The sequence below is a fragment of the Geobacter sp. AOG1 genome, from assembly GCF_019972315.1.
Lineage (GTDB): Bacteria > Desulfobacterota > Desulfuromonadia > Geobacterales > Geobacteraceae > Geomobilimonas.
In genome coordinates this window covers 459489-574831 of sequence record NZ_BLIZ01000001.1, presented here as the reverse complement: position 1 = coordinate 574831, position 115343 = coordinate 459489, and the positions used below count along the sequence as shown (strand labels likewise).

The following is a 115343-nucleotide window of genomic DNA, read 5'->3' as shown; positions in this document are numbered from 1 at the left end:
GGCAAAACGGCGAACAGCCCTGACAACTCTGTTGAAGGACCCCGAGGAAGAGGTTCGTCTGGCGGCTGCACATGCTCTGGAGCGGTTGGAAGGAATCGGCAGCCTGGAGGAAGTGCTCGATCTTCTGAAAAAAGGAGATCATGCCACCAGGATAAAGGCCATCTATGCACTGGGGCAGATCGGCGGGGAGGGGGCGCTGCCAGCACTCCTCTACTGTATTGCCCGGCCCGAAGAGGATATCCGGGCGGCTGCCATAGAAGTGCTCGGCCGACTCGGCCATCCCGGGGCCAAAGGGCCATTGTCGGAAAAACTAAAGGACCCGAGCCCCGCCCTTCAGTCCCAAGCCATTGCCGCTCTCGGCAACTTCCGGGATTCTTCGCTCATCCCGCTGCTGGTTCCCTTTCTCGATGCCGGCGACGGTCTGCTGGATGCCGAGGCGGCGCGCGCTCTCGGCAAAATCGGCGCCGCTGGCTGCGAAGAAAAAATCATCTCACTGCTCCAGTCTCCCCATGCTGCCACCCGGCAGGCGGCTGCCCTCGCTCTGGGAGAACTCCCGGTCAGCTAAAGATACCGTCCCACGTCGATGTTCTTCAGGAGCGGGTCAACCACCGTCACGATGCTGGCGTACCGGTTGCCCGCGTCGTTGACCAGTCGCAGCATGGGTGGTTCGGCCACCATTTCCCCCCCTGCATTGATCACAACCTTTATGATAGGGGCTTCATGATTGGCCGGATTCGGCCTCACGACAAGGGCAATTTCGTTGTTGTCGAGCCGGACCAGGGTGCCCACCGGATATTTCCCCATCATTTCCACGAACCGTTGCACCATGTTGCTGTCAAGATAGCTGCCGGCGAGGGTTCGCATCTGGTCCAGGGCGGCCTTCGGGTTGAGAGGGTTCTGGTAGACCCTGAGGGTGGTGATGGCGTCATAGCAGTCGGCCACCGCAATGATCTCGCTCAACGTGTCGAAGGGAAGCTTTCGAGCCCATTCCGGATAGCCGAGCCTGTTGTACCGTATATGATGACCCAGAACGGCCTGGGCGATCTGGGGGCTTACCCCTTCCATTTCGCTGATGATTTTCGCCCCGGTTTCAGGGTGTTTTTTCATTTCATCGAATTCGGCGGCGGAGAGCTTTCCCGGTTTGTTGAGTATCTGCTTGTCCACCTGTGTCTTGCCGACGTCATGGAGAAAGCCGGCGACACCTGCTTCCTCGATGCCCGCCTGGTCGAACCCGAGTGAGGCGGTAAGGGACATGGCGAGAACCCCCACGTTGACACTGTGGTTGAAGGTATAGTTGTCGTAGTCCTTGATCATGGAAAGGCCGAGAAGTGTGGTCGGGTCCTGCATGGTAAGGGTGACGAGCTTCTTCACCACGCCGATTACCTTGCCGCCGCTGGGGATCCTCCCCATTTCTATGTCCTTTATGACGTCGCGGATTACGTCGAGGGCCTGCCCGTAGGTTTCGAGAGCCCCGTTGGCCTCTTCTTCAGCGACTTTCAGCCGGATGCTCGCAATCTGTCGCTCTTCGAGCTTTCTCGCAATTTCGGCGCCACACGTGCCTTTCTGGGCCAGAAGTGATATGAAGATACTCAGGTCTTCCCGCGAAACCCCTCTGCAGATGGTGAGGCCGCTGATCTCCTTTTCCAGGAAGCGGTCCGCCAGTTCCGTCATTGCCGGTGAGGGGGTGACGAAAAGGTGCTCCTCCACGAACAGGATGCCATCGATGATCCCCATGTGAATTTCGGGGCTGGTCGAAAGAATCCCCTGACAGCCGGCGTAAATCTCCTGCAATGGCTGCATAATTGCAGGATGCCCCGCCGGATAGAGATGCATCCCCTTGGTTGCACCGGAAATGAGCGTGGTTAGCCGCTGCGCGTTCTGGAGGGTAATGGTTCCCATTTGCTCTAACCTGCCAGCCGTTCAATGTTGTCGACGGCTTCGCCGCAGGCCCTGCCCAGGCCCCCGCCGGCGGACATCCGTGCTTTCAGAGTGGGGATAGCGGCTTCGTCGCCAAGTTGGCCCAGTGCTGCGGCTGCAGCAGTTTTGAGCTCTTGCCATCTGCTCCAGGCGAACCAGTGCCAACTCTGCAGAAGTCCTGTGAGGTGGGGGGTGGCCCGTCGGTCACCGATTCGGCCGAGGGCCTGGAGGGCCTCCTTTTTCAGGGGCAACGACTTCATGAACAGGTCACGTTGGGTGACAATTCCGATGAGGGGCTGGATCGCAAGCTGGCTTTTCATGATGCCGAGGGACAGGATTGCCTGTTTGACAATGGTGGTATCACGGTCATCCAGCATACCGATGATGGTAGATTCCGCCTCTTTACCGCCGATGTTCAGGAGTGAACGGATAGTTTCCTTCCGTACCCGGGGATCGGCGTGATTGACGGCATGCTGCAGTTCTCCGACGCATTCTTGACTGCATATTTCACCCAAGATGGCTACCATGTTTCTCACCACATACCAGCGCTCATCCTGCAGTGCTGCCACCAGCGGTGGGATCGCTGCAGGTCCGATCTTGACGATGGCGGTTGCCAGAGCCTTTCTGGCAAGGAGGCTGTCGGCGATACAGAGGCGCTGGACGAGGACGTACACAACCTTTGTCCCCAATTGTCGCAAGACCCGGTAAATCATCTCGCTACCGGATGGATCACGCTGTTCCAGTTGTTGCAAAAGAAAGTCGGTAGCCGTTCCTGCCGCAACCTGCTCCAGGGAGAAACTGGCATATTCGCGCTGGATGGTGTTTCGGGACTGATCGTCGATCTGTTCCAGGAGCCCCTGCATTGCTGGCAGAAGAGGAGCGAAATCTCCATTCCCCTTATAGTTTTCTGCCTTGCCGACAAGAGCCCGGGCCAGTTGAAGATAACGGTTGTCATCCGATTCAGTTTTCATCATAGACAACAATTCGTTGAGGGAGTATTCCCTGGCTTCTTCCTGGGCCTCGGGAGGAGTGAGGTCTTCTCCCAGAGAGCTGGCGTCGCCTTCTTCTTCCGCCTCTTCCTGCGCTGCTTCCAGTTCCTGCCGCTTCTGCCAGATCAAGGAGAGGTCGATCTCGTTGGGCCAAATGGTTGTGATGCCACGCTGTGACATGAGCTTTTCCATACCGCCGGCGGCATGGACCTGCTGATGGTCAAGGGAAAGCAGGAGGAGAAAGGCTTGCAGGTCGGTATCGGTCAGGTCGGCCATGAACGTGATATGCTGGATGCGCCGGATGAAGAATTCCCGTGCCAGTGATTGGGCCATGGGACTGATGTCGGGGAGGACGTCGCCGGCATTGTTCACGAAACCTTTCCGGGAGACATGCAGCGTCAATTCCTGGCCCGCCAGCAGGCGCACCAGCGAACCATAGGCATTGCCCAGGTTTTCCCCGCGGAGAGGGTGCCCTGTCGGATAGAAGCTAAGGGCCTTGAGGGCCTTGTGAAGGTCAGTGAGCGCTGATCCCAGCAGGTGTGTGGCATCGTCCTTCGGCTTTACCAGTCTGAGAGATGCATCTTTGTTCGTGGGCATAGCTGATTCCTTGGCTTTTTCGGCCGGCAGGTGTTTCAGGGTAATAGAACGAATTTTATCGTAGTGGCGAAAACTTTGTCAAACTTTATGCTTCATTTCCGGGATTTTATTGTCGTCTGCCGGTTGTTGACAGGGGGTGGCAAAGGGGATACTATCCGGTAAATCACGGTAACGAGGCGCCATTGAAGACGAAAACCCTGTATACCTGCCAAAAATGCGGCTATCAGTCGGCCAAATGGCTTGGCAAGTGCCCGGACTGCGGTTCATGGAACAGCCTGGCGGAAGAGATCGTCGGCCGGGGCGGAACTGAAACGGCCGCGGGCGGTTCGGCCACCCCCGTTTCCATCAGCCGGGTGGGTGGCGAACCCGAGCGCCGCCATACCTGTGGTATTGCTGAATTCGACCGAGTCCTTGGCGGCGGGCTGGTGGAAGGTTCACTGGTCCTTGTGGGGGGGGATCCGGGAATCGGGAAGTCAACCCTTCTTCTCCAGGCAACCGACCACCTTGCAAGGTCACTCGGCAGTGTCCTCTATGTCTCCGGCGAGGAATCCCCCCAGCAGATACGCATGCGCGGTGCCCGCATGAAGGTGCAGGCGCCTGAACTGCTTATTCTTGCGGAAACCATGCTGGAAAAAATCCTGACCCAGGTGCACCGTGTGAAACCGGCGGTACTGGTGGTCGATTCGATCCAGACGGTATTCACGTCTGCCCTGGAATCGGCGCCGGGGAGCGTGAGCCAGGTTCGCGAAGTGGCCGGCCGCTTGATGATGCTGGCCAAGGGGAGCGGTATTCCGGTTTTCATCGTCGGCCATGTAACCAAGGATGGTTCCATTGCGGGTCCCCGGGTGCTGGAGCATATGGTGGACACCGTTCTCTATTTCGAGGGAGATGCTGGCCATCCCTTCCGGATTCTGCGGGCGGTAAAGAACCGCTTTGGGTCAACCAACGAGATCGGAGTGTTCGAGATGAAGGAGGGGGGGCTGTGCGAGGTGAAGAACCCGTCCGAACTGTTTCTCGCCGAGCGCCCCCTGGCGGTTTCCGGATCGGTCGTGGTCGCGACGCTGGAGGGAAGCCGTCCCCTGCTCGTCGAACTGCAGGCCTTGGTAACCACATCATCCTTCGGTGTCCCCCGTCGAACCACCATCGGCGTTGACCACAACCGGCTGGCACTTCTCGTTGCGGTGCTGGAGAAGAAGGTGGGGCTGAGCTTGGCCGGACAGGATATCTTTCTCAACGTTGCCGGCGGAGCACGGTTGAACGAACCGGCTGCCGACCTGGGAATGGTGGCGGCGGTTGCCTCAAGTCATCTGGACAAGACTGTGGACCCCCATACTATCCTGCTTGGCGAGGTGGGGCTTGCGGGGGAGGTCCGGGGGATTATCCAACCGGAGGTGCGGGCCAGGGAAGCCGCCAAGCTCGGGTTCAGTCGCTGCCTCATGCCTGCGGGAAACGTAAAGCAGGTGAAGGGGGTAAAGGGTTTGGAACTGGTTGGGGTGAAATCGGTCGAGGAGACGTTGGAAAAGCTCTTCTGATTTGATGTCTCTCCTCCCGGCAGGAAAATTTTCCTTTACTTAGCAAGGAAATTTTCTTAGTATTAAAAGGATTTATATACCGACGGAGAGATCTATGGACGCAGAAAAACTGGAATATTTCCGGGGCATATTGTTGGAAGAGATGCGCACCCTTCTTGGTGAAGCCGGTAAGACAGTATCGGAAATGACGGCGGATAACACCAACTTCCCCGATCCGAATGACCGGGCCACCCAGGAATCGGACCGCAATTTCGAGCTGCGTATCAGGGACCGGGAACGCAAACTGATCAACAAGATCAGGGAGGCCCTGGAGCGTATCGATGAAGGTACTTTTGGCACCTGCGATATGTGTGGCGAGGATATCAGCGAGGGAAGGCTCAAGGCCCGACCGGTGACGACGCTCTGCATCGATTGCAAGATCGAAGAAGAAAAGCGCGAAAAAGTGCCCTGAAACGTCTCCTCCCTGTTCGCCTTACCCTCACAGCGGGGCGCTCCCGGAGCACTCATGGTCAATCTGGACCGATATAACCTGCTGAGCCGTGCGGTACGGATAGCCAACTCCGCCAGTCTTTCCTATCCGGCAAGACTGAAATCCCTTGCCCAAACGGTAGAACAAACTCTCCCCATTTCCTCGTGTGCCATTTACAGTCTTGACGACGATCAGCATGCCCTGTTCCTGTTGGCCGCAAGCGGCGGTGCCGGCCGGCCTACCACTGAATCCGTTCCTCTTGGCGAAGGGGTTGTCGGGCGTTGTGCTTCCCTGAAATCCGTCGTGCACGACCTCGACACTTCATTCCATCCCGCCGGAACCTTGCAGAACAACGATCATCATATAGCTCTGCCGATACTCTCCTCGGGCCGGCTGTACGGTGTGATGACTCTCGGAATGCGTGACTGCGCCATCTCCCCCTCTGAAATCATGACAATGATGGAGGATGTTCCGGTGGTGGTGGCCGGTGTCATGCAGGGGTTCAGGATGGCAGCCGGCTCTGCCCGACGTGTCAGGAATCTGTCCATCCTGAGCGAATTGGGGCAGATGCTCAATAAGTCAGCCCCCCCCCGTTCCCTTATTCCTCTGATCCTCAGTGCAAGCCATGCCTATGCAGGTGCCTGCTGCACTCTGCTCCGCCTGAACGGGAAAGGGGGGATACCCGGGGGAGTCTACCGAAAGTACCGTTCCCGCTTCCGCCCCGTACTGCGGACCCTCCTCGATATCGAACTGGACTGCTCGGCAAGGGCTCAGGCCAGCGGGGTACCCATTCTGACACGGGATCTGGTCAGCGAGGAGGACATCCCCCTCTCATATATCTGTGTGCCACTGGCCTTTGAATCCAGAATCATGGGGAGCCTAACATTTTTCGGCAAACAGGAGCCGAGCGGCCCCCGCCAGAATCTGGACGAGGAGGATCGTGAACTGTTCGAGAGCATGGCCATGCTCATTTCCAATGCGCTTACCGGCGCGGCCAATTACCAGCAGATGCTCACCCTGAGCGTTGAAAACGACAAGAAGCTGAAGGAGCTTTCATCACTCTACCGGATCAGCAACACCATGCTGTCCACGATCCGGCTCAACAAACTGATTCATCTTATCCTTACGGCCCTCACTGTCGGCGATAACCCATTTTTCGATCGGGCCATGCTGTTTCTCATCAACAAGCGCTCCGGAGTCATGCAAGGGATGCTCGGTGTTACCCGCGAGACTTCGACCGGCCTCCACAAATCGGCGACGGATCTGGGCGATCTGTTGACCAGTCGTTGGGATATAACGGAAGAAGATATCGCCCGTCAACTGGATGCCGACTTCAGTCGTCAGGTTCGGTCGATCCGCCTTGAATTGAACAAGACAAAAAATATATCAACACGGGCGGTACTCGATAAACGTCTTGTCTTCGTGCCGGATGTGGACATGGAGAAGCGCGTGGACCGCGATTTCGTCCGGCGCTTCGGTATAACATCCTTTGCGTCTGCCCCCCTTATTGCCAGGGAAGAAGTTGTCGGTGTGATGGTGATCGACAACGGGATAAGCAATCGTCCCATCAGCCAGGAAGACCTGGGCTTTCTACAGCTTTTCACCAATCAGGCGGGAATGGCGATTGAAAATTCGATCCTCTACAACCGGATCGAGGATGCCAATCGCAGCCTGCGAGAAGCACAGGAGAGGCTGATCCAGGGAGAGCGCCTGGCGACCATTGGCGAAATGGCGGCGGGTATTGCCCATGAGTTGAAAGGGCCATTGGTGTCGATCGGCGGGTTTGCCCGGCGTCTGGAGAGGAAGCTGCCAGAAAAGAGCGCCGAGTGGGAGCATGCTGACACCATCGTCCGGGAAGTCTTGCGACTGGAAAAGATGTTGACGGAAATCCTTTCGTTCACCAAGAAAACCACTATCTGCTACAGCTGTTGCGGTATTACCGACATCATCGAGGATGCTCTGGCGGTAGTGGTTTTGGCGTTCGAAGAGAATCATATACGTGTCGTCAAACATTACCCCCGCAAGCAGATTTCGCTGATGGCCGATTGCAAGCAGATTGAGCAGGTCTTTTTGAATCTCTTCTTCAATGCCCACGAAGCCATGAAAGAAGGGGGCGAACTGACTATCACGGTTTCTCCTGCCAGGTTGGCGGGGAAACGTGCCGTTGCGGTGAAGGTTGCCGATACTGGCGGGGGAATTCCCCTTGAAGTGCTCAACAACATCTTCAACCCTTTTTATACGACCAAGGAGACCGGAACCGGCTTGGGACTTCCCATTTCCAACCGGCTTATCATAAATCATGGGGGTAAAATCCAGATTGAGAACCGGCCGGGAGAGGGTGCCATCTTCTCGGTGCTCCTGCCGCTGAATGTCTGATAAATTTTGCTTTGCTTGCGGAACGGTTTGAGGTATAAAAGACGAATCCTTGCGGGGAATGGTCCTGCGGGTGGCATATGATGTTCAAGGGGCTGTAGCTCAGCTGGGAGAGCGATGCGTTCGCAACGCATAGGTCGACGGTTCGACCCCGTTCAGCTCCACCAATTTTATAGAAGGGGCAACTCAATTATGAGTTGCCCCTTTTGTATTTCAGTGTGCGGGGAAGGGAAATTAAGAACAAGAAAAAAGGGGGTGCCATGACGGCACCCCCTTTTTGTTCTTCAAACAGGAACGGATGTTAGTGGGAACCACCCGCGATGAAGGCGTAGATCATGAGGAACAGCAGGGTGAGGCCGGTGAAGAGTGCCAGGAAGCCGAACCCCTTGACGAAGAAGTCGTACATGATCCCGCTGGTGTGCTTGGCACGGAACTTCTCGGTGATGCCGGCCTCTTCATAACGCTTCCACTGATCGCCGCGCTCTTCGATCATCTCTTCCTTGGATATCTGGCCATTGAAGATGACGAAGTCCATGGGGAACTTCTCGGGGCGGCCATGGGTATTGAAGAAGTGGACCGAGAAGATGAAGCCAGTAGCAAGGAGCGCTTCGTCGGAGTGGATGATGGTTGCCACGTTGAACATCCATCCCGGCAGGAATGCGCCGAATATTTCGGGGAACCAGAGCATGAGGCCGGAGCCACCGATGGCGAACATACCCCAGAAGACGGCGATGAAGTCGAATTTCTCCCAGTAGGTCCAGCGCTCGAAGGTCGGCTTCGGCCCTCGGAAGAGGAACCAGCGGACCATGCCGGTGACGTCCCGGATGTCACGGAAGTTGGGGCAGAGGGAATCTGGCCCGAACAGCCGCTGGAGGAAGTTCCCCTTGATATCCTTGCGGATGAAGAGGAAGTGAACGCTCATGTAGAGGGCCGAGCCGAAGTAGACAAAGGTGATGCCGGCGCAGATGCGGTGGATAAGGCCTGCGTTGGCCGAACCGCCGTAGATGTTCATAAGGATCTTTGCCCACTGCTGGTCGCTGAACTTCAGCGGCAGACCGGTCAGGGAGAGACCGAGGAAACTGGTGATCACCAGCAGGTGCAGGAAGATGTGGATGCGGTTGAAGCGGCGATACTGGGCATGGGCCTCGGGAACATGGTGGGGCACATGTCCTTCCATGAGAGCGCGGGCCTTTTCGCGATTTTCCACGAAGCCGCGGAACATCCAGAGAAGGGTGTGGACCCAGAAAACGGCAAAGGTGGAGACCAGCAGGCCGGTCATGGCAATAAAGGTGTAGAAGAGGATCGGATATTTCTCACGGTCATTGTGCTCACCGTGGGCATAGAACTTGGTAAACAGTCCGGTCGCCCTCGTATGGCACTGGGCACAGGTTTTAACCAGGTTTTTCGAGTTGACGCTGGAGTTGGGGTCCTTGGCGGGGAGCACGCTGTGAGCGGTATGGCAGTCTGCGCAGCCGGCGACCTTTTCCGGGAAGCCGAGGCGATAGTTCTTGCCGTGGTAGCTTGCCATGTAGGACTCGACCGCCACCGTGGTGACGTTGTTTCGCTGCATCATCTTATGGTCGGCATGGCACTTCATGCAGACTTTGGTGTGGAACTCCCGGGTTTCATGGGAGTTCCTGTCTTTCAGCGATTTGATTTCGTGGAGGTTGTGGCAGTCGTTGCAAGCGGCGGAATCCTGGTTGCCTGCTGCTACCGCCTTGCCGTGAATGGACTGCTGGTAGACAGATTCCTTGTCATGGCACTGGATACATTTTGCGACGACCTTGCGCTTGTCCTTTTTCCAGTAGGTATGGGTATGGATATCGGTATGGCACTGGGCACAGCGGATATCGTTCTGGGCATGGACGCTGTTGTAGTGCTCGGCGGTCTCTTTCTTGTGACAGCGTTCGCAGGCGACCTTGGCGACCTTGACCTCGCCCTTCATATGTCTGGTGAGATCGGTAATCTCCACATGGCAACTGGTACAGGCGTTTTTGCCGTGCACCGACGCGGCGAATGCGGCGGCGGATATTTTGTTGCTGTGGCAGCCAAGACAGGTGGCCGGATCGATGGCCATTCCCTGTTCTGCCGCTGCGGGTCCGACCAGGCCGATGACGATCAGCAGGGCAGGAAGAAAACGAAAAATGTTCTGCAGCATGCAAACTCCTCCTAACTATTGTGTATTAGTCTGTTGTGGAAATTATAAAACGATATATTGATAATATTGCGTTAAAAAATTATTGCCATTGTTGCAATTGTATTGATGGATAATTAACTATTAATTGCAGCTGGTTATGCCATTGCGATTGCAGGATAATTTTCAAACATGGGTATAAAAGTAAACAATAACACATGAACGAAAGTCAATCCGTGAAATAGTAATACATGGCGGGGCGAAAAAGCAACAAAAATGTATAGTTTTTTTATACGGTTTAGGCAGTTGGAGGGGGGTGGGTTACCAAGAACAGTTGCTCGTTGCTATCCCTTCAGCGGCGGCGAATTCGATGAATTCTCTTGCCTCGGCGGCTGGTATGCCGAGCCTTACGGCTATCTGTCCAACCGGCGTTCGCCCGTCGAGGCTCGCCAGTATACGGAAATATGGCTCAATGAGGGATTCGGTGAAGACCTCGTTCCCCCGGGGGTAGATGACTGCCCATGACCCTGACGGCGCGAAGCAGGCGGTGAACTCGCGGAGGTCGATTTCACCAGCTTCCAGAAAGTCGTAGATTTCATAGCTGAAGGTGGCAAGACGGGCGGAAGGAGCGAGACAAAAGGGCTCGTCCAGGAGTTCCCGTCGTTCCAGGCTCCTGTCCGTGGGGATATCGGGGGGTGATGCCATGAGGGCGGCTGCGAAGTGATAGTGGTAGTCGACCAGGTCGAGGGCGGCCGGAAGAAGTCGCCCCTGCCTTTTTTCATTATACAGATGGTGAAGGAAGGCACGTTGCATCTGCCAGATGGTGTCATCAGCAAAATGCTCCTCGCTCTCCCCCCCCCCGATATTGGTCTTCATCCAGCAGGCGAATGACCTGAACAGCTTGGCGGGAGTCAGCTTGGCTCCTTTGCAGATGGCGGTGAACCAGGCCACCGCTTTACCCCGGCTGTAGAAAATGTCGCAGGCTGTTGCCAGGGTCGCTGCCTCTCCCATGGCCTTCGCCGGAAAACTCGGCGAAGCGAGCACCGTGTAGGGTGGTGTTGGCAGGTAGTCGAGGCCCAGTGACGAGGCACGGCCGGCCAAGGGGGTGCCGGGGAGGACCGCCAGGGGGAAAATATCCAGATGGTTCGGATAAAGTCCGAGGGCAAAATCGAGACTCTGTTCGAAGCCCGCAAGGGTGTCGCCCGGAAGGCCGTACATGAGATCGAATCCGAATATGGCTCCCGATTGGTTCAGGAGGTCTGCCCGGGCGCTGAAATCGGCCGGATCCAGTGACCGCCTGAGCCCCTTGAGTACTGAAGGGTGTGCGCTCTGCAGTCCTATCTGTAGCGAGCAGGTAATGGTGCTGAAGAGTCGCGCCAGTTCGGCGTCGATAAATTCGCTTCGGACCTCGAAATGGAAATGGATGTGGGGCGCTACCTTTCGTATGAGGCGAAGGATCGCCTTGGCGAGGGGGAGGTCGCGGTTGAAGGTGGAATCGAGGACAAAGACCTGGGCAACCCTGTGTTGTACGAACCAGTCGAGCTCCTGGCTGACCCGTTCCATGCCGAAGCGCCGCACCCCCTCCGCTCCCTGGTAGTCAAAGCAGAAGTCGCAGCCGAAGCTGCATCCCCGTGACAGCTGCCAGAGGGCACCCCCTCCCGGCTTTATATCGAACTGACCATTAAGATAGGGGGAGGGGAGGGTGTCGAGAAAGGGAATGGGGGGCCGTGGTTGCCGCAGTACCCGCCCATCATCGAGAACGGCAATGCCCTTGATATCCCGGACCAGGCCGCCGGCGGAAAGTTTTCCCATCGCTTCGACAAAGGTGTGCTCTCCTTCACCCAGGATCAGGAAGTCAAAAGGGAAATCTGCCAGCATCCCTTCCGGTGCAGCAGTCGGTTCGGGGCCACCGGCAAATAGTGTCAATTCGGGTCGTGCTTCCCTCAACAGGCGGGCCACCTCCAGGCACGCCCGGCGGTTCCAGAGGTAGATCGAGAATCCTACGGCGTCCGGTTTGGCAGCCAGAATCCTGGCCGCACAGGTGGATGCCTGATCACCGACGAAAAAGTCGTGCAGCGTGATTCTGACACGGTTTGCCAATTCTTCGTCAGCCGCCAGGCTTGCCTTGAGATAGCCGTTGGCGAGGGGGATCGCCTGGGGCGAAGAGTAGGGATGGATGGCGGTGAGAATTACATTCACGGTGTGCCTTGTGCCAATGGCTTCAGTCTGACGTGGCGTTCTTGCCGGATGGAAGAATTAGTGGGTCGGTCGGTTATTTTTTCGGCCGGGCTTTGATCTTCGGCTTGCCGTCTTCGATGACGACCCTGAATTCAACCTGCTCGCAGTGGTATTTCTCGGTAAGCAGCGGCTTTTGTTTCGCGATGGTGGAAGAGATGAGGTCGAGTGTAATGGTGCCGGTCGGGAGGTGGCAGGCCTTGCGGGCCTCGATGTACTGCTGGTAGAGACGCTCAGCTTCCGGGCTACCCTCGGCTTCGTGAGGGTGGTGCCGGCCGTTGTCTCCTCCCTGCTGGTGCAGTTTCATCTTGAACTGGTCCCGGGAGTATTTCCCCTCTTCCATGAGGCGGACGATCCGGTTCCAGTGCTGACGGTAGCTGTTGAACCGGGCAATCAGGGTGTTGTACTTGAACTTGTGCATCGTATTGACGATATTGGCGGGGGTATGCTTCCGGGAGGCCTTTTCCACCGCCTGCAAGAGTTTGAGCGGTTCACGCTTTTCCAGGCCGAGAAAATACTGCTCGTATTTTATGATCAGCTCCCCAAGGTCCTGTTCGAACCGGGCGATATCTTCCGGAATGCCCATGCAGTTTCTCCTGGCGGAACTATAGCAGAACGTTCCTGCGTGGTAAAGGGTAAAAAGGTTCGCTGTCTTGGCCAGTTAGCGTGCAAGAAGCCCGGATTCCCTTGACTTGGCAGAGCTCCTTCGTTTAAAGTAGACCAATTTTCCGCAAAGAAAAGGAGTGTTATCCATGGCGGATATCGCGGCACTGGTCCTGGCGGCAGGCAAGGGAACACGGATGAAATCTGACCTGGTCAAGGTCATGCACCCCCTGGCCGGCTGCCCCATGGTCGATTACCCGGTGGCGGCGGCATGTGCCGCCGGTGCGGACCGGCTCGTGCTGGTGGTTGGTCACCAGTCGGACAAGGTCCTGGACCATTTTGCCGGCGCAGCGGATGTGGCCTTCGTGGTGCAGGAGGAGCAGCTCGGCACCGGTCATGCCGTCGCTTGTGCAGCAGGGGCTCTGGCGGGGTTCAGCGGCAGGGTTCTCATCCTTTGCGGCGATGTGCCGCTCATCCGGGAGAAAACCCTGGTCGAGCTTCTTGACCGGCACGAAGAGCGGCAGGCAGTGGTGACGGTCCTGACCGCCCACCTCGACGAACCGACCGGCTACGGCCGGGTGGTCAAGCGGGAGGGGGGGCGAATCCTCCGTATCGTGGAGGAGAAAGACGCCTCTTTGGAGGAGCGGAGCATCCGGGAGATAAATTCGGGCATCTACTGCGTGAACGGCGACTTTCTCTTCGATGCGGTTGCCGCCCTTTCCAACGACAATGCCCAGGGGGAATACTACCTGACCGATATCATCAGGATGGCCGCCGACCGCGGCCTCCATTGCTATTCCCTGCAAGTGGACGATCCGGCGGAGGTGATGGGAGTGAACGACCGGGTGCAACTGGCTGCGGCCGGGAAGACTCTCCAGATGCGGATTAACGAGGCACTGATGCTGGAAGGGGTGACCATCGTCGATCCCGCTGCTACCTACATCGAGCCGGGGGTGCGGGTCGGCCGGGATACGGTCATCCATCCCGGCGTGCAGATCGGCGGTGCGACGGAGGTCGGTAGCGGCTGCACCATCGAGTCGAACGCGGTGATCAGGGGGTGCCGGCTCGGCAACGGTGTCCACGTCAAGGCGGGTTCCGTCATGACAGACTCTGTCCTCCACGACGAGGTGGCGGTCGGCCCCATGGCTCATCTCCGCCCCGGTACCGAACTCATGGCGCACGTCAAGATCGGTAATTTCGTGGAGACCAAGAAAATCGTCATGGGGGAGGGGTCCAAGGCCTCCCACCTCACGTACCTGGGGGACGCCACCATCGGGAGTAACGTCAACGTCGGCTGCGGGACCATCACCTGCAACTACGACGGGGTGAACAAGCACCGGACGGTGATCGGGGACGACGTCTTCGTCGGGAGCGACGTCCAGTTCGTGGCGCCGGTCACCATCGGCCGCAATTCCCTCATCGCCGCCGGCACTACCGTGACCCGGGACGTTCCTCCTGACTCCCTGGCCATCGCCCGGACCCCCCAGGTCAACAAAGAAGGATGGAAGTTGAAGAAAAAATGAATCTGTTCAATGTTCAACGTTCAACGGCATAACCTTGAACCTCGAACCTTGAACCTTGAACTTCGAACGGAGTTTATTATGTGCGGAATCGTCGGCTACATAGGGGAGCAGGAAGCGACCCCGATCATACTGGAAGGTCTTAAAAAACTGGAGTACCGGGGGTATGACTCGGCGGGAATATGCCTTCTCACGGCCGGTCAGGCCGATATCCGGCGCAGCGAGGGAAAGCTCGTCAACCTGGAGCGGCTGATCATGGCGAAACCCCTGGCCGGTTCCATCGGCATCGGCCACACCCGCTGGGCCACCCACGGCCGTCCCTCCGAGATCAACGCCCACCCCCACCAGGCCGGCGCCATCATCGTCGTCCACAACGGCATCATCGAGAACTACCTGCAGCTGAAAGAGATGCTCAAGGGGCTCGGACACGAGTTCCGGAGCGAGACCGATACGGAGGTGATCTCCCACCTCATCGACGAGCGGCTGAAGGAGAGCGGCAACTTCGAAACGGCCGCCCGCCGGGCTCTCCAGGAGCTCAGGGGTGCCTACGCGGTCTGCATCCTCTGCGAAAAGGAGCCGGGGACCCTCATCGCCGCCAAACAGGGTTCCCCCATGGTGGTCGGGCTCGGAGAGGGGGAGTACTTCGTCGCCTCGGACATCCCAGCCATCCTTGCCCATACCCGGGAGATGGTCTTCATGGAAGACGGTGAAATGGCCATCTTCCGCGACGGCACACCCGCCTTTTCCACCGTGGCCGGGGAACCGCTCGCCAAGAAGCCGCGCCACATCGACTGGTCCCCCCTCATGGCGGAAAAGGGTGGCTACAAGCACTTCATGCTCAAGGAGATCTTCGAGCAGCCCCGGGCGGTGCAGGACACCATAACCGGCCGACTCCTCGAGGAAGAGGGGGACGTGCTGCTGGAAGAGATGAAGCTCTCCGCCGCCGAGCTGAAGGATGTTGCCAGAGTCTGCATCGTCGCCTGCGGTACCTCGTGGCATTCGGCCCTGGTCGGCAAGTTCCTGATCGAGGAGCACTGCCGCATCCCCGTGGAAGTTGATATCGCCTCGGAATTCCGCTACCGCAAGCCGGTCATCGACGGGAAGACCTTGCTCCTTGTCATCTCCCAGTCGGGGGAGACCGCCGACACTCTGGCAGCACTCCGCGAGGCCAAGAACCTGGGGGCGAAGACCGCCGCCATCTGCAACGTGGTCGATTCCTCCATTGCCCGCGAGGCCCACGGCGTCCTCTATACCCACGCAGGGCCGGAGATCGGTGTGGCATCGACCAAGGCGTTCGTGACCCAACTCGTCGCCCTCTACCTGTTCACCATAAAATTCGGGCGCTCAATCGGCCGGATCGACAAGGGAAAGGGGCAGTCGATGATCGCGTCGCTGGTCAAGGTTCCCGGGCTGCTGGAAAAGTCGCTGGAACTGAATCCGGAGGTGGAGAAGGTTGCCAAGCGCTACATGAACGCCCGCGATTTCCTCTATCTCGGCCGCGGCAACAACTATCCCATTGCCCTCGAGGGTGCGCTCAAGCTCAAGGAGATTTCCTACATCCACGCCGAGGGGTATCCCGCCGGCGAGATGAAGCACGGACCCATCGCACTCATCGACGAGGAGATGCCGGTAGTGATGCTGGTCCCGAAGAACAGTACCTACGAAAAGGTGGTCTCCAACATGGAAGAGGTCATTGCCCGGGGGGGGCGCGTGATTGCCATCTGCTCGAAGGGTGATGTGGAGATCAGGGCAAAGGCCGAAGAAGTCCTCGAAGTTCCCTCCGCCGGTGAGGACCTGACCCCTATCCTCCTGTCGATTCCGCTCCAGCTCCTCGCCTATCACGTGGCCGTCCTCAAGGGGACCGACGTGGATCAGCCGCGCAACCTGGCTAAGAGTGTGACGGTGGAGTAGTCGCACCTACTCAGGAAAAATAATAATAAAGTCGTAGACTGAAAAATGAAGTCGGATACTGGATATAAAGTTAAATACTGAAAAGGCTGCCAGATCGCTGGCAGCCTTTTCATATTTGCGAGATTCACCTTCACCTCGATTTTTCCTCTTTGCGGAGAGGCAGGTAGCCGGTAATGTCTCCGTGACTGCTACCTTCTGCTGCCACCACCGCCTCGCATAGTAGGCGCGCTCATTGGCATAGGCCCTCTTGTGGCAGGACCCGAACGGATTATCATTCCGCGCGGAGGATTGAAAATAGTCCGTTCGCTACGCGGTACCCCTGTTGAAATGAAGTTACGAGAATTTTTTACCCCAATCCCTGCGAAAGTTCTGCCACGGAATCTATCCACAGCGTCAATCCGAAACACGTGGTGCCGCCTGATGTCGTTGAAGTGGTTGGAAAAAAGCACGAAGTGGTTATGGATGAATACGTGTCTATGGAAATCCCGCAGAATGAAGAAGCCAGGGAACCAGAAATCACTCCACCAGAACGGGTAGGGCACCCAGGCATACAGAGCGTAATAATCCGCTGGCGGGCAATAATACGTGACGATCGGCGGCCCTTCGGCGTTATAGGTAGTGATGATCGTTGCCGGATTCGGATAGGTTTCGCAGTTGACCGGATTATCCATGGCGGATTCGCCACTGTATGGTCTCACCATCAACCCAATGCCGGTGATGGTTTCGTCGAACCGTTTCAGGGCGTCTTCCCGCGAGTATGACAGCGTCTTGCTCTCAGCCGCAGTCGCAATCGATTGCCGCACTTCTGTTACGATATCGGGCGTCACGGGGTAGTCAGCAATCCAGCCATTACGTGGTGTAATACCGATGTCTCCCAGCGCGGTCTCCGCTTCGATAACGTCGTTAGTGGAGCTTACCCCCAGCGCTGCCACCAGATTCACTGCCAAAATGCCTTCACTTGTTAAGGGTTGGGTGACTGGGGGCGGGGTGGCTTTTGTCTGTCCAGCGTCTGCCCATGCCATTATCGGTATGGAGGCAAGCATCAGGCTGAAAATGAAGATACATAGACTTCTTAACGACCGTGCTTTCATATCTGCTCCCCCTTTCGGGCGGATACGTGAATCTACCCCTCTTTCCCGCGTATCCCGGTTGTGCAAACCGCAGACCTAAATCGTATATTTGTTTCTTTAGTTATAGTATAACTCCGGGAAGGGAAAGAGGGGTAGAAGCTTCTTCATTATCCCTGGAGCAGCCTCCTCGGCTATCTTTGATAAGCACAAGCGGGAAAGCATGATCGACTATGCTTATTGTTCTGGCCGACTACAGCGCCGTGAGTCAGGAGCGAAAAAGATTGCGGGAGGGGGTTGCCCAAGATTGCAAGCTTGAGGAAAAGATACAGAGGCTTTTGTTCGGATTGATCAGTCGAGCAAAGAGCAACCACCAGTTGTTTATTTTAAAGGAACACCCATATATAGCTGGAAAACAACGTTGTACAAAGGCAAACTGAGATGCTTTCTACCTCAAATCTTACTATTGAGTGGGTTAAACCGGACATTGCCTCCGAACGGTGGGAGTTTTCAAATCACCCCGAAAAACAGGGCTTCTACCTGCGCCACAACATTGGCTGGGACCAAATTCTGTCCGGTTTTGATGCCGGGCGACTGGTGGCCTATCCCCGCGCGGGCCTGATCAATGGGGTGCCGGTAGAGCTTTCCTATAGTAGCTACGACGACTATGCCCGCTATCTGGCCAAGGCCAAACGGGGCTACCGCAGAAACTATTCTCTGATGGAGGAGTCGCTGCAACGCCTCGGCACACTGACACTCCCGGCGCCGATCATCCTGCAGTGCGGCGATGAAGCACTGCTCTTCTCCGGCTACCGCCGACTCTGCCTGTCCTGGAACTACGGGATGGTGCCCTGCGTCTGGCTGTTGCCGGTATCGCCATTTTCCCCTGTTTCCTTTCTGTCTTGAGCCGCGATACCGGGATCAGACCGTCTTTGCCGGAACACAGAAAAGGCCTTGCCTTGCCACCGCAAAAATCTTACAGTTAGTTTCCCATTTCCGCCTACGTACCGATACCCCTGAAGGACGTCTGATGAAACTCCTCCATAATCTCAATCCCCCCCAGAAGGAGGCGGTCCTCCACGGTGAGGGGCCGCTCCTGATCCTGGCGGGGGCCGGCTCCGGCAAGACCCGGGTGATTGTCCACCGGATCGTTCACCTGGTCACCGAACGCGGCATCCCTCCCTGGCAGATCCTGGCGGTCACCTTCACCAACAAGGCGGCGGGGGAGATGAGGGAGCGGGTGGAGCGGCTTCTGGGGGGCGGCGAACTTCCCCTCATCTCCACCTTCCACTCCGCCTGTGCCCGCATCCTGCGCCGGGAAATCCACCATCTCGGCTACGACAGCAGCTTTGCCATTTACGACGACAAGGACAGCGAGAAGCTTCTCAAAGAGATCGTTGCCCAGATGGGGCTCGATGACAAGCGGTTCCCGGTCAAAACCCTCTCCGCCGCCATCGACGACTGCAAGAATGCCGGCCAACTCCCCGAGGATGTTCCTTCCGGCGATCTCTACGCGGAGAAGCTGGCCAAGGTCTATGGTGCCTACCAGGAACGGCTTCGGAAGTGCAACGCCCTCGACTTCGGCGACTTGGTGCTCCTGACGGTACGCCTCTTCGACGAGCATCCGGACGTGCTGGCGCGGTACCGGGACCGGTACCGCTGGATCCTGGTGGACGAATACCAGGATACCAACCCGGTCCAGTACCGGCTCGTGCGTCTGCTGGCGGGGGAACGGCGCAACCTCTGCGTGGTGGGTGACGACGACCAGTCCATCTACCGCTGGCGGGGGGCCGACATCCGGAACATCCTCGACTTCGAAAAGGACTTTCCCGGTGTGAAGGTGGTGAAGCTGGAGCAGAACTACCGCTCCACCCGGACCATCCTCGCCGCCGCCGGCAAGGTGGTTGCCCGGAACCGGGGGCGCAAGCCCAAGACCCTCTGGACCGATAATCCGGAGGGTGAACGGATCGTCTGCCGTCGGCTGGAGGACGAGCGGGGGGAGGCGCGTTTCGTCTGCCGGGAGATTGAACAGTACGTGCGCCAGGGGGGCGACCTGCGGGGAGTGGCGGTTTTCTACCGGACCAATGCCCAGTCCCGCGTGGTGGAGGATGCCATGGTGGCCGACGGCATTCCCTATCACATGGTGGGGGGGATGAGGTTCTACGAGCGGCTGGAGATCAAGGACATCCTCGCCTACCTGAAGGTGCTCGTCAATCCTGCCGATGAGATCGCCCTGAAGCGGATCATCAACACCCCGGCGCGGGGGATCGGCGCCGCCACCGTGGACAAGATCGCGGAGATGGCGGCCCGCAGGGGGCTCATCTTTTACGATGCCCTCCAGGAGGCGGCCGCGGGCGGGCTTCTGGCCAGCGGCCCCCGGGGGAAGATCGCCAGCTTCGTCGATTTACTGGAGCGGTTCCAGGGCCTGGTCGCCACCCTCTCCCTGGCCGATCTGGCAACGAGAATCATCCAGGATACGGGGTACGCCACCAAACTCCAGGAGGAGCGAAGCGACGAAGCGGAGGACCGGCTCGCCAACCTTCAGGAGCTTGTATCGGCCCTGACTGAATTCGAGCGGACGAGCGAGGAGAAGTCTCTTGCCGCCTTCCTGGAGCAAGTTGCCCTCATTTCTGACCTGGAACGTGGGGAGAAGGGACAGGAGTCGGCGACCCTCATGACCCTCCACTCGGCCAAGGGGCTGGAGTTTCCGCTGGTCTTCATCATCGGCATGGAGGAGCGGCTCTTCCCCCACGTCCGGGCGCTGGACGACCCCGAGCAGATGGAGGAGGAGCGCCGCCTCTGCTACGTGGGGATGACGAGGGCGCGGGAACGGCTCTTCCTTTCCAACGCCCGGCGGCGGCGGATATTCGGCCAGGAGCAGTACAATCCTCCCTCCCGGTTTCTGGACGATATTCCGCGGGAGCTGCTGGATTTGGAGGAGGAGTTTCAACCTGCTTTTTCGGGACTCGGGACTCGGGACTCGGGACTCGGGATCCATGCAAAACCGAGTGCCGCAAGTAGGGAGCCGGTCGGGCACAATCTGGCGGCGGTGTTCGAGGCGGAGCTGGCACCGGAACTGGACAACGAGGTGCGGATGGTACCCGACGACGAGCCTGAGGAAGGGGTCTGGCTCGGAATGAAGGTGCGCCACGGCAAGTTCGGGGTCGGCGTCATCCGGAAGGTCGAAGGGCGCGGCGACGAGCAGAAGGTGATCGTCTGGTTCAACTCCGTCGGCCCCAAAAAGCTCCTCGTCCGCTTCGCCGGACTGGAAAGGGTATGACGACCGTTCAAGGTTCAACGTTCAATGTTCGAAGTTAAAAGCAAACCTTGAACCCGGAACTTTGAACTTTGAACGCGTTGCCTTTTCCCCCCTTTCATGCTAAAAATACACCCCTCTGTTACGATTTTCCCCCCCATTGGAGACCCCCATGAAAATAACCCGCGCCGACGTGGAACACGTGGCGAAACTGGCCCGTCTGGAACTGACCGACGAGGAAGCGGCTACCTTCACCGGCCAGATGGACGCCATCCTTGCCTATGTGGACAAACTGAACGAGCTGGACACCGCTGGCATTGTCCCGACAGCCCATGCCGTCCCCATGGAGAACTCCTTCCGGGAGGATGTGGCGACCCCGTCCATCGGCATCGACAACGCCCTGGCCAACGCGCCGTCACGGGTTGAAGGGTTCTTCCGGGTGCCGAAGGTGATTGAATAATACAAACAATGGAACGCGGAAAAGACGAAACCATCTGAAAACGGCGGATTTTTTCGGAACCAATCCGGTTTTTTTCGCTTTGATCCGCGTCCCATCTGCTTCTGGAGATTTTGATATGGAATTGCACGAATTGACATTGCACGAGCTGCACGAGAAGCTGAAGAGGAAGGAGGTCTCCTCCGTCGAGGCGACGAACGCGCTCCTCGCCCGGATCGAGGCGACTGACCAGAAGGTCGGCGCCTTCATCACCGTGACGGCCGACGAGGCTCTGGCTGCCGCCCGCGAGGCGGACAAACGGATCGCCGCCGGGACCATGGATGTCCTGACCGGTATTCCCGTGGCGCTCAAGGACATCTTCCTTACCAAAGGGGTGAAGACCACCTGCGGCTCGAAGATCCTCGCCAACTTCGTTCCTCCCTACGACGCCACAAGCTGGGAAAGGCTCCGGGAGCGGGGAGCGGTGCTCGTCGGAAAGCTGAACCAGGACGAATTCGCCATGGGTTCCTCCTGCGAGTCGAGCGCCTTCGGCTCCACGAAAAACCCGTGGGACCTGGCCTGCATCCCCGGCGGCTCCTCCGGCGGTTCCGCCGCAGCCATCGCCGCCCGGCAGGCGACGGCGACGCTGGGCACGGACACCGGTGGCTCCATCCGTCAGCCTGCCTCCCACTGCGGCTGCGTAGGGCTCAAGCCGACCTACGGCCGGGTCTCCCGCTACGGCGTCATCGCCTACGCCTCATCTCTGGACCAGGTGGGCCCGGTGACCCGGGACGTGCGGGATGCCGCCATCATGCTCGGTGCGGTGGCCGGCCACGACCCGAAGGACTCCACCAGCGTCGACCGGCCGGTTCCCGACTACACGAAAGCCCTCGTCCCCGAGGTGAAAGGGCTGAAGGTGGGACTCCCCCGGGAGTACCACATACCGGGGCTGGACGCCGACGTTAAGAAGGCCATGGACGCCGCCATCGCGACCTATCGGCAGCTTGGCGCCGAGTTCGTGGACATCTCCCTCTCCCACACCGATTACGCCGTGGCGACCTACTACCTCATCGCCACTGCCGAGGCAAGCTCCAACCTGGCCCGCTACGACGGGGTCCGCTTCGGCCACCGGAGTCCGGAAGAGGGGGGCCTCCTCGACATGTACAGCAAGAGCCGCGCCGAGGGGTTTGGCGCCGAAGTGAAGCGGCGGATCATGCTTGGCACCTACGCCCTGTCGTCGGGCTACTATGACGCCTATTACCTGAAGGCCCAGAAGGTCCGCACCCTCATCATGCATGACTTCCTCAAGGCCTTCGAGACGGTGGACGTCATCCTCACCCCCGTGGCACCGACCCCCGCCTTCCGCATCGGCGAAAAGGTGAACGACCCGCTCCAGATGTACCTCTCGGACATCTTCACCATCCCGGTCAACCTGGCGGGGACCTGCGCCGTCTCTGTCCCGGCAGGGCTGAGCCAGTCGGGTCTCCCCATCGGCCTCCAGCTTATCGGCCGTCCCTTTGGCGAGGAGAGCATTATCAAGGCAGCCTACGCCTTCGAGCAGGCGACTGACTGGCATAAACAGAAGGCAAAAATTTAATTACCGGTAGGGGCGAATCTTGTATTCGCCCTGAGGTCGGGCGATCACAAGGATCGCCCCTACATTCAATTTACCGGAGAATCAGAATGAAATTCCAAGCCGTCATCGGTCTCGAAGTCCACGTCCAGCTTCTCACCAACAGCAAGATCTTCTGCGGCTGCTCGACAAAATTCGGCGCTGCTCCCAACTCCCAGACCTGCCCGGTCTGCCTGGGGCTTCCCGGGGCTCTGCCGGTGCTGAACAAGAAGGTGGTGGAGTACGCCATCCGGGCGGGGCTTGCCACGAACCACTCCATCGCGCCCCGGAGCGTCTTTGCCCGGAAGAACTATTTCTATCCCGACCTCCCCAAGGGGTACCAGATCAGCCAGTACGAACTTCCCATCTGCATCAACGGCCACCTGGACATCGAGGTGGAGGGTGAGGCGAAGAGAATAGGTATCACCCGCATCCACATGGAGGAGGACGCGGGGAAGCTGGTCCATGCGGACATCCCCGGCGTGGGGGACGACTCCTGCGTGGACCTGAACCGCGCATGCACGCCGCTCCTGGAGGTGGTCTCCGAGCCGGACCTGCGGAGCGCCGACGAGGCGGTGGCCTACCTGAAAAAGCTCCACCAGATCGTGGTCTATCTCGGGATCTGCGACGGCAACATGGAGGAGGGGAGCTTCCGCTGTGACGCCAACGTCTCCGTGATGCCGGTGGGGTCCGCTACATTCGGGACCCGGGCGGAAATCAAGAATGTCAACTCCTTCAAATTCGTCAAGCAGGCGATTGAATACGAGATCGAGCGGCAGATCGAGCTGATCGAGGAGGGGGGTAAGGTGGTGCAGGAGACGCGGCTGTTCGACCCGAACAGCGGCACCACCCGCTCCATGCGCGGCAAGGAGGAGGCCCACGACTACCGCTACTTCCCCGACCCGGACCTGGTGCCGCTGGTCATCTCCGACGACTGGGTGGAGGACGTCCGCCTCTCCCTCCCCGAGCTTCCCGCTGCCCGGCTGCAGCGCTACCAAGCGGAACTGGGGCTTCCCTTCTACGACGCGGAGGTGCTGACCGCCACCCGGGAACTGGCCGATTACTTCGAGGCGTGCCTCAGCCGCTATCCCCAGGCGAAGCCGGTGGCCAACTGGGTGATGGGGGAGGTGACCCGCGGCTTGAACGACAGCGGACTCGCCATCACCGCCTGTCCCGTGACACCTGACCTGCTGGCTGAGCTTCTGAAGCTCATCGACACGGGAACGATTTCCAACAAGATCGCCAAGACCGTCTTCGAGGAGATGTGGCAGACGGGAAAGGCGCCGGCGGCCATCGTGGAGGAGAAAGGGCTCGTCCAGGTCTCGGACACGGGGGAAATCGAACGGCTCATCGACGAAATCCTCGCCGCCAACCAGGGACAGGTGGAGGAGTTCCGCGGCGGCAAGGAGAAGGTCTTTGGCTTCTTCGTCGGCCAGGTGATGCGGGCCTCCAAGGGGAAGGCGAACCCGGCGGTGGTGAACGACCTGCTGCTGACGAAACTCAAAGGGTGAAAACCCGTTCAGCGTTCCACGTTCGAAGTTCATAAGTTGTATACCTTGAACCTTGAACCTTGAACCTTGAACTTCAACGGAGAAACGCGATGTCCTTTAGAACGATCGAATGGCGCGACGACAAGGTGGTGATGATTGATCAGACCCGACTCCCCGGCGAAGAGGTGTACAACGAGTACGGCGATTTCAAGGGGGTGGCGGAGGCAATCCGGGGGATGATCATCCGCGGCGCTCCCGCCATCGGCGTGGCGGCAGCCATGGGGGTCGCCCTGGGGAGCAGGGAGATCATCGCCGATACCCACGAGTCGTTCTATCAGCAGCTTTCCAATGTCTGCGATATCCTGGCCCGCACCCGCCCGACGGCAGTCAACCTGTTCTGGGCCATCGAGCGGATGAAGCGGGTCGCCGAAGCGAACCGGGACAAGGACCTGAACAGTATCCGCGCCATCCTCAAGGCCGAGGCGATCAGCATCGAGCAGGAGGACCTGCAGATCTGCCGGGCCATCGGCAAGAACGGTGCTGCGCTCATAAAAGAGGGAGCGACCATCCTCACCCACTGCAACGCCGGCGGTCTGGCCACGGCCGGCTACGGCACCGCCCTCGGGGTAATCCGCGCCGCCCACGAGGCGGGGAAGAACATCAAGGTGTTTGCCGACGAGACCCGCCCCTGGCTCCAGGGGGCGCGCCTTACCGCATGGGAGCTGATGAAGGACCGCATCCCGGTGACCCTCATTGCCGATAACATGGCTGGCTACTTCATGAAGAAGGGGGAGATCAGCTGCTGTGTGGTGGGGGCCGACCGGATTGCCGCCAATGGCGACACCGCCAACAAAATCGGCACCTACAGCGTAGCCGTTCTGGCCAGGGAGAACGGCATCCCCTTCTACGTGGCCGCCCCTATCTCCACCCTTGACCTGTCCCTTGCCAGTGGTGACGCCATCCCCATCGAGGAACGCCATTCCCGGGAGGTCACCCATCTCCAGGGCCTTCCCATAGCGCCGGAGGGGATTCAGGTCCGCAACCCCGCCTTTGACGTGACTCCTGCCAAATACATCACCGGCATTATCACCGAAAAGGGGGTGGTGCGGGGGGATTACGAACGGGAACTGAAGCGGCTGGTGGGGCAATGACCCGGAGCGCCGAATTCGCCGCCGCTCTGGAACAGGCCTTCACTGGCGAGCCGGCAGCGGAGAAGGACCAGCAATTCAGCGTCTTCCTGGAGAACCACGGATTCGCCTATGGTGCTCGTTCGACCACCAACCTGCGCCTGCTGGCCGATGTTCTCCCCCTTGATACCCTGAAATCGGTCGCTATCGCCGCACTTGCCACAGCACTCCCCGACATGGCGCTGAACGGCCTGGAGCGGATCAGTACCGTTGTCCATCGCGATGAGCTCCTGGCCGTCTGCGGCAAGAAGCAGCGGCTGGCCCAATTGATAACCCTCTGCGGAGCTTCCCCCTTCCTTACCAACATCATCGTTCGTGATCCCGTCTATTTTCACCAGCTTTTCAATGAGCGGCAGATCGACGTCCGTCGCAGCGAAGACGAAACCCTTTCGGTCCTGCGTGCCCTGGCGGGGGATACGGACGATTACCACGCCATTTTCAAGGTCCTGCGCCGCTTCAAATTTGCCGAGATACTCCGCATTGCCGCCCGGGACCTGAACGGACTAGCGCCATTGGAAGAGGTGACCGACGAACTCTCCTCTCTGGCCGCCGCCTCCCTCCAGGTGGCCTATGAGGTTGCCCGGCGCCGGCTCGTCGCCGAACACGGCGTACCGCTCATGCAGACCCCCCAGGGTGACCGGGAGGCGGATCTGACCGTTATCGGCATGGGGAAGTTCGGCGGCCGGGAACTCAATTTTTCTTCGGACATCGATATCATCTACTTCTACTCCTCCGACAAGGGTGAAACGGCCGGCGTCCCCGACGGACAGGGGGGGGTGAAGGGAAAAATCTCCCTCCACGCCTTCTTCGTCAAGCTGGGGGAGATGGTTTCCAAGGCGGTTTCCCAGGTGACTGAGGACGGTTTCGTGTTCCGCGTGGACATGGGGCTGCGGCCGGAGGGGAAGAGCGGCGACATGGCCTGTTCGCTTCGCTCCGCAGAGGTTTACTACGAATCGTGGGGGCAGTCGTGGGAGCGGGCCGCCATGCTCAAGGCGCGGCCGGTGGCCGGCGCCATTCCCCTCGGCGAACAGCTGCTGGCTGCTATCGAACCCTTTGTCTACCGCAAGTACCTGGACTACAACCTGGTGGAAGACATGATGGGGATGAAGAAGAAGATCGATGCGTCCCTCGCCCGATCCCAGGAGGGGGAGTACAACATAAAGCTTGGCCGAGGAGGCATCCGGGAGATCGAGTTCTTCATCCAGGCCCTCCAACTGGTCTATGCCGGCAAGAACCCTGCGCTGCGCCAGAAGAATTCGCTGAAGGCACTGGAGGCACTGCTGGAAGCGCGTATCATTAAAGAGGATGACTACAACGCTCTCCGCGAAGCATACCGCTTCCTCCGTACGGTGGAGCACCGGATCCAGGTGGTGCAGGAGCGCCAGACCCACTCCCTTCCCCGGAAGGATGAGGAGATGAGGGCGCTTGCCCGTCGTTGTGGATACCTGCGCGCCAATGGCCAGGAAAAATTCCGGCAGGTCCTGGAAGAGCACCGCACCGCCGTCTCCGTCATCTACGGCGGGCTCTTCCTTTCCCGCGACGAAAAGCTGCAAGAAGAGGTGAATCCGGAGATACACTTTTTTTTCGACCGGACGGCCGATCCGGATCTCATCAAGGACATGCTGGCGGAGCGACGCTTCGAAAGGGTCGATGCCGCCTACGATCACCTGCTCCTCCTGCGGGACGGCCCTCCCCGGGCCCATCTCACCGAGCGGGCGCGGCGGCTCCTGGAAAAGATTGCCCCGTTGCTGCTCCAGGAGATATTTGCCTCCCCCGACCCGGACATGTCACTGACCAACCTGGAGCGGTTTCTCTGCGCCGTCGGCTCCCGCTCTTCCTTCTATGCCCTCCTGGCGGAGAACCGGGAGATCCTCAAGCTGCTCGTCTCTCTGTTCGGGATGTCCGAGTTTCTCTCCAAGATATTTTTCAGCCATCCGGAACTGCTGGACAGCATGGTGTCCCGCTCCTATGCCACCTTCGTAAAGGAGCGAGAGGAGATGGAGACCGAACTCGCGGCGCTTCTGGAACTGGCGGAGGATTTCGAGGAACGGCTCGACGTGCTGCGCCGTTACCGCCACGAGGAGTTCCTCCGGATCGGCATGAACGACACCTACGGCAAGCTCGGCCAGACCGAGATCGCCACCCAGCTCACCAACCTGGCCGATGTCTGCCTGGCCGCCGCCCACCGGATGGCGCAAGGGGAGCTGACCCGGTTCGGCCGGCCGACCTGGACCGGTGCCGACGGGGTGGTGCGGGAAGCGGACTTCGCCGTGGTTGGCATGGGGAAGATGGGGGGATACGAGCTCAACTACCATTCGGACCTGGACATCATCTACATCTACGACCACCAAGGGGTGACCGACGGCGAGAAGCAGCTGACCAACCACGAATACTTCGCCAAGCTCGCCCAGAAGATCATCTCCATCCTCACCACCCAGACCCGGGAGGGGTACGCCTACAAGATCGATACCCGGCTCCGTCCGTCGGGAAACGCCGGTCCGCTGGTCACGTCACTGGAATCGTTCCATGACTATCACCGGGAGGAGTCCCAGCTCTGGGAGCGCCAGGCCCTCACCAAGGCACGAGTGGTGTTGGGGGGGGGACTGCTGGAGGAGAGCATCGGAGAGATCATCCGGCAGACGGTGTACGGAAGCTGCGTGACCGACGATGCCCGCCGGGAGATCCATCGTCTCCGGATGCGGATGGAGAACGAGATCGCCCGGGAGAGCGAAGGGAGCTACAACATCAAGACCGGCCGGGGAGGGATGGTGGACGTGGAGTTCATCGTCCAGTTCCTGCAGCTGCGGCATGGCTGTGAACATCCCGATATCCGCAGTTCGAGCACTCTTACGGCCCTGAAAGGGATGAAGAGGGACGGTCTGCTCAGCGAGGATGATTTTGCCGTCCTCTCCCATGGCTACAAGTTCCTACGCCGGCTGGAGAACCGGCTGCGGATCCTTCATGACCACTCCATGAACGACCTGGGGGGGCCGCGGGAGTACCTGGACAAGCTGGCACGCCGCCTCGGTTACGATCCGAAGCTGAAGCACCCGGGGGATGCCCTCATGCAGGACTACGAAGAGGTGACGGAACAGGTGCGGCGTGTGTACGACAGGATTCTCGGTGGAAGTGAGGGGTGAGGCGCAACGAGGTGTCGGCACGTCTCGTTGAAATCTACGATCTCCTCCTGGCCCGCTATGGCCACCGCCACTGGTGGCCGGCGGAGAACCCCTTCGAGGTCTGCGTCGGGGCGATCCTTACCCAGAATACCAACTGGCGGAACGTGGAGAAGGCCATCGCCAACCTGAAGCGGGATGGCCTCCTCTCCCCCGAGGCGCTCCATGCCGTACCCATCGAGGTGCTCGCGGACGCGATCCGTCCTTCCGGCTTTTTCAATGTGAAGAGCGTGCAGTTGAAGGCGTTCGTGGCGTACCTGTTCGATCATCATGGGGGGAGCCTGGAGCGGATGTTCACCGGGGAGTGGCGGAAGCTGCGGGAGGACCTGCTGGATGTGTCGGGAATCGGCCGGGAGACCTGCGATTCGATCCTGCTCTATGCCGGGGAAAAGCCGACGTTTGTAGTGGATGGCTACACCATCCGTCTCCTGGCGGCCCTGGAGCTCATCGAACCGCAGTCCGACTACGAAACGGTGCGCTCCCTCTTCATGGCCAACCTTCCCGCCGACCCCCGTCTCTACAACGAATACCATGCCCTTATCGTCCAGCACGGCAAGGAACACTGCCGCAAACGCCCCCGCTGTGCCGGCTGTCCCCTCCATGTCTGTCCTTCAACCATTCATCTCCAGTGACTCCACCCGGTTGCGGCCGTTCTTCTTTGCCCGGTAGAGTGCCTCGTCGGCATTCCGCAGCAGGGTATCGACGGAGTTGACTCGCGGGGAAGGAAAAGTCGCAACGCCGAGGCTGATGGTGACGTTAAGCGGCTGGAGCCTTCCTGAAAAGATAATCTCTTCAATCCCCTTTCTCAGCCGCTCTGCGAACTGCAGGGCCTGGGCGGCGTCGGTATCCGGCAGGATCACAACGAACTCCTCGCCTCCGTAACGGGCAGCGGTGTCGTAGCGACGGATCAGGTTCCTGATGAAGGCGGCCACCATCGTCAGGACCATATCTCCCTCCTGGTGACCGTAGGTGTCGTTGACTTTTTTAAAATGGTCGATATCGGCCATTACCAGGGAGAATGACTCGTTTTTCCTGACGGAACGCGGGAATTCCCGTTCGAGGGCCTCCGTAAAGTAGCGCCGGTTGTTGAGGCCGGTCAGCGGATCGGTATTGGAGAGTTCCGTAAGGAGTTCGTTGGACTTTTTCAGTGCGTCCTGTAGTGCCTTGATCTTGAGCTGCACCTTGACCCGCGCCACCAGTTCGCCGGCGTCGAAGGGCTTGGTGACGTAATCGCACGCCCCCTGCTCCAGTCCCCGGATTTTGAGATCCAGATCTTCCCGGCCGGTCAGCATGATGACCGGGATGTCCTTAAGCGCCCCCTGCGTCTGCATCAGGGTCATGAACTTGAAGCCGTCCATGCGTGGCATCTCCAGGTCGCAGAGCACCAGGTCCGCGGGCTTGTCGAGGAGTGCCTTGAACCCATCGATACCATCTCCGGCCTGCCGGTACAGGTCGAAGAGAGCACATTTTCGCAGTGTCTGAATTATCTGGTCGCGGACGGTTTCCGAATCATCAATGACGAGTACGCTGGTTGGCACGGTATCCTTCCCCTTCGAGGGCTATTTCACCACATCCCTTGTGCTATCGGAAAAGACCAGGTCGAGGAACTGCTTCAGGATGGCGGCGGTGAGTCCCCAGATTTCGTCGTTGCCGAAGGTGTAGAAATGGACCGGATGCTGGCGCCCCTTCCAGTTCCAGTCCTCGGTCCGGAAAACCTCCGGCCGGAGCAGGTGGGAGAGGGGGACTTCCAGTATCCTTTCGATCTCCCAGCCGTTGATCCTGAGTGGGTAGTCGGCGGGGAAGAGACCGACGTAGGGGGTGACCAGGTAGTTGTGGATGGAGTAGAAATCGTCCAGCACCCCCAGAATCTCCACATCCTCCGGGGTGATCCCCACCTCTTCCCAGGTCTCACGCAGGGCAGTCTGGAGCAGGTCCGTGTCATCCGGGTCGGCGCTTCCGCCGGGGAACGATATCTCTCCCCGATGATGGTTGAGGTGCTCGGTCCGTTTGGTGAGGAGAATGTGGTATTCCCCCTGTTTGAGGAAGAGGGGGAGGAGCACCGCCGCCGGCACCGGTCCGGGGGCCATGGGTACCCGGACGTGGGCGGCCAGGGCGGTCTTTATGTGATCTTTCAGGTCCATGGGAATGTCAATTTTGAATTTTGGATTGTAATTCAAAATTCATAACTCAAAATTCAAAATTGCCTCTAAAGCACCGGTTCCTTCGCCCGCCGCTTCAGTTCCGCGATCGTGGAGGTGTAGTCCGGGCTGCCGAATACGGCGCTTCCCGCCACGAACACGTCGGCGCCGGCGTGGGAGATGCGGTCGATGTTGTCGGTCTTGACCCCTCCATCCACCTCCAGTTCTGTCTCCAGCCCGCGCTTGTCGAGCATTCCCCGCAGGGCATGGATCTTGGGGAGGCATGCCTCGATGAACGACTGGCCGCCGAACCCCGGGTTGACGGTCATGAGCAAAACCAGGTCGAGCTCTTCCAGTAGGTACTCAAGGATGTTGAGGGGGGTGGCAGGGTTCAGGGAGACGCCGGCCTTCTTGCCGAACGACTTGATGAGCTGCACGGTCCGGTGCAGGTGGTTGGTCGCCTCGGCGTGCACCACGATGATGTCGGCTCCCGCCTTGGCGAAGTCGGGGATGTAAAGGTCGGGGTTGGCGATCATCAGGTGCACGTCCAGGGGGAGGTCGGTCACCCGTCGCACCGCTTCCACCACCAGTGGGCCGATGGTGATGTTGGGGACGAAATGACCGTCCATGACATCAACATGGATATAGTCGGCGCCGGCTGCCGCCACGGCCCGCACCTCGTCGCCGAGGCGGGCGAAATCGGCGGAGAGGATGGATGGGGCGATCTTTTTCATGTGAACCTCCAAACATAGGTCCTATGAGACCTATGATAATCTTTTTAGCCGGGCCGCGAAGAAGCCGTCCATGCCGTGGCGGTGGGGCCAGCTCCGGAAGAAGCCCCGGTCGGTGAACAGTTCCCGGTGAGCGGGGAAAAGCTCACGTAAATCTTCTACCACGAACTCCTCCTGTTCGGAAAGGAAATCCTCCAGAACGGCGTCGGTTTCCTCCCGGTCGGTGGAGCAGACCCCGTAGAGAAGGGTTCCTCCCGACGGGAGGATCTCTGCGGCATTGTGGAGGATAGCCCGTTGGGTCCGGGCCAGGGCGGTGATGTCAGCCGGGTTCTTCCACCATTTCCCCTCCGGGTTGCGGCGGATGACGCCGAGTCCGGAGCAGGGGGCATCTACCAGGATGCGGTTGAATTGCTCTCCCGAGAGTGCGGTGAGGGGTTTTGTGGCGTCGACGGGGGTAGTGGTTATGGTGCTGATGCCGAGGCGTGTTGCGGCCTCCTCGATCAGGCGGAGCTTGCGGACACCGATGTCGCAGGCGAGGATGGTGCCGCTGTTTCCCATGCGCTGGCCCAGGTGGGTGCTCTTTCCGCCGGGTGCCGCGCAGAGGTCGAGGATCCGCTCTTCCGGTTCCGGAGCCAGGAAAATGGCTGCCAGCTGGGACGATTCGTCCTGGACGGTGCAAAGCCCCTCCTGGAAGCTTGCCACCTTGCCGATGGCGACAGGGCTATCGATCCTGAGCCCGTCCGGCGAGTATCTGCAAGGGGTACTGGTGACTCCTTCGCTGGCGAGCCGGGCCTGCAGCTCTTCACGGCTTGTCCGAAGCGTATTTACCCGAATGGTGAGGGGTGCCGGTTCGACCATGGCCCTGGCCAGTGCTTCCGCCTCCTCCCGCCCCAGCTGTTCCAGCCAGCGGGCGGTGAGCCACGGCGGTTCGGACCAGGCGGCTGCCAGGTAGGCGGCCGGTTTGTTCACGGGGTCGGGAAAGCGGATGTTCTGTCGTTCCCGGTCGGTCTGGCGCAGCACGGCGTTGATGAAGCCGCTGGCGCGGGGTGCGAGGGTCTTGGCCAGTTCCACGGTGGCGTGGACCGCCGCTGCGGTCGGAATCCGGTCGAGGTAGAGGAGTTGGTAAATGCCGAGGCGGAGCAGGAGGTGGACGGAGCGCTCCAGTCGGCCGGTCTTCTGGCTGGCGAATTGGTCGATGACGTGGTCGAGGGTTCCCTGACGCCGGAGCACGCCGTAGACCAGTTCGGTCAGGAGTCCCCGGTCCGGCCCCTGCAACGTTCCATGGGTCAGTTCGTGGTCGAGGAGGATGTCGGCGTAGGAACGCTCCTTTTCGATGCGAAGGAGGATGTCGAAGGCGGCACGGCGCGGGGTTGTGGTCAAGTTAACTCCTCAGTGCGGAATATTGGCAGTACAGAAGTGGGAAGAGAATAGCGCGGAGGGGGGAGGTAACAGGCTGACTTCCGCGCTTCGAACTTCTGGGCTGAGGCGTTAGCCTCTCGGCCCGTACGCCATCTCTTCCAGCCGCCGTACCCGCTCTTCCATGGGGGGGTGGGTGGAGAAGAGGGACATGATTCCACCCCCCGTGAGGGGGTTGACGATGAACATGTGGGCCGTAGCCGGGCTCGCTTCTCCCATCGGGATCTGCCGGTTGGCCATCTCCAGTTTGCGGAGGGCGTTGGCCAGGAAGAGGGGGTTGCCGCTGATTTCGGCACCACCCCGATCGGCGCCAAACTCCCGGGAACGGGAGATGGCCATCTGGATGAGCATGGCGGCTATGGGGGCGACGATGGCCATGATGATCAGGCCGAATCCTCCCCCTTCCTCGTCCCGGTCGCGTCCGCCGCCGAAGATCGCGGCCCATTGTGCCATATGGGCCAGATAGGTTATGGCGCCGGCGATGGTGGCGGCGACAGAGGAGATGAGGATGTCGCGGTTCCTGACATGGGTCAGTTCGTGGGCCATGACTCCCATCAGTTCTTCGCGGGTCAGTATCCGCATGATGCCGGCGGTCGCCGCCACGGCGGCATGTTCCGGGTTTCGTCCCGTGGCGAAGGCATTGGGGGTCTCCGAAGGGATAACGTAGACCCGGGGCATGGGGATGGCGGCCTGTGTTGCAAGTTGGCGCACCAGCCCGTAGAACTCGGGTTGCTCGGCTTCGGTGACCTCTTGGGCGCCGTACATGGCGAGGACGATCTTGTCGGAGAACCAGTAGGAGACGAAGTTCATCACTCCCGCCATGATGAGGGCGAACGTCATTCCCCCCCTGCCGCCGATGGCGCCACCGGCCAGTACTAGCAGCACGGTGAGCAGGGCCATGAGAAAGGTCGTCTTCAGTGTATTCATAATGGTGTCCATCCTTTGAGCAGGTAATTTCCCGTGACAACAGTCGGTTACCAGCCCAGTATAATCATTGCCGGACGAAACTGCAAGGGGGAGCACCCACCGTACGCGTCTCCTTGACTCCGCCCGGGAGTGAGCTACGATTTACCCACAATCCGGCGTACGGCAGATCCCGGTTCCGACAATCAAACAACCAGAGGAGGTAGTGTCATGGCAAGCATCATCGACTGGGAGACCGATTTTAACAGTGCCCTCGTCCGAGGGCGGACCGAACATAAGACGATACTGCTCGACTTCTTCAACCCTGGCTGAATTGGTTGTAAACAGATGGATGCGGTCACGTATCCCAATGTGAAGGTCTTCGATTTCATCACGTCAAGCCTCGTGCCGATCCGGGTGCCGGCGGACAGCAAGCCGCTGGCCGACGAGTTCAAACTCACCTGGACCCCCACCCTCATCACTCTCGATTTTTACGGGAAGGAGCACCACCGGACCGTCGGCTTCCTTCCCCCCGACGACCTGATCGCCTCGCTGCTCCTCGGAATGGGGAAAACCGATTTCGATACGGGGGATTTCAATGATGCCATCATCCATTTTGACCGGGTGCTGTCCGACTTCCCCCAGAGCGGTTTTGCCCCCGAGGCGGTCTACCTCCGCGGGGTGAGCCGGTTCAAGGCGAGTCACGATGCTGCGGCGCTCAAGCAGGCCTACGAAAAGCTGGCAGCTGACTATCCGGCCAGCGAGTGGGCGAAGCGGGCCGAGCCATACAGCCTGCTATAAATGGAGTCTACCCAGAGTCTTGCAGACGGGGGCGCAGTGTGGCCCCCGTTTTTATGTCTGTATTTTGCCACGAGTTATGCTATTTATTTAATTAACGAGCTTGTTGGCACCGGAGGGGTGTTTGGACCATTTTCTGCTGGGGATACTGATCTCGTTTGTCGTGGCGCTGTCGCTCACGTCGGCGCTCCACGCCCTGATCATGAAACGCGACCCCCGCTCTGCCCTGGGGTGGATCGTCACCAGCATCACCCTGCCGGTAATCGGCCCGTTCTTCTACTGGACCATGGGGGTCAACTGGATATATCGGACGGCCCGGCAATGGCAAGAGAGCGGGCGCCTCTTTGCCGGCTGGGACGACTTTCCCGCCCGCCTGGAGTTGCAGGTGGCCGGAGACATCCCCCTCGAAGCATCCAACCTGCAGGAACTGCGGGCGCTTTCCGACCGGCTGGTAAGTTCCGCACTTTTGTCCGGCAACTGCATCCTTCCCCTGAAAAACGGTGAAGCCGCCTACCCTGCCATGCTGGCAGCCATCGACACGGCCACCCGTTCCATCCACCTGAGCACCTATATTTTCGACTCCGACGCCACCGGCCGCCGGTTCGCGGACGCCCTGAAGTCGGCAGCCGATCGGGGAGTCGAGGTGCGGGTGATCATCGACAGCCTCGGCGAAAAATACTCCCGACCTACCATGCGCAGTCTCCTGCGCGGGTCGCGCGTCAAAATCGGCAGGTTTCTTCCCCTGCGCCAGGGGGGGTACGTGAACCTGCGCAACCACCGGAAAATCCTTGTGGTGGATGGCCAGATCGGCTTCACCGGCGGGATGAACATCGGTGACCGCCACCTGGTGGAGAGGAGCGGCAAACCGCCGGCGGTTGCGGATATGCATTTCAGGGTGGACGGACAAGTGGTGGCCGATCTGCAGCGGGTGTTTCTGGAGGACTGGTACTTTGCCACCGGTGACCTGCTGGCGGATCGAAGCCATTTTCCGCCATTGATGGAAGCGGGGAACGCCATGGCCCGGGTCGTCGGCGATGGCCCGGACAAGGAGTTCCGCAAACTCCACTGGATCATCATGGGGGCGCTTGCCTGCGCCCGCAACCGGGTTCTGATCATGACCCCCTATTTCATTCCCGACCGGCCCCTGGTTTCCGCCCTCATCACCACGGCCTTGCGCGGCGTCGATGTGGTACTCGTGCTTCCCGCCCGCAACAACCTTCCCTTTGTTCATTGGGCCAGTCGGGCCTATCTCTGGGAATTGCTGCAATTGGGGATAAAGATTTATTATCAGCCGCCACCGTTCGTTCATACCAAGCTCTTCCTGGTGGATGGCGTCTGGAGCCTCATCGGTTCGGCGAACATGGACCCCCGCAGCCTCCGGCTCAATTTCGAGCTTGACCTGGAGGTCTACGATGCCGACTTTACCCGCCAGTTGGAGGCGTATTTCATGGCCGCCGTGGCCTGTTCCCACCAGGTCACTCTGGCGGAGATGGATGCCCGCAGCCTTCCCGTCAAGGTGCGGGATGCCGCAGCCAAGCTGTTCTCTCCGTATTTATGAAATGTGTGGATTGAAAAAAAAAGAAGATAGGATTGTTGGAAGGAAAGACAGCCGGCGGGGAGGACCCGCCGGTTTATTTTTGTGATTTGAATTTATGCCGTTTACAGAAACGTTCGAATGTTCGTAAGTGACCGGTCCAGGTCCTCCTTGCTGTGGGCCTCGATGGTCCAGGCGGCTTGGGGGGCGTACTGTGCCATGAGCCGGAAGAAAAGGGCGAAGTCGATGTTTCCCTCGCCGACCGGGGCATGGTCGTCACGCCGGCCATGGTTGTCGTGGATGTGGGCTTCAGCGATGAAGCTTCCCAGCGTGGCAAACCATTCCTCCATTCCCACCTTGGTGAACAGGTTCCAGTGTCCCACGTCAAAGCAGTGCCGAAGCTGGGGAAGTGCCTCGAACAGCGCCTGAAGGGTGGACGGCTCCTCCTCGAAGATGTTTTCCACGGCCACGGTAAAGCCGATTTCCGCGGCACGGGGGAGGACCTCCTGCCAGGTGGCGATGCTGTGCTGAAGCCATTTGTCCTGACTTTCCCCGTACCGCCAGCGGTCGTACCCGGGGTGAAAGACGACAACCCTCGGCTTGAGATGGGCGGCTGCACCAAGCAGCTGGGCAAAGCGGTGGCGGGTGACGTCGCGGATGAGCCGCTCCACGGAGCCCGGGTTCAGGTCTATGAAAGGTGCGTGGATGGTGGTTGCAAGGCCGTTGCCGGCCAGGGTTGCAGCGATGGCTGCCAGTTCCTCGGGGATGAGGGTGTCGAGCATGTCGCCGGAGAAGAATACTTCCGGATTGACCCCTTTGGCGAGTACCAGCTCCAGGTTCTGTTGCAGGAATGAATAGGGAACGTGGACGAACAGTCGATCATTCATGGGGGGTCGGCTCTTTCCTGTGTTTTTTTATGACGTCGGTTGCGCAGTTGCTGCAACTGATCAACTGCTCCAGTTTCTGGATGGCCGCCGGCTCGCCGAGAACAATCAGGGTATCGTTAGCCTCCATCTTGGCGTGGGGATTGGGGTTGAACACCATCTTGCCGACGGCTTTCTTGATGCCGATGATGATGACGCCGGTTTCCTTGCGGAAGCCGGAGCTGACCAGGTTTTCCCCGGCAAAGCTCGACTCCGGCGGGATCAGGATTTCTTCCATCTGCAGTTCCAAGTGTTCTCGGCCGGTGGCGATCTCGATGAAGTCCACCACATTGGGGCGAAGGATTGCCTGGGCCATGCGGCCCCCGCCGATCACGTAGGGGGAGACCACCTTGTTTGCGCCAGCCCGCTTCAGCTTGATTTCCGACCCTTCCTCTCCTGAACGGGCCAGAATGAACAGGTCGGGATTGAGCCCCCGTGCGGTCAGGGTGATATACACGTTTTCCGTGTCGGACGTGACTACCGAGATGAGTCCCTTGGCCCGCTTGATTCCTGCCCTGAGCAGGGTTTCGTCCTCGGTGGCGTCCCCCCTGATGTGAAGGTACTCTTCCTGGTGCAGCTTCTCGTGGACCTCGGGGTGTTTTTCGATTACCAGGAACGGGAGGGGCTTGGCGGCGAATTCCTTGCAAATCAGGGCGCCGATGCGGCCGAAACCGCAGATGATATAGTGATCCTGAAGGGCATCGATCTTCTTTTCCACCTTTTTCCTCCCGATAATCCGCTGGAACTGTCCTTCGAACATGATCTGGGCAAGGCTCCCGACGATGTAGCCGAGGACGCTGACGCCGACCACAATCAGTCCCATGGTGAACAGCTTGCCGGCATCGCTCAGGTCGTGGACTTCCCTGAACCCCACCGTACCCAGGGTAATGACGGTCATGTAGAGGGCGTCGAGAAAATTCCACTTCTCGATCCCCATGTATCCGGTCACGCCGATGGTTATGAGCAGGACGAGTACGAAGAACGAAATTTTCAGATGCCGGACGGGATCCATGGAGCTCCTTTATGGTGGAACAGATTACTATCGGACGATGCAAAATTCAAGATAATTGCATGGTTTCGGTAGCGCTTAAACTCGACTGGAAGCCGGGTTTGCTAGAATATCTTGACAAATAATGTATACTGTATACAATTCATCTATCCTCATAAGGGGGAATTTATGAAGAAAAGCATTGAAAAGCACCTGACCCTCAGGGAGAAAATACTGGAAACAATCCGCGACGCCATCATGAGCGGAGGGCTGAAGCCGGGGGAGAAAGTAGCAGAACCCGAACTAGCGGAGAAGTTCGGCATCAGCCGGACACCGATACGCGAGGCCTTCCGGCAACTGGAGTCGGAAGGGTATTTGACGGTGATCCCCCGCAAGGGCGCGGTCGTGACGTCCTTTTCCCCGCGTGATGTGGAGGAGTTTTACGCCATAAAGAGCATACTGGAAGGGTATGCGGCACGTTGTGCGTGCGAAAAGCTTTTGGACAAGGATCTTGAAAAGCTTGACGCGATTAACAGCAAGCTGCGGCAGATGGCGGACGAAGGCGACATACGGCACTTCTTCAAGATACACAACGATTTTCACGATCTGTTCATCCGTGCGTCCGACAATGAAAAACTCCAGGAAATGATCTCCAATCTGCTCAACAAGTTTCAGCGTCTCCGCGTCGCTTCCCTGAGCCTCCCCGGCCGGATGCATATCTCGGTGCAGGAGCACGAGAAGATCATCGAGGCGTTCCGCAAGCGGAATGCCGATCTGGCAGAGAAGCTCGTGCGCAAGAATGCGGAGTACGGCGGCAAGGTGCTCATGCAGGGGAGTTCGCCCCTCAAGGCAGCGGAACGAAAGGCCGCCCTCCATATGGATATCTGATCGGAGGATGTCCTCAACGGCAATGCCTGGCGGGTTGTCGCCCTTTCCCGTGGAACGTTACCACACTATCCCCCGTTGCCATCCGGCGGCTAACCATTCAATCCCGCCCCGGACCGGGTGCGACAAGCCGAACTCCTGCCATTTACTATAGGTTTTATTCACTGAAGCACTATCCCTTGATCAACCACCCGCCGTGAGGAGCTTTTCGTGTCGGTTCTCAAGAACATTCCCAAAGTCGACAAGGTGTTGGTATGGCCCGGAGTCCAGGCGATTCTGATTGCTTACCCCCGCCCGGTGGTACTCAAAGGGGTGCGAACTGTCCTGGATTCTTTACGCCGGGAAGCCATGGAAGGAACGTCATTCGTTTTGCCGCCGGTGGAAACTATTGCATCCAGAATAGCTGCGGCGGTTGAGCGTGACACGTCTCTGAGCCTGAAGCGGGTTGTGAACGGCACCGGGGTGGTTATCCACACTAACCTCGGCCGATCCCCCCTGCCGGAAAAGGTTCGGGAGCAGCTTGACCGTATCGCTTACGGCTATTCAAACCTGGAGTTCGACCTGGAAGCAGGAGAGCGTGGGAGCCGCTATTCCCATGTGGAAGAGCTGCTCTGTGAGTTGACCGGTGCCGAAGCGGCACTGGTGGTGAACAATAATGCGGCCGCGGTCATGTTGGCGCTGGCAGCCATGGCCGTCGGCAAGGAAGTGGTGGTCTCCCGCGGCGAACTGGTGGAGATCGGCGGGTCATTCCGGATTCCCGACATCATGGGGCAGAGCGGAGCCTTGCTGCGGGAAGTGGGTACGACCAACCGGACCCACCCGGACGACTATCGTGCAGCTGTAACCACCGAAACCGCGCTGTTTCTCAAGGTGCATGCCAGCAACTTCGCCACGATCGGCTTTACCGCCGAGGTTACCGCACCCCGACTGGTGGAGCTCGGCAGGGACTATGGCCTGCCGGTCATGGCGGATGTGGGGAGCGGCAACCTCATCGATTTGGCCCGGTTTGGCATGGGTAGCGAGCCGACGATCCAGGAATTCGTCCGGGCAGGCATCGACGTGGTCACCTTCAGTGGGGACAAACTCCTCGGCGGTCCTCAGGCGGGGCTCATCGTCGGACGAAAGGCGTGTCTCGACCCGATGAAGAAACATCCACTGCTCAGGGCGTTCCGAATCGACAAACTGACCCTTGCGGCCCTGGAAGGGACCCTGGCCCTGTACCGGGACGAACGGCAGGCCCTTGCCTCCATTCCGACCCTGCGCATGCTCACGGTCACTTCTGCCGAACTGGCAGGCAAGGGGAGGCGAGTCATCCGGCTTCTGCGCCGAAACCTTCCGGCCGCGGTCGAGGTCACCCTGGTGAAAGGTGTTTCACAGGTGGGAGGGGGAGCCCTTCCCGGTCAGGAGCTGCCGACGTTCCTCCTGGCCATCCGAATGGCCGGTCTTTCCCCCCAGGAGCTGGAGGCCCGTCTGCGCACCGGTGCCGTGCCGGTTGTCGGCAGAATTGCCAAAGGGGAGTTCCTTCTCGACCTCCGCACCATCCTCGATGCTGATGTTCCACTCCTTCTTGCCGCACTCAAAGCGCTTGTTTGACATCGGCAGCTTGATGGCGAAATATCCCGGGTCGGTGTCCTCCTGCCCGTCTCCCTTTCGTCTTCGCGTTTTCTCGTACTCCCTTCAACACCGTCCGAACTTTGCCAAAGACTGATCAATTCAGTTAAATCACTGCCTGTTTGTTTGCCATACGTCCACGCAACGGAGTGAAATTCATGGGGGGGATGATAATAAAAGCTGGTTTTTTTTGTTTTATTTTGTATAATAAAACAGCTTTTTATATGAAGCGGGATTTTTTAATTGACCGGGAAAGTAACCGGTCGTTATAGTTGGGTGAGTTTTGTTTGATTTTTATGTATTGCGTCATTTCTGGTCGGCGCAACGACAGGGATCCGATTCATGAAAGTGATAGCGCTCATCCCCGCCGCGGGGATGGGAAAACGGATGGGTGCCGCCATCAACAAGCAGTACCTCCTCCTGGACGAAAAACCGATTGTTGCCCATACGATCGGAGTATTCGAAGCTCTTCCCGAAGTCGATGATATTTACGTCATTTCGCCGGAGGCGGAGATCCCCTTTTGCCGGGAGCAGGTGGTGGAACGGTACGGGTTCCGCAAGGTGCGGGGCATCGTAGCCGGCGGAGCGGAGCGGCAGCATTCTGTGCTCAACGGGTTGCGGGCCATTGACGGGACGCCGGACGACGGGGTCATCCTCATCCATGATGGCGTGCGGCCGTTCGTTCCTGTGTCGGTGCTGAAAAAGGCGATCCGGGTGGCACAGGAACATGACGGTGCCCTTGTGGCGGTGCCGGCCAAGGACACGGTCAAGGTGGTCGTTGACGGGGTCATCCGGGAAACTCCGCCGCGGGAGCAGCTCTGGCTCGCCCAGACCCCCCAGGCATTCCGCTACGGTGTGATCCGTGCCGCTCACGAAATCGCCGCCGCCGAAGGATACCTGGGGACCGACGACGCCTCGCTGGTGGAGCGCCTCGGGAAGGATGTCCATGTGGTCATGGGGGATTACCGCAATATCAAGATTACGACGCCGGAGGACCTTGTTCTGGCGGAAGCATTTCTTCGGTAAACGTGCCTTTTCCGCAATCTCTGCGTTGATCTTCAGGACCGCTTGTGCGGCGTAGCGCTGCTACGCCTCCGCGCAATCCTTCGATCGCCTTGACCTTGCGAAAAAATCGCGTTTACCACACATGAATACTGGATATAAATGCATTGGAGACGCATATGCGCATTGGTCATGGCTATGATGTGCACCGGCTGGTGGAGGGGCGGAAGCTGATTCTTGGGGGGGTGGACATCCCCTGGGAGAAGGGGCTTCTGGGGCATTCGGATGCGGATGTGCTGCTGCACGCGATCTCCGACGCCATCCTCGGCGCCATCGGCGAGGGTGACATCGGCCGGCACTTCCCCGATACCGACCCCCAGTTCAAGGGGGCCGACAGCCTCAAGCTGTTGGCCCACGTGATGGGGCTCGCCGACCGGAAGGGGTACCGGCTGGGGAATGTTGATGCCACCGTCGTTGCCCAGCGACCAAAGCTCGCCCCTTACATCCCGGCCATGCGGGAGAACATCGCTCGGGTGCTGGCCGCGGATGCGGACCGGATCAACGTCAAGGCGACCACCACCGAGGAACTCGGCTTCTGCGGCCGGGGCGAAGGGATTGCCGCCCATGCGGTGGCGCTTATGGAAGAAAAATAAATTCGCTGGAAGGTAGAAGAATCGATGAGTACACCCGAAACCGACGCTTCGAAACAGACAACCACGACCAACTTCATCCGCACCATCATCGAGGATGACCTGCAAAATGGCAGGCATAAGACGATAGCAACCCGCTTTCCGCCGGAACCCAACGGTTACCTCCATATCGGCCATGCCAAGTCCATCTGTCTCAACTTCGGACTGGCGCGGGATTTCGGTGGCCGCTGCCACCTTCGTTTCGACGACACCAACCCTGCCAGGGAAGAGATCGAATATGCTGAATCCATCAAGGAGAACGTCCGCTGGCTCGGCTTCGACTGGGGGGAGCACCTTTACTACGCATCCGACTACTTCGAGCAACTCTACCAGTGGGCAGAACAGCTCATCCGGCAGGGTGACGCCTATGTGGACGATCTGACCGCCGAAGAGATCCGTGCCCATCGAGGGACCCTGACCGAGCCGGGAACGGAGAGCCCCTACCGGAACCGCACCGTGGAAGAGAACCTCGACCTGTTCCGGCGGATGCGGGCCGGCGAGTTTGCCGACGGCGCCCGGGTGCTGCGGGCGAAGATCGACATGGCTTCACCGAACCTGAACCTGCGCGACCCGGTCATGTACCGGATCCTCCATGCTCCCCACCCCCATGCCGGCGATGCCTGGTGCATCTACCCGATGTACGATTACGCCCACGGCCAGAGCGATTCCATCGAGGGAATCACCCACTCCGTTTGCACCCTGGAGTTCGAGTCCCATCGACCTCTCTACGAGTGGTTTCTGGACCGGCTCGGCATCTATCACCCCCGTCAGTACGAATTCGCCCGCCTCAATCTGACCTACACGGTGATGAGCAAGCGGAAGCTCCTCCAGCTGGTTCAGGACGGTGATGTGGACGGCTGGGACGATCCGCGCATGCCGACCCTTGCCGGTCTCCGCCGGCGCGGCTACACCCCCGACTCCATCCGTACCTTCTGCGAGCGCATTGGCGTGGGTAAAAGCGACAGCTGGATCGATATGGGGGTGCTCGAGGAGTGCGTCCGCGACGACCTGAATGCCAACGCACCGCGCGCCATGGCGGTGCTTCGCCCCCTGAAGCTCGTCATCGTGAACTTTCCCGAGGGGGAAGTGGAGGAATTCACGGCGGCCAACCACCCCCAGCGTCCGGAGCTGGGGAGCCGTCAGATTCCCTTTTGCCGGGAGGTATATATCGAGCGGGACGATTTCATGGAAACACCGGTCAAGGGATTTCACCGCATGGCCCCCGGTCAGGAGGTGCGGCTGCGGTATGCCTACATCGTGAAATGCACGGAAGTGGTGAAGGACGGGGACGGGGATGTGGTGGAAGTGCGCTGTACCTATGACCCCGACACCCGTACCGGCGGACCGGCGGCCGGCCGGAAGGTGAAGGGGACTATCCACTGGGTATCGGTGCACCATGCCGTGACGGCGGAGGTGCGCCTCTACGACCGTCTCTTCTCCGTTCCCAACCCGGACAAGGGGGGGCAGGAATACAAGGCGTTCATTAACCCCCTCGCCCTGGAAGTGTTGCCCGCCGTCCGTCTGGAGCCGAGCCTGGCGGATGCGGCAGGGGAGAGCCACTACCAGTTCGAGCGGCAGGGGTATTTTACGGTCGATTCCCGGGATTCCGTCCCCGGCGTACCGGTATTCAACCGGACGGCCACCCTGCGCGATTCCTGGAGCAGGGAGCAGCAGTCCGCCTGACGCGCCTGTAGGGACAGCGTTCATGCATGGCGTTACGGCGAGAGGAAGAGGCCATGCCCCGTACCATCCTTCTGGTCCATACCAATGAGGCCCTCGGGCGCTTCCTGACCGTTCTGCTCAAGCGGGACGGTCACGAGATCATACCTGCAGGATCCATGAAAGAAGCGCTGCGGGCGGTACAGACGACGGCACCGAACGTGGTGGTCATCGAAGACGGTTGTCCGGAGATTTCCACCGTCGATCTGGTGCAGCGGCTGCAGCGTGGGAAGGAGGGGGAGCGCCTTCCCATCATCGTCATTTCCGCAGACCCGGCGATGGAATACGAATACCCCAATGTATTCGATTTCCTTCTCAAGCCGATTGACGTGAACCGGCTTCGCCAGAATCTGGCTCTCCTCTCACGGGGGGGGCGCAAACGGGTACCGCCGGCGCGGCTGGGGCATCTGACGGAGGAGGAGAGCAGTCTTTACTGCGACTACCTCCTGACCCACAGTGGTCTTCATTTCGAACGCCGCAACCTGAAACTCCTGGAGCGGGGGATAACCAGCCGGATGACCGCCATCCACTGCGCCTCGTACCGGGACTACTTCGATTACCTGACCGAATACGGGGAGAGCCGTCAGGAGCTGCAGAAACTCCTCCAGCATCTGACTGTCGGCGAAACCTACTTTTTCCGCTATCGGGCCCATTTCGAAGCCCTCCGTCAACTGGTCGGCGGCGAACTGGCCGGGAAGCCGCTCCGTATCTGGTCGGCCGGTTGTTCCACCGGCGAGGAGCCCTACTCCCTGGCCATGACCATCATGGAGGCCCTTCCCGACTGGCGCAAGCGTGACATCAGAATCCTGGCCACGGACATCAACAACCGTTCGCTGCAGCGAGCCCGGGAAGGGGTATACCGCCCCTGGTCCCTGCGGGCCATGGAACCACGGTATCTGGAACGATATTTCAACCGGGTCGGCGACAGCTACCTCATCCGCGACGAGGTGAAGCAGCTGGTGGAGTTTTCCCATCTCAATCTCCAGACGACTGCGTTCCCCCAGCCGAACGGCCCGTTTCGGGAACTGGATGTGATTTTCTGCCGCAACGTGACCATCTACTTCACCCTTGCCACGACCCGGCAGATTATCGACAAGTTTGCAGCCACCCTTGCCCCGGGAGGGCACCTGTTCCTCGGCCATGCAGAGGCCCTTTCCCAGATTTCTACCAAGTTCGAGCGGGTGAGCCGGGAGAGCGGATTTTATTACCGTAAAAAGTCTCCGTCGGCTGTGGTTGCATTGCCGACGGCGAAGCCTCAGAAGCCCCGGCCGGTGAAAAAAACGGTTTTGCCCCCCCGGCCAGCAGCACCGCGCTCCTTGAAGGTGCCGGTGCCGGTTCCTCAGCCAGCGGTGGTGCCGACGCCGGAAGAGCTTTACCGGCAGGCCCGGGAACTCTTCGATGCGGAGAATTTCAGCGGAGCGGAGACGCTGCTTGCGGATGTCCTGCGGCAAGAGCCCGACCATCTGGATGCCCTGGTCATGAAGGGATTCGTCTTTGCCAACAGAGCCCAATTCCAGGAGGCGCTGGCCCTGTGCGACGAGGTGTTGGCGAGGAACGACCTCCATCCCGAGGCCTATTTCCTTCGAGGGCTGGTTCTGGAAATAGAGGAGCAGTTGCCGGATGCGCTGGTCGAATACCGCAAGGCACTTCTCCTCAGCATGGACTTCATCATGCCCCACTACTGCATGGGACGGCTCTACTTCCGTCTGGGGCGGGAGCGTGATGGGATGCGGGAATTCCGCAACTGCCTCAGGCTCCTGGAACATTCGCCCGACGGGAACGTGGTTCCTTACGGAGGCGGGCTGTCGCGGGAGGTGTTCATGGAGCGGGTGAGGATGGAACTGGCGCGTATCGCTTAAACGAAAAGCGTTTTTCGGGAGAGTTCGACCATGGGTGAGGAAAACAGGGCCGGTTACAACATCGATGGCATCCTCAAGGAGATGCGTGATGAGTACTGGCAAGGACTGGAAGCGGTGGAGGAGGCGTTAGAGGAGCAGCTGGAGTGCGTCACGTTCGCCCTCGGGGGGGAAACCTACGCCTTTGAAACCATCCATGCGGCGGAGGTGCTGCGTATTCCGCGGCTGGTGAAGATCCCCAAGGTGCAGGAATTGATCGTCGGGGTATTCAACCTCCGGGGGGAGATTGTCGCCGCCATGGATATCCGGCCTCTCCTGGGGCTCCCCCAGCTCCCCTTCGGCCCGTCGGGACGGATTATCGTGGTGAAGGGGGAGAAGTTCCACACCGGCCTCCTGGTCGAGTCGATCAAGGGGGTTGCGGCACTTCCCCTCGACACCTTCGAGGTGGCGGTCAAATCCCTGAGCGGTGCCCAGCGCGATTATCTGCGCGGTCAGCTTCAGCTTTCCGACGGTCTGGTGATACTGCTCGACATCGGGCGCCTGCTTGCGGCACCTGAAATCGTGATCGACCATGGCTGACGGGATCCTCTTATGTCCCATTATTCGCAGACTCACCATTCGCAATCCCTTTGGTAAGGAGTGATTATGTTCAATAAACTGTCAGTCAAGATTGCCGGAATTCTCATCATGGTCATGATCGTCATCATGGCGATCTTTACCGTCTACTTCGTCCGGTCGCGCAGCGTGTCCATGGAGGAGGAACTCCTCTCCAAGGGGCGTATGGAGGCCCTGACCGGTGCCAAGCTGATGGAGCGAATTCTGGATGATGCCATCGCAAGCGGCCGCTTCACGGCGGAGGATATCTTCGATACGAACTACGTGCCGATTCCCGGCACCGACCCGCAGAAATTCCATACCAAATACGATACCTACCTGGACAAGACCATCCAGGAACTGGAGGACGAGTACCTGAAGGACGACCAGGTGGTTTTTGCCGTCCTGGTGGACCGGAACGGTTATCTCCCGACCCATAACACCAAGTATTCCAAACCTCTCACGGGGGACAAGGAGAAGGACAAGGTAGGCAACCGGACCAAGCGTCTGTTCAACGACGAGGTGGGGCTGAAGGCCGCCAAGAATGAACAGGAGCTCTTCAAGCAGGTCTACTCCCGGGATACGGGAGAACGGATGTGGGACATCTCTGCGCCGGTATTCGTCAACGGCAAGCACTGGGGGGGATTCCGCATCGGATTTTCCATGGAAAAGACCGACAAGAAAATTGCCGCGCTCCGCACCCAGATCATCGTTGCCATGCTCATCATGCTTCTGGTTGCGAGCCTGACGATCTACCTCGTGGTGAGCTTCACCGTCCGTCCGCTCCTCCGTCTGACCCAGGTGGCCCGGCGAATTGCCGACGGCAACCTGGACGAAACGATACCGATCGAAAGCAACGACGAGATCGGGACCCTGGCCGAGGCGTTCAACAAGATGACCAACGTCATCGTCAAGAACCTGAAGGGGGAGATCGAAAAGACGAACCGTCTCGTTGCGTCCATCAAGGAGGCTATCATCCAGCTTTCCAGCTCGGCCAATGAGATGATGGCCATCAGCGCCCAGCAGTCGGCGGGGGCGACCCAGCAGGCGACGGCGGTGCAGGAGGTGTCTACCACGTCCGAGGAGATCGCCATCACTGCCAAGCAGATCACCGACAATGCCAAGTCGGTGGAGTCGATGGCGGAGGAGACCACCCGGAGCTGCATGGCGGGTACGGGGGATGTGAGTAACGCCATTGAGGGGATGGCGAATCTCAAGAGCCAGGTTCAGAGCATCGCCCACAGCATGCTGCAGCTAGGGGACAACAGTCAGAAGATCGGTGGTATCGTCGAGATCATCGACGAGATCAGCGACCAGACGAACCTGCTGGCGCTGAACGCTGCCATCGAGGCTGCCGGTGCCGGGGAGGCGGGTAAGCGCTTTGCCATCGTGGCCCAGGAGGTGCGACGCCTGGCGGAACGTACTGTTGAGGCGACGCGGCAGATCAAGGGCCTCATCGAGGAGATTCAAAAAGCGACCAACAGCACCATCATGGTGACGGAAGAGGGGACCAAAGGAGTGGATTCGGCAGCGACCCTGGTGGACAAGGTCCAGCTGTCGTTTGGCAACATTATCGGCATGGTAGAAGAAACGGCCCGTTCCGCCAAGGAGATTACCCTCTCTACCCAGCAGCAGACCTCGGCCTGCGAGCAGATGGCGGAAACCATGGCGGAGGTGCGGGATGTAGCCCAGCAGGTAGCGGGGAGCGCCCGGGAGACCGAACAGTCCATCAGGGAGATCATGGGGCTTACGGAGAGACTGAAGGACCTGGCGGAGGAAGAGGGATAACGTGTCCAGCAAGTACCTCGACATCTTTCTCCGCGAGGCCGACGAGCACCTGACGTCCCTCCAGGGTGGGGTCTTGCGGCTGGAGAAGGAACCGGCCAACAAGGTTCTCATTCATGAGCTGCTGCGGAACGCCCATACCCTCAAGGGATCGGCCCGTATGCTCGGGTTCGAGGGGGTCAGCAACGTCGCCCACCGCCTGGAGGACCTGCTCAAGGAGATGGAGGAGGGGGAGCGGGAGGTGGACGAGAGGGCAATCGACATCCTGCTGCGGGGGAGTGACGCCATGGCCCGGCTGGTCGATGCCCTGGCCAAGGGGGAGCCCCCTTCCTTCGTCGTGGAGGATTTCCTGGCCGCCCTTGACCGGGGGGATGTGCCGGAGATCGCCATGCAGGGACCGTCCTGCAAGGAAGAAGACGGATTCGGCGATACGGTGCGGGCCCGGGTCAAGACGCTGGACAGCCTGGTGAACCTCCTTGGCGAACTGATCATCAACAAGAAGCGGCTTGAATCGAGGGTAAGCTCACTGAAGTTCCTCGTCCGCGGCGACGGCGGTCCGCCGTCGCTCCGGGAACTGGGGCAGTTCCAGCGGGAGTTGGAGGATGACGTCCTCTACCTCGACTATCTCATCCAGGAACTGCATGGTGAGGCAATGGAGCTGCGCATGCTCCCCCTGCGCACCATAACCGACGGATTCCAGCGGCTGGTGCGGGACCTGGCACGGGATCAGGGGAAAGAGGTAGACCTGGCCATCGACGGTGACGGTATCGAACTTGACCGGGTCCTTCTGGAGAGCCTGAAGCCCATGTTTCTCCACATGCTCACCAATGCCGTCGATCACGGCATCGAGCTCCCCGACGAGCGGAAGGGGCACGGCAAGCCGGGGAAGGCGACCATCAGGATCAGCGCCCGCCACGAGGGGGACAGCGTACAGATCCTTGTCCGGGATGACGGGCGGGGCATGGACCCGGCCCGGATCAAGCAGGCGGCGCTGCGCCGTGGGGTGATTGACAAAGAAGAGGCGGAACTCCTGGGGGACGAGGAGTCCCTGTACCTGACCCTGCGCCCCGGTTTTTCCACGAGCGAGATAGTAACCGACGTTTCCGGGCGGGGGGTAGGCCTGGACGTGGTTCAGAAAAACCTGGAACGGGTCAAGGGGACCCTATCCCTCCGGAGCGTTGTCGGCGCCTGTACCGAGATTACCCTCCAACTCCCCCTGAGCCTTTCAGTTGTCGAAGCCCTCCTCGTGGCCTGCGGCGGGGAATGCTATGCCGTTCCGGTGAGCTACGTGCTGGAAACCATCAAGGTCCGCAGCGAGGACATAGTCACCGTGGGTGGCAAGGAGGTCGTTGCCCTGCGCGGTACCACGGTGCCACTGGTTTCTCTGTCGTCCTTGTTGGGGCTGCCGGCGCGGAAGGAACTTCTGGAGACGGGCAAGGTAACGGCGGTCGTTCTCAAGCTGCGGGAACAACTGCTTGCCTGCACTGTCGATCGCCATCTGGGGAGTGGCGAGATTGTGGTGAAGCAATTGGGAGCCCAGATGAAGCGGGTCACCTTCGTGTTCGGCGCCACGATCCTGGGGGACGGTGATCCTGCCCTGATCCTCAGCGTTCCCGATCTTTTCGCTCATGCCGAGGGGGCGACGACTACCGGCTTCCGTGGGGCCTTCGCGGAACAGGAGGCGGCACGGGTGCGGGGCCGCATCCTGGTGGTGGACGATTCCATCACCACCCGAACCATGGAACGAAGCATCCTGGTGAGCCATGGCTATCAGGTGGAGGTAGCGGTTTCGGGAGAGGATGCGCTGGAGAAGGTGGCCGGGGTCCAGTTCGACCTGGTGGTCTCCGATGTAGAGATGCCAGGCATAAACGGGTTCGAACTGACTCGGCAACTACGGGTACTGGACACCTACCGGGAGGTGCCGATAATCATCGTCTCTTCACTCTCCCGTGACGAGCACAAACGCCAGGCGCTGGAGGCGGGGGCGCAGGCCTACATCGTCAAGGGGAGTTTCGACCAGGGGACACTCCTTGACACGGTTGAGTCGCTCATAGGATGAAGTGCGATAGTCTGTTTTCAATGTTGTTTTCGTCGTGGTTGGACAGCCTGGCTTCGCGTGTCGGCCATGGAGCGGTAGGAGAAATGGGGACGTGACGGACTTATGATCAAGGTACTTCTGGCAGACGATTCGCCTTTGGTGCGGGCGGTCCTGAAGGATATTTTCGCCGCAACCGGCGACATCCGGGTGGTCGGGGAGGCCGCCGACGGACGGGAGGCGGTGGAACTTGCCGCGCAACTGCATCCGGACCTGATCGTGATGGATCTCATGATGCCGGTTCTCGACGGCCTGGCTGCCATTGAGGAGATCATGTCCGGCTCACCGGCGCCTATCCTGGTTCTGTCGGGGACCCTGGACGACCGTGAGGTGAACCGGGCCTTTGCCGCCATCAAGAAAGGCGCCCTGGACGTCATGAGCAAGCCGGACGGAGGTGGCCTTGCCAATCCATCGGAGTTTAGTGCCGGCATTATAGAGAAAGTCCGGCTTCTGGCACGTATCAGGGTCATACGTCGCCCGTCACGGACCCGGGAGCAACCGGTTCCCGTCCCCCTGGCAGGGGGGAGGAAGATTCTCGCTATCGGGGCCTCCACCGGCGGGCCAAAGGCGGTTATGAGCATCGTCAGAAATCTCCCCGCCGACTTCCGGGGGGCCGTCCTGATCGTGCAGCACATTGCCAGCGGTTTTGACCGGGGGTTTGCCCAGTGGCTCGACGGGGAATGTCCGCTCAAGGTGAGGCTTGCCGCCGAGGGGGACGTGCTGAAGGAAGGATTGGTCCTCGTTGCCCCCACCGACTGTCACCTGATGGTGGCCGATGGGCGGGTCCGGCTGACTTACGGACCGCCGGTCAACTGCTGTCGCCCGTCCATCGATGTGATGTTTTCGTCGCTGGTCCCCCGGGGAGGGCAGGTGGTCGGCGTTCTCCTCACCGGCATGGGGAAGGATGGTGCCCAAGGGCTGCGCAGTATCAAGGAGCAAGGTGGGGCGACGATCGTGCAGGACGAACAGAGCTGCGCGGTCTTCGGTATGCCCAAGGCGGCGATTTCACTGGCGGCTGCAGATCGGGTATTGCCGCTGGATACAATCCCCGCCGCCATAATTAAACTGTTTGCGAATTCGACGGAGGAATAGATATGGCACAGAAAAGGATTCTCATTGTAGATGACAGCGAACTGGTGCTGGTCATGGCAAAGGACCCCCTGGAAGCGGCCGGTTACGAAGTATTCACCGCCTCCAGCGGCATCGAGGCCAACAGTTACATCTTCTCTCCCCGCAAACCGGACCTGATCATCCTCGATGTCATGCTCCCCATGCTCGATGGGAACAAGAAGGCCAAGCTGCTTCGGGAAAAGGAGTTCAGCCGGGAAATCCCGATTCTTCTCCTCTCGTCGAAAAGTGAGGAAGAGCTGCGCCACATGGTTACCGAGTCCGGGGCCGACGGTTTCATCCGGAAACCGTTCACCAGTGACGGGATTGTTGCCAGGGTCAGGGATATTCTCGGGTGATTTGCGAACCCTTTTCGCCGCAAGCCCTCTCTATGTCGCTGCCGGTCTGGTCGGGGCTGGAAATCGCTTCACATGGGGGGAGCGTTGTGGTAAAAAACGGAGTTGGCAGTCAATTCCCCTGTGAGGATTTTCATGGCATTGCGAGTTTATAACACCCTCTCCGCCCGGAAGGAGGAGTTCGTCCCGCTCACGCCGGGTGAGGTGAAGATGTACGTCTGCGGGGTCACGGTCTACGACCACAGCCACATCGGCCATGCCCGGGCCAACGTGGTGTTCGACGTGATCTACCGTTATCTGCGCACCCGCTATGCGGTTACCTACGTACGGAACTACACCGACATCGACGACAAGATCATCAACCGGGCCAACAAGGAAGGGGTGACCTACGACGTCATTTCCGAACGCTACATCAGGGCGTTCGACGAGGACATGGAACGGCTGGGGCTGGTCAAGCCGACGATCGAGCCAAAGGCTACGGAGCATATCGGCGAGATCATCGCCATCGTCCAACGGCTCATCGACAAGGGTTTTGCCTACCCCGCGGGGGGAGACGTCTATTTCTGCGTGGAAAAGTTCGATTCCTATCTGAAGCTCTCCAAGCGTAACCTGGACGAGATGCAGGCGGGTGCCCGGATCGAGGTGGACGAACGGAAGCGACACCCCATGGATTTTGCACTCTGGAAGGAAGCCAAGCCGGGGGAGCCGTTCTGGGACTCCCCTTGGGGGAAGGGGCGCCCGGGGTGGCACATCGAGTGCTCGGCCATGAGCATGAAATACCTGGGGGAGAGCTTCGACATCCATGGCGGCGGCAAGGATCTGATCTTCCCCCACCACGAAAACGAGATTGCCCAGTCGGAGGCCGCCAACGGCAAGCCTTTCGTCAAATACTGGCTGCACAACGGGTTCGTCAACATCAATGCGGAGAAGATGAGCAAATCTCTGGGGAACTTCTTCACCATCAAGGAGGTCCTGGAAAAATACGACCCGGAGGTGCTCCGCTTCTTCCTCCTTTCGGCCCATTACCGTTCCCCACTCGATTTTTCCGACCAGAATCTGGCCGAAGCAGGGGCGGGGCTGGAACGGATTTATTCGGCACTGGCGGCGATAGCGCGGTTTGACGGAGAGATGGCAGGGGATGATGTCCCCGCCGGGACAGAGGCGGAGCGGGAACTGCACGAGAAGCTGGGCGGGTTCATGGGCCGGTTCGAGCAGGCGATGGACGATGATTTCAATACTGCCCAGTCCCTCGGTATCGTGTTCGAACTGATCCGGGCGGTGAATCGGGTGCTGACGGAAGACGGCGGGGAATCTGTTGCCGCCCGTGCCATGTTTGCGGCGGTGCGGAAGGCGGTCGCAGGGGTTGGCGAAGTGCTGGGGGTGTTTACCTCGGAGCCAGGCGCATATCTGGAGCGGATCAAGGGGCGAAAGGTGGCGGGGATGGAGATGTCAGCCGCCGAGATAGAGCAGCTCATCGAGGAGCGGGCAGCCGCTCGCGCGGCGAAGAACTTTGCGCGAAGCGACGAAATCCGGGATTATCTCCTCTCCCGGAGCATCCTCCTCCTGGACGGTCCCCAGGGGACGACCTGGAAGGTGAAGTAGAGCGATTCTCGTTGTATCTCGCCTGAAAACAAGAAAGGGCCGCACTCATGCCGTGCGGCCCTTTCTTTGTTCTCATTTCAAGCGGCGCGCTGGCTGATGGCATCTCCGTCGATACGGGTCTTGAAAAGGTCCATCGCCTCCCGCATGATGTCGGAGACGCTCTTGTGGGTGGATTGCATGATCATCTGGAGGGTTTCTCTCTCTTCGTCGCTGATTCGCATGGAAATTACGTTGTACCGGGGGTTCTCTCTCATTCTGCCCATTGTTTCCTCCTTCGTATGTCCCTATTGGTAGTGTTTGTTTTTGTCGAATACACCATATAATGCCATATGCGTGCCAATTTTATTTATTGGCTGTTTGGCTCGTAACATACCGTAAATAGGGAGTATTTAAGGATTAAATGTGGTTAATTGTGGGGAGGGGAGGTTAAGTGTGTGCCGTGGGTGGCACAGGTGTGCCCAAGATTGCACACTAAAGGGTGGTTGATATCTCGGAAAGCAGTGCTTTGCCTCCCTGTCCCTTGAGTCCGTACTTGTCCAGGAGACGATAGAACGTCCTGCGGGGGATGTTTGCCAGTTTTGCCGCCTTTGACACATTGCCGCCGGATTCGGCCAAATAGCGCTGGATGAGGTGTTTTTCGGTTCGGGTGACCTGTCGCTCCCGTTCCGCCTTGAAGGATGCCTTGGTGTTGATGATGAGCGCAGGGCCGTCGGCGTAGTTTTCGGTAAAGATGGTGGGGAGGTTCTCCAGTCGGATGATGTCGTCGTGGGTCAGGACCGCTGCCCGTTCGATGATGTTCTGCATCTCCCGAATGTTTCCCGGCCAGGGATACTGGAGCATGGCCTTGATGGCCCGCTCCTCGATGGCGACAATCTTCTTGTTCAGTTTGGTGCTTGCCTTTTCCAGGAAATGGTGGGCGAGGAGCGGAATCGACTCGACCCGGCTGCGGAGGGGGGGCATGGTGACGGCGAAGACATTGAGGCGATAGTAGAGGTCCTCCCTGAACCACCCTTCCCGGACCCCTTCCTCCAGCTTTTTGTTGGTGGCGGCGATGAGGCGTATGTCGACTTTTTTGGACGCTGTTCCCCCTACTGGCCGCACTTCTCCCATATCGAGGACGCGCAGAAGCTCTGCCTGCAACTTGGGTGTGATGTCGCCGATTTCGTCGAGGAAAATGGTGCCTCCGTCGGCTGCCTCGAAGAGCCCTTTCTTGTCCCCAATGGCGCCGGTGAAAGACCCTTTTTTGTGTCCGAACAGCTCGCTTTCCAGGAGGGAGTCGGTGATGGTTGTGCAGTTGACCGTGACGAGCGGTTTGTCATTCCGCTTGCTGTAGCGGTGGATGGCCCGTGCCGTGAGCTCCTTGCCGGTACCCGATTCCCCGCGGATGAGGACGGTGGTGGGGGTGGGGCCGACCTGCTTGATAAGGTCGAGGACTTCCAGGGTTTTGCGGTCGGTGCCGACGATGAATTCGTCGCCGTACTCCTGGTCCAGTTCCCGTCGTGCCAGCTCGTATTTCTGGATCAGGCGGCCGCGGTCTTCTTCCAGTTGTTGCAGGGTGTAAGGGAGGCACATTTCCAGATTGGCCAGCCCCTGATGCACGGCAACCGCATAATCACGACAGGTGCGGTAACCGCAGGCACGGCAGTCGAGCTCGTCCTTCGGAGTGAATTTGTTGGTGCTCTGGAGGATTTTCCTGACGTCATCTCCCCGTGGCACGTCCAACTTGGACGATTTGTTGACGAAGGCTCTGGCGAGGTTCGGTCGTTTCTGCTGGTGCAGATAGTGAAGAGCCGTAGCGTAGGGGACGGCACGTTTGAAGTGGGAGATGACCAGGTTGCGCTTGTAGAGGCCGGTCAGTTCCTTGTTGCGACCCGGGCTGCCGATGCAGCCATCGTAGCAGAACCTGACATCGGCAATGCGGGGATTGATCCGGCCGCTTGCCAGGTCGCGGATGATTTCCATGACGTTTGCTTCCCCCTCGGCGGTGATGATCTCACAGTCCAGGGGATCGGTGGCGATGGAAAAGGCCTTGAAGGTCCCTTCGGAGATGGGGAAGATGCGACCAAGGCGGGGCTCCATGCCGTCAAAGGGCTCTTCCTTGAGCGAAGGAACCCCGATTTCCCGGTTGCGGAACATTCCTTCCAGCTCCCGGTAAGTGAGGACGATATCGATGGCGCCGCCGGTTTCGTCGGCCTGGGCTTCGAATTTGCCGGCGATGCAGGAGCTGATGTACACGACCTTGGTTTCCGGACCGCAGGTTTCCTTGAGGAATCTCCCCATCGCCACCATGGGGGAAACGGTGCCGACCAGGTTCTTGATAAGTTTCGGGTAGTGCCGCTCGATCAGATCGACGACGGCCGGACAATGGGACGAAATGAGGGGATGGGGCGCCTGTTCAATGGCCCTTGCATAGTTTTCCGCGATCAGTTCAACACCGTACGCTCCTTCATGGACTTCGGCGAAACCGAGCCGCTTCAGGCCGGCTGCCAGTTGCCCCGGTGAAACATAGTGGAAAAAAGCGGGAAACGAGCTGCCGAGCACGGCGATGACCCGTTGTCCCGAGGCGAGAAGCTGATTGGTGACCTCTACTTTGTCGCAGACGATCTTGGCTTTCTGGGGGCAGTTGCTCAGGCAGTTGCCGCAGCCGATGCAGCGATCGAAAATGATGTCCGTATAGCTCTGGTCCACCTTGATGGCCTTGACCGGGCAGCTGCGGACGCAGGAGTAACATTTGCGGCACTTGTCCTTGACGGTTACGATCGGTTCCATGTTCCCCCGGAAATAAAACGAGCAAATTTTTTTCCCACCATACCCTAAAAATAGGCAATGTGCAAGTAATGGCACACTGATCTGTATCTGTGCCAGATGTGGCACGCTCGCGGGTAAAAAAACACCCTAGCGACTAGGAGGGCAAGTCAGCTAGGGCATAATGAGAGTCTCGCGACTCTCGCAACTCTGTGTAATTTTATTATACTCCCCTTCTGGGGTTTGACAAGTGAAAAAATTGGCTAACTAACTAAAATTATGGATATTTAACGATTGCCCGCCAATCGTGGTCGTGTGGTTGGGATGAGGAATCAATGACACAACAGACGGCTATTGTCGGATTGTATCGGTGGCAGGATTATGGTATAAAAGCCTTAATACTGCTGGAGGAGGATGCTAAGCCTATGGACCTGAATCTGGAAGAACAGAAACTCCTCGCTGACTTCAGGCGGCTTGATGACACTGGCAGGCAGGAGCTCCTGAGGCTTGCCAGCCTGCTCGTGAACAAAAGTCATGTCCTGGGCGTTGAAGAGTCGGCGCCCGCGAGTAACCAGTGCAACCTCCCTTCCCGGGAAAAACGGCCGGAAACCAGCAAAGAACCCATTTTTACCGAATGATCACGAATTGTTCGCAATAGTTTTGGCTACCTGCATCCGACGCCGACCTCACCCGTAAGGAATTCCCTCTATGAAGGCTTTTTGGCGTTCCATCCCCCGGCTGTTCCTCGCCTTGTTCATTTTTCAGCAGGCCTCCTTCGTTGCTTTTGCAGCATCAACGTCACCTCTGCCCCAGGTTCCCCTCGGAGAGCGCTGGTTCAGTGTCAGCATGAACGGAGAGCGGACAGGATTTTCCCGTCTTGCGATCAATGCCATGTCAGAAGGATACAGCATTTCCTGCGAAGGGAGTGTCAAGATGCTGGTGCTCGGGTTTTCCCGGGAGGCATCATCTCGGGAAAGCTACCGGGTGGCGCGGGATCTGACGCTTAAGTCATTCGCCGTCTCCCAGACGATCGACGGAAGTCCCCTGCAGGTTTTCGGCGAGAGGACCGCAAGGGGGGTCAAAGTGGTCGTCGAAACGGCGGGGAGCCGGAAGGAGAAGTTCATCAAGACGAAAGTGCCGGTCTATCCCATGGCCGCCCTGAATCTCCTCCCCCTTCTGCAGGGGACACCGCCGGGAAAAACCATTCACGTGACGGTGCTGGATGTTGAGTCGGTGAAAATCAAGTCAGTGGATATAATGGTCATTGGCCGGGAACCCCTTCCCACGGGGGGAACGGCCATCCATCTGCGCAATGACCTCTACCCTTTCGTGGACAATGATGTCTGGGTTGACGACGCGGGAAATACGGTGCGGGAATCGGTGCGCAACGATCTGATCGTGACCGAGCCCGAAGATGCAGCCAGTGCCGCCCGTTTTCTTGCCGAGTCCGCCGTGGCGAAACGCGACCTGATCCTCGATTTTAGCCTCATCAGGGTTGCCACTCCGGTCGATCGGCCGGCTGACGTGCGGCGGCTGGTGGTCGAGCTGGCGGCCTTGCCGGCCGGTTTTACGCTGCCGGTGGGGGGCGGGCAGACGGTTGTGCGAGGGGATGACGGTCGGGCAGTTGTGACAGTTGAGCGTGGAGCTGGAACAGCCGGGGAAACGACAGGTGTTCAGGATCATTCCGTCTATCTGCAGGAAACCGAGCGAATACTCTCCAACAGCCGGGAGATCCGGGGGCTGCTTCCCGAAATCATCGGCGCTGAGCAGTCACCGCGCGGCAAGGTGGACCGGCTGGTGCGGTGGGTCGCCGCAAATGTGGGGGAAGCGGTGACCGACAGCTACTCTCCCCTGGAGACACTGGCGATCCGCAAGGGGAATTGCCAATCCCATGCCCGGCTTTACGCCTCCCTTGCACGGGCTGCCGGTATCCCGACCCGTTTCGTCTCGGGGCTGGTCTATGTTTCCGGAAAAGGATTCCTTTACCACAGCTGGGCGGAGAGCTTTGCTGGTGATTGGCTGGCGGTGGACCCTACTTTTGCACAGGTCCCGGCCGATGCCACCCACATCAAGTTGGTGGAGGGGGATTCGCCGGAAGAGATGGCCGCAATTGCGGGGATAGTGGGGAAAATTTCGGCGCGGATCGTGGAGCAGCGCTACTGATTGGGCGCGAGACTTCGACCTGACAGATGCGTTATGTCGTGCGTGGGAACTCCCGAGCGTAGGCCTTTACCAGTTTTTCCACCTGTCGTTTTACGTCGGCACGCCATGGTCCGACCGCAACCAAATTGAGGTTTTCCGGCGCGAACAGGGCTCCTGCAATGGACCGGATTGTCGCTGCATCGACGGCGGCTGCTTCGGCCCGGTCCTCTTCAGTATTCCGCACCATTCCCATCAGTTCTCCCCATCCGTAGCGCACCTGCATCTCGTAGGTGGAATCCCTGCTGTACTCAAGGTCGAAAAAATATCCCTGACGAACCCGTTCCAGTTCCGGGGGGGGGACATCCTCCCGTGCGAGGCGTTCCGTTTCTTCCAGCACCCGAGCGACCGCTTGGGGGAGGTTTTCGGGCGCGGTGGAAAGTTCTATGGCGAAGCCGCCCGTTTCCTCGTAGGCGGAGATGGACGCATCCACCGCGTAGACGATCCCCAACTCCTCCCGCAGTGCGAGATGGAGACGGGAGCTGCCACCTCCGCACAGGATGCGCCTCAACAGACGGGTCGGCATGATGCGCCGGTCCTGGCGGGCAAAACCGCGGAAGGCGAGTTGCAAGTGGACCTGGCTGTCCGAATCCTTGACGAAGAAAGATGCCGCACTCTTCTGATTCCCCGTTGCGGGCTCGGCTCCGGGCGCTGTCGCACCCTGCCAGTCGCAGAAAGCTGAAGCACAGGCGTCAAATACCTGCTCGGCCTCAATGGCGCCTGCAGCAACCACTACGGCGTTGGACGGCACATAGTAGCGGGCCAAATGGCTCCGCAGTTCATCGATCGTGAAGCCTGCGATGGTATCCAGATAGCCGATGGTCGGCATCCCCAGTGGCTGGTCGGGCCAGAGCATGCGGCTGGCCAGATTGTGGGGATTGATCTCTTCTCCCCGCTCATTGATGTCTTCCAGCGCTTCCTCGGTGATGATCCGCTTTTCAACTTCAAGGCCGGCCAGGGTCGGCCGGAGCAACATGGTGGAAAAGAGCCGGAATCCCTCGGCCACATGCCGGGGATGAATGCGGGTATAGTAACAGGTGGATTCCTCGTCGGTGGCTGCATTGACGTTTCCCCCGAGGGCCTCGAAGGCGGTTTCCAGTTCAAGGGAGGTGGGGTGCTCGGAGGTGCCGCGGAACAGCATATGTTCGAGGAAGTGGGCGAGGCCGGCCGTGGTACGGCTGTCGTTGCGGCCGCCGACCTTGAGGTAGACGGCGATCTCGGCACTGTGGAGATGGGGCATTTCTACCGCCACCACCCGCAGACCGTTGGGGAGGGTTGTGGAACGGCTGGTTATCATGGATATCCTTTCGAAGGACTAAAAAGTGCATCTATACGTAAGGGTTCCTGTGTGGCCGCACGGCCTCTACTCGACATCCTTTGTTCAACTTTGGGCCAGCATGCTTGCCCCTGCGAGTGTCAGCCAGGCGACCGTCGCGTAGCGGGCCAGCTTGCCGGTCAGAACCAGAACGGAAAAGCGCCGGAACCCGATCTGCAATATTCCCCCCACCAGGCAGAGGGGGTCGCCGACGATCGGCAGCCAGGACATGAGGAGAGACCAGGAGCCGTAGCGGCTGTAAAAGCGTTCAGCCTTTATCTTAGCGGCGGTGTCGATGTGCAGCACTTTTTCAGTCAGCCAAGGTCCGCCGTACCTGCCGATAAGGTAGGTGGTGCAGGCTCCCAGGGAGTTGCCGATAGTGGCGACCGCAACGGTCAGGAACGGATTATGCCGGTCGAGAAGCATTGCCACCACCAGCCACTCCGAACCCAGGGGGATGAGGGTTGCGGCAAGGAAGCTGAGCAGAAAAAGCCCCGGATAGCCGTAACTGGTAAGCAGGTCGTGCATGGTGTCAAGGTAGCGGAAAGGGGGAATGTTGTCAAAGGGTTTGGACAGTGGTTGGTGTTCCGTTTTCTCCTAGCCGGCTTGACTTTTTGCAGCGGCTGGTGTTAAATCCGCAGGCGAAGTTACTTTGCCGGACAAGGAAAAGAGGACGATATATGAGAACCATCTTCAGGCTCCGCTCGTGGATACTAGCGGGCTCTCTCATGACGGCACTGCTGTCGGGTTGCGGAAAAAGCTCGTCTGCCGTTGCCGTCTCCACTACGAATCCAACGATATTCTATGGCCACAGCGTGGTATTCTCCAACCACTCCACCGCACTCACCTGGGGTAACAACTCTTACGGGGAACTGGGGAACGATACTACCACCGGCGGGTTCACTCCCGTCACCATCTCTCTTGCTACCGGGGTGAAGGGGGCGGTGGCCGGGGGAACCCATACCCTTGCGGTAACCAATGACGGTACTGCCTGGGCCTGGGGGAACAATGGATTTGGCCAGCTGGGTGACACGACGACAGCAGCCCGTACGACCCCCGTCCGTGTCGTGAATATCACGGGAATCACGGCTGTTGCAGGTGGCGGTCAGCACAGTCTTGCTTTGAAGTCGGATGGCACGGTCTGGTCCTGGGGATACAACGCGTCGGGCCAGTTGGGAAACGCTACGGCTACAAACCAGTCTGCGCCTGTGCAGGTCAACTCGCTGACTGGCGTGACGGCCATAGCCGCCGGCGGGAGCCACAGCCTCGCCCTGAAGCCGGATGGCACGGTCTGGTCCTGGGGATACAACGGGCTTGGCCAGTTGGGGAACAACAGTACGGTCAATAGTGTTGTACCGGTGCAGGTGGTGACGGATGCCGCTAGCACGCCGCTTACCGGAGTGACGGCGATAGCCGCCGGCGGGAGCCACACTGTTGCCCTGAAGTCGGATGGAACCGTCGTGACCTGGGGATATAACTCCCTCGGCCAGCTGGGTAACAATACTATTACCTCCAGCCTGTTGCCGGTCCCGGTCGTCATGGCGGACGGGGTGACCCCATTTTCTAACGTGACGGCAGTCGCTGCAGGCCTCGACCATACCGTTGCCCTGAAATCGGATGGCACCGTCTGGGGTTGGGGGTTCAACGGCGTTGGCCAGCTGGGGAACAACGACGCCATATCTACCACGGGGTTCAGGAGCACGCCGGTTCAGGTCGTCTATCTTGACGCAAACAATGCGCCACAACCCCTGACCGGCATCCGGAGAATCATCGCCATTGGGCACCACACCATCGCCATTGACGGTTCCGGTGGCGTCTGGACATGGGGCGACAACAAGTACGAACAACTCGGCGTTCCGACATCTAGCACGCCATTATACGACAGCAGGACCGCAATTAAAGTTCCGGGACTGCTCACTAAACCCTTACTGTAAGGGCGAAGGCAGTTTTTTCTTGACAGATACGGGACGAATAGGCAAGTATGCCAATATGGTAACTACGAGCTTCCGCTATTTCAGCTTTTACTTTTGGTACGGCTTTTATTTTCGGCCGTCTGCCCAGGGTAGGGGTTTGATGTAGGGAAGCAGTACCACATCAATCAAACCGAAAGCCGAGGGTGGACGAATCCATCCCCGGCTTTTTCTTATTCTAGATACTGGAACAGTATCGACAGGGCCGGGGAGAAATCTCCGGCCTTGTGCGTTTCGGGATTCTGAAAGGAGACAGCAGATGATCATTGTCATGAAGGCGGGTGCAGTGAAAAAGGACCGGGACGAGGTGCTGAAGCGGATCAAGGAGTTGGGGTACAAGCCCCACGTTATCCATGGCACAACCCGGGACGTGATCGGGGCGGTAGGGGACGAACGGGGGAAGCTGGTGCTCCAAACCATCGAGTCGATGCATGGGGTGGAGAGCGTCGTCCCGATCCTGCAGCCCTACAAGCTCGCCTCGAAAGAGGTGAAAAAGGAGTCGAGCGTGATTGCCATCAGTGACACAGTTGCCATCGGTGGCCCGGAGATCATTGTCATGGCTGGCCCCTGCTCGGTGGAGAGCGAGGCGCAGATCATCGAGTCGGCCATCGCGGTGAAGGCTGCCGGAGCCCATATCCTGCGCGGCGGGGCGTTCAAGCCGCGGACTTCACCCTATTCATTCCAGGGACTGGAGGAAGATGGCCTGAAGCTCCTTGCCAAGGCACGGAGGGAAACCGGACTCCCCATAGTCACTGAGGTGGTGAATCCGGAGACGGCGGAGTTGGTGGCGGAGTATGCCGACATCCTCCAGATCGGTGCCCGCAATGCCCAGAACTTTGCCCTTCTCAAGAAGGTCGGCCAGCTGAGGAAACCGATCCTCCTCAAGCGGGGGATGTCAATGACCATCCAGGAATTCCTCATGAGTGCCGAGTACATCATGAGCGAGGGGAACCAGGCGGTGATCCTCTGCGAGAGGGGTATCCGCACCTTCGAGACGGCTACTCGCAACACCCTCGACCTCTCCGCCATACCAGTTCTCAAGGAGCGGACCCACCTGCCGGTCATCGCCGATCCCTCCCATGGCACCGGCAATTACCACTATGTAGCTCCCATGTCCTGCGCCGCCGTGGCTGCCGGTGCCGACGGACTGATCATCGAGGTCCATCCCGATCCGGAAAGGGCTTCCAGTGACGGACCCCAGTCATTGAAACCGAAGAAATTCACCGCCCTGATGGAGCAGTTGCGGCGCATTGCCCCTGCGGTGGGGCGTGCGTTGTGACGCAGTTCTGACTGCATTTTGCTTGCCCTGCTGGCGTCTTTTTATTACCATGAGAAAAAATTCATCGTGGAGGGTGGGGATGGTAAAACTCGTGATGGTGGTGCTGGCATGTATTGTCGGTGTTACGGGGATGGTGCGGGAACTGCCGGCAGCATCCGCCGACAGTGGGGTGGAGGCCGAGGTGAAGCGGGACCTGGAGTCTATCCTCGACCTGTGGCGGGACGGCCGGTATGCCGATCTTTACGAACAGGTGATTCCTGGAGGCAAGCAGAGTAAAGAGACGTTCGTCAGAAAGATGCAAATAGCGACCCGGCGGCCTACCTGTTGTTGGGACAAGGTACAGGAAGTGCGGGTGACGGTGAAAAACCAGACCACCGCGACGGTCCGGGCAAAGCTCGGTTTCGAAGAGGGGGTCGGAACCGAGTACCTCACCCGTACCTTCAAGGTGGTGAAGCAGGGGGATGTTTGGCGTCTCAGCCAAGCGGACATCACCTCCCTGGCCGCGAGCAGCAAGAGAAAGAGGTACTGGCACAAGAATCGGAGCGACCATGGGGAGAACACCAGATAAGCGGTTCAGCCAGGTACGGTGGTTATGGCTGCTGGTCCTGACAGGCTGTTGTTTCTTCTTGGCGGCTCCGAAGCTTCTAGCCGGCCAGATGGACGATGAGATCGCCGCGCGTCAGGGGCTTGAGGAGATCCTTGACCTCTGGCGCGGCGAGGAGTTCGAGGTTCTTTCCCTGCGGATGATCTATCCTGCCGGAGTCAGTCGTGGTTCCTTCCTCGAACGGATCGTCTATGCCAGTCGCGTGCCGGCCTGTTGCTGGGAGAAGTTGCAGGATGTCGAGGTAGTCTGGCTGGGGGACGGAAGGGTTTACCTTAATGCGCGGGTCGGGTTGGAAGCGGAAGGATTCGGGGTCCGCTTCGTGAAACATGCCTTTCCCCTCGTGAAGGAGGATGGCGTCTGGAAAGTCCCGGTTACGGACATCCTCTCCCTCGCCGCTCCTAACCTGCAACGCATTCCGCGCAAGATACCCCTTCGACAGGAATGATCGGCAGTACCGATTTCAGGCAGTTGGTGAAAGCGCTGTTTCCGTCGCATCCGTCTCTTCCACCGGCAGCGCGATGTAAAAGGAACTTCCCTCCCCCGGCTTGCTTTCGACCCAGACCCTTCCCTGGTGGGCGTGGACGATTTCCCTTACCAGGGACAACCCCAGTCCTGTCCCGCCGATGGACCGGCGGTCCGTATTGTCCACACGATAGAACCTCTCGAAAACCCGCTCCAGTTCCTCCGTCGGAATGCCTATCCCTTCGTCCCGCACCCGGACAACAACCATACCCTCTTCGAGACGTGCGCCGATGGTGACAGTCCCACCATAGGGAGAATATTTGATGGCATTGGAAATGAGGTTGGTGAGCACGTGATATAACTGTGCTCGGTCACCTCGTACCTTCGGTAGGTCGGGGGGGCAGTCGATAAGGAGGTGGTGCTTTTCCGACGCCGTTTGAAACAGGGTGACCGCTTCTCTTACCACATCCTCAATGATGAGGGGGGTGAAGACGAAGGAGTGCCGCCGGGCATTGAGGCGTTGCAGATCGAGGAAATTACCGATCAGTTCGTTGAGCCGCAGCATTTCACGCTGCATGGTGCCGAGATAGGTCTGCTGCTCTTCCCGCGGGACCTCATTCTCGAGCATGAATTCCGTAAAACCGAGTATGGCCGTCAGTGGGGTGCGCATTTCGTGGCTTACGGCGGAGACCATTTCGTCCTTGAGCCGTTCCAGGTCCTTGTGCTCGGTGATGTCGACGGCGATCTCCATCCTCACGAGCCGTCCGTCTATCCAACGGATCGCCTTGTCGGTGCATTGGTACCATCTGCCGGTCCTGGTATTCTGAAATTCCCAGACACAGGGGGGGAGCGGTTCGCCGTCCTTTTTCAGTCGGTCATTGGTGCAGAAGTCGCAGGGTTTGGTCTGCCCTCCCTGGAGAATCTCATAACAGGGCTTATCCAGCCAGTCGCTGCTGAAGAGGGAGATGGCGTAGTTGTTCATGTAGAGAAGCCGGTAATCCTCCATATCGGCGACATAGACGATGGCGTTGAGAGCGTCAAAAACCGTGCTGATCTGGTTGAACTGGGTCAGGAGGGCGGTTTCTGACCGCCGTCGCTCGGTCACGTCATTGGCCAGCACCAGTTTGGCTGCCTTGCCGTCGAAGGTTAACGTATGAGTGGTGATTTCCACGTCGATCACCATGCCATCTTTTTTCCGGTGTCGCCAGTACCCGGACTGGCCAAGTCCAGGGGGAACCTGTTCAATGCTGTCGAGGAGTCGGGGGATGTCTTCGGCAGGGCGAATATCCTTGATGGTCATGGCGAGGAATTCTTCCCGGGAATAGCCGTAGTGGGTGACTGCTGCTTCGTTCACCGCCAGGTACGCAAGGGTTTTCAGGTCGTAGACCCACATGGGGTGGGGGTTGCTCTCGAACAGGATACGGTAGCGCGCTTCGGCGGCCCGCAACTCGTCCACCCGCTTCTTCCGTTCCAGTTCCGCAGCGGCCCGCACCGCAAAAATCCGGAACATCGCCTCCGCCTCGTCCTTTCCATCAAGGGGCCGGCAGTTCAAAATCGCCATGACCCCGAGGACATTCCCCTCTCCATCCAGCAGAGGGGTGCCGAGGTAGCTTTCGATCCCCATGGTGGCCAGCAGGTGGTCCTGTGGAAACTGCTGTGCAGCACCCTTCGCGTGGTAACATACCCTTCCGTCTCCCGTGGTCACGTCTGCGCAAGGGGTACCGGCCAGGTCGTACTCGAAATTCTCCATGGGGTTCCCCTTGCCGAATACGGCAATGGTCCGCACCCCCGTCAGCCCTTCGCCGGTCAGCTCGCCGACCAGGACATAATCGACATGCAGGAGCTCCGCCAGTTTCCGGACCAGGGACTGGAAGAACGCCTTGCCGGTAACCGCCGATACCCCCTGGACGATCTCAAACAGATTGTCGTCCTTGCGTTGCAGCGCACGCACATAGCGGTACACGAGGAAATAGAGCAGGTTGGCGGTTACGACAGTGAACAGCCACCCCTTGACGATCGAAATCCGGGTGATGGTGTTCGGATCCTTGAACAGCAACTGGAGGGCCTCGTCCGAAAGCAGGATCCAGAGGCCAGCTACGACGGCATAGATTACGGCTATCTTGAGGGGGATCAGGGAGCCATAGTGTTTGTCAAAGGCGGGGGAGCGTTTTTTCATGCCACTCTCTCTTTATTCTACGAAAACTGACGTCTGACGGCAGAAGTGCCCGAAACATTCTATCAAACAAGGGTCTTGTTGTCAGCCACAGTCTGATAAAATCATACCGGGGGCGCTTCGGGAGCGAATGCCCTGTCGTGGCGGTGGCAATGAAACTTGACGCAAATTTTTGCATCGGGTAGTGTGAAAGGATGTCACGTATCGTAACCGAACGAAAAAAACCGGAGCTCCTCTCTCCGGCCGGCTCACTCGAAGCATTTTTCGCCGCCATGGAAAAAGGGGCGGATGCCGTTTACGCCGGCCTCAAAGAATTTTCAGCCCGGGCCAAGGCGAAAAACTTCACCCTGTACGAGATGGAGCGGCTCACCGCCTACGCCCATTCACTCTCCCGCCGGGTCTATGTTACCCTTAATACGCTCGTCAAGGAGCAGGAGCTTCCCCAGCTGGTGGAGACCCTGACGGCCCTTGAAACCATGGGAACGGACGGAGTGATCCTCCAGGACCTGGCGGTGGCCCGCCTCATCCGCAGGCATTTCCCGGGAATCCCCCTCCACGCTTCCACCCAGATGACCATCCACAATTCCCTCGGGGTCCACCAACTGGAGGAACTCGGCTTCGAACGGGTGGTGCTGGCACGGGAACTCCATATCGACGAGATTGCGGCCATCGCGAAGCAAAGCACGGCCGAGATCGAGTGCTTCATCCACGGCGCCCTCTGTTTCTCCATCTCGGGGCAATGCTACTTTTCCTCCTTCCTCGGCGGCCACAGCGGCAACCGGGGGCGCTGTGCCCAGCCCTGCCGCCGCCAGTACACCTACCGGGGAAAGGAGGGGTACTATTTCTCCACCAACGATTTTTCCTCCATCGACATGCTCCCCCAGCTCGTTGAGGCGGGGGTCGCTTCCCTGAAGATAGAGGGTCGCATGAAATCGGCCGAGTACGTGGCGAGCGTCATCGGCGCCTACCGGCTCGTTCTCGATGCACCTTCTCACCGGCGGGACGAGGCGATAGCCGGGGCCAAGGAGCTCTTGAAGCTCTCCTTTGGCCGGGTTCCCACCAAGGGGTTTCTCGCCTCCCACCAGCCGACCGACATCGCCACGCCTTCCCTCAAAGGGGCAACCGGCCGTTTCCTCGGCGAAATCCGCGCCATCCAGGGGGACCGGATCAGCTTCGAAACCCGGGACCGCCTCCATGTGGGTGACCGGATTCGGGTCCAGCCCAAAAGTGACATGGCGGGGCGCGCCTTTACCATCAAGGAGCTGTTCGCCGGCAGGCAGCAGGTGAAGAATGTCCGGGAAAAAACCGTCGTCAGCACCGTCTCCCCTTTCCCCTTCAAGGTGGGAGACACGGTGTTCAAGGTATCCTCGGAAACCGCCTTTACCATGAGCGAGAGCGCCTGCAAAAAGCGCCTGGAAGGGGTGAAGAGGGGGAAGATTCCCTGCGATCTCCACCTCTCTCTCGATGGTGACGTCATGCGGGTGACGGGAAAGGTTGCGGGGTGCGAGATCGTCGAAGCGTATCCCCTTGGCGACCTGGAGCCGGCCCGCACCAGTGACATGGCCAGTGTGCTCCAGGCCCAGTTCTCCCGGAGCGGCGACACCCCCTTCGAACTGCGAAACCTCACGGCCACCAGCTTCCCGACGGTGCTCATCCCGCCGGCCCGGCTCAAGGATATCCGCCGCCAATTCTACCAGTCTCTGGCGGACCAGGTGCTTCCCGACCTGCAGAAACGGCGCGCCGCGGCGAAGAGGGGAGCCCTGGCGGAGCTGGTGAAGGCGCGGCCGGTCCGGAATCCCCGGCGCAACGAGCTCATCCTTCGCCTGGAACATCTGCGGGATTACCATCTCCTCCACCGGGAGGGGGTGGATGTCATCAGTATCCCCGTCTCCCGCGCCAACCTCCACCAGCTGCCCCTCTTTACCCGGAAGCTGCGGGGGCGTGAAGAGCAGGTGCTCTGGCGACTTCCCTTCATCATCTTCGAAGCGGACCTTCCTTTTTACCGGCAGGGGGTGGAACAGATCGTCGCGGCCGGCTTTCGCCGCTTCGAGGCGGCCAACCTTTCCCATTTCCTCCTGCTCAAGGGGCTGGATGTGGAGGTCTCAACCGACTATCGGCTCTTTTCCCTCAACAGCCAGGCGCTCCTCAGTTGGCAGGAGTTGGGGGCGGTTGCTGCCACCCTTTATATCGAAGACGATGCGGAGAACATGGCTGCACTCCTGGCTGCTGACCTCCCCATCGGTCGGCGGGTTCTGGTATACGGCGGCGTCCCCGCCATCACCTCCAAGATTGCTATCCGGAGCGTCAAGAGCGATGCCCCCGTTCTCTCTGATCGGGGGGATGGCTACGAGGTGGCGGTAAAGGACGGTCTGACGGTGATAACCCCGACCCGCCGCTTCTCCCTCACCGGGTTCCGTGCGCGGTTGCAGGAGATGGGGTGCGCCAGCTTCATCATCGACCTGTCCGGCGTTCCCCAGGATCAGTGGCCCCGCATCCTGGAGGCATTCGGCCGGGGGCAGGAGATTGCGGGAACGTCGGAGTTCAACTTCACCATGGGACTTGTATAGGGAAACGAACACTTTTGCGCAATCTCTGCGTTGGCCTTCGGGCTTCCTTGTGACTCGGCTTATCAGCCGACTCCTGCGGAGCGCCTTCGCGGTCCAATTTCGCAAGCGAAATTGTGCGGCGCAGTGCCTCCGCGTCATCCCTTGACCGCCTTGACCTTGCACAAAATTGCTCGTTTCAATGAAAATAAAGGAAAGATCATGTCTATTTTCGACCGCTTGAACAACACGTTGAAGAATCCTGCGTTCAAGGAACTGCTCAAGGACCAGCGCCTGAAGGAAGTGATGACGCGCCGGGAGTTCCGGGTGACGGAGGAGTATTTCCAGCGAGAGTTCCTGAGCCTGGCCGTGGACGAGGAGTTGCGGGGGCTTTCCCTCCGGTTTTTCGACGGCTACGGCGAGATCGCCGGTGAGGTGAAGAAGCGGCTTCTCCCCTTTGCCATACCGTTCACTGCCCGGTTCACGGTGCAAAAAGTTGCCTTTACCACATGGGAGAAGCAGGTTTACCTGCAGGTGGAACAGATCAAGCCACTGGATCTTGAGTGGGTGACCACCCGCCTGGTGGGAAAGATCCCCTTTCTCTCCTGTCGCGAGGGCGTCATTACCTGCGACCTGGCCAGGGTGCCGCGCCTTGCCGAATTTTTCAGCTACCGCCTGAAAGGGATGCTGCTTGCCGACATGCTCACCGTGAAGGAACTCTCTCTCCGTGAAGGTGAACTGGTGGGACGGCTGGGGGTCTGCCTGTGAGCGATTACCTGGTGCGGATCATCAGCCGGTCCGGCAGCTTCCGTGCTCTGGCCTGCGTCAGCACGGAACTGGTCCGGGAGGGATGCAGCCGCCATGAAACTCTCCCCACGGCGTCGGCCGCCCTGGGACGGGCACTGACCGGCGGCGTGCTCATGGGGGCGCTCCTCAAGACCGGTCAGAGGGTGGGGCTCAAGTTCGAGGGGAGCGGGCCGATCCGGAAGATTCTCGTGGAGGCGGAGAGCAACGGTTCGGTGCGTGGCTGCGTGGGGGTGCCCGCCGTAGACCTTCCCCTCAGGAATGGCAAGCTGGACGTGGCGGGGGCACTGGGGCGGGCCGGCTTTCTCACCGTCACCAAGGACCTGCGGATGAAGGAACCGTACCGTGGTACGGTGCAGCTCTATTCGAGCGAGATTGCCGAGGACCTGGCCTATTACCTGACCGAATCGGAGCAGGTGCCGTCAGCGGTCGGGCTGGGGGTCTACCTTGAGCCGGATGGAAGCGTGGCGGCAGCCGGCGGCTTCCTGATTCAGACCCTCCCTCCCCAGGACGAAGCGGCCATCGATCGGCTCATGGGGCGGATTGCCGAACTCTCCACGCTGTCAGAGCTCCTGCGCCAGGGTGAAACCCCGGAACAGCTCCTGGAGAGGCTGTTCGAGGGGATACCCTACGACACCCTGGAAAAACGGGCGGTGGCCTTTACGTGCTCCTGCAGCCGGGAGAAGATCGAGCGGGTGCTCATCTCCCTCGGCCGGGAGGAACTGGCCTCTCTCCTTGAAACGCAAGGGGAAGCGGAGGTGACCTGCGAATTCTGCCGGGAACGGTATCACTTTGGACGCGCGGAACTGGAGCGGCTTCTTGCCGAACTGTCATGACCCCGGGAAGTATTGACGCGACGACCGGCCATTTTATCGGGCTCATTCTGGCCATTGTCCTGGCCGCCGTCCATGGCCGCATCGGTACCGCCGGCCCTTTCTGGCAGATACTCTATGCCCTTCCCGCCACCCTGCTCCACGAGCTTTCCCACCTGGTCATCGCCTTTATTACCGGCGGCCGTCCCGCCGGTTTCAGCATCATACCGACTCCGCGGCTCGCCACGCTGGCTGACGGTACGGTGCGCCGCGGCTGGGTCCTTGGCTCGGTGACCATCCGCAATGCCGGCCTTCTTGCCTCCTTCCCCACCGGCCTGGCGCCGCTCCTTCTCATCCCCCTTGCCTGGTTTCTCTACCGTCATTGGTTCGCCTGGTTTCCCGCCGACCTGCCCCACACCCTGTTCCTCTACCTGGCGGTCTACCTTTGCACGGCCGGCGCGGTCCCCTCGACCCAGGATTTACGGGTCGCCTTTTCCAGCCTTGCCGGGGTAGCGCTCTACGGTACGCTGCTGGTCTTTGTCTGGGTGTGGCGCAGCGAACTGGCTATGCTGTTCGCCTGATACATAAAAGAATCGGCGAACGATTTGAAGCGGCGGCAATTCCGGGGTAGACTGGAACGAGAAAATTGCAAAGGGGGACAAACATGACTATTCGACAACTCATGGTGATTATGGCGTTTTCGGTGCTCGCGGGAGGCATGATGCCCGGCTTCGCGGGAAGCGCCCGGGGCGGAGAGCCGGCGTGGGTGGAAGTGGATTCCATCCCGGACCATTCCACCTTTACCTACGACAAATCGGCCGTGGTCAGGCCGGCGCCGGGGATGGTCGGGGTGGTGACCCGTCTGGTCTACCTGCCGGCGGGAAAGGCGGAGACCCTGGAACTTCTGGGGAATGTGAAAAAGTACGAAGGGCTTGCCTCTTCCTTCTTCAGCTACGACATCGACTGCAAGGGGGTGAAGAGCCGCCTCACCCGGGTCGTGCACCAGGACGGGGAGGGGAAGGCCATCGCCGAGTTTGACCTGGCGGGGAAGACCGATTGGGAGGATATCCCCCCCGACTCGCGGCTCGACATGATTCGAGAGGTGGAGTGCAAATGAGAACTGGAGTATGGCTGTGACCACACGCCGGTCCGATGACTACCGCCTTGTCTACTCCTCTGAACAGGGGCGTATCTGCCCCGGTTGCGGCCAGCCGGCGGGAAAGTGCAGCTGTCGCGCATCGAAGGCGTCACCGCCGGGTGACGGCATCGTGCGGGTGGGGCGAGAGACCAAAGGGCGCGGGGGAAAATCGGTGATCACCATCAGCGGACTCCCCCTGGACGGAGAGAAGCTGAAAACCCTGGCGGGTGAGCTGAAGCGGCGCTGCGGTACCGGCGGGACCGTCAAGGACGGCGTCATCGAGATCCAGGGTGAGCATCGCGACCTGCTGGTGGGCGAGTTGGAGAAGCGCGGCTACCGGGTGAAAAAGGCAGGGGGCTGACAATCGGGGCCAGTAGCGGAATAACGCCTGCCATCATTCAGGCGTTTTTTTTATGTCCGTGATTGTACAACGCTTTGAGTGTGTTAATCTCATTAAGCGAAACTACAAAAATATGACCTGTCGGGAATCTCGATTCGTAGCACGGATGGCTCGGAGGGAACGTGGGGAAAGCAGGTCCGACTGTTCCCGAACCTGAACATCATGCAAGGAAAAACATGAAGATATTGATTGCAGAAGATGATAGCAGTCTTCGAACCCTTCTGAAACTCTACCTGTGCCGTTGGGGTTACGAGGTGGTCGAAACCCGGGACGGCAACGAGGCGTGGCAGGTGCTCGCTTCCGAGGATGCACCGCGGCTTGCCCTCCTGGACTGGCTGATGCCGGGGATGAACGGTGTGGATATCTGCCGGAAGGTCAGGGCGGAACTGAAAGAACCCTATACCTACATCATCCTTCTGACCGGCCAGCACAAGGAGCAGGATATTATCGACGGCATGGAATCGGGTGCCGACGATTACATAACCAAACCGTTCAAAAACAACGAGCTGAGGGTACGGTTGCGTGCCGGCAGACGCATCCTGGAACTGCAGGATGAATTGCTGACGGCACGGGAAATACTCCGGGCGAAGGCTTCACGGGACTCTCTTACCGGGCTGTGGAACCATGCGGAAATCTATCGCATCCTCGTGGACGAACTGGCACGGGCAACCCGGGAAAATACGTGTGTTAGCCTGATAATGGCCGATCTGGACAATTTCAAGATGATCAACGACACCTACGGCCATCTGGTGGGGGACGCGGTGCTCCGCCTGGCGTCGGAACGGATGCTTTCCCTCATGCGCTCCTATGATTACGTGGGGCGTTACGGTGGAGAGGAGTTTCTGATCGTGATGCAGGGGTGTGAGCGGAAGGATGCCGAAGGGCTGGCAGAGCGGCTTCGCTATTGTATATGCAGTGAACCCATGGATACCCCGGAGGGAATGATTCCGGTCACCGTCAGCCTCGGCCTTTCGATGAGCAGGCCGGACAGCAGACTCGACGCGAACTCGCTGGTAAAGGCCGCTGACATGGCCCTCTATCGAGCAAAGGAAAAAGGGCGCAATCGCGTTGAAGTGGACGGCTGAATCCCGAGGCACTACCAGGGAAGGTGACAAGCTCTCAACGGCCTGCCCAGCGCAGGCTTTTTCATTGCCCGAGTAATCCGCAGCAGAAAATGCCCTTGCCAGCCGTCCGCCGCTCTGCTATTTTCTTCCCCTGAAACCCTCAAGAAAAGGACATTCACCATGGTCACCAAGATGAGAAACGTGGTGGTCTTCGTCCGCGATCTGGACAAGGCCCGCCATTTCTACAAGGAACAGCTGAAGCTGCCGCTGGCGCAGGAATCGGTCGCTACAATGGAGTTCTTTCCCGGCAGCACCTCCACTCTTGGAGTGGCGCTCGCCATGCACGAGGCGGCGATGCCGCTGGTTGGCCGGCACACCGGTATCACCCTGGTGGTAAGCAACCTGGACGAACTGTATCAGGAGCTGATCGCCGCGGGGGTGAAGTTTCCCGAGCCGCTGGAAAAGTCGCCGTGGGGGAAGATGGCGGTGGTGCAGGACCCGGACGGCAACCAGTTCGCCCTTGTTGAAGGGTAACGCTGAAAAACGCCCGTCTGCGGCGTTGCCGACTCGCTGCGCTGCTCACATACTCCGTGTATGCTCCGCTGCTCGCTCGCCGGCGCCTTGCATCCGGGCATTTTTGAGCATTACGGCAAGTTCGCTTTTGTAGAACCCCTTACAGATGACCGGAGCACCCATGAACTATCTCGACCAGACACTCCTGGACCGCCTTTCCGCCGTGGCTAAGGATTCGCCGCGGCAGCGGAAGAACCATAACCTCCACCCGACCGATGACTCCTGCTGCCATCGGCTTCTGAACGCCGTGGAGCCGGACACCTACATCCGCCCCCATCGCCACGCCGACCCCAATAAGGATGAATCCATGGTGATGGTGCGGGGCAGAATGGGAGTTGTGGCTTTCGACGATGACGGCCGGGTGAAGGAAACCAGGGTCGTCGCGGCCGGCGGCGAGACCTTCGCCGTCGACATTCCCCACGGCCGTTACCACACCGCCCTCAGCCTGGAGCCGGGCTCCGTTTTCTTCGAAGCCAAGGCTGGCCCCTACCGCCCCCTCATCGCCGAGGAACTGGCACCGTGGGCCCCGGAAGAGGGTTCGCCGGAGAGCGTGGAGTACCTTGCACGTCTGAAAACTCTCTTCATCCTGTAAGCCGATGCCGATACGTCTGATCATTACCGTTCTCCTCTCCCTCTCCCTGCTCATCCCCTCCGCCGGCTATGCCGCCAAGCCGCGCCCGTTCACGGGAAGCGGCATCCTGCTGATCCGCTCGTCTTCGCCGACAGAGACATCGGAGCCCGTCATCGTTGTTATCTACCGGGAACCGGGGATCGGCCGGCTGGCGGAGCTGCCGCCGGCAAAGCTCCCCAGTCTGGGGCAGGTGCTGAAAACTGCTCCGGGAGAAACGGCCGTGGCAGTCCAGGGAAAAAGGGGGACATGGTTACGCATCGCCTATGATGAGGCGGGGCGGGAGGGGTGGATCCAGCTCCAGCGGCACTGGCAGTATGCCGACTGGGAGACCTTCCTGAAAGGACGGGTGGTGCGGCTGTTTGCCGGCATGAAAAAGGGTGTGTACAGCCTCCGGAGGGAACCGGCGTCTACCTCACCCGAGGTGCAGAGTCTTTCCTCCTCCCGCAACATGCGCGTCATCCAGTTGCAGGAGGAGTGGGCGCTGGCAATGATCGACCTGGCCACCGCCGGATGGGTTCGCTGGCGGGACGTCGACGGCCGTTTCCTCATCGTCATCGACGACACGTTTGATCCACAAAAACGTTGACTTAGCTCGACGTCTGTGTTATTCGAAACAGCATGAAAGGGATCGCACTCAACATGGCAGCAGCATCTGCACGAGCTATCAGCGCCGCGGCGTTTTCCGCCGCAGGTCTGCCCGCCGCCATGTAAGCACTCCCCGCTTATCTTCAACCTAATGGCCGTGGGCACCCCCCACGGCCTTTTTGTTTTTGAAACACAGACACCGTACACCATTACACAGCATCAGGGAGGCATCATGCGAAGCGACATTGTAAGCCACGGCGCGGGCGAACTGACCTACGAGATCCGGAACATCGTCAACGTTGCGGAGAAGCTCCAGAAGCACGGCGTGAAGATCAACTGGGAGAATATCGGCGACCCCATCGTCAAGGGGGAGGTTATCCCGGACTGGATGAAGGAAATCGTAGCCCGTGAGGCGATGCACAACGAGAGTTGGGGGTACTGCCACACCCGTGGCGTGCTGGAGACGCGGGAATTCATTTGCGATCTCACCAACCGTCGCGGCGGGGCACAGATTACCCCTGATGATATCATCTTCTTCAACGGGCTGGGGGACGCCATCGCCAAGGTATATGGCTGTCTGCGACCCGAAACCCGCGTTCTGCTCCCCTCTCCCACCTACACCACCCATTCCCTCGGCGAAGCGGCCCATGCCCACGCCGCGCCGGTCTGCTACCGGCTCGACCCCGCCAACAACTGGCACCCGGACCTGGAGGACCTGCGCAACCACGTCAAGTATAATCCCCAGATCGCCGGCATCATGATCATCAACCCGGACAACCCAACCGGCATGGTCTATCCCGTGGATACCCTGCGGGGAATCGTCGCCATCGCCCGTGAGTTCGACCTTTTCATCATCGCCGACGAGGTCTATAACAACATCGTCTATAACGGTGAGCATACCGTCCCCATCTCCGACGTGATCGGCGACGTGCCGGCCATCGCCATGAAGGGGATTTCCAAGGAGTTTCCCTGGCCCGGCTCCCGCTGTGGCTGGACCGAGGTCTACAACTACGGCAGGGACGAGCGCTTCAAGAAGTACATCAATGCCATCCTCACCTCCAAGATGAACGAGGTCTGCTCCACCACCCTCCCCCAGCGGGCCATCCCGGCGATCATGCAGCACCCCCAGTACGCCTCCTACCTGGCGGAGCGGGTGGCGTGCTACGAGAAGGCGAGCAACATCACCTACAACTTCCTGAATAAGGTGCCGGGACTCATGGTCAATCGGACCAACGGCGCTTTCTACATGGCGGTCGCCTTCGAGGACGGGCTTCTCAATCACCGCCAGAGTCTCCCGATCTCCAACCCGGAGGTGAAGGAACTGGTGGAAGGTCTCGTCAACGCCCCCGGCGTATCGCCCGACAAGCGCTTCGTCTACTATATTCTCGCCCACACCGGTATCTGCATCGTCCCCCTCTCGTCTTTCAACTCCCCCCTCCAGGGATTCCGGGTCACCCTCCTGGAGAAGGACACGGCGGAATGCGAGCGGATCTACCGGACACTGGCGGAAAAAATCGGCGACTACCTCAACTCCTGATAGCCCGGATTCAGGTTCTTCTTCCGGAGCGTTACCTGCTCGGTTCCCATGGAAATAATTATATTAAAAAATTGTTTACATTGGCATGAATAATGATAGATTGAGTTAACCTTTTAATTAACGGGGGGCGAGGAGAAATGGCGGAGAAACGGGACATCATACGACTGCGCAAACGGCTTGCGCTCCGCTTCGGGGTGGCTGAACCGGTCCGTATGGCCTTCACGGAGGACATTTCTCCCGAAGGGCTGTTCATCAAGACCACCAATATCTGTCCGCCGGGAACCAAGATCAATATCATCCTGACGGTCTCCAACGACCAGGTCCTCCACCTTGAGGGGCGGGTCATGTGGGCCAAGAAGGTCCCTCCCCAGATGATTCACATCGTCAAGAAATGCGGCATGGGAGTGAGGATCACCCGGTTCGTCAACGGTGAAGAATCCTACCAGCAGATGTGCAACGAGCTCATGGCCCGCTGACGTCGCGGGTTCTGTCAAAACGCTTTACGACTCGCCATTTGAAGACACTACGAAAGGAAACGGCACCGGAATCGGTGCCGTTTTTGTTTGAAAGGATGTCGTTTCAGTCGTCGGCAGCGATCCGCACGGCGACCTTCCGCTCCCGCGGCCCATCGAACTCGCAGAAATAGACCGCCTGCCAGGTGCCGAGCACCAGTTTCCCCCCATCCACCAGCAGGGTCTGGGAGGTGCCGACCAGTGACGACTTGATGTGGGCGTCGGAATTCCCTTCGCTGTGGGTGAAATAGGGATCGTTGGGGACCAGCTTGCTGAGGAAACCGTTGATGTCCCGCTGCACCGCAGGGTCGGCCCCCTCGTTCACGGTGATTGCCGCGGTGGTGTGGAGGATGAACAGGTGGATGACCCCGTTCTTGATGCCGGCCTGCTTCACCAGTTCCCTCACGTCACCGGTGATGTCGATGAACTCGGTCCTGGCATGGCTCTTCAAGGTAATATGGCGAATCATTCTCCCCCCTGAACGGAACCTGTCGGTAACATCCCCCCACTCCAGACGTACTCCTGGTTACCTCGTGCCGATTATTTTAAGCGCTTTGCCGAGCACCCTGTTAACCGGATTTTCCCGCCGCAGGAAGGGAACCGGCGGATCTCTCCTTACCCCCAGCCGATCGAGTTCTTTCTGGATATCGGCACTTCGTTGATGCCGCAGACCCATCCTGAATATCCTGATGGCATCCTTTTTCTGCCCGGCCAGCAGGTGGATCCGCCCGAGCCACAGGAAGTGCTGGGCGTTTTTCGGCTCCTCCTTGATGGCGTTCTTGCAGAGAGACACGGCCCGCTTGAACTCCCCCTGCTCCCGGGCCACGCAGAATGCCAGACAGGAAATGTACAGAGGGCGGCGCTCCACGGCCAATAACTTCTCGAAACAGGCGAGGGCATTCGCCGTATCACCCTCATCCATGGCCTCCATCGCACTAGCCGAGAGCTCTTCCAGTTCGGCAAACGTCATGATGTTATCTCCCTCTCCCGGTACCAAGCGAGACTTCGTGCAGTCAGCGAAAATCGCCAGAGTAATTATAGAGGAAAATCCGCAAAAATAAACGTAAGAATGCAACTTAGTACGACATGCTTCCTCACTCCTTAGCTTCGCTGCCGGTGAAAGCCTCTGCCACTTCCCGCCGTACCTCTTCCTCGGCATACTGGTAGCGGGGAGAGAAATGAAACGGCTGCACCCTGATCACCCCGGCAGCCCGGGCCAGTTCCCCCGCCTGGCGCGCCGTCAGGTGACAGCGGTCAAAAGCCCGGTCCGCCTCGGCATGGAGGAACACCGCCTCGATGAAAAGGTAGTCGGAACCGCGGGACAGTTCCACGATCCGGCCGGCGTTCTCCTCCGTGCAGACTGCGTCGGTCACGTAGGCGATCTTCTGGCCGGGGACAATGGTCACGATCTCTTCCTTCAGCCTGCCGAGGGGGTGAAACTCCTCATGCTCCCTTCCCCCCTCACGCCACCAGACCCGGAACGAAATGTCGTCCGCCTCCTCCGCCAGGATAGCCCGCTTCAGTTCGGCAAGCCACGGGCCGACCCGCCATCCCCGTTCCGCCAGCCGGTTCTTCCTGACGCTGACGTGCTGCTTTTCCTCCAGCGCGAAGGCGAGAGACGGAATCCGGTGCTGGAGAAAGGCGACGCGGACCCGAAAGGCTGCCTCGTCCAGTATTATGCCGTCGCGGAAGGTTTCGCGGCGTTCGGCCTCCCGGGCAAATTGGCGCAGACAGTGGAATTCTGCTGTCAGGGCGGTGCCGTCCTGATGGAGTTCGGTGGCCACCACCGTGAAGTCGGTCGGGTAGTCCTGCACCAGGTTCCAGGTATAGCCGGCGAGCCGGTGGCCGACCCGGTCGGTGAAACCGGCGGGGCCGTACAGGTGGAGCCGCTTGTCCCGCCCCAGGCAGAGTCGCACCAGGTGGTCGAACCCGATGAAGTGGTCCACGTGGGTATGGGAGACGAAGACATGGCTGACCCGCAACAGCTTGCGGGGGGTGAGGGTGCCCGGATCACCCAGGTCGAAGAGGAGCGCCCGCCGCTCAAAGAGGAAATCGACATAGACCCCCGGGTCATCGAAGGGGCCGTTGATGAGGGATGGGTGGAAGTTGGGGCGCATGGGATGTCGTTCTCCTTGGCGGACCGGGCAAAGACAACGCTTTGCCCTTTGCACTGCTTCAAGTATACTGGATGGCAGACCATTTTTCGCGGAGGAACCATGAAATTCATCCTCGCCCTCGACCAGGGGACCACCAGCTCACGTGCCATGGTATTCGACCGGGTCGGCACGATACGAGGAATGGCACAGAGGGAGTTCCGCCAGTTCTTCTCCCAGCCCGGCTGGGTGGAACAGGACGGCAACGAGATATGGGCATCGCAGGTGGGGGTCGCCATGGAGGCGGTAACCCGGGCGGGGTTGACCATGGCCGATATTGCCGCCATCGGCATCACCAACCAGCGGGAAACCACCCTCCTCTGGGATCGCCAGACCGGCAAACCACTCCATAATGCCATCGTCTGGCAGGACCGGCGCACCGCGGCCGCCTGTGACCGGTTGAAGGAAGCAGGGGTGGAGCCGCTCTTTCGGGAAAGGACCGGCCTGGTGCTGGACGCCTATTTCTCGGGAACCAAGCTTGCCTGGCTCCTGGACAACATTCCCGATGCCCGGCGGCGAGCAGAAGCGGGCGAACTCGCCTTCGGCACCGTCGACTCCTGGCTGGCCTGGAACCTGACCGGGGGAAAGTGCCACCTGACCGACATCAGCAACGCCTCCCGGACCCTGATGTTCGACATCCACCGGGGATGCTGGGACGCGGAACTGCTGGAGTTACTGCGGATACCGGCTAACCTCCTCCCCGAAGTGGTTGGCTCCAGTGAGGTCTACGGCGAGACCGCCCCCGGCCTCTTCGCCGTACCCGTGCCGATCGCCGGTATCGCCGGCGACCAGCAGGCAGCCCTGTTCGGCCAAGCCTGCACTCGGCCCGGCATGGTAAAGAACACCTACGGTACCGGCTGTTTCATGCTCATGCAGACCGGCGCCACGGCAGTCCCTTCTCGGAACAACCTCCTCACCACTGTGGCGTGGCGCATCGGCGACCGGACCGATTACGCCTTGGAAGGAAGCGTCTTCATCGCCGGCGCCGCCGTGCAGTGGCTACGAGATGGACTCGGCATCATCCGCTCCGCCGCCGAGGTGGAACCGTTGGCCGCATCGGTCCCCGACAGCGGTGGGGTCTACCTGGTTCCCGCCTTCGCGGGGCTCGGCGCTCCCCACTGGGACCAATACGCCCGGGGGACCATGGTTGGCATAACCCGCGGTACCACCGCCGCCCATATCGCCCGGGCAACCCTGGAAGGAATCGCCTTCCAGGTGGCCGATCTCCTCCAGGCCATGGAGGACGATGCCGGTCTTCCCCTAAAGGAACTGCGGGTGGACGGCGGCGCGGCAGGCAACGATCTGCTCATGCAGTTCCAGGCCGATCTCCTCCGGGTGCCGGTGACACGACCGATCGTTCATGAAACCACTGCCCTCGGTGCCGCCTGCCTGGCAGGGCTGGCGGTCGGCTACTGGCGGGACCAGGCCGAAATCGCCGCCCACTGGCAGCTGGATCGGACCTTCGTCCCGGATCTTCCGGTGGAGCGTGTGGCTGAACTGCGCGCCGGTTGGAGCCGGGCGCTGGAACGGGCCAAGGGGTGGGTCGTGCCGGGAGAACCATCGCCATGAGTACCGACCGCGACCGGTTCCTCAAGCGCCTTGCGGGCCGCACTCCGTGGGACATCATCGTCATCGGCGGCGGTGCCACCGGCCTCGGCACCGCGGTGGATGCTGCCGGGCGGGGGTACCGCACCCTCCTCCTGGAGCAGCACGACTTCGCCAAGGGGACGTCGAGCCGGAGCACCAAGCTGATCCACGGCGGCGTCCGCTACCTCCAGCAGGGAAATGTGTCCCTCGTGCTGGAGGCACTGCGGGAACGGGGACTTCTCATCCGGACCGCCCCCCATCTGGTGCACAACCTCTCTTTCGTGGTCCCCCTCTACGACTGGTGGGAAGGGCCATTCTACGGGATCGGCCTTAAATTGTATGACATGCTGGCGGGAAAGCTCGGCCTGGGGCCGTCCCAGCTTCTCTCGCGGGAAGAGACCCTGGCCCGCATCCCGACCATTGAGCCGCAGGGACTCAGGGGTGGGGTGATCTACCACGACGGCCAGTTCGACGATGCCCGCCTTGCCGTCGCCCTGGCCCGGACCCTGGAGGACTTGGGGGGGACGCCGCTCAACTACGTGCGGGTCACGGGGCTTGTCAAGGAGCAAGGGCTGGTGACAGGGGTGATCGCCAGGGATGAGGAACATGGTGAGCAGTTCGAACTTTCGGCCCGGGTGGTGGTCAACGCCACCGGCGTCTTCACCGACGGCATGCGGCGGCTGGACGATCCGAACTGCGCCCCGCTCATCGTCCCGAGCCAGGGGGTGCACCTGGTGCTCGACCGGTCCTTCCTCCCCGGCGACAGTGCCATCATGGTCCCCCACACCGACGACGGCCGGGTCCTGTTCGCCGTTCCCTGGCATGATCGGGTTATCGTCGGCACCACCGACACCCCGGTCGATGCTACCCCACTCGAACCGCGCCCCCTGCCGGAGGAGATCGGTTTTCTCCTTGCCCACGCCGCCCGCTATCTCACCCGCCACCCCACGCCCCGTGACGTGCTGAGCGTCTTTGCCGGCCTGCGTCCCCTTGTCCAGAGCGGCAAGGGAGGTAGCACCGCCTCCCTTGCCCGCGACCATACCCTTCTCGTCAGCAGCTCCGGCCTTGTCACCATTACGGGGGGGAAGTGGACCACTTATCGCCACATGGGGGAAGAAACGGTCACTGCTGCCGCAGCGGTTGCCGGCCTCGTGGAACGGCCGTCGGTGACGCAGGAATTGCGGATCCATGGGTGGCAGGAAACGGCTCGGGAAGAGGTAACTATGGGGGAATACGGCAGCGACGCCGCGGAAGTGGAGGGGCTTGCGGCGGAGAACCCCGCCTGGGGGGCACGGCTCCATCCACGGTATCCCTGGCGGGGCGTCGATGTGATCTGGGGAGTGCGGCGGGAATACGCCCGGACCGTGGAAGATATCCTGGCGCGCCGGACCCGGGCGCTCTTTCTCGATGCCCGGGCCAGCATGGAGATGGCGCCAACGGTGGCCCGCCTCGTGGCATACGAACTGGGACGGGATACTGCCTGGGAAGAGGCACAGGTCGCTGCATACCGGCAGCTGGCGGCAGGCTATCTCCCCCCTAGCCCCTAACCCCTTACTCCTGCACCTTGAATCCCCCCATCTCTTTTTTCAGGAGTTCTATCTGGCCGGTGAGCCGGGCTACGGCGCCGTCCATGACCTTGGTGGCATCCGCATTGGTCCGGGTGGACCGCTCCATGTCCGCCATGGCCCCGACGATCCGCTGGCTCCCTTCCGTCTGGACAGCGGTGGCGTTCCGGATCTGCTCGATCATGGAGGAAATATCTTCGGTGGCGCGGACGATGTGTTTGCCGGTGCCGCTCTGCTCTCGGGTCGAGGTGCGTACCTGGCCGGTCAGCGCCTTCATCCGTTCGGCGGCCGCCATGATCAATTCGTTGCCATGCCCCTGCTCCCGGGTCGACTTGTCGATCTGGCTTACCATTTCCGCCACCCGCTCCATAACCCGGCTCATCTCCTGGCTTGCCATCGACTGCTCCTCGGTAGTCCGGGCGATCACCTCGACCCGTTCGGTTGCCATCTGTACGCCGCCAACGATCTTATCCAGGGCCGCACCGGAACGCTGGGACAACTCTCCCCCTTCCACGACACGCCGCTCCACAACCTTGATGGCCGCCACGGCATGCCCCGTCTCTTCCTGGACCCCCTTGACGATCTCCCCGATCTCCCGCGTCGAATCACTGGTTCGTCGGGCCAGCTCCTTGATCTCGTCCGCCACCACCGCGAAACCCTTCCCCTGCTCCCCCGCTTGGGCGGCGATGATTGAGGCATTGAGGGAAAGGAGCTTGGTCTGCTCCGCCACTTCATCGATCACCAACAGGATCTTGCCGATGTCCACGGCCCGGGCCGACAGGTGCTCGATTGCAGCAAAAGCGGTCCCCGATGCCCGCCGGATCTCGCCGATGCCGCTGATGGTCGCTTCCACCGACGTTCGGCCGCTCTCGGCGTCCTGCCGGACCGTTTCCGAAATGGCTGCCGTATCGACGGCATGCTCCTCCACCTGCTTGATGGAAAGGTCGAGCTCAGTCACCAGCGACGCCGCAGTCCTGGATTCGTCCAGGAGGCTGGTGACGCTGCTGCCAATCTCCTTCTCCGCCGCCGCCATCTCGAAAATGGACGAGCTCACTTCCGTGACCGCCAAGGCCAGCGCCTCCACGTTCTGGATCACCTGGTCGATACTGGCCGACATCTCCTGGATGGAAGCGGCATTCTCCGTCGCCGAGCCGGCGAGGCTTTCCACCGACCGGGCCACCTCGCGCAGCGACTGGTCGATCTCCTGAACCGCACCGGTGGTACCGGCCACCGCCTCCGACTGGACCCTGGCCGCGGCGACACCTCGTCCCGCCACCTCGTTGATGTCGGCCGCTATCTGGCGCAACTCGGCAAGGGTAAGGTTGACCCGGCTGGTCATCCCTCCCAGTTTGTCGAGCATGGCGTTGAAATTGGCGTTCAACATGCCGAATTCATCGTCGGACGTGGCATCGACCTTGGCGGTAAGGTCTCCTTCTGATCCCCGGTCCATGGCCGCCGCCAGCACCCTGACCTTGTGCACCAGCTTGCGCCGAGCCAGCATCAGCATGACTGCCAGCACTGCTACGCCGTTCAGAGCAAAGGCCGCGCCGCTTGCATAGGCGTAGGAGCGCACCCCCGCCGTGGCCACCATCATGAATGCATCGTAGATCCCGACTACAGCGCATACCAGGGCGGTTATCAGCAGGAACCGTATCATCCGCGAACCGCGATTCAGATCCTTCGCCATGTCTTTGTCCTCGGCCAATTAATAGCTGGGTAATATATCGCCGAAAGGTACTACAGGAGCGCCGTTGCCGCAAGGGAAAAAGCCGGAAAGGAATGGATATCTCTGATGGCTCGACTTGTTTTTCCGAGGGGGGTATAGTTTATAAATCAATAGCCGGCAAATGAATTGTATCTCCGTGCCCGGGGCTTTCCATGAAGAAATCCCACATCTGGCTCATATGCCCCCTGCTCGGCGGGCTTGTATTCTGGGGGGCTGACGCACTCATAAATCCTTTCGCGCGGGATATCTCCACCGCGGTCTGGATCATCGTCAAAATCCTCCTGTTGCCGCTTGCCTGTGGGTTCACGTTCTGGTTCTTCGTGAAAAAGACCTCGTCCCAGGCGCTCCTTATGACGGCCGCCATGGCCATGCTGGTTGGTATCTGGTTTGGCGGGCCGCTCTACTACCTGCTGTTTTACGCGAATACCATGAAAACCCCCATGGGAGTGGGCGAGATGGTCATCTACATTGTGTTCTTCCCCCTCTCCACCCTCCTGGTGTCATTGTTCAGCGGCTCGTTTGGCGGGCTGATGGTGGCGACGGCATCCCTGATGGTCCTCGGCACGGGCTGGCTCGGTGTACCGGGCTCACCACGCAAATCTGCCAGCTAGACAAAAAAGAGCCGTCTGCATCATTCTGTTTCATACCCTCGAGATTACTATTTGACGAATCCGTCACTTGTTCATTACACTCATCGAAGTTCTCCGTTCTGATACAACTTTTTCCTCACGGTACCCGGCAAGATCGTTGACTACGTCTACCATGTACCGGTGACAGAATTGCCCCCTATGAACAGAATCCTGGAAAACGCTGTCGTCCGGCTCCTTAGGGAGCGCCCCTTCTATGGCCAGTTTCTCCTCGGTTTCCGCCGGGAGGAGGTGAGGGGTAAGCACCCCCTCGGCGTGACCATCCGCGCCGGTTTGCCGGTCCTGGCGGTGAACGGGGAGACGTTTGCCCGGCTGGAACCGGCTGTGCAGGAAGGGCTTCTGGAGCATGCCATCAAGCACGTCCTCCACCTGCACATGGCGCGCGGCAAGGGTCGGAACCGGCATGACTGGGACATCGCCTGCGACCTCGCCATCAATACCTCCATCGCCCGTCTCCCCGACGATGCGCCAATCCCCTCCGCCTACCGCCAACCGGAGGGTCTGGCCGCCGAGGAGTACTACGCCCGGCTCACTCCCCCCTTCGACACCGGCAACCTGGAAGGGAGCGGGATCGGCAACGCCAGCCGGGATGTCGGCGGCCATGCCGGGCCAGGGGAAGAGGACCTCCCTCGACTGGCCGGAACCACGGTGGACGACCATACCCTCTGGGATGAGGCGGATAGCACGCCGCTCCGCCTTGCGGAGGAGGTGGTGCGGGGGATGGTCCGGGAGGCGTGGCGTGCCTGCGACGGAGAGGTGCCGGCGGACGTACGTGAACTCGTCGGCGGGCTTCTTGCGCCGTCTCCCATTCCCTGGCGGCAGGTGTTGCGCCAGTTTGTGGCCACTGCCGGCCGGGTCGGGCGACAGACCTCCTGGAGCCGTGAGCACCGCCGCTTCGAACACCTCACTCCCGGCATCCGGAAGCGCCACCGCCTCAATCTCCTCGTGGGGGTAGACGTGAGCGATTCCACCAACGCGCCGGAGCTGCGGGAGGAGTTCGCCCGGGAGCTTGTCCGAATCGCCCGGGGGCGGGAAGCACAGATCACCGTCCTTTACGCCAACAGCCGCATCCAGCGTATCGCCAGCCTCCGGGGGAGCGGGATGGCGGTGGAGAGTTACCACGGCGGCGGCTTCACCGACCTCCGGCCCGTCTTCGACCACGCCCGCACCCTCCACCCCCGGCCGGCGGCGGTCATCTACCTTACCGATGGTTTCGGCGAGGTGCCGGAAACCATGGAGTTTCCGACCCTCTGGGTGCTGACCCGGGAGGGGGAGAAGCCGGTGCCGTGGGGGGTGGAATTGCGGCTGGATGTGTAGGAACGCGGCTTTTGCCCAATCTCTGCGTTGATCTTCGGGATTCCTTGTGACTCGGCCTGTCGGCCGCCCCCTGCGGGGCGCCTTCGCGGTCCAATTTCGCAAGCGAAATTGTGCGACGTAGCGCTGTTTATGCCCGATTGCTGGGTACTACGTCTCCGCGTCGTCCCTCGATCGCCTTGACTTGAACAAAATCCACGTCCCTGCCGTATTTAGGATTGCCAAAAACTTTTTTTGAAAAGGAACTTACGATGGGTGAATTCGCACCGATGACCGCCGAATCCGTGCGGCAGTTGCTGGAAACAGCGGGGGCGCAGGTGATGGCACGGGATGGGCGGTCCGAGCACTACGGCTCGCCGCGGGATTTTTCCTTCGAGGTGAAGGGTGTCTTCCCCAACGGCATGGGGCTCCATATCGTCGCTCGCCAGTTCAACTACCGCGACCCGTGGGAGGGGGCGGGGCGGGTCAACGACATGGTGGATGTGTCGCTCTTGAGGGACGGCAGCTATTCCCCCCTTCCCAAGGGGTATCCCTATTTCCAGGGGATCGACATGGAGGAAGGGATCGAAGAGGAGCGACTTAAGGAAATCATCGCCTGCGTGCAGGGGCTGAACCCGAAACTCTACCTGCTGCAAGAACTGACGGGGGACAGATAGCGACAAACGGGAGGAATAGCACCAGCCTGTTCGCCCTGGAGATAATCCGTAAGGGGTGAGTGCCCCGTTGTGCTCAGAGTCCCCTCGTGCACCGCTGTATGGCTCATTTCGCGCCGGCCGTTCGGCCGGCTTAGCTCAATTTCGCCTACACCGGTTGGCACTCGGGCACATTCGCTCCACGGGACACCCACCCCTTGCTGATTTGTGTGTTGATTTGCACCGGTGCATGGGATATCTTCCGTGTAGTATTCTTACTCCGCGCCCCTCCGTGACCTCTGCGGTGAAATTGTAGTGGAGAGTTTTCGTGAATTTTCTGGAACGGCTGCACAGTGAAATACTCGTCGGCGACGGCGCCATCGGCACCATGCTCTACAGCAAGGGGGTCGGACTGGACGTCAACTTCGAGCACCTCAACCTGGTCCGTCCGTCCCTCGTGGCCGAACTCCATGCCGAGTACCTGGCGGCCGGCGCCCGGGTCATCGAGACCAACACCTTTGGCGCAAACCACACGAAGCTGACAGCCATCGGCCTGGAGCGGAAGGTCCGGGAGATCAACCGGCGGGGGGCGGAACTGGCCCGGGAAGCTGCGGCCGGACGGGAGGTCTTCGTCGCCGGCTCCATTGGCCCGCTGGCCCGGCTGAAGGGGGAGGAAAAGGAACTTTCGCCGGCAGAGATGACCGTTATCTTCCGGGAGCAGGCGGAGGCACTTGCCGAGGGGGGAATCGACCTGTTCCAGCTGGAAACATTTTCGGACCTCCCCCAGCTCCTCTGCGCCCTGGCGGCCGCAAAAGCCACCGGACTTCCCGTGGTGGCGAGCATGGCCTTCCTGGAAGGGGGACGGACCGGTGGCGGTACCGACGCGGAAACGGCTGCACGGCAGCTAACCGCAGTTGGCGCTGACCTGATCGGCGCCAACTGCGGCGCAGGGCCTTTGGAAATACTTGCTACGCTGCGCCGCATGGCGGCAGCTACCGATCTCCCCCTGGCAGCCTTCGCCAACAGCGGCTTCCCCGAATACGTGGACGGCCGCTACATCTACCGCACTACTCCCGACTATTTTGCCGACCGGGCACGGGAGATGGTAGCGGCCGGGGCATGCCTCATCGGCGGCTGCTGCGGCACCACTCCGGACCATATCCGGCTCCTTGCCGAGCGGCTTAAAGGAATGCGGCCAGTTGCCCGACAGGTTGCCGTCGTTGCGGGTGTTACCGAGAGCAAGCCCGGTCCTCCCTCCCGGACAGACGGTTTCCTTGCTCGTTGGGGGAAGGAGCCGGTCGTCACCGTTGAGCTCGATCCCCCCCGAGGGCTCGACTGCGGCAAGGTGCTGGCCGGCAGCCGCGCCCTGAAAGCAGCCGGGGCGGACGCCATCAACTTGGCGGAGAACCCCCTGGCCCGGGTGCGCATGGGAAACATTGCCTTGGCGAGCCTTATCCAGCGAGAAGTGGGGATCGAGGTCATCGTCCACATCACCTGCCGCGACCGGAACCTCCTCGGGCTCCAGTCGGACCTGATGGGGGCATCGCTTCTTGGCATCCGCTCAATCCTGGCGGTGACCGGCGACCCGGCCCGGCTCGGGGAACATGCCGGCGCCACGTCGGTCTTCGACCTCAATTCCTTCACCCTCATCAAGCTCCTGGCAGACCTGAACGCCGGGGTAAACGGCCTGGGTAATCCCATTGGCGACGGCACCGGCTTCACCATCGGCTGCGCCTTCAATCCCAATTCACCGAAGATGGAGGTGCAGGCGGCACGCCTGGTGAAAAAAGTGAAGAATGGCGCTGTATTCGCCCAGACCCAGCCGCTCTACGACGTCGACCGGCTGGATGAGATGCTGGAACGGACGGCCCGGCTCGGCATTCCGATCCTCCCCGGCATCTTGCCGTTGGTGAGCGAGCGGAACTGTGACTATCTCCACAATGAGGTGCCGGGGATCGTGATCCCCGAGGCAATCCGCCAACGGATGCGGGGGAAAGAGAAAGAGGCCGGGGTACGGGAAGGGCTCGCCATCGCCCGGGAATTCATCGAAACGGTGCGGGGACGGGTGGGGGGATTCTATCTCATGCCCCCCTTCGGCAAGTACGAGATCGCCGTCGAGCTGGTCAAATTCATCAAGGGGTGACACCCTGAAAGGTCGGAAACCATGTGGAGAACCATCATCGCACTCCTCTGTCTCACGGCGATTCTCGCCGGTTGCGAGACACTTTATCCGTACCGGGAACAGTTCGACAAGAGCTCCCGCGACTACAACAGGATGGTTCGCTGGTCGGAGTTGAACCAGGCCGCAGTGAGTTATGCGGACAAGACCACCCGCCCGGAGTACGAAAAACATCTCGTCGCCGCCAAGGGTGTGAAAATCGCCGACTACCGGGTGAAAAGCGTGGACTATTATGAGGATAAGAAAACTGCCGAAGTGCTGGTGGAATTCGATTACTACGGCCCGTCAGGCCTGACCCTCAGGACGGTGGAGGACCGGCAGCAGTGGCACTACGTGGAGAAGTCGGGGTGGAGACTCACGAGCATGCCCCCCGCGTTTCAATGAAGATGTCCCCTTGAAATCTTTGATGACCTCCGGAGCGCGGAAGGGAAGTGTTGAGTTGGCCGGTTCGAATGGTACACTTACACAACACACAGCACTGTATAAAAGGAGGTTACCTATGTACGGAGCGAACAGGGTTTACAAGAAGGTGGAAGTGATCGGCGTCGCCAAGGAGAGCATCGAGGCGGCGATTCAGTCGGCGGTTGCCAAGGCCCATAAAACCCTGGACAAGATTTCCTGGTTCGAGGTCCAGGACGTGCGGGGGCATGTGGGTGAGGACGGTGCGATTGCCGAGTACCAGGTGGTGCTCAAGGTGTCGTTCGAGCTGAAGTAGCAGGGCCGGCTTTGATGAAGCGGATGGCGGCCGCGCCCGGCCGCGGCACCCATTTGTCATGGCATAATCCCCCTCACTCTGCTATAGTCGCGCCGGGTGTAAAATCGATCGGGAAAGGCGGAAGCCATGGCACAGGCAAAGAAGGGGGACCGGGTCAAGGTCCACTACACGGGAAAACTTTCGGACGGCGAAATATTCGATTCATCGGAGTGCAGGGAGGGGGATTGTGACTGTTCCTCGGACCCCCTGGAATTTACCATCGGGGCGGGTGAGGTTATCCCCGGTTTTGAGGATGCGATTGTCGGCATGAATCCGGGAGACAGTAAGACGGTCGTCATCCCGGTCGACCAGGCCTACGGCGAGCGGATCGAGGAGATGGTGGCCGAGGTGGAGCGGTCGGCCCTCCCCCCCACCATTACGCCGGAGCTCGGCCAGCAGCTGGAGGTGGAGCAGGAGGGTGGCCAGGTCTTCTCGGTGGTGATCACCAACGTGACCGATACCATGGTGACCCTGGATGCCAACCACCCCCTGGCGGGGCGGGATCTGACCTTCGACCTGAAACTGATGGAGATCTGCTGACAGATCTCTTTAAGGATGATACGAACGAAAAGGGGCCACGTGGTGAACGTGGCCCCTTCTTTGTTTGTGCGACGGCCGGCCGCGTCGGCCGGTTTCCTAGTTCTCCGTCATGTAGTGCTCTTCGTACATGTCCTCCAGGGACTGGAGGTGGCGGCTTTCGTCGGCCAGAAGCTGTTCGAACAGTTTCGCCATGGGTGCTCCGGCGCATCCCGTTGCCATCCGCCGGTAAAAGTCGATGGCTCCCTTTTCCAGGTGGATGGCGTAGGCCAGCGCCTGCCGGGCGTCGGAGTCGTGGCGCAACTCCTCCTTTGCCAGTACGTACCCCAAGTTCATGGTGGGTACCGGCTTGCTGAGCCCGTCTCCCCCTTCCATGTGCCCGTCGACGAGCGCTTTTTCCAGCTCGTGCTTGTGGTTCAGCTCGTCCAGGGCCGCATCCCGCAGGATTTCCCGGGCTCCCTTGTTCTTCACCACCCGCATGGCGTCCAGATAATGCCTGAACCCCTCGTCTTCCATCTTTACCGCCATCTCCACGGCGGCCTCAAAGGTATAACATACGTCGCTCATCGTGTCAGCCTCCCCTCGTTGAAGGATATGATTCTTTTAACATACCGGGAAGATGAGCACAAGCACTTTGTATACAGTATACTCATTCTGCTCCCTCCCCATCCCGCAGTCCGACCGCCACGTAGCGGCAGACACTGGGGAAATCGCACTGCTCGCATTCCCGGGGGGTTACGGAGAACTCTCCCTGTTTCATGGCCCGGACCTTGGCGCAGAGCCGGTTGAGAAAATTTCCGTCACCCAGCGTGCTTCTTGTCGCCGGGTCGGTGGCAAAGAAAGCGGCGGATTCTTCCCCTCCGAAAGGCCTTTCCAGTGGCTCCACCTTGCGGAGCAGCCAGTAGCGGGCGCTCATTCTCCGGATCGGACCGTGCCCCTGTCGTTCCAGTTCTGTCGCTGCGGCAAGGAGGTAAACCGGGACCTGGAAGGATATTTCACCCAGGTTCTCCTCTTTCATGAGCTGACGGTAGCGCTGGCTGTTGCCGGCCAGCTTGTAGTCCACCACCCGCACATCCCCGGCGGGGGAGATGTCTACCCGATCGATCTTGCCGTTGAGGAAGAGCCGGCTCCCGTCCAGGTCGGTCACCTCCAGGTCGGCAAAAGGAAGTTCGCAGGCCGTCGGGACGAGGCCCGTGTCGTCCGTCGCTTCCAGTTCCACCAGGCGTTCCAGGAGCGGGAGGAGCTTCTCCTTCCCCAGCTCCCACAGCAGCGGTTCCCCCACCGCCCGTTCCGCCTCCCAATGGTCGAACACCTCTGTGGCAGCGGTGGTCATGGCGTCCTTGTCGGCCTTGTCGCCCCGCAGGGGGAGCCGTCCCGCCTTCTGCCGTTCCTCGAAGAACCTCTGCAGGATTTCGTGAACCAGGCTTCCTTCGTCCTTTACCGCCAGTTCCATCTCCGGTTTTTCCACCGGCGCGAGGCGTACGAGCCGTTTCAGGAAATAGCGGAACGGGCAGCAGCCATACTCCTCCAGGGTGGTGGGGGCGAACCGGTTGCCGGGGGACGAGGTATAGAAGGCGTGAAGATCGGTCTGAATGGCCGGATCACGCAGCGTGCCGGTGTAGGGGGTGGAAAGTGCCGCCCGAGCGGTCAACTCCTCGGTGTTGAAAAAGGCTTCCCGTTCCGCTTCGATGGCAGCCGTGGCGGCGATACGGTCGATGGCCGGGGCGAGTTCGGGCACTGAAAGGGCCGCCTCGAACCGGCGGTCGCGGGCGAGGGAGTTGAGGAGTTCCTCCCGCTCACGGCAGTCGACCGGTTCGGGGATGAGGCGGTTCATCGGGATCCTCACCTCGGCAAGGGGGACGGCGTCCAGCAGCCCATCGAGGAGCGGGGAGCGGAGCATCTCATTTCCCCGGCCGTCCACATAGCTGTAGGAAAGGGTCAGGGTTTCGCCGGCGCAACCTATGGCGAGGTAGAAGAGGAGCGGCTCCTCCTCCCCCTTTTCCACAGCGGTGCGGAACAGGCGCGTTCCGGCTGTTTTCTGGAACTGGAGCTTGTCGCTGTCCTTGAAGAGGGGGTGGCCGTCGTGGCGCGGGGGGCAAATCCCCTCGTTGAGGCCGGCGATGAAGACGTGGGAGAACGCGAGACCCCGGGCGTCGTGGAAATTCATGATGCTTACGCCGCTTTGCCGCTCCCCTGCCAGAAAAACCCCGGTCATCCCCTGCTGGAGGAGCTCCAGGAACTCTGCGGGAGTGAAGGTCCGTTTCTCCATGCCGAGAGTGCGGATGTCCCGTTCCAGGTCGGCCAGCACCTGCTGAAAAAGTGTGATGGCCGAGGCGTCCCGCTTCAGCGCCCGGGGGTCGGCGGCGGCGATGCCGCGCCGGTAGAGCCGGTGGTGTTCGATGAATTCCGTCAGCAGGGCGCTGAATTCTTCGAGCGTCTTGGCTCCTCCGAAACGGCGCAGCTCTATGAGAAGCGGCCCCAACTCCCGCGCGACTGCCCGGGTGGAGGCGAGGCGGCGCTCCGTTTCCCGGTCATTCCGGTTTGCGGCGTGCCGTTGGGCCAGCCAGGCGATTCGCTTTTCCAGGAGTGCTTCCAGGCGGCCGAAGGTCTCGTCCATGTAGCGGACGTCCAGAAGGACCGCCTCCACCTGGTCCGGGTCGAGGCCATGGGAGGCCAGGTCAAAATAGCTCGATTTGAGGAGCGCCAGCAGTTCTTCCCGGCCCAGCCGGGCCTGCACGAGGGTTATGGGGGCGAGGCAGACGTTTGTCAACGATGCCGTGACCAGCGGGGCTCCGCGGCGGTAGGAGACCGGGATGGCGAAGCGGCGGCAGACATCCTCCAGCATCGGACCGTAGCTCCGCAGGTCGCGGCAGGCGACCACGATGGATGTGGGATCGGTACCCTTCTCCATGAGGTCGCGGATACGCCGGCCGATCTCCTCGCATTCACGGTAGGCACCGGGAGCGGCCAGGAGGGAGAGATTGGCCGGCGGGACGATCGGCGTCTCACCTCCGGCGTTGAAGACCGCAGACCGGAGCGGAGTGATAAACCTGCCCTGTGGCTCTTCGAATACCGGTTCCAGGAGCAGGTCGCTGTCGTCGAGTGCCTCGATCCGATCGGCGGCCCGGGCCACGTAGGCGTAGAGTGTCTCCCGGTCGGGGTCATAGGGGAGATGGAGCGTTACGGGGAGGCGTCGCGCCAGTTCGGCAATGATGGCAAGCTGGAGGGGCGTGAAATCGTAAATGGCATGGATGGCCACGCCGGTCATGCCGTCGAACAGGGGGGGGAGGGCCTTGCCGCTTCGCAGTTCCTCAAGCGCCAGGAGCTCCTGGTCGTGACTGTCCAACAGTCCTTGTCCCGCCGTTGCCTTGGAGTAAAGGGCATAGAGCGCGGCAAGCTCGGTGAGCCGGCCGTTGGGGGGCATGGCCCGGACGGTGGACGTAAAGGCGTCGGCGGTGACGAGCGCCTGCTTCAGTTCGCCGAACAGGCCGTCCAGGCTGGTGACAAAGCCGGGAAAGCTGGTGAGCCCGGCCAGCACGCCGGCACCGTCGGCGTAGTGCCTTTTCACCAGGTCTTCCAGGAGAAGCTTCTGCCCCACCGGCGAGATGGGGCGACGTTCGGCTGCTGCTGCATACAGCTCCTCACTGAGTCGCTTCAGGGTAAGCGCCCGGGTACCGAACAGGATGCCCGTCGTCGCCAGGGCGGCACGGTTGAACGCCTCCACCGCCGCGGTAGAGGGTAATATGTGGAGTTTTTCGGTCATCGTCGGTCCTGGCCGCTAACGCCTATCTTCAAGGGGTGTGTTCATCGTTGTCACCGATTGAGGTTTCCCGCAATCAGTGGGACATGCCACCCATCCCGCCGTGTCCCTGCCCGCTACCACTACCGCCACCATACACCCCTTTCAGGCAGAGTATCTCATGATCGTCCACCATCAAAGCGAGGTCATCGGGAGGCATCTCGGCCATGATCTTGTCGACTTCCGGTCCGGACTGGAGCGCCATGCCGGTGTAGAACCTGGCGATGAACTCCGCGTCGCCGAATGAGCTTTTGTATCCCCGCGAAGAGAGGAGCTTCCCAGCGGATTCCACCATTTTTTCAGGAGGGGTCTTCGCCTTCATCTTCAGCAGCTCGACGGCAAGTTCCGCGGTCACCCGGCAGTCGTGGGCGATCGCCTCCTCGGTAGCTCCGGGCACGGCGACCCCTTCACCTCCCGATGCGGCAGAGGAAACGACAATCGACAGCAGGCAGGAAATCAGGAATACGCGCATGGCAAACACCTCCCGGAAATATACTGCCGCGTGATTATAGCCGAGCCGCAGCGGGGTGGCAAATAGTGAATTGTGCGATACACTCTTCCCATATTTCATGAGAGGGGAAGTGCGCCATGAAAATATTTCTCACCGGAGGCAGTGGCTTTATCGGCGGGCATCTGCGCCGGGAACTCCTCTCCAGGGGGCACCAGCTCCGTCTTCTCGTACACAGGCACGAGGCAAAGACTGAACAGGGGGTCGAGTTCGTCGAGGGGGACGTGACCCGGCCGGAGAGTTTTGCCGGTCAGGTGGCCGGCTGCGATGCGGTCATCAACCTCATCGGGATCATCCGGGAATTCCCCGGGCGTGGCATGACCTTTGCCGGCCTCCACGTGGAGGCGACCCGCACCATGCTGAATGCCACCCGGCAGGCGGGGGTGCGGCGCTACCTGCAGATGTCGGCCCTCGGCACCCGCCCCGATGCCACCTCAAACTACCACCGGAGCAAGTTCCAGGCTGAGGAACTGGTCCGCGCCTCCGGCCTCGACCATACCATCTTCCGCCCATCCATCGTCTTCGGTCCCCGGGACGCCTTCATAAACCTGCTGGCCGGCTATATCCGGAACTATCCGATTGTACCGGTAATCGGCGACGGCATGTACCGACTGCAGCCGGTTGCCGCCGATGACGTGGCCCGCTGCTATGCCCTGGCCCTGGAGATGCCGGAGACCATCGGAAAGACCTATGAACTGTGCGGTCCGGATCGTCTCACCTATAACGAGATGCTCGACACCATCGGCCGGGTACTCGGCAAGTCCCATGTCCCCAAGCTTCCCAATCCCCTCGGGATCATGAAGCTGGTGGTCCCCCTGCTCCAGGGGTTCTCGTTCTTCCCCATCACCATGGACCAGATTGCCATGCTGACGGAGGAGAACATCTGCGACGGTCGCTGGCGTGAAACGTTCCGGTTCGAGCCGGAGCACTTTCTCCCCGGCATCAGCAAGTATCTGCGCCCATAAAATTGCTTCGTTTCCGGAGGGCACCTTTGACCATTCTACCGTGACCATGACATTTTTCGGAGGGCGTGTTTATGCCGGAGAAACTCGGAGAACTGCTGATACGGAACGGGCTCGTTACGGAAGCCCAGTTCACGGCGGCACTGGAGAAGCAGCAGGAATTCCCCTGCGTCCCCATCGGTCAGATCCTCTGCCAGCTGGGGTTCATTTCCACGATGGACCTCAATATGGTGCTCGACTACAACCGGAAACGCCTCAAGCTCGGGGAGATCCTCGTCAAGCAGAAACACCTCGACGAAGCAAAGCTGCACAATGCCCTGCAAATAGCGGAAAAGGAGCATATCCCCCTTGGACAGGCCCTGGTCCGGCTCCACTACCTCGACGAAGAGAAAGTGGCCCGCGCCATTGCCGCCCAGTACGATCTCCCCTTTGTATCCTTCGGCACGTTTTCCTTTGATTCGCAACTGGCCCGGCTCATCAACGTCAACTATGCACAGCGCCACCGGATAGTCCCGATCGGCAAGACAGGGAAGATCGTAACCCTGGCCATGGCTTACCCGCTCAGGGGTGTGGAGCTGCACGAGCTGGCGGCGGTCATTGACATGGAGATCAAGCCGGTCATTGCCCGGGAGAGCGACATCACCGCCGCCCAGCACCGTATTTTCCGTACAACTCCCCGTACGGCGCGGGAGGAGAAGGAAAGTCTCACGTTCGAAGTTTCGGAAGACATCACCCGGGAGAGCGGCAAGTCCCGGTACGTGGATGATTTCATCAGCGCCGATGTGGATTATCTCGTCAAGAAGGTCATTTCCATCGCCATCAAGATGGCGGCCAGCGATATCCACCTGGAAAGCAGGGAGCACGGAATGGAGATCCGCTTCCGGATCGACGGGGTGCTCCAGTCATTGGACCTGGGGCACGATGCCGATGCCATCAACAGCCACGCGAAGCAGATCGTTTCCAAGATCAAGATCCTCTGCGACATGGATATAGCAGAGAAACGACGACCCCAGGACAGCAGCTTCAAACTTAAGGTGACCAAGGACGGGACGGTGCGAAGCGTCGACTTCCGGGTCTCATCAGTGCCGACCCAGTTTGGCGAGAACGTGGTGGTCAGGATACTCGACAAGCGGGGAGGGGCGATTTCCCTCGAAACACTGGGGCTCCTGCCGGCGCATGTGGATACGCTCTGCCGGACCCTGGAGAAGCCGACCGGCATCTTCCTCGTGACCGGTCCGACCGGTTCGGGAAAGTCGTCCACCCTGTATGCCATCCTCAACCGGATCAACACCAGTGAGGTGAAGACCCTGACGGTGGAGGATCCGATCGAATACACCATTGACGGTGTCAGCCAGTCGGAGGTTAACGAGGCGATCGGCAACTCCTTTGCCCATTTCCTCCGGTCGTTTCTCCGCCAGGATCCGGACAATATCATGGTGGGGGAGATTCGCGACCTGGAAACGGCGTCCATCTCGATCCGCGCGGCGCTCACCGGCCACACGGTGCTGAGCACCCTCCATACCAACGATGCCACGAGCGCGTTTACCCGGCTTATGGACATGGGGGTGGAGCCGAGCCTGATTTCCTCGACACTCCGCTGTGTGCTGGCCCAACGTCTGGTACGGCGCATCTGTGACCACTGCAAGGTGAGGTATATGCCGGCGAAGGAGATTCTTGGCGAGTTTCGCTTTCCCCAGACCACGACCCATCCGTTTGCCCGTGGCAGTGGCTGCGTGCGGTGCAATTTCACCGGCTTTGCCGGTCGTCGCCCGATTGCCGAGCTCTGGGTGCCGACCGGCAGTGAAGCGCTGCTGTTCAGCAAACGCCCCGATAACCAGGCATTACGGGAAGTGGTGTTCCATCAGGGGCAGCGGATGACCATGATTGAAGACGGGCTGCGCCGGGTGAAAGCGGGGGAAACCACCCTTGAGGAACTGCTGCGGGTGGTACCCTACGAGCACGTGGAAGAGTGCCGCAACCGGATGGCCGCAAAGCTGTTCAGCTGGGATGCCCTGTAGTCCTAAATTCAGAGCATTCCTTCGCTGGTGAAGCTGATAAAGGCGCCGTCGCCGATGATGATGTGGTCGAGGACCTTGACCCCCATGAGATCACCTGCCTCCTTGAGGCGGCGGGTGATCTCCCGGTCCTCGCGGCTCGGGGCCGGATCGCCGGTGGGATGGTTGTGGACGAGGATGATTGCGGCGGCCGATTCCCGCACCGCAGGATTGAACACTTCACGGGGATGGACGATGCTCTGGTTGAGCGACCCTTCGGATATGCGGACTTCGCGGATCACCCGGTTCTTGCCGTCGAGCAGCAACGCCAGGAAGTATTCCTTGCGGCGGTCACGGTAGGTGAAGTTGTAGTGCTCGTAGACCTGCTGGGGGGAGGTGAACCGGTCCCCGTTGGCGAGCCGCCGCCCTTGGCAGCGGTTGGCCAGTTCAAGGGCCGCAATGATGGATGCCGCCTTGGCCGTTCCCGCCCCCTTGACCCGGCATATTTCCACCACGCCGGCGGACGCGAGAGTGCGCAGGTCGCCGAATTCCAGAAGCAACTGCCGCCCCAGGTCGATGGCGCTCTGCCCGGTAGAGGCATCTCCCGTCCGGAGGATGAGGGCCAGGAGTTCCGCGTCGGTCAGGGTATCCACTCCCCGGTTCAAAAGCTTTTCCCGCGGCCGTTCGGCCTCGGGCCACACCTTGATTCCCCCTGCCATGCATCTCCTCCCGCTCCGCAGTGTTCTGCAACAGTCGTCGGCAGGTTAGCACGAAAAAAACAGTATTAAAATATTTTTATGCGCTGCCGCCGAAAAACGATCAATGGAAGAACGCCAGGTAGGCGAGTACACTGCTCCCGGCGACCAGCCGGTACCAGACGAAGGGGTAAAGGGTGCGGTTCTGAACGAAACGGAGGAGGAAGGCGACACTTGCGTAGCCGACGAGTGTCGAGGTGACGATGCCGATGATGAGAGGCTGTATTTCACCGGCGGGAACGCCGGTTTTGACCAGGTGACCTACTTTGAGGATGCCGGCGCCGGCGACGATGGGAAGGGAAAGGAGAAATGAAAAGCGGGCCGCGGCCTCACGGTTGTATCCGAGGAGCAGGGCGGCGGTGATGGTGATGCCGGAACGGGAAACACCCGGGATGAGGGCGAGGCACTGGGCAAGGCCGATGATGAGAGCGGCCCGCAGGGTGATGCCGTCCATTTTCCAGCGCTTGGCACCGATGGTGTCGCTGAAGGCGAGAACAAGGCCGAAGACGATGAGGAAGGTGGCGATGAGAGCCGGGTTGCTGCGGAACATCTCCTCGATGGGGCCTTCCAGGGTTTTGCCGGCGATGGCAGCGGGAATGGTGCCGGCAATGATATAGAAGGGGAGGCGGTTGGAGGCGGTGTGCAGACCCCCCCCAGAGATCCCCCGAAAGAAATTGAAGACCAGTTCGATGATATCCCGCCAGAAATAGAGGGCCAGAGCGAGGAATGTTCCGAGATGGAGGGCCACGTCGAAGGTAAGCCCCGATTCCGGCCAGTGGAGGAGCCAGGGGATCAGGATCAGGTGGCCGGAACTGCTGATGGGGAGGACTTCGGTAAGGCCCTGGATTGCGCCGAGAACGGCGGCATGGAGCGGGTGCATGGGAATATCTCCTCCTGTGTGTATCGGGCTGGAAGAGTAGTTGATGCGGGTGGCAAAATCAAGTTAAATCCCGCCACGTTTCCTCCATCGTTCCGTAACATAAATGTGGCACCACCGGCAAATTTATGGTATGAATGGCAGGTTTTTAAAATCAACCGGCACGGTGCTTCGTACACTGTGTCGTCTGGAGGCAGCAATGTTCGGATTGATACCAAAGGAAGAAAAATTCTTTGTCCTCTTCAAGGATATGACGCGGAATATAAATGAAGGAGCCCAGTTACTGAAGGACATGCTCGACAATTTTGCCGATCCCCAAGGGAGCCAGCGCAAGATCAAGGATGTGGAGCACAAGGGTGACTCCATAACCCACGAGATCATCCAGAAGCTGAACAAGAGTTTCGTTACCCCCCTCGACCGGGAAGATATTTACGCACTTTCAGGCGCCCTCGACGATATCCTCGACCTGATCGACGCCTCGGCCCAGCGAGTCGTGATGTACAACGTGGAAAAGCCGACCCCGGAAGCCAAGGAGTTGGCGTTCATCATCCTCAAGTCCTGCCAGACTCTGGAGAAGGGGGTTTCCCTCCTGGGAGGAAAACTGGAGCACATCAGCGAATGCTGTGTCGAGGTTAACGCCCTGGAAAACGAGGCGGACCGCGTCTGTCGCGAGGCTGTCAGCAGGCTGTTCGACGAGGAGAAGGACCCCATCCAGCTCATCAAATGGAAGGAAATCTACGAGACCCTCGAGCGGGCCACCGACAAGTGTGAAGACGCCGCCAACATCCTCGAAAGCGTGGTGGTAAAAAATGCTTGATGTCACCCTCGTCATGCTGATCCTCGTGATCGCCGTGGCGCTCATCTTCGATTACATCAATGGTTTCCATGATACCGCCAATGCCATTGCTACCTGCGTTTCGACCCGGGCGCTGTCGGTTAAATGGGCGATCTTAATGGCCGCCGTCTTGAACTTCGCCGGGGCCATGATCTCCACCAAAGTGGCATCCACCATCGGCAAGGGGATCGTCGATGCGAGCAACGTCACCCAGATGGTGGTGTTGGCGGGGGTCGTGGGTGCGATCATCTGGGATATCATCACCTGGTACTACGGCCTTCCCTCCTCCTCTTCCCACGCCATCATCGGCGGACTCATGGGGGCGGTTACCGCCCATGCCGGGATGGCGGCGCTCCATTGGGGCGGCCTGAATAAAATCCTCCTTGCACTGGTCATATCCCCCATCCTTGGCACGATCATCGGATATATCTTCATGCTGATCATGATGCAACTGTTTCGCAACAGCCCTCCCTATGGCCTCAACAAGGGGTTCCGGAAACTGCAGATCATATCTGCGGGGTTCATGGCTTTTTCCCATGGCACCGCCGATGCGCAAAAATCCATGGGGGTGATCACCATGGCCCTGGTCAGCTACGGCATGCTGCCCAGTTTCGATGTGCCGACCTGGGTAAAGATGGCCTGCGCGATTTCCATGGCGTTAGGCACCGCTGCCGGCGGCTGGCGGATCATCAAGACCGTCGGACGGGATTTCGTCAAACTCCAGCCGGTGCACGGCTTCTGTGTCGAGACCGCATCAGCCGGCGTCATTCTCGGGGCGTCCGCCCTCGGGATGCCGACGAGCACCACCCACGTCATCACCTCCAGCATCCTCGGCGTCGGCCTCTCCAAGCGGATCACCGCCGTCAACTGGAACGTTGCCTACCGCATCCTCTGGGCATGGATACTCACCATCCCCGCCTCGGCTGCGGTGGCTTACATGGCCTACATGATCATGAGTCCCACCCTCGGCAAATAGTACCTCGACGGTTTATCAACGCAAAAGGGGCGGTCATTGATGACCGCCCCTTCTTTGTATCTCCCTACAGTCTATCCCTTTACTCCAGCTCTTCCCCCGTCTCTTCCATTTCGTCCGTCAATTCCGCCAGGGCTTCGTCCTTCTGCCGGAACCGGATCACCAGGTAATAACAGAGAAAGTAGGCAATGATGGCGGCGATGAAGCCGAGTATGGAGGTGCCGAGGAGCAGGGATGCTGCGTATCCCTTCATGTGCTGCCACTCCAGGCTCTTCAGGTGCAACTCCTTGGGAGGGAGGCCGCGCAGAACGCGCCCTAGTTTGTAGCTGATTGCCAGCACCGGAAAAACGGTAAAGGGGGTGTTTACCCAGGCGCCGGTGATGCAGGTGAGCTTGTTGAGGCGGAAGACGAAGGCGAGCGCAATGGCCATGGCGGTGTGGAAGGCGAAAAACGGGGTGAAACTGATGAAAACTCCCACCGCAAAGCCGGCGGCTATATGGGCGGGATGACTATCGAGGGAGAGGATATCCTTGAAGCGCTTTTTCCATTTTTCCTTGTCCAGCATCGCCACCTCGTCACGAAAGAGTCACAAGTCTAAGGGGGCACCCCCCGGTTTGTCAATCCATTTCCCCTTGGGCAGCGAGAATGATATGAACGAATATTCATTATATGGCTGCAGTGGAGGATAAATAACGGTATAATTTGACTTGACAATATGGTGTTTGTTATATATATAAAAAACAATATGTATTAGGCGCTTTGCTGTGGGGGATTTGATCGTGAAGAATATATGCGCAGGTATATGGCTGGTATTGATACTTCCGTGTGGAGCATTTGCGGAAAGTGGTCGGCTGGGGCTAGATGAATCGATTCGGTTGGCCCTGGAAAAGAACCATCTCCTCAAGGCTGCTCTCTATGAGCGAAAGGCGGCCGACCGAAGCGTGTCGATCAGTCGCGGCGCCTATCTCCCCCGTGTTTACCTGGAGGAGACAGCTGCGGTAACCAACTCACCGACCCGCACCTTCATGATGAAACTGGACGAGGGCCGTTTCACCGATCGTGACTTCCTCATCAACAACCTGAACAATCCGGGGAGTTACCGTGATTTCCGCACTGCTTTTACTCTGGAACAACCGCTTCTGGATTTTCGCATCGGTCGCGCCCTCGATATGGCCCGTGCCGAAGACGCTTCCCGCTCGTTTACCCTGGAACGCCGCCGGCAGGACGTTGCTTTTCTGGTGTATGGCGCCTACCTGGAGGTGCAGAAGGCGAAGGCGAGTCTTGCGGTTGCAGACCAGGCGGTCAGGGATGCCCGGGAGCACCAGCGGCTGGCCCAGGTTCGTACCGCTGCCGGTGTCGGCCTGAAGTCCGACGAACTGCGGACCCGTACGTTCCTGTCGGAGATGGAGCAGCAGCAGATAACGGCCGGCAATAACGTCCTTCTCGGAAAACTGCGGCTGGCCCAGGCAACAGGGATGGAAACGGGAGAAACCATCGATACGACCGAAGAGCTCGGCGCACCCGTGCTGAAATACACCAGTCAGGAACTGGTCCAGGAGGCGCTCGCGACCCGTCCGGATCTGAAGGAACTGGAAAGCGGGACTGAGAAGGCGTCAGCGGCGGTGGGGATGGCGCGGAGCGCCTATCTCCCCACGGTTTACGGAAGTGCCACCTACCAGCTGAACGACCATGATGTCCCGTTCGGCCGGGACAATGATTCCTGGGTGGTTGCTGCGAATCTTCGCTGGGACCTGTTCGACGGCATGCGGAGGTACAACGAGGTCGGCCGGGCCCAGATGCAGCTGAGCGCAACGGCCGAATATCTTGAAAACTACCGTAAGGAAGTTGCCCTCCAGGTGCAGGAGGCCTATCTGCGCAGGGAGGAGACGGGTAAACGGCTTGAAGTCGCCCGCCATACCGTGCTCGATGCGGAGGAGACCGTACGTCTGGTCAGCCGCCGATACGAAAATGCCCTTGCCACGTCGGTAGAGCTTCTCGATGCCCAGACAGCCCTGAACCGGACGAGGGTGCAGCTGGTGGACACGGAAAGCGGTTATGCCCTGGCTACGGCCCGGCTTTACCACGCAGCGGGAATATTCCTCAAGGAGGTTGCGCAATGAAAGGAACTGCGGCGCTGATGGCCGTTTCGCTGACGACGGTTGCCGTGCTCGGTTTTGCCGGCTGCGGCGGCAAGGGGAAGGAAGAGGCGGTGAAGGCTGCCCCGCAGGTGATACAGGGAGTGACAGTCCAGGCTGTGGCGGAGGAAAAGATCGCCGACCTGCAGGAGGCTGTCGGAACGGTCCGGGCAAAGAACGCCTTTGCCCTTGCCGCCCGTATTCCCGGCACGGTCAGCTCCGTGCTGGTGAGGGAGGGTGACCGGGTTGCAAAGGGAAAGCTCCTTCTGACCCTTGACGCGGCGGAGAGTACCTCCGGGGCGGCCAGTGCCCAGGCCGGCCTGGAAGAGGCCCGGCACGGTGTGGAGGAGGCCCGTGCACGCAGGCAACTAGCCGAAGCGACCTTCGAGCGGTACCACAAACTATTCGTCGAACAGGCGGTTACCCGCCAGGAGTTCGATAGTCGCCAGACAGAACAGGAGGTGGCTGCCCAGGGGCTGGCCCGGGCCGAAGCCCGGCTGATCCAGGCTCGCGAGGCGGCCCGGGCTGCCGGTGCCGTTGCCGGCTACACCCGTATTACCGCCCCTCTTGCCGGCATTGTCACCGCTAAGTCGGCGGATGTGGGGATGACGGTCTTTCCCGGCACCCCTCTTCTCATGGTGGAGGGAGAGGGAGGATTCCGGCTGGAGGCTGCTGCGCCAGAATCGCTTCTCGACTCGGTGCGGACCGGCCAGCAGGTCAGCGTTGCAATCGATGGTGTTACCGGAACTCTCTCCGGAAGGGTTGCCGAAGTGGTGCCGATCTCGGATCCCGCCAGCAGGACCTTTACCGTCAAGGTGGATATTTCGGCAAAGGGGCTCCGTTCCGGCGCCTATGGCAGGGTAGAATTCCCGACGGGCTCTCACCCGGGGATACTGGTGCCGAAAGCTGCCATTGTCGATCATGGTGCCCTCACGTCGATCTGGGTGGTGGGGAAAGATAAAACCGTCCGGATGCGGCTGGTCAAGACCGGCAAGTCGTATGGCGACCGGATGGAAGTCCTCTCCGGGCTCACTGCCGGAGAACAGGTCGTCACCGGCGGCGTGGAGAAGGTGATGGACGGGGCACGGCTCGAATAAGAAAACCTTCCACAGAGATACTGAGATGCGAGGACATCAAGAGCAAAAACGTTTTACAGGGATATTCAGGATGATCAGGATAATAGCTGAAATCTATTGTTGTTTTAAAGTTAATCGAATAGCCTTTAATCCTGTATATCCTGAATATCCCTGTTAATTTGTCTGTTAGGTTTTTCTCTGTGGCAGATTTTGACTGATCTTTGGAGACGATGTAAATGGATAACCTCGGTATTGCCGGCAGGATTGCCCGCGCCTTCATAAATTCCAAGTTGACCCCCCTCATCGTTGCGGCATCGCTGCTCCTCGGCGTCTTTGCGGTCAAGGTGACCCCACGTGAGGAGGAGCCTCAGATCAAGGTGCCGATGATCGACATCTACCTCCCCTTCCCCGGTGCATCGCCGAAAGAAGTGGAGGAACGGGTCGTCAAGCCGTTCGAATGCAAGATGTGGGAAATCAAGGGGGTCGAGTACGTCTATTCCATGAGTCGCCCCGGCCTCGGTGTCGTGACGGTTCGCTATCTTGTGGGCCAGAACACTGAGGAGTCGCTCGTCAAGGTTTACAACCAGATCATGAGCAATCGCAAGCTCCTTCCTCCCGGGGCGGGCGAGCCACTGGTGGTCCCCAAGACCATCGACGACGTGCCGATCCTTGCGCTCACGCTCTGGTCCGAGCGGTATGACCACCATATGCTCCGCCGTATCGCCCGCGAAGTGTGCGACGATCTGAAGAAGAGTCCCGAGGTGGCAGAAACGGAGATCAAGGGAGGACTCCCGCGGCAGGTACGGGTCCAGCTCGATGCGGGGCGGCTGGCGGCCCGGCAGCTCTCCCCCCTGCAGGTAATGGGAGCGTTGCAGAAGGGTAATGCGGCGCTCCAGACTGGCAGCATGGCAACCGGCAACCGGCAGTACCTGGTGGAGACCGGTGACCTGCTCGGCGACGTTGATGCGGTAAGGCGGCTGGTTGTGGGTGTTGCAGCCGGCAAGCCGGTCTATCTTGCCGATGTGGCTTCGGTGACTGACGGGGCGGCGGAACCGAAGGACTACGTCTTCTTTGGTTTAGGTGCAGTTGATAAGACATATAGGTCCCATGGGTCCTATGAGTCCTATAATAGAACCACCGATTATCCCGCCGTTACCGTCTCCGTTGCCAAGCGGAAAGGGGCCAATGCCACCTGGGTTGCGGAGGACCTGCTCAAGCGGGTGGAGAACCTGAAGGGGAAGGTGATCCCTTCCGATGTGCAGGTGACGGTGACCCGCAATTATGGTGAGACGGCCCGGGACAAGAACAACGAGCTCCTCTTCCACATGTTCCTGGCGGCCATCTCGGTCACCATCCTGATCGCAATCTTCATGGGATGGCGCGCAGGCGCCGTGGCGGCTATCGCCATTCCGGTCACCCTGGCCCTGACCATGCTGGTCTTCTATCTCATCGGCTATACGCTCAACCGTATCACCCTGTTCGCCCTGATTTTTTCCATCGGCATACTGGTGGACGATGCCATCGTGGTGGTGGAGAACATCCATCGCTACTTCACCACAACCCGCCTGAAACCACTGGATGCGGCCATCCGGGCCGTGGACGAGATCGGCAATCCGACGGTGCTCGCCACCTTTGCGGTTATCGCCTCGATCCTCCCCATGGGATTCGTCGGCGGGCTGATGGGTCCCTACATGCGGCCGATTCCGGTGGGGGCGAGCATGGCCATGCTCTTTTCGCTCCTCATCGCCTTCATCGTGACCCCCTATTATGCCTATCGCTTCATGAAGGGAGAGTCCCATTTCGGTTCCACCGCCGAGCCGGAGGAGTCCAGGCTGACGATTTTCTACCGCCGGGTCATGGGAGCGCTTCTCCACAGGAAGCCGGTCCGGAACGGCTTCCTGGCCGGAGTTGTGGTGCTTCTCCTCCTTTCCTGCTCCCTCATCTATTTCAAGCTCGTGACGGTCAAGATGCTTCCCTTCGACAACAAGAATGAGCTGCAGGTGATCGTCGATACCCCCGACGGCAGCACCCTGGAGGAGACGGCGCGACTGATGGCGGAGCTGGGGGATTCCCTGCGCAAGGTTCCGGAAGTGACCGATTTCCAGACGTACGCGGGGACAAGCGCCCCTTTCAACTTTAACGGTCTGGTGCGCCACTACTACCTGCGCACGGGGCCCAACGTGGCGGACATCCAGGTCAATCTGCTCCGCAAGGAAGAGCGGAAGGCCCAGTCCCATGACATCGCCCGCCGGATACGGCCGCAACTGAAAGCCATTGCCGACAAGTACGGGGCGCGGCTCAAGGTGGCAGAGATTCCTCCCGGTCCGCCGGTTCTTTCCACGCTGGTTGCCGAGGTCTACGGCCCGGATGACGCAACCCGGGCAGATATCGCCCGCCAGGTCAAGGGAATCTTCAGCAAGACCGCCGGTGTGGTGGACGTGGACTGGTACCGGGAGGATGATCAGACCAAATATACCTTTACCGTGAACAAGGAGAAGGCGGCCCTCGCCGGCATCGACACCACCGACGTGGTGAAGACGCTGCACATCGCCCTGGAAGGGGAGAACGCGGGGCTTCTCCACGTCCCCCACGAAAAGGAGCCGGTCGCCATCAACCTGCGTCTTCCCGTGGCGGACCGAAGCTCCGTGGCGAGCCTTTCCTCCATCTACGTACCGGGAGCAAGGGGTAATGTTCCCCTCTCCGAGCTGGTGCGGGTAACGAGTGGTAACGAAGAGAAGTCACTCTATCGGAAGAACCTGAAAAGCGTGGTCTACGTCACCGGCGACGTGGCCGGGGTGATCGAGGCGCCGGTCTATGCCATCCTGAAGATGCAGAAAGAAATAGCCAACATTCCCCTGCCGGGAGGGTACCGGATCGAGCAGCTGGCTTCCCGCCAGCCCTGGAACGAGGAGAAGCCGGGGCTCAAGTGGGACGGCGAATGGCACATAACCTACGAGGTGTTCCGTGACCTGGGACTTGCCTTCGGGGCGGTCATGGTTCTCATCTACATCCTGGTGGTGGCCTGGTTCAAGGATTTTACCACCCCGCTGGTGATCATGGCGCCGATTCCCCTCACCCTTATCGGCATTCTGCCGGGTCATGCCATCATGGGGGCGTTCTTCACAGCAACGAGCATGATCGGCTTCATCGCCCTTGCGGGGATCATCGTCCGGAACTCCATCATTCTCATCGACTTTGCCGAGATGAAACGGCGTGAGGGGATGGCGTTGGACGAGGCGATCATCGAGGCGGGGGCGGTCCGCTTCCGCCCCATGCTGCTGACGGCGGCTGCCGTTGTCGTGGGGAGTTTCGTCATCGTCTTCGACCCCATATTCCAGGGGCTGGCGCTTGCCATGATGTGCGGAGAGATAGCCTCCACGGCTCTTTCCCGGATCACTATTCCGGTTTTATATTTCATGGTACAGTCATGGAAGGAGCGGCATCGGGTGGGGAGGAGCGAAGAGCAATAAGAGACCCTCTGCGGAGGGAGGAAGATGACAGAGTAGAGGAGGCTGGATGTTCTGGCAGAAACGGAAACCGGTTGGGAATGAAGGGATGGGACTGGCGGAAAGAGTGGCGACGGAGGCGGAGGGATTCTACCGCTCCAAAAAGATGCACTGTGCCGAGGCGGTGCTCCTGGCGGTGAAGAACAACTTCCGCCCGGAGATCCCCGACATGGTGGTGGAGATGGCGAGCGGGTTCGGCGGCGGATCCGGAACCGGCTGCCTCTGCGGGGCCGTGGCAGGGGGAACCATGGCCATCGGGCTGGTCCTTCCCCATGACGCACGGCGGGTCAAAAAGCTCACTCAGGAACTCCACCACTGGTTCAAAAACCAGTATGGCGCCACCTGCTGCAAGGTTGTCCTTGCCAATCACAAGGGGATCTGTCCCGAGTTGACGGGGAGCGTGGCGGGCAAGGTTGCGGAACTGTTGAGTGAGCAGTGACGGATCGTGGAGAACCTGCAAAGGGAAGGAGGCAGACAATGGAACTTACGACGGCGTATGCATTCGGCAGGACCGTTTCACTTCCCTATGCCGACGCGGAACGAAAGGTGCGGGAAGAACTGCAGAAGGAAGGGTTCGGTGTCCTCACCGAGATCGATATCAAGGGGAAGTTCAGGGAGAAGCTCGGTCGGGAATTCCGCGACTACATCATCCTCGGTGCCTGCAATCCCCCCCTCGCCTGGGAGGCTTTTGGTCATGAACTCAACATCGGAACGCTGCTCCCCTGCAACGTGGTGGTCTATACCGGCGACGACGGGGAAACGGTGGTGATGGTCATGGACCCGGTTGCGGCCCTCGGCGTGATTGGCAACCCTGCCCTGACCGAGCTGGCCGTAACGGTGAAGCAGAAGATGGAGCGGATGCTGGCAGCTTTGTAGAAAACGAATTGCCCAATGTGGCAGGCAGGGAGCCTGCCCCAATAAACAAGAGGAGAAAAGAATGTATATCGACCGTTTGCTCAGAATCATCGCCGGCAGCTTTATCGTCCTGTCGCTGCTGCTGGCCCATTTCCACAACATCAACTGGCTCTGGTTCACCGGTTTCGTGGGGCTCAACCTGTTCCAGTCGGGGTTTACCAACTGGTGTCCCATGATTACCATCCTGGAGAAGGCGGGGGTGCCGAAGTTCCCGAAGGAGTGCTGCGGAAAGTGAAACGTGGCTTTCCCGCAATCTCTGCGTAAGTCTTCGGGACAGTTTGTGCGGCGTAGCATAACTACGCCTCCTCACTATCCCTCGACAGCCTTGACCTTGCGGAAAATCCACGTTTCTTTATTGATATACCAGTAGGAGGGGGGAACCATGAGCTACCGGATTACCATTCTGTGCGACAACAGTGTCGGCTCCATGACCGGCACCCTCGGAGAGCACGGTTTTGCCGCTTTCGTGGAGTACGGTGGCGGGGCACTCCTGTTCGATACCGGCCAGGGGGAGACCTTGATCCACAATGCCCGGCGGATGGGCAAGAATCTCTGTCGGACGGACCGGGTCGTGCTTTCCCATGGACACTACGACCATACCGGTGGCCTGAAGCCCCTGCTGCAAACCTGCGGGCCGAAGGAAGTGCTGGCCCACCCCGGTGTCTTCGCGTGCCGCTACCGGGTGAAGGATACGGGAGAGAGCGTCGCCATCGGCATCCCCTTCGGTGAGGCGGAACTGCTCAAGCTTGGCGCGACCTTCGATCTTTCGTCCACCTTCCGGGAGATCGGGCCGGGGCTCTTTCTCACCGGCGAGGTGCCGCGCCGGACGACCTTCGAGAAGGGAGACAGCGGTCTCTACTGCGACGAAAAGGGGTGCAGTGCCGATACCCTGCCGGACGATCAGTCCCTGGTAATCACCACCGGCAAAGGGCTCGTCCTGCTGCTCGGCTGCTGCCATGCCGGGCTTGCAAACACCATCCAGCTTGCTCAGGAGCGAACCGGTGTGGCAGATGTTTATGCCGTGGTAGGAGGGACCCACCTCGGTTTTTCCTCGCCGGAACAATTGGAGGCAACCATAAGCGCCCTGCGCGGGTATGGCATGCGAAAGCTCTGCGTCAGCCACTGTACCGGCTTCAACGCAGCAGCGCGGCTGTCCCGGGAGTTCCCGGCAGAGTTTCACCCGGCTCAGGTCGGCTACACGCTGGAAGTGTAATACCAAATTCCACATCAAGGCGCTATCTGCGTTGGCTCGTCTTAGGCTCCTCAACGTACTGTCTGTACGCCTGCGTCGCCTCAATCCTCGCCGCCTTGATTTCATCCTTGATCTGAATTGGTGTAATATCAACAATCGAATTGGTGGACGGTATGATGTTCATGGACGGTGATTTACAGGAAAAGGCGTCGCTGCTCAGGGTTCTCGGGCATCCGGTGCGGCTCAGGATCGTGGCCGGTCTGGCCCGGGAAGATGCCTGCGTGAAGGATATCTGGGAGTGCCTGGAGATACCTCAGGCGGTGGTGTCGCAGCATCTCAAGGTGATGAAGGAGCACGGCATCCTGGAGGCGCGGCGGGACGGCACACGGGTCCGTTACGCCCTGCGGGGTGAGATGCTCGCGGAGCTCGTCAGGATTCTTCGGCTTGCGATTTGAAGGGATTCAGTTCCTTCTGGAGTTTGGCACTCAGGTCGGTGATCGCCTCGATCTCTTCCATGTTCTGCTTTGCCAGGGCGGCATTTGACTCTATGAGCCGGCCCGCTTCCCGGACGTAGTTCAGAAGCACATCCCCCATCATGATCTGCTGGATGCTCGTGTCCCGAAGCTTCTTGACCTTATCGTTGTCTTCGAGCACGCTCTTGAGATAGAGACGGTTTCCGCGCGACTGCTCCTGGGTCGAATTGGTGATCTTCTGGGAGAGGAGCCGCATCTGCTCCAGCGCCTTGACGATCATGCTGATCCCCCGCTCCTGCTCCTGTGTTGCCCGCGTCACCTGTTTGACCCGTTCCAGGTTCTTTGCCGCCTCTTCGGTGATGAGCCGGCTGCCGGACGCCTGCTCGACCGTAGCACTGGCGATCCTCTGCACCATGTCGGATGCTTCCGCTGCCCCCGTTTCGATTCTCACCAGGGCCTCGTTGGTCAGGGCCGAAATTTTCACTCCCTCCTTGATCCGGTCTTTCCCCTGGGCCACCGAACGCTGAACCGCGGCGGTCTCTTTCTGGATGTCCTTCACCAGGTCGTCGATCTCTTTGGCCGACTGGGCGGTCCGGTGGGCCAGAGAGCGGACCTCTTCGGCCACTACGGCAAACGCCTTTCCCCGTTCCCCCGCCTGGGCGGCTATGATGGAGGCGTTGAGGGAGAGGAGGTTCGTCTGCTCTACCACGTCCTGGATTACCTCGATAAAATTGCCGATGCGAGCCGAATGCACGGAAAGGCGATGGATCGCTTCGTAGGATTCCTCGGTGCTTTTTTCGATGGCGTTCATGGCCTTGATGGTGGAGGTCATGGACTGCAGGCCATCCTGTGCCTGCTTGCGGACCCCTTCGGAACACTCGGCGGACCTCTGGGCGTTGTCCCGGACATTGCTGATGGCGGCGCCGATCTGGGTGATGGAACTGGATGTCTGCTCGGTGGATACCGCGAGTGCCTCGATGTTGTCTGCGGACTGGCGGATGCTGAGAGCCATTTCTTCGATGGAGGCTGAGGTCTCCAGAACCGCGGCGGAGTAATCCTTGATGTTCTCGGCGATGGTATCGGTCGTGGCACTCATCTCCGTCGAGATCGACGCCCGTTCGTCGGTCCGCACGGCCAGTTCCTCGATCTCCCGGATGAGGACGTTCAGGAAGGTATTCATATCTTCCACGGCCCGCAGGGTTTCCGATTCCTTTTCCGCCTGCTGCTCATTCCCCGTCACCATGGTGAGGGACTTTTCCTGCAGATGTCTGTGGAGGGGCGCTACCCGGTTCATGAGGAGCGAGATGTTCTCCACCATGGAGAGAACCTTGTCCAGCATCGTGTCGTAACATCCCATGAGCGCATTCAGTTCATCGCCGTTTCCGGCCAGGGTGGCATCGCAGTCCCCGGTGGATAGCCGGCTCAGGGCCTGCCACTGGCGCTCCAGGTAGATTTTCATCACCTGCTTGATGATGTAGTAGCAGAAGGTGCCGACCAGGACGCCGGCGGTGAGGCAGCCGATGATGTAGAGAGGGGTGAAGGCGCGAGTACCGAAGAAGATCGCGGAATAGAAGGGAAAGATGAGCCCCATGAGGAGGCCGAAGCTGAGCATGAAATAATAGGTGCTTCGGAGGGATGACAGGTATTTGCGCAGGGTCATGGAACGACTCCCGGTTCGAGGATGTTCGTATAAGTGGCGAATTTATCACGGGCTCTGGGGGGTGTCAACGAAATTGGCGGGTTTTCATCGGCGCTGATACGCTGTTTATCACGGAGATAGGGCAGGTTGGCCGCATAAACAGGTTCTACGGAGGTCAGAACAGCCGGTACGGATCCGAGAAAATGGGTGCACCAGTCACTGTATATCTCATAACAGGCAAAATCCGTACGGGAATGGATTGAAAATTGGGGTAAAAAGATTTATCGAGCTTCTGCGTGGAGTTTGAGTCCCAGAGCCGATACGATTTTTAAAATCGTATCAAACCCCGGAATTCGCTCTCCTGAAAGTGCCTTATAGAGGCTTTCGCGAGAAAGGCCGGCATCTCGCGCAACCTGCGACATTCCTTTGGCACGAGCTATGTCACCAAGCGCCTTGGCGATAAAGGCTGCATCGCCATTAGCTTCTTCAATGGAGGCTTCAAGGTAGGCCGCCATTTCTTCCGGAGTGCTGAGATGCTCGGCGACATCATAGCGACTAGTAGTTGTTTTAGACATTTTTCAACTCCTATAAGTTCTGTGCAAGGCGGATTGCTGCCTTGATATCCCGAGACTGGCTGCTCTTGTCACCGCCAGCCAGCAGGATGATCAATTCGCTGCCGCGTTGGATGAAATACACTCGATAGCCGGGACCGTAGTCGATCCGCATTTCCGAGACACCTTCACCAACAGGCTTGACGTCTCCTGCATTTCCCAAGGCAAGACGCTCGATCCTGATAAGAACACGAGCCTTGGCCTGGATGTCACGCAAGCTATCAAGCCATGTGGCAAACAGTTCGGTTTTGCGGATTTCAGTCATGACCATATTGTAGCCAACTGGCTACAGCCTGTCAAACTAATTAGTGTGAACAATACTCGGTCCAACCCATCGGCACGACCGGCCCCCAAAACCGATCCGGTCGGCCTCAGCACCGTTGGACGGAAAAGAGGTTTTTTTCACATTGCCAGGCGCCTCCCCGCGGTCTATACTACCCGCTCATTTCGCTGAACGGGGAACACCGTGCTCGTCAAAACCACCGAATTCATAACCAGCGCCACCAAACCTGCCCACTACCCGTCGGGGGAACTGCCGGAGATCGCGTTTGCCGGTCGCTCCAACGTGGGGAAATCATCCCTCATCAACGTGCTTCTGAATCGGAAGAACCTGGTCCGGACCAGTTCCACGCCGGGGCGTACCCAGCTTATCAACTTTTTCGGGGTCAATGGCGCGTTCATGCTCGTCGACCTGCCAGGGTACGGCTTTGCCAAGGTTCCCCTGGCGGTGAAGAAGCAGTGGGGCCCGATGATGGAGACCTACCTCTCCAGCCGGGACAACCTTCGGGTGGTGGTGCTGATTCTCGATATCCGCCGGGTACCGACTGCCGAGGACCGGCAGATGCTGGAATGGCTTCGTGCCTACAGCGTTCCCCCCTTGTTGGTCGTGACCAAGTGCGACAAGGTCTCCAAGAACGAGCGGGCTCGCCAGGCGGCCCTCATCGCCCGCACTCTGGAGGTGGAGAAGGAGGAGCTGCACTTTTTCTCCGCTCTCTCAAAAGAGGGTAAGGACGCCATCTGGGTGGCGATCGAACGACTCCTGGCAGTGAGCCGTGATGATGAGGAATGATCAACCATATTCTGTTTGACTTTACCCCGGCACTCTGCTAGAAATTTTCCTACAATTGAATAGCATTACCCATGGGTAACGTCAGATGGCGTTGCTCGTGATTCGATCTGGTGCTCTGAAAAGAGATAATAGGGAAGGGGGTGCGAATCCCCCACTGTCCCGCAACTGTGAACGGTGATGAACGCCGCACGACGCCACTGAGTTTTATCGGGAAGGCGCGGCTAGTAAAGTGACCCGTAAGTCAGGAAACCTGCCAGGTTGAACCCAGTACGCAACCTCCGAAGGAGAGGGGCCGGGCAGACCAGTACCTGTTGACACCCCCTTTCCCTTACGGAAGCGGGGTGTTTTTTTATGGCAAAATTGACCTTCATCACCGGCGGAGCCCGGAGCGGCAAGAGCCGCCTGGCGGAAAGCCTCTCCGTGGCCTATGGAGAGCCACTCGGCTACCTCGCTACCGGCCATGCCGGCGACGGAGAGATGGCGGAGCGGATCGCCCGGCACCAGGCAAGGCGCGGTGCACAGTGGCAGACCATGGAGGAACCGCTGGACCTGACGGGGGTGCTGACGGGGCACGACGGCTACTTCCGGGCGGTACTCGTGGACTGTGTCACCCTCTGGCTGACCAACCTCCTCCTTACCCACGACGACCCGGCCCGGGTGATGGATGAGGTCAGAAGCCTCGCCGCCCTCCTCCCGACTCTCCAGACCCCGGTTATCCTCGTTTCCAGTGAGGTGGGGATGGGGATCGTCCCGGAAAACCGCCTGGCCCGCACCTTCCGCGACCTGGCGGGAGAAGCGAACGAACTACTGGCGGCGGCGGCGGATGAGGTGTATGTCACGTTCTCCGGGTTGCCGTTGAAACTGAAAGGCTGAAATCGTGAGTGTTGCTTTATTCTGTGATTGATAAGGAGTTTGTTATGAGCTTGTTGACTGAAACCCTTGCCGCCATCAGGCCTGTCGATGCCGCCCTTCTCCAGGAGGCGCAGCGTCGGCTGGACAACAAGACCAAACCCCTCGGCTCCCTGGGGCGGCTGGAGGAGTTTGCCCGCCGTTTTGCCGCCATCAGCGGTAATCTGGAGCCTGATACGGCGAAGAAGGTTATCTACACCTTTGCCGGTGACCATGGGGTGGTGGAGGAGGGAGTGTCGGCCTTTCCGAAGGAGGTGACTCCCCAGATGGTCCTCAACTTCCTCAACGGGGGTGCGGGGGTCAATGTCCTGGCCCGCCATGCAGGAGTCGAGGTCCGGGTGGTGGATATCGGGGTCGATTATGACTTCGGGCCGGCGCCGGGGTTGCTGGTCCGCAAGGTGGCCCGCGGGACCCGGAACTTTGCCAAGGGACCGGCCATGACCCGTGATGAGGCGGTGGCCGCCCTGGAGGTGGGGATCGAACTGGCCGGTCAGGCGAAGCGGGACGGTGTTGCCATGCTTGGCACGGGCGAGATGGGGATCGGCAATACCACCCCTTCTTCGGCCATTATTGCCATCCTTTCGGGGAAATCGGTGGAAGAGGTGACCCACCGCGGTACCGGGATCGGCGACCGGGCTCTGGAAAACAAGGTCCGTGTCATCAAGGCGGGGGTGGCGCTGAATCAACCCGATCCGGCCGATCCCCTCGACGTGCTTGCCAAGGTGGGAGGGTTGGAGATCGCCGGCATCGCAGGGCTCGTCCTTGGCGCTGCCGCCAACCGGGTGCCGGTGGTGGTGGACGGTTTCATCTCAACGGCCGGGGCGCTCATCGCCTGCGAAATGAACCCCCATGTGCGGGAGTACATCTTCGCTGCCCACGAGTCAGTGGAGATCGGTCATCGCTTCATGCTGGAGCGGATCGGTGCCGCTCCGATCCTCGACCTCCAGTTCCGCCTTGGCGAAGGGACCGGCGCTGCGCTCGCCATGGGGCTCATCGAGGCGGGGGTGAAGGTGTTGAAGGAGATGGCCACGTTCGAGCAGGCGGGGGTAAGTGATGAAGTTTTGAGATAAACTCAAAAGCCGTAAAACCGGGATCCGGGATCCGGGACCCGGAAAACCGATTGCCGAATAACGAGTCCCGAGTCCCGAGTCCCGATTTATGCGCCTTTATGTCATCGCACTCCAGTTTCTTACCATCATCCCCCTCCCTTTCACAGTTCGCTGCGAAGAGGAGGATATGGGGCGTTCCATGGCCCTCTTCCCAGTGGTGGGGCTGACCATAGGTCTCTTTCTGGCCGGACTCGACTACCTGCTCGGGTTCGTCTTCCCCCGGCCGGTGACCGACCTGCTGCTCATCACCGCCCTGGCGGCTGTCACGGGAGCGCTCCATCTGGACGGCCTGGCGGATGTCTTTGACGGTCTTGCAGCCCGGGGGGGGAA

General features: G+C 59.9%; 102 protein-coding genes, 1 tRNA gene and 1 riboswitch (2 of these 104 cut by a window edge). Of the genes, 72 read left to right on the top strand and 31 right to left on the bottom strand.

Going from position 1 to position 115343, the window contains the following annotated elements:
- On the top strand, positions 1 to 565 hold the 3' portion of the coding sequence (locus tag LDN04_RS02535; protein WP_223906016.1) for a HEAT repeat domain-containing protein. The gene continues 17 nt to the left of window position 1, outside the view; only the last 565 of its 582 coding nucleotides appear in the window; its start codon lies beyond the left edge, outside the window; it ends in the stop codon at positions 563 to 565.
- On the opposite strand, the gene LDN04_RS02530 is transcribed toward LDN04_RS02535, so the two are convergent.
- Both LDN04_RS02530 and LDN04_RS02525 read right to left on the bottom strand, forming a co-directional pair.
- On the bottom strand, positions 562 to 1899 hold the full coding sequence (locus tag LDN04_RS02530) for an HD-GYP domain-containing protein (RefSeq protein ID WP_223906014.1): 1338 nt from the start codon (positions 1897 to 1899) through the stop codon (positions 562 to 564). The genes LDN04_RS02535 and LDN04_RS02530 overlap by 4 nt on opposite strands.
- Positions 1900 to 1904: 5 nt before the next feature.
- Complete coding sequence (locus tag LDN04_RS02525) at positions 1905 to 3503, bottom strand: HEAT repeat domain-containing protein (protein WP_223906012.1); 1599 nt, start codon at positions 3501 to 3503, stop codon at positions 1905 to 1907.
- Positions 3504 to 3685: 182 nt separating this feature from the next.
- Here LDN04_RS02525 and radA point away from each other — a divergent pair, with 182 nt between their 5' ends.
- The 4 genes from radA (at position 3686) to LDN04_RS02505 (ending at position 8044) form a co-directional block, all read left to right on the top strand.
- Positions 3686 to 5035, top strand: a complete 1350-nt coding sequence (gene radA, locus LDN04_RS02520; protein ID WP_223906010.1) for a DNA repair protein RadA — start codon at positions 3686 to 3688, stop codon at positions 5033 to 5035.
- Between the two features lie 94 nt (positions 5036 to 5129).
- A complete protein-coding gene (gene dksA / locus LDN04_RS02515) occupies positions 5130 to 5486 on the top strand; it encodes an RNA polymerase-binding protein DksA (RefSeq protein WP_223906008.1) in 357 nt (118 codons plus the stop codon).
- A gap of 54 nt (positions 5487 to 5540) precedes the next feature.
- Entirely contained in the window at positions 5541 to 7880 is a 2340-nt protein-coding gene (locus tag LDN04_RS02510; RefSeq protein ID WP_223906006.1) for a GAF domain-containing protein, read from the top strand.
- 88 nt (positions 7881 to 7968) lie between these two features.
- Positions 7969 to 8044: transfer RNA gene (locus tag LDN04_RS02505), tRNA-Ala, on the top strand.
- A gap of 134 nt (positions 8045 to 8178) precedes the next feature.
- Here the strand turns inward: LDN04_RS02505 and LDN04_RS02500 are convergent.
- The 3 genes from LDN04_RS02500 to LDN04_RS02490 form a co-directional block, all read right to left on the bottom strand.
- On the bottom strand, positions 8179 to 10035 hold the full coding sequence (locus LDN04_RS02500) for a cytochrome c3 family protein (RefSeq protein ID WP_223906004.1): 1857 nt from the start codon (positions 10033 to 10035) through the stop codon (positions 8179 to 8181).
- A gap of 297 nt (positions 10036 to 10332) precedes the next feature.
- Positions 10333 to 12210 (bottom strand): B12-binding domain-containing radical SAM protein, encoded by a 1878-nt coding sequence (locus LDN04_RS02495; protein WP_223906002.1) that lies wholly within the window; start codon positions 12208 to 12210, stop codon positions 10333 to 10335.
- Positions 12211 to 12283: 73 nt separating this feature from the next.
- The gene (locus LDN04_RS02490) at positions 12284 to 12832 is read right to left on the bottom strand and encodes an MXAN_5187 C-terminal domain-containing protein (protein WP_223906000.1); all 549 of its coding nucleotides are present in this window, start codon (positions 12830 to 12832) and stop codon (positions 12284 to 12286) included.
- A gap of 166 nt (positions 12833 to 12998) precedes the next feature.
- On the opposite strand from LDN04_RS02490, the gene glmU reads away from it, so the two are divergent.
- A complete protein-coding gene (glmU, locus tag LDN04_RS02485; RefSeq protein WP_223905998.1) occupies positions 12999 to 14372 on the top strand; it encodes a bifunctional UDP-N-acetylglucosamine diphosphorylase/glucosamine-1-phosphate N-acetyltransferase GlmU in 1374 nt (457 codons plus the stop codon).
- A gap of 78 nt (positions 14373 to 14450) precedes the next feature.
- Positions 14451 to 16280: a glutamine--fructose-6-phosphate transaminase (isomerizing) gene (glmS, locus tag LDN04_RS02480; protein WP_223905996.1), complete on the top strand. Its 1830-nt coding sequence runs from the start codon at positions 14451 to 14453 to the stop codon at positions 16278 to 16280.
- 188 nt (positions 16281 to 16468) lie between these two features.
- Here glmS and LDN04_RS02475 read toward each other — a convergent pair whose 3' ends face one another.
- Positions 16469 to 17371: a hypothetical protein gene (locus LDN04_RS02475; RefSeq protein WP_223905994.1), complete on the bottom strand. Its 903-nt coding sequence runs from the start codon at positions 17369 to 17371 to the stop codon at positions 16469 to 16471.
- Between the two features lie 417 nt (positions 17372 to 17788).
- On the opposite strand from LDN04_RS02475, the gene LDN04_RS02470 reads away from it, so the two are divergent.
- The 8 genes from LDN04_RS02470 to LDN04_RS02435 all read left to right on the top strand — a co-directional run bounded on the left by LDN04_RS02470 (position 17789) and on the right by LDN04_RS02435 (position 29136).
- Positions 17789 to 18253 carry a hypothetical protein gene (locus tag LDN04_RS02470; RefSeq protein WP_223905993.1) on the top strand — a complete coding sequence of 155 codons (465 nt, stop codon included), beginning with the start codon at positions 17789 to 17791 and terminating at the stop codon, positions 18251 to 18253.
- 124 nt (positions 18254 to 18377) lie between these two features.
- A complete protein-coding gene (locus LDN04_RS02465) occupies positions 18378 to 20627 on the top strand; it encodes an ATP-dependent helicase (RefSeq protein ID WP_223905991.1) in 2250 nt (749 codons plus the stop codon).
- 148 nt (positions 20628 to 20775) lie between these two features.
- The gene (gene gatC, locus LDN04_RS02460) at positions 20776 to 21063 is read left to right on the top strand and encodes an Asp-tRNA(Asn)/Glu-tRNA(Gln) amidotransferase subunit GatC (RefSeq protein ID WP_223905990.1); all 288 of its coding nucleotides are present in this window, start codon (positions 20776 to 20778) and stop codon (positions 21061 to 21063) included.
- Positions 21064 to 21178: 115 nt separating this feature from the next.
- Complete coding sequence (gene gatA, locus LDN04_RS02455) at positions 21179 to 22636, top strand: Asp-tRNA(Asn)/Glu-tRNA(Gln) amidotransferase subunit GatA (RefSeq protein WP_223905988.1); 1458 nt, start codon at positions 21179 to 21181, stop codon at positions 22634 to 22636.
- An 86-nt stretch (positions 22637 to 22722) separates the two neighbouring features.
- The gene (gene gatB / locus LDN04_RS02450) at positions 22723 to 24162 is read left to right on the top strand and encodes an Asp-tRNA(Asn)/Glu-tRNA(Gln) amidotransferase subunit GatB (protein WP_223905987.1); all 1440 of its coding nucleotides are present in this window, start codon (positions 22723 to 22725) and stop codon (positions 24160 to 24162) included.
- An 89-nt stretch (positions 24163 to 24251) separates the two neighbouring features.
- Entirely contained in the window at positions 24252 to 25292 is a 1041-nt protein-coding gene (gene mtnA, locus LDN04_RS02445) for an S-methyl-5-thioribose-1-phosphate isomerase (RefSeq protein ID WP_223905985.1), read from the top strand.
- Positions 25289 to 28468, top strand: a complete 3180-nt coding sequence (gene glnE / locus LDN04_RS02440) for a bifunctional [glutamate--ammonia ligase]-adenylyl-L-tyrosine phosphorylase/[glutamate--ammonia-ligase] adenylyltransferase (RefSeq protein WP_223905984.1) — start codon at positions 25289 to 25291, stop codon at positions 28466 to 28468. The genes mtnA and glnE overlap by 4 nt, the downstream gene beginning before the upstream one ends.
- The gene (locus tag LDN04_RS02435) at positions 28465 to 29136 is read left to right on the top strand and encodes an endonuclease III domain-containing protein (RefSeq protein WP_223905982.1); all 672 of its coding nucleotides are present in this window, start codon (positions 28465 to 28467) and stop codon (positions 29134 to 29136) included. Before glnE ends, LDN04_RS02435 begins: the two co-directional genes overlap by 4 nt.
- Here the strand turns inward: LDN04_RS02435 and LDN04_RS02430 are convergent.
- The 5 genes from LDN04_RS02430 to htpX form a co-directional block, all read right to left on the bottom strand.
- A complete protein-coding gene (locus LDN04_RS02430) occupies positions 29116 to 30042 on the bottom strand; it encodes a diguanylate cyclase (RefSeq protein ID WP_223905981.1) in 927 nt (308 codons plus the stop codon). The genes LDN04_RS02435 and LDN04_RS02430 overlap by 21 nt on opposite strands.
- Positions 30043 to 30063: 21 nt before the next feature.
- Positions 30064 to 30645, bottom strand: coding sequence for a CoA pyrophosphatase (locus LDN04_RS02425; RefSeq protein ID WP_223905979.1), 582 nt, complete (start codon positions 30643 to 30645; stop codon positions 30064 to 30066).
- A gap of 65 nt (positions 30646 to 30710) precedes the next feature.
- Positions 30711 to 31376, bottom strand: a complete 666-nt coding sequence (gene rpe, locus LDN04_RS02420; protein ID WP_223905977.1) for a ribulose-phosphate 3-epimerase — start codon at positions 31374 to 31376, stop codon at positions 30711 to 30713.
- Positions 31377 to 31406: 30 nt separating this feature from the next.
- Positions 31407 to 32753 carry a 16S rRNA (cytosine(967)-C(5))-methyltransferase RsmB gene (rsmB, locus tag LDN04_RS02415; protein WP_223905976.1) on the bottom strand — a complete coding sequence of 449 codons (1347 nt, stop codon included), beginning with the start codon at positions 32751 to 32753 and terminating at the stop codon, positions 31407 to 31409.
- Positions 32754 to 32861: 108 nt separating this feature from the next.
- Positions 32862 to 33716: a zinc metalloprotease HtpX gene (gene htpX / locus LDN04_RS02410; RefSeq protein WP_223905974.1), complete on the bottom strand. Its 855-nt coding sequence runs from the start codon at positions 33714 to 33716 to the stop codon at positions 32862 to 32864.
- Between the two features lie 324 nt (positions 33717 to 34040).
- On the opposite strand from htpX, the gene LDN04_RS02405 reads away from it, so the two are divergent.
- Both LDN04_RS02405 and cls read left to right on the top strand, forming a co-directional pair.
- Complete coding sequence (locus LDN04_RS02405; protein WP_223905972.1) at positions 34041 to 34493, top strand: tetratricopeptide repeat protein; 453 nt, start codon at positions 34041 to 34043, stop codon at positions 34491 to 34493.
- 121 nt (positions 34494 to 34614) lie between these two features.
- Positions 34615 to 36048, top strand: coding sequence for a cardiolipin synthase (gene cls / locus LDN04_RS02400; RefSeq protein ID WP_223905970.1), 1434 nt, complete (start codon positions 34615 to 34617; stop codon positions 36046 to 36048).
- 101 nt (positions 36049 to 36149) lie between these two features.
- Here cls and LDN04_RS02395 read toward each other — a convergent pair whose 3' ends face one another.
- Both LDN04_RS02395 and LDN04_RS02390 read right to left on the bottom strand, forming a co-directional pair.
- Positions 36150 to 36911, bottom strand: coding sequence for a sugar phosphate isomerase/epimerase (locus LDN04_RS02395; RefSeq protein ID WP_223905968.1), 762 nt, complete (start codon positions 36909 to 36911; stop codon positions 36150 to 36152).
- Entirely contained in the window at positions 36904 to 37959 is a 1056-nt protein-coding gene (locus LDN04_RS02390) for a TrkA family potassium uptake protein (protein WP_223905966.1), read from the bottom strand. Before LDN04_RS02390 ends, LDN04_RS02395 begins: the two co-directional genes overlap by 8 nt.
- A 165-nt stretch (positions 37960 to 38124) precedes the next feature.
- Here LDN04_RS02390 and LDN04_RS02385 point away from each other — a divergent pair, with 165 nt between their 5' ends.
- The 12 genes from LDN04_RS02385 to cysS all read left to right on the top strand — a co-directional run bounded on the left by LDN04_RS02385 (position 38125) and on the right by cysS (position 53236).
- Positions 38125 to 38823 carry a GntR family transcriptional regulator gene (locus LDN04_RS02385; protein ID WP_223905964.1) on the top strand — a complete coding sequence of 233 codons (699 nt, stop codon included), beginning with the start codon at positions 38125 to 38127 and terminating at the stop codon, positions 38821 to 38823.
- A 207-nt stretch (positions 38824 to 39030) separates the two neighbouring features.
- Positions 39031 to 40413: an L-seryl-tRNA(Sec) selenium transferase gene (selA, locus tag LDN04_RS02380; RefSeq protein WP_223905962.1), complete on the top strand. Its 1383-nt coding sequence runs from the start codon at positions 39031 to 39033 to the stop codon at positions 40411 to 40413.
- Between the two features lie 360 nt (positions 40414 to 40773).
- Entirely contained in the window at positions 40774 to 41457 is a 684-nt protein-coding gene (gene ispD / locus LDN04_RS02375; RefSeq protein WP_223905960.1) for a 2-C-methyl-D-erythritol 4-phosphate cytidylyltransferase, read from the top strand.
- 155 nt (positions 41458 to 41612) lie between these two features.
- Positions 41613 to 42086: a 2-C-methyl-D-erythritol 2,4-cyclodiphosphate synthase gene (ispF, locus tag LDN04_RS02370; RefSeq protein WP_223905958.1), complete on the top strand. Its 474-nt coding sequence runs from the start codon at positions 41613 to 41615 to the stop codon at positions 42084 to 42086.
- 24 nt (positions 42087 to 42110) lie between these two features.
- A complete protein-coding gene (locus LDN04_RS02365) occupies positions 42111 to 43805 on the top strand; it encodes a glutamine--tRNA ligase/YqeY domain fusion protein (protein WP_223905956.1) in 1695 nt (564 codons plus the stop codon).
- A gap of 53 nt (positions 43806 to 43858) precedes the next feature.
- Positions 43859 to 45700 (top strand): CheR family methyltransferase, encoded by a 1842-nt coding sequence (locus tag LDN04_RS02360; protein WP_223905954.1) that lies wholly within the window; start codon positions 43859 to 43861, stop codon positions 45698 to 45700.
- 30 nt (positions 45701 to 45730) lie between these two features.
- Positions 45731 to 46276, top strand: a complete 546-nt coding sequence (locus LDN04_RS02355) for a chemotaxis protein CheW (RefSeq protein WP_223905952.1) — start codon at positions 45731 to 45733, stop codon at positions 46274 to 46276.
- A gap of 66 nt (positions 46277 to 46342) precedes the next feature.
- Positions 46343 to 48079, top strand: coding sequence for a methyl-accepting chemotaxis protein (locus LDN04_RS02350; protein ID WP_223905950.1), 1737 nt, complete (start codon positions 46343 to 46345; stop codon positions 48077 to 48079).
- Between the two features lies 1 nt (position 48080).
- Complete coding sequence (locus LDN04_RS02345; RefSeq protein WP_223905948.1) at positions 48081 to 50135, top strand: hybrid sensor histidine kinase/response regulator; 2055 nt, start codon at positions 48081 to 48083, stop codon at positions 50133 to 50135.
- Positions 50136 to 50237: 102 nt separating this feature from the next.
- Positions 50238 to 51263 (top strand): chemotaxis-specific protein-glutamate methyltransferase CheB, encoded by a 1026-nt coding sequence (cheB, locus tag LDN04_RS02340; protein WP_223905947.1) that lies wholly within the window; start codon positions 50238 to 50240, stop codon positions 51261 to 51263.
- 2 nt (positions 51264 to 51265) lie between these two features.
- A complete protein-coding gene (locus LDN04_RS02335; protein ID WP_223905945.1) occupies positions 51266 to 51637 on the top strand; it encodes a PleD family two-component system response regulator in 372 nt (123 codons plus the stop codon).
- A gap of 132 nt (positions 51638 to 51769) precedes the next feature.
- Positions 51770 to 53236 carry a cysteine--tRNA ligase gene (gene cysS / locus LDN04_RS02330; RefSeq protein ID WP_223905943.1) on the top strand — a complete coding sequence of 489 codons (1467 nt, stop codon included), beginning with the start codon at positions 51770 to 51772 and terminating at the stop codon, positions 53234 to 53236.
- A 77-nt stretch (positions 53237 to 53313) separates the two neighbouring features.
- Here the strand turns inward: cysS and LDN04_RS02325 are convergent, their stop codons facing one another.
- Positions 53314 to 53499 (bottom strand): ribbon-helix-helix protein, CopG family, encoded by a 186-nt coding sequence (locus tag LDN04_RS02325; protein ID WP_223905941.1) that lies wholly within the window; start codon positions 53497 to 53499, stop codon positions 53314 to 53316.
- A gap of 208 nt (positions 53500 to 53707) precedes the next feature.
- On the bottom strand, positions 53708 to 56005 hold the full coding sequence (locus LDN04_RS02320; protein ID WP_223905939.1) for a sigma 54-interacting transcriptional regulator: 2298 nt from the start codon (positions 56003 to 56005) through the stop codon (positions 53708 to 53710).
- Between the two features lie 311 nt (positions 56006 to 56316).
- Between LDN04_RS02320 and LDN04_RS02315 the strand changes: the two genes are divergently transcribed.
- Positions 56317 to 56619, top strand: a complete 303-nt coding sequence (locus tag LDN04_RS02315) for a hypothetical protein (protein WP_223905937.1) — start codon at positions 56317 to 56319, stop codon at positions 56617 to 56619.
- Between the two features lie 70 nt (positions 56620 to 56689).
- Positions 56690 to 58144, top strand: a complete 1455-nt coding sequence (locus tag LDN04_RS02310; RefSeq protein WP_223905936.1) for a transglutaminase-like domain-containing protein — start codon at positions 56690 to 56692, stop codon at positions 58142 to 58144.
- Positions 58145 to 58175: 31 nt separating this feature from the next.
- On the opposite strand, the gene LDN04_RS02305 is transcribed toward LDN04_RS02310, so the two are convergent.
- Entirely contained in the window at positions 58176 to 59477 is a 1302-nt protein-coding gene (locus LDN04_RS02305) for a pitrilysin family protein (RefSeq protein WP_223905934.1), read from the bottom strand.
- A gap of 84 nt (positions 59478 to 59561) precedes the next feature.
- Positions 59562 to 60023, bottom strand: coding sequence for a YqaA family protein (locus LDN04_RS02300; protein ID WP_223905932.1), 462 nt, complete (start codon positions 60021 to 60023; stop codon positions 59562 to 59564).
- A 152-nt stretch (positions 60024 to 60175) separates the two neighbouring features.
- Here LDN04_RS02300 and LDN04_RS02295 point away from each other — a divergent pair, with 152 nt between their 5' ends.
- The 4 genes from LDN04_RS02295 to LDN04_RS02280 all read left to right on the top strand — a co-directional run bounded on the left by LDN04_RS02295 (position 60176) and on the right by LDN04_RS02280 (position 63793).
- Complete coding sequence (locus LDN04_RS02295) at positions 60176 to 61429, top strand: RCC1 domain-containing protein (protein ID WP_223905930.1); 1254 nt, start codon at positions 60176 to 60178, stop codon at positions 61427 to 61429.
- Positions 61430 to 61724: 295 nt separating this feature from the next.
- Positions 61725 to 62744, top strand: coding sequence for a 3-deoxy-7-phosphoheptulonate synthase (gene aroF / locus LDN04_RS02290; RefSeq protein WP_223905928.1), 1020 nt, complete (start codon positions 61725 to 61727; stop codon positions 62742 to 62744).
- 79 nt (positions 62745 to 62823) lie between these two features.
- The gene (locus tag LDN04_RS02285; protein WP_223905926.1) at positions 62824 to 63312 is read left to right on the top strand and encodes a hypothetical protein; all 489 of its coding nucleotides are present in this window, start codon (positions 62824 to 62826) and stop codon (positions 63310 to 63312) included.
- The gene (locus LDN04_RS02280; RefSeq protein ID WP_223905924.1) at positions 63293 to 63793 is read left to right on the top strand and encodes a hypothetical protein; all 501 of its coding nucleotides are present in this window, start codon (positions 63293 to 63295) and stop codon (positions 63791 to 63793) included. Before LDN04_RS02285 ends, LDN04_RS02280 begins: the two co-directional genes overlap by 20 nt.
- Positions 63794 to 63808: 15 nt before the next feature.
- Here LDN04_RS02280 and LDN04_RS02275 read toward each other — a convergent pair whose 3' ends face one another.
- Positions 63809 to 65986, bottom strand: coding sequence for an ATP-binding protein (locus LDN04_RS02275; protein WP_223905922.1), 2178 nt, complete (start codon positions 65984 to 65986; stop codon positions 63809 to 63811).
- Between the two features lie 191 nt (positions 65987 to 66177).
- On the opposite strand from LDN04_RS02275, the gene LDN04_RS02270 reads away from it, so the two are divergent.
- The 12 genes from LDN04_RS02270 to LDN04_RS02215 all read left to right on the top strand — a co-directional run bounded on the left by LDN04_RS02270 (position 66178) and on the right by LDN04_RS02215 (position 76546).
- Entirely contained in the window at positions 66178 to 68550 is a 2373-nt protein-coding gene (locus LDN04_RS02270; protein WP_223905920.1) for a U32 family peptidase, read from the top strand.
- A 198-nt stretch (positions 68551 to 68748) separates the two neighbouring features.
- Positions 68749 to 69294: a hypothetical protein gene (locus tag LDN04_RS02265; RefSeq protein ID WP_223905918.1), complete on the top strand. Its 546-nt coding sequence runs from the start codon at positions 68749 to 68751 to the stop codon at positions 69292 to 69294.
- Positions 69291 to 70166: an Hsp33 family molecular chaperone HslO gene (gene hslO, locus LDN04_RS02260; RefSeq protein ID WP_223905916.1), complete on the top strand. Its 876-nt coding sequence runs from the start codon at positions 69291 to 69293 to the stop codon at positions 70164 to 70166. The genes LDN04_RS02265 and hslO overlap by 4 nt, the downstream gene beginning before the upstream one ends.
- On the top strand, positions 70163 to 70723 hold the full coding sequence (locus LDN04_RS02255; protein ID WP_223905914.1) for a hypothetical protein: 561 nt from the start codon (positions 70163 to 70165) through the stop codon (positions 70721 to 70723). The genes hslO and LDN04_RS02255 overlap by 4 nt, the downstream gene beginning before the upstream one ends.
- An 83-nt stretch (positions 70724 to 70806) precedes the next feature.
- Complete coding sequence (locus LDN04_RS02250; protein WP_223905912.1) at positions 70807 to 71259, top strand: surface-adhesin E family protein; 453 nt, start codon at positions 70807 to 70809, stop codon at positions 71257 to 71259.
- Between the two features lie 10 nt (positions 71260 to 71269).
- Positions 71270 to 71641, top strand: coding sequence for a translation initiation factor Sui1 (locus tag LDN04_RS02245; protein WP_223905910.1), 372 nt, complete (start codon positions 71270 to 71272; stop codon positions 71639 to 71641).
- 215 nt (positions 71642 to 71856) lie between these two features.
- Positions 71857 to 72765, top strand: coding sequence for a diguanylate cyclase (locus LDN04_RS02240; protein ID WP_223905908.1), 909 nt, complete (start codon positions 71857 to 71859; stop codon positions 72763 to 72765).
- A 159-nt stretch (positions 72766 to 72924) separates the two neighbouring features.
- A complete protein-coding gene (locus tag LDN04_RS02235; RefSeq protein ID WP_223905906.1) occupies positions 72925 to 73278 on the top strand; it encodes a VOC family protein in 354 nt (117 codons plus the stop codon).
- A gap of 145 nt (positions 73279 to 73423) precedes the next feature.
- Positions 73424 to 73909 (top strand): WbuC family cupin fold metalloprotein, encoded by a 486-nt coding sequence (locus tag LDN04_RS02230; protein ID WP_223905904.1) that lies wholly within the window; start codon positions 73424 to 73426, stop codon positions 73907 to 73909.
- Between the two features lie 4 nt (positions 73910 to 73913).
- Positions 73914 to 74534, top strand: coding sequence for a hypothetical protein (locus LDN04_RS02225; RefSeq protein ID WP_223905901.1), 621 nt, complete (start codon positions 73914 to 73916; stop codon positions 74532 to 74534).
- Between the two features lie 231 nt (positions 74535 to 74765).
- Entirely contained in the window at positions 74766 to 76070 is a 1305-nt protein-coding gene (locus tag LDN04_RS02220; protein WP_223905899.1) for a pyridoxal phosphate-dependent aminotransferase, read from the top strand.
- Positions 76071 to 76207: 137 nt separating this feature from the next.
- On the top strand, positions 76208 to 76546 hold the full coding sequence (locus tag LDN04_RS02215) for a PilZ domain-containing protein (protein WP_223905897.1): 339 nt from the start codon (positions 76208 to 76210) through the stop codon (positions 76544 to 76546).
- A 103-nt stretch (positions 76547 to 76649) separates the two neighbouring features.
- Here LDN04_RS02215 and LDN04_RS02210 read toward each other — a convergent pair whose 3' ends face one another.
- The 3 genes from LDN04_RS02210 to LDN04_RS02200 form a co-directional block, all read right to left on the bottom strand.
- Positions 76650 to 77051, bottom strand: a complete 402-nt coding sequence (locus LDN04_RS02210) for a secondary thiamine-phosphate synthase enzyme YjbQ (protein WP_223905895.1) — start codon at positions 77049 to 77051, stop codon at positions 76650 to 76652.
- Positions 77052 to 77108: 57 nt separating this feature from the next.
- A complete protein-coding gene (locus LDN04_RS02205) occupies positions 77109 to 77552 on the bottom strand; it encodes a lipopolysaccharide assembly protein LapB (protein ID WP_223905893.1) in 444 nt (147 codons plus the stop codon).
- A gap of 124 nt (positions 77553 to 77676) precedes the next feature.
- On the bottom strand, positions 77677 to 78699 hold the full coding sequence (locus tag LDN04_RS02200) for an MBL fold metallo-hydrolase (RefSeq protein WP_223905891.1): 1023 nt from the start codon (positions 78697 to 78699) through the stop codon (positions 77677 to 77679).
- A 99-nt stretch (positions 78700 to 78798) separates the two neighbouring features.
- Here LDN04_RS02200 and glpK point away from each other — a divergent pair, with 99 nt between their 5' ends.
- Complete coding sequence (gene glpK / locus LDN04_RS02195) at positions 78799 to 80304, top strand: glycerol kinase GlpK (RefSeq protein ID WP_223905889.1); 1506 nt, start codon at positions 78799 to 78801, stop codon at positions 80302 to 80304.
- Positions 80301 to 81869 (top strand): glycerol-3-phosphate dehydrogenase/oxidase, encoded by a 1569-nt coding sequence (locus LDN04_RS02190; RefSeq protein WP_223905887.1) that lies wholly within the window; start codon positions 80301 to 80303, stop codon positions 81867 to 81869. Before glpK ends, LDN04_RS02190 begins: the two co-directional genes overlap by 4 nt.
- A 4-nt stretch (positions 81870 to 81873) precedes the next feature.
- Here the strand turns inward: LDN04_RS02190 and LDN04_RS02185 are convergent, their stop codons facing one another.
- Positions 81874 to 83574, bottom strand: a complete 1701-nt coding sequence (locus LDN04_RS02185; RefSeq protein ID WP_223905885.1) for a HAMP domain-containing methyl-accepting chemotaxis protein — start codon at positions 83572 to 83574, stop codon at positions 81874 to 81876.
- Between the two features lie 191 nt (positions 83575 to 83765).
- Between LDN04_RS02185 and LDN04_RS02180 the strand changes: the two genes are divergently transcribed.
- The 7 genes from LDN04_RS02180 (at position 83766) to LDN04_RS02150 (ending at position 89679) form a co-directional block, all read left to right on the top strand.
- On the top strand, positions 83766 to 84224 hold the full coding sequence (locus LDN04_RS02180) for a hypothetical protein (protein ID WP_223905883.1): 459 nt from the start codon (positions 83766 to 83768) through the stop codon (positions 84222 to 84224).
- 177 nt (positions 84225 to 84401) lie between these two features.
- Positions 84402 to 85577: a VWA-like domain-containing protein gene (locus LDN04_RS02175; RefSeq protein ID WP_223905881.1), complete on the top strand. Its 1176-nt coding sequence runs from the start codon at positions 84402 to 84404 to the stop codon at positions 85575 to 85577.
- 248 nt (positions 85578 to 85825) lie between these two features.
- Complete coding sequence (locus LDN04_RS02170) at positions 85826 to 86230, top strand: hypothetical protein (RefSeq protein ID WP_223905879.1); 405 nt, start codon at positions 85826 to 85828, stop codon at positions 86228 to 86230.
- Between the two features lie 304 nt (positions 86231 to 86534).
- Positions 86535 to 88349, top strand: coding sequence for a bifunctional homocysteine S-methyltransferase/methylenetetrahydrofolate reductase (locus LDN04_RS02165; protein ID WP_223905877.1), 1815 nt, complete (start codon positions 86535 to 86537; stop codon positions 88347 to 88349).
- A gap of 21 nt (positions 88350 to 88370) precedes the next feature.
- Positions 88371 to 88769 (top strand): hypothetical protein, encoded by a 399-nt coding sequence (locus tag LDN04_RS02160; RefSeq protein ID WP_223905875.1) that lies wholly within the window; start codon positions 88371 to 88373, stop codon positions 88767 to 88769.
- Positions 88770 to 88884: 115 nt separating this feature from the next.
- Positions 88885 to 89100, top strand: coding sequence for a dodecin (locus tag LDN04_RS02155; protein WP_223905873.1), 216 nt, complete (start codon positions 88885 to 88887; stop codon positions 89098 to 89100).
- 126 nt (positions 89101 to 89226) lie between these two features.
- The gene (locus LDN04_RS02150; protein WP_223905871.1) at positions 89227 to 89679 is read left to right on the top strand and encodes a peptidylprolyl isomerase; all 453 of its coding nucleotides are present in this window, start codon (positions 89227 to 89229) and stop codon (positions 89677 to 89679) included.
- 96 nt (positions 89680 to 89775) lie between these two features.
- Here the strand turns inward: LDN04_RS02150 and LDN04_RS02145 are convergent, their stop codons facing one another.
- The 3 genes from LDN04_RS02145 to LDN04_RS02135 form a co-directional block, all read right to left on the bottom strand.
- Positions 89776 to 90243: a ferritin family protein gene (locus LDN04_RS02145; protein WP_223905870.1), complete on the bottom strand. Its 468-nt coding sequence runs from the start codon at positions 90241 to 90243 to the stop codon at positions 89776 to 89778.
- Positions 90244 to 90325: 82 nt separating this feature from the next.
- A complete protein-coding gene (locus tag LDN04_RS02140; protein WP_223905868.1) occupies positions 90326 to 93439 on the bottom strand; it encodes a PD-(D/E)XK nuclease family protein in 3114 nt (1037 codons plus the stop codon).
- Between the two features lie 73 nt (positions 93440 to 93512).
- Entirely contained in the window at positions 93513 to 94046 is a 534-nt protein-coding gene (locus LDN04_RS02135; RefSeq protein WP_223905866.1) for a hypothetical protein, read from the bottom strand.
- Between the two features lie 17 nt (positions 94047 to 94063).
- Between LDN04_RS02135 and LDN04_RS02130 the strand changes: the two genes are divergently transcribed.
- Complete coding sequence (locus tag LDN04_RS02130) at positions 94064 to 94948, top strand: complex I NDUFA9 subunit family protein (protein WP_223905864.1); 885 nt, start codon at positions 94064 to 94066, stop codon at positions 94946 to 94948.
- Positions 94949 to 95019: 71 nt separating this feature from the next.
- Positions 95020 to 96963: a GspE/PulE family protein gene (locus tag LDN04_RS02125; RefSeq protein ID WP_223905862.1), complete on the top strand. Its 1944-nt coding sequence runs from the start codon at positions 95020 to 95022 to the stop codon at positions 96961 to 96963.
- A gap of 8 nt (positions 96964 to 96971) precedes the next feature.
- Here the strand turns inward: LDN04_RS02125 and radC are convergent, their stop codons facing one another.
- A complete protein-coding gene (radC, locus tag LDN04_RS02120; protein WP_223905861.1) occupies positions 96972 to 97658 on the bottom strand; it encodes a DNA repair protein RadC in 687 nt (228 codons plus the stop codon).
- 100 nt (positions 97659 to 97758) lie between these two features.
- The gene (gene uppP / locus LDN04_RS02115) at positions 97759 to 98574 is read right to left on the bottom strand and encodes an undecaprenyl-diphosphatase UppP (protein ID WP_223905859.1); all 816 of its coding nucleotides are present in this window, start codon (positions 98572 to 98574) and stop codon (positions 97759 to 97761) included.
- 196 nt (positions 98575 to 98770) lie between these two features.
- On the opposite strand from uppP, the gene LDN04_RS02110 reads away from it, so the two are divergent.
- A complete protein-coding gene (locus LDN04_RS02110; protein WP_223905857.1) occupies positions 98771 to 99388 on the top strand; it encodes a DUF47 domain-containing protein in 618 nt (205 codons plus the stop codon).
- Positions 99381 to 100382 (top strand): inorganic phosphate transporter, encoded by a 1002-nt coding sequence (locus LDN04_RS02105; RefSeq protein ID WP_223905855.1) that lies wholly within the window; start codon positions 99381 to 99383, stop codon positions 100380 to 100382. Before LDN04_RS02110 ends, LDN04_RS02105 begins: the two co-directional genes overlap by 8 nt.
- Before the next feature lie 79 nt (positions 100383 to 100461).
- Here the strand turns inward: LDN04_RS02105 and LDN04_RS02100 are convergent, their stop codons facing one another.
- Complete coding sequence (locus LDN04_RS02100) at positions 100462 to 100944, bottom strand: DUF2062 domain-containing protein (protein ID WP_223905853.1); 483 nt, start codon at positions 100942 to 100944, stop codon at positions 100462 to 100464.
- Positions 100945 to 101158: 214 nt separating this feature from the next.
- Between LDN04_RS02100 and LDN04_RS02095 the strand changes: the two genes are divergently transcribed.
- From LDN04_RS02095 to LDN04_RS02060, 8 genes are all read left to right on the top strand, one after another.
- Positions 101159 to 102499 (top strand): TolC family protein, encoded by a 1341-nt coding sequence (locus LDN04_RS02095; protein ID WP_223905851.1) that lies wholly within the window; start codon positions 101159 to 101161, stop codon positions 102497 to 102499.
- Positions 102496 to 103611 (top strand): efflux RND transporter periplasmic adaptor subunit, encoded by a 1116-nt coding sequence (locus LDN04_RS02090; protein ID WP_223905849.1) that lies wholly within the window; start codon positions 102496 to 102498, stop codon positions 103609 to 103611. Before LDN04_RS02095 ends, LDN04_RS02090 begins: the two co-directional genes overlap by 4 nt.
- A 215-nt stretch (positions 103612 to 103826) precedes the next feature.
- The gene (locus tag LDN04_RS02085) at positions 103827 to 107060 is read left to right on the top strand and encodes an efflux RND transporter permease subunit (protein ID WP_223905847.1); all 3234 of its coding nucleotides are present in this window, start codon (positions 103827 to 103829) and stop codon (positions 107058 to 107060) included.
- Between the two features lie 46 nt (positions 107061 to 107106).
- A complete protein-coding gene (locus LDN04_RS02080) occupies positions 107107 to 107535 on the top strand; it encodes a C-GCAxxG-C-C family protein (protein WP_223905845.1) in 429 nt (142 codons plus the stop codon).
- 38 nt (positions 107536 to 107573) lie between these two features.
- Positions 107574 to 107972: a DUF302 domain-containing protein gene (locus LDN04_RS02075; RefSeq protein WP_223905844.1), complete on the top strand. Its 399-nt coding sequence runs from the start codon at positions 107574 to 107576 to the stop codon at positions 107970 to 107972.
- Between the two features lie 61 nt (positions 107973 to 108033).
- Complete coding sequence (locus LDN04_RS02070; protein WP_223905843.1) at positions 108034 to 108246, top strand: DUF2892 domain-containing protein; 213 nt, start codon at positions 108034 to 108036, stop codon at positions 108244 to 108246.
- A 147-nt stretch (positions 108247 to 108393) separates the two neighbouring features.
- On the top strand, positions 108394 to 109224 hold the full coding sequence (locus LDN04_RS02065) for an MBL fold metallo-hydrolase (RefSeq protein WP_223905841.1): 831 nt from the start codon (positions 108394 to 108396) through the stop codon (positions 109222 to 109224).
- A gap of 161 nt (positions 109225 to 109385) precedes the next feature.
- Complete coding sequence (locus tag LDN04_RS02060) at positions 109386 to 109658, top strand: helix-turn-helix transcriptional regulator (RefSeq protein WP_223905840.1); 273 nt, start codon at positions 109386 to 109388, stop codon at positions 109656 to 109658.
- Here the strand turns inward: LDN04_RS02060 and LDN04_RS02055 are convergent.
- The 3 genes from LDN04_RS02055 to LDN04_RS02045 all read right to left on the bottom strand — a co-directional run bounded on the left by LDN04_RS02055 (position 109633) and on the right by LDN04_RS02045 (position 112191).
- The gene (locus LDN04_RS02055) at positions 109633 to 111336 is read right to left on the bottom strand and encodes a methyl-accepting chemotaxis protein (protein ID WP_223905838.1); all 1704 of its coding nucleotides are present in this window, start codon (positions 111334 to 111336) and stop codon (positions 109633 to 109635) included. The two genes, LDN04_RS02060 and LDN04_RS02055, sit on opposite strands and share 26 nt — an antisense overlap.
- A 260-nt stretch (positions 111337 to 111596) precedes the next feature.
- Complete coding sequence (locus LDN04_RS02050; RefSeq protein ID WP_223905836.1) at positions 111597 to 111890, bottom strand: addiction module antidote protein; 294 nt, start codon at positions 111888 to 111890, stop codon at positions 111597 to 111599.
- Between the two features lie 10 nt (positions 111891 to 111900).
- The gene (locus tag LDN04_RS02045; RefSeq protein WP_223905835.1) at positions 111901 to 112191 is read right to left on the bottom strand and encodes a type II toxin-antitoxin system RelE/ParE family toxin; all 291 of its coding nucleotides are present in this window, start codon (positions 112189 to 112191) and stop codon (positions 111901 to 111903) included.
- Between the two features lie 201 nt (positions 112192 to 112392).
- Between LDN04_RS02045 and yihA the strand changes: the two genes are divergently transcribed.
- The 4 genes from yihA to cobS form a co-directional block, all read left to right on the top strand.
- Positions 112393 to 112995 (top strand): ribosome biogenesis GTP-binding protein YihA/YsxC, encoded by a 603-nt coding sequence (yihA, locus tag LDN04_RS02040; protein ID WP_223905833.1) that lies wholly within the window; start codon positions 112393 to 112395, stop codon positions 112993 to 112995.
- A gap of 91 nt (positions 112996 to 113086) precedes the next feature.
- Positions 113087 to 113268, top strand: a riboswitch (cobalamin riboswitch).
- Positions 113269 to 113346: 78 nt separating this feature from the next.
- Positions 113347 to 113868, top strand: coding sequence for a bifunctional adenosylcobinamide kinase/adenosylcobinamide-phosphate guanylyltransferase (gene cobU / locus LDN04_RS02035; RefSeq protein WP_223905831.1), 522 nt, complete (start codon positions 113347 to 113349; stop codon positions 113866 to 113868).
- Between the two features lie 44 nt (positions 113869 to 113912).
- Positions 113913 to 114974 carry a nicotinate-nucleotide--dimethylbenzimidazole phosphoribosyltransferase gene (gene cobT, locus LDN04_RS02030; protein ID WP_223905830.1) on the top strand — a complete coding sequence of 354 codons (1062 nt, stop codon included), beginning with the start codon at positions 113913 to 113915 and terminating at the stop codon, positions 114972 to 114974.
- Positions 114975 to 115062: 88 nt separating this feature from the next.
- Positions 115063 to 115343 carry the start of an adenosylcobinamide-GDP ribazoletransferase gene (gene cobS / locus LDN04_RS02025; protein WP_223905828.1) on the top strand. The gene runs 457 nt beyond the window's last position, so 281 of the gene's 738 nt are visible here — the first part of the coding sequence; its start codon is at positions 115063 to 115065; its stop codon lies beyond the right edge, outside the window.

Coding starts and splice junctions, on each gene's coding strand:
- LDN04_RS02210 (WP_223905895.1), bottom strand. CDS start 77,051: ATGATTCGCCATATTACCTTGAAGAGCCATGCCAGGACCGAGTTCATC.
- LDN04_RS02135 (WP_223905866.1), bottom strand. CDS start 94,046: ATGAAATATGGGAAGAGTGTATCGCACAATTCACTATTTGCCACCCCG.
- LDN04_RS02275 (WP_223905922.1), bottom strand. CDS start 65,986: ATGAAAAAACGCTCCCCCGCCTTTGACAAACACTATGGCTCCCTGATC.
- LDN04_RS02280 (WP_223905924.1), top strand. CDS start 63,293: ATGGGGAGAACACCAGATAAGCGGTTCAGCCAGGTACGGTGGTTATGG.
- LDN04_RS02390 (WP_223905966.1), bottom strand. CDS start 37,959: ATGGATCCCGTCCGGCATCTGAAAATTTCGTTCTTCGTACTCGTCCTG.
- LDN04_RS02065 (WP_223905841.1), top strand. CDS start 108,394: ATGAGCTACCGGATTACCATTCTGTGCGACAACAGTGTCGGCTCCATG.
- ispF (WP_223905958.1), top strand. CDS start 41,613: ATGCGCATTGGTCATGGCTATGATGTGCACCGGCTGGTGGAGGGGCGG.
- LDN04_RS02310 (WP_223905936.1), top strand. CDS start 56,690: ATGAAGGCTTTTTGGCGTTCCATCCCCCGGCTGTTCCTCGCCTTGTTC.
- rpe (WP_223905977.1), bottom strand. CDS start 31,376: ATGAAAAAGATCGCCCCATCCATCCTCTCCGCCGATTTCGCCCGCCTC.
- LDN04_RS02465 (WP_223905991.1), top strand. CDS start 18,378: ATGAAACTCCTCCATAATCTCAATCCCCCCCAGAAGGAGGCGGTCCTC.
- aroF (WP_223905928.1), top strand. CDS start 61,725: ATGATCATTGTCATGAAGGCGGGTGCAGTGAAAAAGGACCGGGACGAG.
- LDN04_RS02320 (WP_223905939.1), bottom strand. CDS start 56,005: ATGGAACCGATCGTAACCGTCAAGGACAAGTGCCGCAAATGTTACTCC.
- LDN04_RS02130 (WP_223905864.1), top strand. CDS start 94,064: ATGAAAATATTTCTCACCGGAGGCAGTGGCTTTATCGGCGGGCATCTG.
- LDN04_RS02240 (WP_223905908.1), top strand. CDS start 71,857: ATGAAGATATTGATTGCAGAAGATGATAGCAGTCTTCGAACCCTTCTG.
- LDN04_RS02070 (WP_223905843.1), top strand. CDS start 108,034: ATGTATATCGACCGTTTGCTCAGAATCATCGCCGGCAGCTTTATCGTC.
- gatC (WP_223905990.1), top strand. CDS start 20,776: ATGAAAATAACCCGCGCCGACGTGGAACACGTGGCGAAACTGGCCCGT.
- LDN04_RS02490 (WP_223906000.1), bottom strand. CDS start 12,832: ATGGGCATTCCGGAAGATATCGCCCGGTTCGAACAGGACCTTGGGGAG.
- LDN04_RS02365 (WP_223905956.1), top strand. CDS start 42,111: ATGAGTACACCCGAAACCGACGCTTCGAAACAGACAACCACGACCAAC.
- LDN04_RS02245 (WP_223905910.1), top strand. CDS start 71,270: ATGGCTGTGACCACACGCCGGTCCGATGACTACCGCCTTGTCTACTCC.
- LDN04_RS02100 (WP_223905853.1), bottom strand. CDS start 100,944: ATGCTGGACAAGGAAAAATGGAAAAAGCGCTTCAAGGATATCCTCTCC.
- glnE (WP_223905984.1), top strand. CDS start 25,289: ATGACCCGGAGCGCCGAATTCGCCGCCGCTCTGGAACAGGCCTTCACT.
- LDN04_RS02080 (WP_223905845.1), top strand. CDS start 107,107: ATGTTCTGGCAGAAACGGAAACCGGTTGGGAATGAAGGGATGGGACTG.
- LDN04_RS02500 (WP_223906004.1), bottom strand. CDS start 10,035: ATGCTGCAGAACATTTTTCGTTTTCTTCCTGCCCTGCTGATCGTCATC.
- LDN04_RS02085 (WP_223905847.1), top strand. CDS start 103,827: ATGGATAACCTCGGTATTGCCGGCAGGATTGCCCGCGCCTTCATAAAT.
- LDN04_RS02325 (WP_223905941.1), bottom strand. CDS start 53,499: ATGGGCAGAATGAGAGAGAACCCCCGGTACAACGTAATTTCCATGCGA.
- LDN04_RS02145 (WP_223905870.1), bottom strand. CDS start 90,243: ATGAGCGACGTATGTTATACCTTTGAGGCCGCCGTGGAGATGGCGGTA.
- LDN04_RS02205 (WP_223905893.1), bottom strand. CDS start 77,552: ATGACGTTTGCCGAACTGGAAGAGCTCTCGGCTAGTGCGATGGAGGCC.
- LDN04_RS02475 (WP_223905994.1), bottom strand. CDS start 17,371: ATGAAAGCACGGTCGTTAAGAAGTCTATGTATCTTCATTTTCAGCCTG.
- cheB (WP_223905947.1), top strand. CDS start 50,238: ATGATCAAGGTACTTCTGGCAGACGATTCGCCTTTGGTGCGGGCGGTC.
- LDN04_RS02530 (WP_223906014.1), bottom strand. CDS start 1,899: ATGGGAACCATTACCCTCCAGAACGCGCAGCGGCTAACCACGCTCATT.
- radC (WP_223905861.1), bottom strand. CDS start 97,658: ATGGCAGGGGGAATCAAGGTGTGGCCCGAGGCCGAACGGCCGCGGGAA.
- LDN04_RS02265 (WP_223905918.1), top strand. CDS start 68,749: ATGTCTATTTTCGACCGCTTGAACAACACGTTGAAGAATCCTGCGTTC.
- glmS (WP_223905996.1), top strand. CDS start 14,451: ATGTGCGGAATCGTCGGCTACATAGGGGAGCAGGAAGCGACCCCGATC.
- LDN04_RS02150 (WP_223905871.1), top strand. CDS start 89,227: ATGGCACAGGCAAAGAAGGGGGACCGGGTCAAGGTCCACTACACGGGA.
- LDN04_RS02220 (WP_223905899.1), top strand. CDS start 74,766: ATGCGAAGCGACATTGTAAGCCACGGCGCGGGCGAACTGACCTACGAG.
- LDN04_RS02060 (WP_223905840.1), top strand. CDS start 109,386: ATGGACGGTGATTTACAGGAAAAGGCGTCGCTGCTCAGGGTTCTCGGG.
- cobT (WP_223905830.1), top strand. CDS start 113,913: ATGAGCTTGTTGACTGAAACCCTTGCCGCCATCAGGCCTGTCGATGCC.
- LDN04_RS02230 (WP_223905904.1), top strand. CDS start 73,424: ATGACCGGAGCACCCATGAACTATCTCGACCAGACACTCCTGGACCGC.
- LDN04_RS02045 (WP_223905835.1), bottom strand. CDS start 112,191: ATGACTGAAATCCGCAAAACCGAACTGTTTGCCACATGGCTTGATAGC.
- LDN04_RS02190 (WP_223905887.1), top strand. CDS start 80,301: ATGAGTACCGACCGCGACCGGTTCCTCAAGCGCCTTGCGGGCCGCACT.
- LDN04_RS02350 (WP_223905950.1), top strand. CDS start 46,343: ATGTTCAATAAACTGTCAGTCAAGATTGCCGGAATTCTCATCATGGTC.
- LDN04_RS02175 (WP_223905881.1), top strand. CDS start 84,402: ATGAACAGAATCCTGGAAAACGCTGTCGTCCGGCTCCTTAGGGAGCGC.
- glmU (WP_223905998.1), top strand. CDS start 12,999: ATGGCGGATATCGCGGCACTGGTCCTGGCGGCAGGCAAGGGAACACGG.
- LDN04_RS02300 (WP_223905932.1), bottom strand. CDS start 60,023: ATGCACGACCTGCTTACCAGTTACGGCTATCCGGGGCTTTTTCTGCTC.
- htpX (WP_223905974.1), bottom strand. CDS start 33,716: ATGAATACACTGAAGACGACCTTTCTCATGGCCCTGCTCACCGTGCTG.
- LDN04_RS02470 (WP_223905993.1), top strand. CDS start 17,789: ATGCTTTCTACCTCAAATCTTACTATTGAGTGGGTTAAACCGGACATT.
- LDN04_RS02180 (WP_223905883.1), top strand. CDS start 83,766: ATGAAGAAATCCCACATCTGGCTCATATGCCCCCTGCTCGGCGGGCTT.
- dksA (WP_223906008.1), top strand. CDS start 5,130: ATGGACGCAGAAAAACTGGAATATTTCCGGGGCATATTGTTGGAAGAG.
- LDN04_RS02285 (WP_223905926.1), top strand. CDS start 62,824: ATGGTAAAACTCGTGATGGTGGTGCTGGCATGTATTGTCGGTGTTACG.
- LDN04_RS02305 (WP_223905934.1), bottom strand. CDS start 59,477: ATGATAACCAGCCGTTCCACAACCCTCCCCAACGGTCTGCGGGTGGTG.
- LDN04_RS02335 (WP_223905945.1), top strand. CDS start 51,266: ATGGCACAGAAAAGGATTCTCATTGTAGATGACAGCGAACTGGTGCTG.
- LDN04_RS02110 (WP_223905857.1), top strand. CDS start 98,771: ATGTTCGGATTGATACCAAAGGAAGAAAAATTCTTTGTCCTCTTCAAG.
- mtnA (WP_223905985.1), top strand. CDS start 24,252: ATGTCCTTTAGAACGATCGAATGGCGCGACGACAAGGTGGTGATGATT.
- LDN04_RS02295 (WP_223905930.1), top strand. CDS start 60,176: ATGAGAACCATCTTCAGGCTCCGCTCGTGGATACTAGCGGGCTCTCTC.
- LDN04_RS02055 (WP_223905838.1), bottom strand. CDS start 111,336: ATGACCCTGCGCAAATACCTGTCATCCCTCCGAAGCACCTATTATTTC.
- uppP (WP_223905859.1), bottom strand. CDS start 98,574: ATGCACCCGCTCCATGCCGCCGTTCTCGGCGCAATCCAGGGCCTTACC.
- cobU (WP_223905831.1), top strand. CDS start 113,347: ATGGCAAAATTGACCTTCATCACCGGCGGAGCCCGGAGCGGCAAGAGC.
- LDN04_RS02360 (WP_223905954.1), top strand. CDS start 43,859: ATGCCCCGTACCATCCTTCTGGTCCATACCAATGAGGCCCTCGGGCGC.
- cysS (WP_223905943.1), top strand. CDS start 51,770: ATGGCATTGCGAGTTTATAACACCCTCTCCGCCCGGAAGGAGGAGTTC.
- LDN04_RS02525 (WP_223906012.1), bottom strand. CDS start 3,503: ATGCCCACGAACAAAGATGCATCTCTCAGACTGGTAAAGCCGAAGGAC.
- LDN04_RS02250 (WP_223905912.1), top strand. CDS start 70,807: ATGACTATTCGACAACTCATGGTGATTATGGCGTTTTCGGTGCTCGCG.
- LDN04_RS02235 (WP_223905906.1), top strand. CDS start 72,925: ATGGTCACCAAGATGAGAAACGTGGTGGTCTTCGTCCGCGATCTGGAC.
- LDN04_RS02155 (WP_223905873.1), top strand. CDS start 88,885: ATGTACGGAGCGAACAGGGTTTACAAGAAGGTGGAAGTGATCGGCGTC.
- glpK (WP_223905889.1), top strand. CDS start 78,799: ATGAAATTCATCCTCGCCCTCGACCAGGGGACCACCAGCTCACGTGCC.
- LDN04_RS02225 (WP_223905901.1), top strand. CDS start 73,914: ATGCCGATACGTCTGATCATTACCGTTCTCCTCTCCCTCTCCCTGCTC.
- LDN04_RS02075 (WP_223905844.1), top strand. CDS start 107,574: ATGGAACTTACGACGGCGTATGCATTCGGCAGGACCGTTTCACTTCCC.
- LDN04_RS02270 (WP_223905920.1), top strand. CDS start 66,178: ATGTCACGTATCGTAACCGAACGAAAAAAACCGGAGCTCCTCTCTCCG.
- LDN04_RS02105 (WP_223905855.1), top strand. CDS start 99,381: ATGCTTGATGTCACCCTCGTCATGCTGATCCTCGTGATCGCCGTGGCG.
- LDN04_RS02255 (WP_223905914.1), top strand. CDS start 70,163: ATGACCCCGGGAAGTATTGACGCGACGACCGGCCATTTTATCGGGCTC.
- LDN04_RS02355 (WP_223905952.1), top strand. CDS start 45,731: ATGGGTGAGGAAAACAGGGCCGGTTACAACATCGATGGCATCCTCAAG.
- LDN04_RS02385 (WP_223905964.1), top strand. CDS start 38,125: ATGAAGAAAAGCATTGAAAAGCACCTGACCCTCAGGGAGAAAATACTG.
- LDN04_RS02395 (WP_223905968.1), bottom strand. CDS start 36,911: ATGAATGATCGACTGTTCGTCCACGTTCCCTATTCATTCCTGCAACAG.
- LDN04_RS02405 (WP_223905972.1), top strand. CDS start 34,041: ATGGATGCGGTCACGTATCCCAATGTGAAGGTCTTCGATTTCATCACG.
- LDN04_RS02050 (WP_223905836.1), bottom strand. CDS start 111,890: ATGTCTAAAACAACTACTAGTCGCTATGATGTCGCCGAGCATCTCAGC.
- LDN04_RS02090 (WP_223905849.1), top strand. CDS start 102,496: ATGAAAGGAACTGCGGCGCTGATGGCCGTTTCGCTGACGACGGTTGCC.
- LDN04_RS02170 (WP_223905879.1), top strand. CDS start 85,826: ATGGGTGAATTCGCACCGATGACCGCCGAATCCGTGCGGCAGTTGCTG.
- LDN04_RS02200 (WP_223905891.1), bottom strand. CDS start 78,699: ATGCGCCCCAACTTCCACCCATCCCTCATCAACGGCCCCTTCGATGAC.
- LDN04_RS02160 (WP_223905875.1), top strand. CDS start 88,371: ATGTGGAGAACCATCATCGCACTCCTCTGTCTCACGGCGATTCTCGCC.
- LDN04_RS02215 (WP_223905897.1), top strand. CDS start 76,208: ATGGCGGAGAAACGGGACATCATACGACTGCGCAAACGGCTTGCGCTC.
- LDN04_RS02510 (WP_223906006.1), top strand. CDS start 5,541: ATGGTCAATCTGGACCGATATAACCTGCTGAGCCGTGCGGTACGGATA.
- gatA (WP_223905988.1), top strand. CDS start 21,179: ATGGAATTGCACGAATTGACATTGCACGAGCTGCACGAGAAGCTGAAG.
- LDN04_RS02315 (WP_223905937.1), top strand. CDS start 56,317: ATGACACAACAGACGGCTATTGTCGGATTGTATCGGTGGCAGGATTAT.
- LDN04_RS02185 (WP_223905885.1), bottom strand. CDS start 83,574: ATGGCGAAGGATCTGAATCGCGGTTCGCGGATGATACGGTTCCTGCTG.
- ispD (WP_223905960.1), top strand. CDS start 40,774: ATGAAAGTGATAGCGCTCATCCCCGCCGCGGGGATGGGAAAACGGATG.
- LDN04_RS02425 (WP_223905979.1), bottom strand. CDS start 30,645: ATGGACCTGAAAGATCACATAAAGACCGCCCTGGCCGCCCACGTCCGG.
- LDN04_RS02125 (WP_223905862.1), top strand. CDS start 95,020: ATGCCGGAGAAACTCGGAGAACTGCTGATACGGAACGGGCTCGTTACG.
- LDN04_RS02140 (WP_223905868.1), bottom strand. CDS start 93,439: ATGACCGAAAAACTCCACATATTACCCTCTACCGCGGCGGTGGAGGCG.
- gatB (WP_223905987.1), top strand. CDS start 22,723: ATGAAATTCCAAGCCGTCATCGGTCTCGAAGTCCACGTCCAGCTTCTC.